A 103,263-nucleotide genomic window follows, 5' to 3' on the forward strand; every position below is an offset into this window, starting at 1 on the left:
AAGGCCTTGAGACCGGTCGCGTTCATCACGTCGACCGGGTTCGGCGGGTTGTTGTCCAGCGGCATCAGATAGGGCGCTGCGGCGTACCAGTTGCTGCTGAGCGCAGTCGTGGCGGCGGGGGTGACGCTCGCCTGGGCACTGCTGCCGCCGATCGCGACCATCGCGGTGGCGGCGAGCCCGGCCGCGGCGACCGCGGCGAGGACTCGGGAAGAGGATGTGCGGAACACCTGGGCTCCTCGTGGGGGAGAGGAAGGGAAGGTCTGTACCAGTGCCCACACTGCTGGAGATGTCCACCAGTCGTCAATAGGGTGGCCTAGACCTAGGACTAGACCAATGTTCCCTTAAGACACGGCGCCGACCTCGGCCTGCCGCCTCAGCCCGCGAGCACCATGGCGACCGTCGCACCCCTGCGGAACGTCCCGTCGCGCAGGCCCGTGAAGATGCCGTGCAGCGCCTTGGCCTCGTAGCTGAGGTCCAGTGAGATCCCGTGCCTGGCACGGAAGTCATCGGCGAAGGCCTGCAGTTCCGGGGTGCTGCGGCCGTAGCCGCCGAAGGTGTGGCCGGTGTCGATCCGCCAGTTCCCGGAGTGCCGGCCGAAGGCCGCGAGCTGCAGTGCCGCCGTCTCCACGGTCAGCGGTGCGTGCCCCAACGCCGCATAGCCGATCGCTTGCTGACGTGGCGTCAGTCCGGCCGCCAATCCGGCCAGGGTTCCGCCGGTGCCCACCGAGACGCAGACCAACTCCGCCTCGGACTCCGCCAGTTCCCGCCCCAGCGGCAGGCAGCCGCGCACCCCGGCGGCGTTGCTGCCGCCCTCGGGGACCACCAGGGCCGGTCCGTGCCGGTCCTGCAGCTCCGCCAGCACCTCGGCGGACATCCGGCGCCGCCAGGTGCCCCGGTCCATGAAGTCCAGCTCCATGCCCCAGGCCGAGGCCTGGGCCAGCGACGGGTTGAGCGGCCGGTCGGCCAGCTCGTCCCCGCGCACCACCCCGATCGTGCGCAGCCCGGCCTCCCGTCCGGCCGCCGCGGTCGCCCGCAGGTGGTTGGAGTAGGCGCCGCCGAAGGTGAGCACGGTGTCCAGACCGGCCGCCCGTGCCTCGTCGAGGTTGGGCATGAGCTTGCGCCACTTGTTGCCGGGGACGGAGGGGTGCAGCAGGTCGTCGCGCTTCAGCAGCAGCCGGACCCCGGCGGCCGACAGTCGCTCGTCCGCGAGGGGCTGCAGCGGGGAGGGCGGTCGTCCGGGGCCGGTGGGGTTGGTGGGGCCTGTGGGGTTGGCAGGACCAGTGGGGCTGGCAGGGCCGGTGGGATCGGTGGGGCTCACCCCAGCAGTCCGTACGCCTGCGCGATCAGCTCGTAGGAGTGATGCCGTGCCTCATGGCCGTGGATGTTGCTGGTGATCATCAGCTCGTCCGCCCCGGTGCGCTTGCGCAGCTCCAGCAGTCCGTCCCGGACCTGGTCCGGATCGCCCAGGACCACGTTCGACAGCCAGGCGTCGAGGAACTCGCGCTCGGCCGGGGCGTACGGGTGCGCCTCGGCCTCCTCGGGCGTCGGCACCAGCGCCGGCTGCCCGCGGCGCAGCCGCAGCATCGCCAGCGCGCCGGATCCGGCCAGCCGCCGTGCCTGCTGCTCGGTGTCCGCCGCCACGGCGCCCACCCCGATCAGGGTGTACGGCTCGGCCAGCACCTCGGAGGGCCGGAAGGAGTCGCGGTACAGCTCCAGCGCGGGGACGGTGTTCCCGGCGCTGAAGTGGTGCGCGAAGGCGAAGGGCAGACCGAGCCGCCCGGCCAGCTGCGCGCTGAAGCCGGACGAGCCGAGGAGCCAGATCGGCGGGCGGCCCCCGCCCGGGGCGCTCGCCTCGCCGGGCACGGCGCGCAGCCGCTGGTACGGGTGGCCGGCCGGGAAGTCGGCGTCCAGGAACCGGGTCAGCTCGCTGAGCTGCAGCGGGAACTCGTCGGCGGTCTCGTCCAGCACCCCGCGCCGCAGCGCCCTGGCCGTCGCCGGGTCGGTGCCCGGCGCCCGGCCGAGGCCGAGGTCGATCCGCCCGGGGTGCAGCGCGTGCAGGGTGCCGAACTGCTCGGCGATCACCAGCGGCGCGTGGTTGGGCAGCATCACACCGCCGGAGCCCAGCCGGATGGTGCTGGTCGCGGCGGCCAGATGGGCCAGCAGCACGGCGGGCGCGGAGCTGGCGACGCCCGGCATGCCGTGGTGCTCGGCGACCCAGAAGCGGTGGAACCCCCAGTCCTCGGCCTTGCGGGCGAGCTCGGTGGTGGCGGTCAGCGCCTGGGTGGGGGTGTAGCCGTCGCCGACGGTGGCCAGGTCCAGAATCGACAGCGGGGTCTCGGCACGCCCGTGCGGTCGCCCGGGGATCTGGGCGGCGAGGGGGGCGACTGACGGCTCCGGCTGCTGACTCACTGCGGTGCTCCTACGGCTGCGGCGACGGCTATGGCTACTGCTATGGCTACGGCGGGTGACGGTGTACGGCTGCGTTCCGTGGGCGGTCCGCCTGCTGACCTAGCCGGCGGACTGACTGTGGACTGCCTCCGTAGGGGCAACCCGTACCCCGCCGCCTCTGTTCCCGTACTGCTACAGACGCGGATGTTCAGCCGCCGCCCGAGCGGGGGATGCAGCCGCCATGGACGAGTGGCGCACCACCACCAGCCTTCCCGAGGACCTGCTGCTGCTCTGTGCCGACCCCGGCACCGGGCGGATCCGCCAGCCCGGCGAGTTCCGCTACGCCCTGGCCGGCGCGGCCCTCGCGGAGCTGCTGGCGGCGCAGGCGGCGGTGCTGGAGGGCAACGGCCGGCTGGTGCTGCTGCGCGGCGCTCCGCTGGGGCACCCGGGCCTGGACGCGGTGGCCGCAGCCCTGGCGGGCCCGGCCGCGCCCCCGCGCGGGGCACGGCTGCGCACCTGCGTGAACCGGGCGGGACGGATCCGGTCCAAGGTGTACCTGGAGGTCATGGCCAAGGCCGGGCTGGTGGACCGGCGCCGCCGTAAAGTACTCGGCCTGATCCCGTTCGACGAGTACACGGTGATCGACAGCACCATCGCCGCCGCCCGGCGGGCACTGGTCGCCGACGCGGTCGACAACGGAAACGCCCCGGCCCGCTCGCTCCAGCTCGCGGCCTTGGCCCATGCTGGCGAGCTCACCGGCCGCCTCTACCCGGGCCCGGTCGCCAACCGCACCGCCCGCCGCCGCCTGGCCGACCTGGCCCGCCTCGACCCCGTCGCCTCCGCGGCCCACGCGGCAGTCCGAGCAGCGAAGAGCGCCCAGTCCTCCGGAGGCTGACCGGCCCGGTCCCCGACCGTCGGCCACCCGGTGGTCCGAAGCACCCCCGCAGGTCAGGTAGTATTTCTGTCGTGCCCAGGCAAGAGCGCAAGCAACGGCCGCAGGCACTAGGCGCCGCTAGCTCAGTTGGTTAGAGCAGCTGACTCTTAATCAGCGGGTCCGGGGTTCGAGTCCCTGGCGGCGCACAAGCTTCAAATAGCAGTCCTGAAAAGGCGGTCGACCCTTCACGGGTCGGCCGCCTTTTGCGTTGTCTGGTCTGTGATGGGTGTGGGGTGGGGGCCTGATGGGGCGACTGGTACTGCTGTCCGCGCGACTGCGGGTGCACTGACGTGCTGGGTCAGGCTTCGCGGGCCTGCTGCAGGGGTCGGGTCTCGGCGGCCGGGGGTAGTCCGGGTGCTGTCGCCTGCTGGTTCCGGGGACCTGGCATCCGGCTGCGCGGATGAGGGCGGCGCTCCGGCGCACGGGCGCTTCCAGGCGCTGGAGATCGGGGTCAGCAGCACTGCCAGGTGAGCTTGGCTTCCTCGAATCGCCGGGCGGCGAGGTCCTCGGGGCGGATGAGCCAGTAGAGGGTGCCGCAGTCGCCCCACATCATCTTGGCGTCCGCGTCGGTGTCGATCTGGGCGAGCAGGACCCACCGTTGTGCTTCCTCGTCCAGTCTCGGATCGGTCCACCGGGTCTTTGGTCCGAGGATGGCGTGGGCGATCTCGTACTCGACGGGGCCTTGCACGGGGCAGGCATGGCCGCCGACCTGGTGGCCGATGGTGGTGTTGCCGTTGCAGAGGGCGTCCATGAACGCCTTGACGTGGGGCGGGATCGCGCGGGGATCCAGCGGTGCGTTGCCGTCCGTCAGGGTCGCCAGGGAGCGGGGATGCCAGGGGTCTGGGATGCTGCATCGCGTGGCGGCGGTCAGGCTGACGCACGGATAGGGCTCCAGCCCGGTCGGGGTGGCTGCCGTGGCGGTCTCCGTGCCTTCGGGGACGTAGAGGACGCGGGCGCCGGCCCAGGTCTCGGCGTCGGCTACCCAGACCATGGCGTCCCCGTCGTCTATCTGACCGTCGAAGAAGAACAACAGGGTGCCGCTCTCGGGGAAGGCAGGATCCACTCCATCGCGGGGTAGAACAGCGCAGTCGATGGAGGCGATGAACGACAGCGGGCCGTGGTCTGGCCACTCCGGCCACGTCGTGTCTGCGGGCAGCAGCGGCTCGCCGCCCAACTGCGCCGCTGTCGGCTCGGCTCCCGAAGCCTTTAGCAGGCGGACGCACGGCCGAAGGAGCGCGGTCCACTGTGCCGCGGCGTCGGTCGGCAGGTGCTCGGCGGCCAAAGCCTCATAGGCCCGAAGAGATGTGGTCACGGCGCTGATGATGCCGGACGGCACCGACAGTCACCGGCGTCGGGAGCTTCGCAGAGTCGATCGTTCCGCGCAGTCGACGGGCATCTATGCTCGTCGCTCATGGCTGACCCACGATCGACCGCCTCGATGACCGATGAGCGGGCAGGATTCCTCCTGTCCCGCCTGCCGGCGCGCATCGATCCTGGTCTGAGCGACGCGGAGATCACCGCGGTAGAGGAACGATTCGGTTTCCGCTTCGCAGACGATCACCGGGTCTTCCTCCAGACCGGCCTTCCTGCGGGGAAGGGCTGGCCGGACTGGCGCAACGGGGACCCGGAGGATCTTCAGGGCCGCCTCGACTGGCCCCGCGAGGGAGTGCTCTTCGACGTTGGTCACGGCTTCTGGTACCGGGGGTGGGGCGTGCGCCCGCACGGCCGCGAGGAGGCGCTCGCTGTCGCCGACGCCAGGCTGCGTGAAGCGCCGCAGCTCGTACCCGTGTTCTCGCACCGCTACCTGCCTGGAATCGCCGGTGGGACCGGCTTCCCGGTCCTGTCTGTCCATCAGTCAGACATCATCTGCTATGGCAACGACCTGACCGATTACCTGCACCACGAGTTCGGCGGACCGGCCCACGATGCACCATGTGCCCGCCTACACGTGCCGTTCTGGTCGCACTTCCTGAACTCGAACTCCTCCAGCGTCACGGCCCAAGGCCTCGTCGGAACACCCGCGGACCCTTACGCCACCGACGCCGAGGAAGCCGTCGAGCACCTGCGCATGCTGGCCGTCGAGCAGCATCTGCGACGAGAGGTCGAGGCCGACCAACTCGTCCAGGCCGCACTGACCGCCACCGTCCTCGGCGTCGACTCGCCGGCACTGAGCGCCCTTGCCGATCTGACCCGATGCGACAGGGCCCAGGCTTTTGAGCTCTTCGCCCGGGCTGTCGCCGAACTGGGTCTCGTCATCCCCGAGCAGCAGTTGGCTGCCCGGTGGGCCCTGGTGCGCTGGTGGCTTCGGCTCATCGTCGACGGCAGCTTGAACGCGTACCGTGGCGGTCTCCTCATCTGGCACGAGGGCTGGGACCTGCTCGGCAGACCCGACGCGCTGCAGCCCTTCATCGGCTGGACCAGCGAGTACGAGGACTGGACCGAGAGCTGGATGATGCCCCGCGAGACATTCACGGAGCGGATCATCACGGGGGCCAGGTTGCTCCTGGACGGTCCGTGGCCACCGCCGAGCGGCACGAACGGGAACGAGTAGGCGGAGGCAAGCTCAAGGCGGGGCGGTCCCTGATCGTTGTAGCGGCGCACGGGTATCGTCCCCCACTCGGCGATGTGGCCGGACCACTCGGCCAGTCCCGACAGGGCTTTGCCGCAGACGGCCGGGGTGAAGCCGTCCGGCAGCAAGCCAGTCGCAGAGTTGACTTGGGCCGCGCACCCCGCCAGGCGCAACAGAGACCGACTGCGGCATCATGACAGGCCGTCGGAGCCGGATTTGGGGGAGTGCCGTTATGCAGTTCATCGTCCACGAGGACCCGGTCGGACGCACCACGACCAACTACATCGCTCGTGCCGACCTGGCTCCGTTCGGGTTGGACGGACAGGTCGAGCAAATCTGGCTCAAGGCGGGCAACGACGGGAGCTACGAGGTCGCCTGCATTCCGTTCTCCACCTACGGACTCGCCCTGGGCGACACGGTACTGCTCGGCGAGGACGACTATGTCCGTGAGGTGGTGGAGACTTCGTGGCACCGCACGTTGCGGCTCTTGTTCGTCCCGGGCCAGCCGCCCGCTCAGCTCCGGCAAGCGGCTGAGGTAGTCAGGTCCGAGGTGAGCGCGGCCGGACTGTTGAGCGAGTGGAACGGTGATCGATTCGTCGCTGTCGATGTGCCGCCGAACACGGAGCCCGCGCGACTGTTCGCCGTCATGGAGGCCGCAGTGGATGCTGGCCACGCCTTCTGGGAGTGGGCTCACACGATGCCGTTTACCAGAGCGTGAGGTCGCGGACCGACGTTCCGCCTCCGAGGCGGGCCAAGCGGGTCAGCGGTCACGGCTGGCCGGTGATCTGCCGGGAGAGTCCTTCGAAGAACTCGTGAAGGCTGGCTGCCGCAAGGTCGAACTGGTCGCACCACGAGGCGGTCGTCGACCTCCAAACCCGCCCCGATCCGGCCAATGCGAACAGGTGGCCGCCGCCATCGCTGGCAAACACCAGCGCGGGCTCTTCCCCGTCGATCTCGATGGGCCCGTACGCGCGGAAGTGGCCCGCGACCAGTGATGCGGGGTGGATGAAATAGCCGTTCTCAACGTCGGACAGGGAAACCTGGTTGATCACCCAGTACATCGTGGTCAGGTCCGAGGGAATCGGCGTCAGTTCCACGAGTGCGTCCGTTGCTCGGTGGCTCTCCTCGGTTGCGAGTTCGACCACGTTGCTGCCGGGCTCGAATCCGTGCAGCGCCAGGAACGACTGCATCAGGTGTGCGAGTGCCACGTCCGCCTGCTCACACCAGGTGCGGAGCCACTCGGCATCAAGGCGTTCAGCCACGGGCACATCCTTCACGTCCGCCGGGGGCCCATACCCACGAGTCCGCGAGAATCTACTGGAGGGTTCACGTGCTCCGGTCCCGGAGGCACTTTCAACGAGCGTCACCGCCTCAGGGCGCGATGAGCTGAGCGCGGATTCTGTCGATGGCGTGCAGAACCTCGTCGCGGTTTTTCGCGTGCTTGATCCAGGCGGGCAGGCGGGCGAGGAGGGTCATCTTCTTGCGGGTGTCGTACCAGGGGGCCCGTTCGCGCAAGGAAGCAGCGACGTAGTTGTGGATGAGGGTGAGGTGCGCTGGGCTGTAGGCCCAGAGCCAGCCGTGCCGGGTCTCAGTCTGAAGCAGCAGCGGAAGCCCGAAGTACGGGTCGGTCATACCGCGCCCGGTGCCGTGCGGAAGGATCAGCTGGCGGCTCGTATGCGCCTTCGCTAGACCGCAGTGACGGCAGATCAGCCGTCGGGGCGCGAAGAACGGGCGGTGCCCTGGCTCGGGGTCGCCGACGACGGGGAGTACCTTCGCGCCTTGCCGGCATCGGGGACAGGCGACGCTGATGTCAGCCAGGAAGTCGTAGGAGGTTTGCCGCGGATCGCGGGACCGGCGCTGCGCCGGGCGGTGCGGAGTCGTGGCCACCGGGCGAGTATGGGCCCTGGTGTTCTCCGTTGCACGCGAATTCCATCGCCAGGGGAGCGCGCGGTGCGGCCAGGGCCTCTTGCACTGCCGCTGGGTTGTCGGTCCGGCCGGATAGTCTCCGCGAAGCTCTGCAGGCGGGAAGAGGAGGAAACGTCGTGGGTGCCAAGTCGGCGATGCTGGTCTTCTCTGAGGGGCGTGCCGCTGACCGCCTTCGCGTGGCACGTCAATCCGACGAGGCGGCCGCTGCCGCGTTGGTCGCGCGGGTTCACCCGGGGTGCACAGTGGAACCGGCGCCAGGGATGTCGCTGTGGGAGGGCACGTATCCGCCGGACGGAACCTCGTACGCGGCGAGCTTCGATGGCGTGGAGGTCGTCTGCGACCGACGGCTCATGGGACATCGTCCGAGCCTGATGCCCTCGCATCTGCTCGCGGCGGGGCGCGGAGATCGTGTGTTCTTCCATGCGATGCACAGCGTCTCGGACGCTCTCACCTTCGCGGTCTGGGAGGGCGGTGTGCTGGTGCGTTCGCTCAGCCTGTCCCCGGACAGCGGGATCGTCGAGAACATCGGCGCCCCGTACGCGTTCGAGGCCCCGTTCTGGGCGGGTGAGCGTCCGGTCGGGTCCGTTTCGTGGTGGGCGAGGACCAGCCGTCGTACCCGCTCGCGTTCCATCCGCTCGAATTGGGCGAGGAAGCACTCCGGGAGTTCGCTGGATTCGTGCTGGAGGGCCGACTCCACCCTGACGATGTCGACGCCGATGCCGTTCCGCTGCAAGGCTTCCACGTGACCGGCCCGAACGGTCCCGATCCCGCCCGGGTCAGAGCTGAGCTCGAACAGCGCGTAGCCACCATGCGCCTGCACCGCCACACGACTGTCCAGTTCGGAGCGAGCCGCGGTGAAAGCGGTGCGTGAAAGCGTGCGACGGACTTCGAAAGGGGGACCGTTGTGAGCGTCACCGGGTTCTGGGTGGTCGGAGTGGTGCCAGATGCCGAGGTTGTGCGCCTGCAGCGGGAGTTCCCAGGAGCTGATTCCTTCGGGAGCCATGGTGTTGAGCGCGGAGGGGACCTGGCGTGGTGGAGAGATCGGGGCGAGCAGGAACCGTTCTTCGTCCCGGGACCGCACGGGCCTGTGCCCACGGAAAAGGCGCTGCGACTGCAGGAAGCCGTCGACTTGATGCGCCCGCCGGACGAGCGGCACGAAGCGATCGAGGAGCAGCTCCTGCAACTCGTCCCCCAACACGAAAGTACTGACCTCTTCTGCGCCTCCACACGCAAAGGCGACCCGTTCGCTGCGCTCATCTATGCCCTGGGCCCCGAGGCAACGTCTCAGCTCCCCGGCAGGGGCGGTGCCTTTCTGCTCGATGCCGTCGGCGCCCGCGCTGCCCTTCCGGGCACGGAAGCCACGCTCGGCCTTTCTCCGGAACGCCGGGTCCGCGTCGAGGCGCGTGTCCGGGAGTGGCTTGAGGGGATGACCGGCGGAGCCGCTCACGACCTCGATGACCTGGTGGACGGCCCGCTGCGGGTACTGCGCCGTGCCGTCGAGCACGGACGCGGTGTCGCCGGCATGACAATGTGGTACTGACCGGACCACCACGCGTCGTTGTCAGCGGCCTGGTAGCCGGCTTTGGCTAGTCGGCTGTGCGTCCAGTCCTTGAGGAGGAGCCAGTCGGCGGGGCAGCCCCTGCTGGAAGGAGTTCGGTGACCGCGTGGGCCAGACGGGGGCGAAGGTAGTCGCCGTCTCGCTCGATGCCGAGGATGCCGGACATGAACTGCATCTCGAGTGCTTCCTCGGGGCGGGTCCAGTGGAACGGAACCTTGGCGACGTGGGAGGGGAAGGCGTTCTCCAGGTAGCGCTCGCCACAGCGCCAGCGGAAGGACTCCTTGGGCTGCGGTCCTGCCGGGGTCTGCGTGTGAGCGAAGAGAACCGTGATCCAGCCGGACACGTAGTCACCGCCGGACTGAGAGTCCCACTTGTAGAGGGAGCTCCAGAAGTCCTTGTCGACCGTGCCTCCGGCGGCGGTTGTCGCGATCTCGTCGAGTACCGGGCAGAGCGCGTCGAACCACGGACGCAGTCCGTCGAACCAGGACGCTAGCTCGCGGACCTGCTGGACCAGGAGCTTCCAGTCGTCGGCGGTGCCTTCCAAGCGGATGCGCGGGATCCCGCAAGAGGAGTGCCATGCGAAGCGGTAGTAGGGGCTGACCACGGACATGAGCGCGACGAGCGCGGAGGAGACGTCGTCGGGGGTGGTGGTACTGAAGCGGGGCAGGAACAGGTCGGTGACCTCGGCGCCCAGCTTCTCGCGGAGCGGTTCGAGGACTAGATGGATGGACCGGCTCCAGTCCGGCTCCGGGGCAAGCAGGCTGTCGTCGTGGATCTGGATGGTCTGGCGGCGGCCGGGCGTGTCGGTGAAGACGCCGGCGTAGTGGTCGGCGTTGAGCTGCACGTGCACGGCGACTTCGTGTATCACCGTGAACCACACCACGTCGGGCGAGAGGCTCAGCGGAAGGTGAGCGGCGAAGCTGAGGTGGACGGCGCGAAGCATCAGGCTCCAGGTCGGCTCGCTCGCGGGTGCGAACGGGCCTTGGTCGGGGCCGGACACCAGTGTGGCAATGCTGCGGTGGTGCAATCGCATCCGACGTCCCGAAACCGCTTGCAGGAAGGGTTCGTTGTCCACGGACCTCAAGGATTGGGCAAGCTGTCCGGCGCTCTCGTCATCGGGTACGGGGAGGTTGATGACCGCTGCTACTGGGCGGAGCGCGGTGGCGTTGGTCGGGTCGAGGTTCCACTGCTTCGGCAGCATTCCGCCGCAGACGGCGCAGCTGAAATCCTCGTCCTTGACCACGTTGTCCTGCCCGCATTCCGGGCAGCGGCGAAAGATGAATGCGTGCGTGAAGCTGTCGGGTCGCGCGATCCCGATCCGGTCCAAGGCAATCGCCAGGGCGGGCCAGGAATTGAGGTCCGGACAGTACCCGGTCGACTGGTTGCTGGCCTCACTCACCACCCAGCCGCCACCTGTTCGGCGGGCGAGAGCGATCTCTCCGGCCGCCAGAACGTCCGCACCGCGGGCGCATGCCACATGCTCACTACGGCGCGGCGCCAGTCGCAGCGTGCCCGCCAGGGCCACGACGTAGGTGAACGGCTCGTCCAACTCGGCTGGGCTCAGCGTCGCCGCCCAACGGTCCAGGTCGTCAGGGGTTCGGATGCAACAGCCAGTGGCCCCGGCGTTCGCGGCCTCCGCCGCCAGGTCCGGCGGCCCGACGTAGCTGAACGACGGCAGCATTCCAGTCATCCCGACAAGTTAGAGCTCATGCGAGTGGAAAGTCACGGGAGAAACCGGCTGGTCATGCGTGGAAAGGCGCCGTGGGTGCCAGCAGATCAAACAGCACACCGAGTTGTGCCCCCGTGCGTCAGCGACCCGGCACATCCCAGTACGGCCGCCGGAGGCCGTGCTGGCGAAGTTCACCGGGTGGGGCGCGCGACGCTCCATGCGGTGTCGGTTGCTGTGGAGCTTCCCGAGTCTGTGATCCGCAAGGTTGCGGGCCGCGCTGCCAGCGAGCACGGGGATATCCGCTGGCCGTAGGCCCTGCATGCGGATTACGGTGAGCAGCCGACCGACTTGAATGTGTGGGAAGCGCGGAGAGTGCGATGACTGGGACAGTGACCACGACGACGTTGTGGCGTCCGACCGGCCCCGAGGAACTTGCCCTGGTCGAAGCGTCTGGTTGGTGTGCTTGGCCGCCGCGGTTGCCTGAGCAGCCGATCTTCTATCCGGTCATGAACGAGGATTACGCGATCCGGATTGCCCGGGACTGGAACGTGCCTGCCTCCGGCGTCGGCTATGTGACCCGCTTCGAGGTGGACTCCGGGTTCCTCGAGCGCTACCCGGTCCAGCAGGCCGGCGGGCAGACGATCACGGAACTGTGGATTCCGGCCGAGGAATTGGATCAGTTCAACCGGCACATCGTGGGTCTGATCGAGGTCGTCCACGAGTTTCGACCGCAGCTGTGAGCGTGGACGCTACGCCAGCGCTGCTGCTTGCGCTGCAGCGGAGCAGCACGTCCATGCTGCTGGCACAGGCGGCTGCGCGGCGGTGCTTGGACGTCGTAGTGCTGGACAGCCCTGGGGTCGTCGAGACGATGGCGGGTCGTCATGTGCATTGGTACGGCGGACCGCTCGCAGCAGACCGGATCATCGGCCGTCTCGGCTTGGCGTTGCTGGAGCCGGGCGACGACTGGCTCGTCGGACTGTCCCAGGAGTTCACCGGTCGCCGCATCGAGCTGACCACGCTCTCGCAGGCATGGGCGGTGACTCGTCCGGTCTTCGTGAAGCCGCCCAGCGACAAGCAGTTCCCCGCTGCGGTGTACGCCGATGGGAACCGCCTGCCTCGGGAGGGTGAGCGCATCGGCCCCGACACTGCGGTCCTCGTCTCGGACGTAGTGACCTTCTCTGCCGAGTACCGGCTGTTCGTGCTCGACGGGCAGATCGTCACTGGCAGCCGCTACGCCCGCTACGGGCACCTTGACACCGCCCCACTGGACGGCGACCGGAATGAGAGCGAGGTTCGGGCCTTCGCGCGGGAGTTGATGGAAGCCGGACGCGACTCGCTGCCCAGCGCGGTGGCGATCGACGTCGGCCTTATCCAAGACCCCGACTCCGGACGCGAGCGGTGGGCGGTCGTCGAGGCCAACATGCCATGGTTCGCCCACAGTTACGCAGGCATTCCTGACGCGGTCCTGGATGTGGTTCTGCGCGCTTCCGGACCGCAGAGCGTGGTCGCTGCCTCCGATCGGCGGTTCGTCAGGGGGTCGGCATCGCCACCGTTTGGGCCTGAGACGGTCGTCTGTCCTGACCACGGGATGGTCGCCTGAGCGCGTCGGTCGACGGCTCCACTGCAGAACCAGGGCCTCCCGGTCGAGGCTGGCGACGGTCGGTTGCGGGAGCGGCGTCCCTGGTACCAAGTGGAACCCGTCGGCACCGACGGGACACCGAGCGTCCTGTGGCCTGCACGGAAGGCATTCAAGTAGCTTTGTCGGGTCTGGTGCGGGGTTGAGGTGAGGGCTTGGTGGGGTGACTGGCGCTTCTGTTCGGGGGCGAGGTCAAGCGCACCACGGGCAGTCGGGCCGACGTGGGACAATGCGCTCACTGAAGGACATGGGTCCGTAGTTGAGCTCCAGCCATCGGTTGCAGATCGCAGTTCCCATTCCGATCAGGAATCTAATGGCCTCCCAGGAAATCATATTGCCGATGATTCCGGACTGGGCGCCAAGGATTCCCGCGTGTCGGCTTTTCGGGATGAGTGGAACGGCTCGGTCGCGTCCGTGCTCGTGTACAACCTCTGTGCGCAAGCAGTGCCAGCAGGCGGTGACGCCGGGAATGACCAGGAGGCCCACTATCCCTACGTGGTAGGAATAACCGCCCCCGATGATGTGCGGAGTGCGGGGCCAGCATGCCTCCGTCATGATCTCCGCCATTTCGGTGACGCTCGGCTGGTCTGCACAGCTGATCACGAGATCAGCTGCCGCGACCAGGTCGGTGATGTCGGACGCGAATTCCACCTTGCGCTTCTCGGGCACGACGGAGACGTACGGGTTGATCCGAGACAGGCGGGCCGCCAGGGCATCGGCCTTGCCGCTGCCTATGTCGTCGACCGAGTACATGAGTTGACGGGTGAGGTTGCTCTCCTCGACGACGTCGTCGTCGCAGAGGATGACGGTGCCCACACCTGAGGCGGCGAGTGACGAGGCCACAACGCTGCCCAGACCCCCGATCCCGCACACCAGCACCCTGGCCGAGGTGAGGCGCCGTTGAGCAGCCAAGCCCTCTTCGTAGTCCAGGAGATCCGAGTCGCAGAAGTCTTGGAAGAGCCGGATCTGCCGGTCGTACCGGGAAAGATGATCAGGAGTGACTGCCGCATTCGCGTCGACTGATTTGGCGACCTTGCTCAGAAGCCGCTCTTCGCGCAGGGTGACCAAGGCGCTGCACACATCATGAGCCAGCTCTTCCGAGTCGGCGCACAGGCACGCGAGGAGTTCGGATACGGTGTGCCGCCCGTCCAGAAGCGGGATCATCCGGAAAACAGTCTCGGACGCGGAAAAACGTTGGACACGGCGGTCAGAGGTTGAGATGAAGGAAAGTTCCCCTCCGTCCTGCTCGACCACCAGGCTGTCCCTGAGCCGAGGGCGCCAGGACAGTATGTCGACCTCGTCCATAAGGCGGTGAACTTCCTCTCGAAAGGTGTGCGCGGGAAGTGGGAGCGGCTCCCGGGAGCCGCTCCCACCGAAGTCTCGCTGCAGCGGATTCCGTTGCAGGCAGTGTCAGTTGCTGTCACCCTGACTGCAGCTGACCGCACCCACGTCGAGTGCCTGGTCGCTGATCTTCACCAGCGACGCCTTGCCTGCAGCACAGAAGACGTCAGGCTTCGCCGTGCTCGCGAAGGCGGAGCCCGCGCCTCCTGCCAGGATGGCCACGGCGACTGCCGCCACACCCATGCTCTTGACCGAACGCTCCATATCTCTTCCTCTCCATTGTTTCCCGGCGACCTTGACCGGACTGGTCGGCTCAACAATTGGTACGACCGGTCTGAAGACTTCGCCTACATTCGCGGAGCATCCAGGCCGGCGACTCTCCTGGGGAAGTACGTCTCCAGCTTTTCGCCGGACTGGTGCAGCTGCCGGATGAACGCACGGGCTCCCTCGACCGCAGCTGGGGCGGTGAAGAGAGTGGCACCCGCGGGGGTCCCGTCCCGGGTGTAGTGGACGTCGTACGCCGCGTCGCTGCCGAGCACGACCAGATCAGGTTGCAAGCCCGATTCCTCGAAGGCCCGGATCTGATCGCCGGTGACCACGGCCACGTCCTCGCCGCACTGGTCCTTGGCCTGCAGGACGTGAAGTTCCCACTGCACATAGGGGGTGATCGGCTCTTCGACCACGCGTACACGGTGGTGGCCGAAACCGGCCTCGCGGATCCTGGTGAGATGCCGCTCGAACTCGGGGCGCAGCTCGTCGATCAACCTCAGGGCGCCGTCCCAGTCGCCGCTGCGGAACGCCTCCCAGCTCGCGAATCCGGGTTCCTGATAGTTCTGAAGACGTTCCAGTTTCCAGAATCCCTCGTGGTCGATTCGCCAGAACCTCTCGTTGAAGTCGGCGAGGTACGACGGGCCGTCGAGGTGTATGCCCAGGGTTCGTCCGAGGATTTCACGCATGGGAGACGGCCGCCTTTCGCTCCGCTGGACCGGGAGGGTGGCCGGTGGCCCTACTCGGCGCTTGCTCACCCCATTCGTGTAGGGAGATCCCTTCGTAGGTAACCCCCTTGAGATTGCCATCACAGCCTGCACCCCTTGGCAGGGTCGAGTCAAGGAGACTGGGAATTTCGGAACTTGACGTAACGTCAGGTGCCGAGATGAGCCGGTTCGTCGATTCTGACAGCTGATGGGTGATTTGCCGAAGTAGATGTCAGAGGCATGCGAACAGACAGTGAGCAGTACACGGACTGAGTTACCGTAGGGCAGGCCGATGTCCTATGGAGCTGGGAAGCGATTCGGCACGGTGACAGCCTCGCGATGTGAATTTGACTGTCGTGGAATGTTCCGCCGACCTGCCCTCGACCCGCACCTGACGAGGCGATCGTCGGACCAGGACGTCATGCATGGGTGGGGTGCGCGGGTTGGTCGGTGTAGGTGTGGCCGGTGGGGGCGGTCCAGGTGACGTTGCCGGTGTGGTGGTTGTAGCGGGTGTGCCAGCCGGCGCGGTGTTTGGTGAGGTGGTGGCGTCGGCAGAGGGGGATGAGGTTGTCGGGGGTGGTCAGGCCGCCGGTGTGGGGGTTGGTGTGGTTGAAGGGGGTGACGTGGTCCAGGTCGCAGCGGCGGGAGGGGCGGGTGCAGCCGGGGAAGCGGCAGTGGGGGTCGCGGGCGGTCACGTGGCGGGTGACCTCGGTGGTGGGGCGGTAGGTGGTGGGGTCGGTTTTGAGGATCTGGCCGGTGGCGGGGTGGGTGAGCAGGCGGCGCCAGATGCTGCCGGGGCGGGTGGCCAGGGTGCGGGCTTGGGCGGCGGTGATGGGGCCGTGGCCCTGGAGGTCGGCGGGGTGGTCGGCGGTGCCGATCAGGGTGTCGTAGGGGACGGTCACGATGATGGTCGGGGCAGGGGCGGTTGAGGTTGTCCCCGCTTTGGAGACAAGTTCCACCAGGGCGTCGGCGCAGCGTTGGGGCAGGGTGCGGCCGTCCGCATCGAGGGTGTGGGCGTGGGCGGTGACGGCGGCGTCGACCAGGGCGGCGTCGCCTGCGGTGAGCAGGGCGCCGTACCAGGCCATGCCCTCGGGGTGGGGCTGAAGGGTGGTGCGCCGGTCCTCCTTGGCGCGGGTGTGGCGTTGTTCGGCGCCGGCCGGGTCGGCCTTGATCACCGCACGGCTGATGGCCTTGCGTGCTGCGCCCACCGTCTGGGTCGGGAGCTTGGGCAGGACCAGGGCTTCCACTTGGGTGGCGGTCTCGTCGTCGAGGGCGGCGGTGTGTTCCAGCAGGGCCTTGAGGTGCATGATCTGCACCTGTCCCTGGGCCAGCAGCCCCAGCGAGGCGGGGAACCGTGCGGTGAGCTGCTGGGCTTCGACCAGCCGCCCCCGGGCGGTGTCCGGGGAGATCCGCAGCGCACAGGCCACCTGCTCCTGGGTCTCCAGGAAATCCCCCAACACATCCGGATGTCCGGGGATGCAGGTCAGCGGCTGCTCCTGCAGTCCGGCCAGCATGGCGATCTGCACCGCCTCCAGCCAGCACCGCGCCCGCGCGACCGCCACCAGCGCATCGATCCGCCCGGCCGCCGACAGCGCCGCGCCCTCCAGGTCGGCGATCCCGGCCACACTCACCGCCCCCGGCACCGCCCGCGCCAACCCCGCCGCCAGCGCATCCCCGTCCTCCAACCAGGCCACCACAACCACCCCCTCCAGGTACTCCGTACACCCCTGATTCTATCCTGACCCACCGTCAAAACCGTTACCGGAAGGGCCTCTGAGCTGCACGAACAGGTGCGAATCGAACCCCTGCGCGCCCCCAGTTAGGGCGTGTCGGCATCCAGGCGGAGGAAGAAGGGGGAACCGGGAGTCTCAGGCTTCCAGCCCTGGGCGAGGGCTCGGCGGATGTTCTCCGCCACTTGGGCGGGCCGGATGGGAGCGGACGTCAGGTTGAACCAGTTGCCGGGGTGGGCCCGTCCCGATTCCACGACGAGCGTGGTTCCAGGGCGTGTCTCGTGCTCGACTGCGTAGCTTTGCGGCCTCCAGCCGTTGCTCTGGCTGTAAGTGCGCTTCCTGCGTACCCGCCATCGATAGGCGACGTCGTCCACGACGATGCGTCTGGACCCCCTTCTGGTCAGTGTCACGGGTGGTCCGCCGCGATGTGGATGTTCTCGATGGCGGGCAGGTGGAGTGGTGGCTCGTCGGTGACCCAGGCGTACTCGAGGCCGGACAGGACGGCGCCGTCATCGACCCACACCAGCAGTTCGCCGATGTACTCCCCGGACGGGTCCAGGACTTGGGCGTCGACGGGTACCAGTCGGGCAGGGAGCGATGCCCGCAATACCGGCTCGCGGACGCGCAGGTCGATGCTGGGTGACCCGGCCACCCAGATGGCTACGACCTCGACGTGGTCGAGTTGGCCACGTAGCGCGGATGCGCCGTCGAAGTCGACGGACAGGATGAGTTCCAGCACGGCACGTTCTGAGACGTTCAGCGGGCGCGGGGTGATCGGGATCGGGGTCATGGCCTCATCATGCACGGCCACGGATCGGCCTCACGGTTCCCAGTTCGCCGGTGGGGGTGGCCCGGCGTGTGCGGGGGCGGGGCGCGCAGTGCGGGACTGCCTCCGTCGATGCTCACAGGTACCGCTAAGATCCGCTGCGGCACCGGTGTCGGACGCCGGAACAGCGGCTACCGTCCCGCTCCGACATCAGGTGTTCCTGACGCTCTCCCACCTATTTGGAAGTGGATGCGCATGCGCCGAAGGGTGCGTTTCATGCGGGCTCCGTTCATACCGCTCATTGCGGCTGCGGTCGGTCTGGCCTCGTTCGTCGTGGTGCCGGCAGCGCGGGCCGCTTCGCCGGGAACCCCTGGGCTGCTGGCCGGTGCGGTCTCTGCTGCTTCGGATACGCAGACCACTGCCACCGAGAACCCGGACGGAACCGACCTCTACCAGGCGACATCCGCAGGTACCGAGGGAAATCAGGGCGAGGTTCCGGCGTGGTCTCCTGACGGCCAGTGGATCGCCTACCAATTCGCATCCGGGGGGATCGAGGCCAGCCACCCCGACGGCACGGACCGGCACGGCGTCTCCGAGGACATGGCCGCCGGACCTGTTTACTCCCGGGACGGCACCGCGATCATCTTCGGTTGCGGGGTGCCGACACAGGGTCAGTACCTGTGCTCCACACCGGCATCCTGGAATCTGGATGCCGAGCACGGGATTGAGAATGTGACCCCTTGGTTCGGGGCCACCACCGGGGCGGACGACAGCCTGCCCACGGTGTCTGCCACTACGGGAACGGTGTACTTCCAGCACGGCAGTCGGACGGCCAGCGCCATCTGGACCGACCACGGCACCCACACACCCGGTCCGCTCATCGCCGACGCGGGCCAGCCGGACATATCGCCCGACGGATCGACGCTGCTCTTCGTCCGCAAGGTCAGCGGCTACGACCAGGTCTTCTCCCAGTCCGCTACGGGCGGGGGCGTCGCAGTACAGCTGACCTCGGGCGCTGCTGACCACGAGGTCCCGAAGTGGACACCGGACGGGCTCGGGCTCGACTACAACCTCGGAGCCCAGACAGTGGCTACGGTGCCGATCGGACACCATCTGGTCCTGGCCACCGGGGCGGACTCGGTCGTCCCGAACGGGCTCTTCGACGTGGTCCAGCAGCCTGTCGGAGCGACCGTCCCGGCCCCCTTCCCGCCGTCACCGGCGGACACTCCTGGTGCGGCCTCGACCTTCCACCCGCTCAACCCCACCCGGGTCCTGGACACCCGCGCCGGTATAGGTACCGGCAAGCCGCGGTCCCCGCTGGCTGCCAAGGCCACCTATGGCCTCCTGCCGTCGGCACTGCCGGTGCCCGCGACCGCGACTGCCGTCGTCCTGAACGTCACGGTCACGCAGCCCAAGGCAGCGGGCTTTCTCAGCGTGTATCCGGGCAACATGAGCCGGCCGACGTCATCGAGCCTCAACTGGACCGCCGGTGAGACGATTCCGAACCAGGTGGTCGTGCCGACTGCGCCGCACGGTGGGATCGACTTCTACAACGGAAGCATCGGCACGACCCATGTCGTCGCCGATGTGTCCGGGTATTTCACTGCCGACACGACCGGTGTCACATACACGGCGACGAACCCGGTGCGGCTCCTCGACACCCGGGTCGCCGTCGGCGTGAGCAGCAAGACTGCGGTCGCCCCGCACGGAACGGTCCGGCTCCAGGTCGCGGGCAAGGGCACGGTGCCGTCCAGCGGTGCGACCGCGGTGGTGCTGAACGTCACGGTCACGGCACCGCGGAGCGGGGGCTTCCTTTCCGCGTACCCGGACGGGGGCAAGCTGCCGACGGCATCCGCACTGAACTGGAGCACCGGCGAGACCATCGCCGACCATGTGACGGTCCCGGTCGGGGCCGACGGCGAGGTCGACCTCTACAACGGGAGCCCGGGCACCGTCCACATCGTGGCCGACCTCTACGGTTTCTACAGCACCAGCCCAGCCGCCTCGGCGTTCCACACCATCGGCCCGGTCCGGTTGCTCGACACCCGGCAGACGCAGACCACGGTCGCGGCGCACGGGAAGGTGGTGTTGGACACGGAGATCGGTCTGGTCCCCAGCGGTGCCACGGCGGTTGTGCTGAATGTGACGGTGACCGACACCCGTGGTGCCGGCTACCTGACCGTCTTCCCCTACGAAGTGGCCCAGCCCAACACGTCGAATCTCGACTGGACCGCAGGCGAGACGATCCCGAACCTGGTGACCGTCCGAGTCGTCGGTGGATACGTGACCTTCACCAACACCGGTAGCGGCACGGTCGATGTGATCGTGGACCTGCTGGGTTACTACCACGCCTGAACGGCCCTTTGAACGGCCCCCGGCGCTACTCCCCGGTGGTGCCGTCCAGGGCTTCGCGGAGGAGGTCTGCGTGGCCGGTGTGGCGGGCGTACTCCTCGATCACGTGCGCCAGGACGAAGCGAACGTCGGTGTCGCCGAACTCCGGGTTGGGCACGATGCGCCCGGGGTCGGCGGTCACGTCCGTGAAGAACTGGCGGGACTCGTCGCAGGCCTTCAGGTAGTCCGCGTAGACCTCGGTGGCCGGGGTGGGGTCGGACTCGTCGTACCACTCCTCGCCCTCGGGGGTGAGGTAGGTGCGGTAGGGGAAGAAGTGCGGCGTCGTCCCGGCCAGGGCCCGCTGGAACCAAGCGCGTTCCACCCCCTGCAGATGGCGCATCAGGCCCAGCAGGGTCAGTGTCGACGTCGGGACGGACCGTTGCCGCAACTGGGCGTCGGAGAGGCCCTGGCACTTCCAGAGGAAGGTCGCCCGGTGGTAGTCGAGGTTCGAGGCGATCACGTCCAACCAGGGGCCTGACAGCACGCGTTCGGGCCGAACGGCCTTCTCCACCACGATGTCGTTCACGGTGTCGTCCATGGCGTCGATCCTCTCCCCGGGTTGCCGGCTTGCATCATATGCAGGAGGTCGGACATGGCTGCCGACCTGCTGCGGCCGGATTGTCAGTGCCGGGTTCTAGGGTTCTGGCAACAGCAGCGAGGCGGACGGGCGCCGTACCCGGACCGATCCTGTGCCTGCTTCCTGTGCCTGCTCCCCGCGCCTGCCACCGAGAGGGTCAACCATGACCGCTGCCGTTGATTCCACCGAGTCGACCACCTACCTGGAGCTTTCCGAGGATGGGGGAGGAGCGCACAAGTTCTACGAGGTGCGGCAGTCGGGCCTGGACGTGACGATCTCCTTCGGTCGGATCGGCGAGCCGGGGCAGACCCGTTCGGCCTCCTATGCCACGGTCGACAAGGCGACTGCCGCCGCTGCACGCAAGGTCGGCGAGAAGGTGCGGAAGGGGTACGCGCCTGCCGTGCGCGGGGTTCGGCAGCGGCGGGCGGTGACCCGGCGCGAGATGGTGAGCAGCCGGTCGACGGCCCGTCAGGCCCCGGTGCTGTGGCGGTTCTCCTCGGGTGCTCCGGCCTTCGGCGTCTTCGTGGGGGAGGAGCACGCCTGGGTCGGCAACCAGCGCGGCGACGTCTTCACGCTGACCCACGACGGGGCGGTGACCGGGCGGTTCGGGCTGCCGGACGGCGTCAAGTGCATTGTTGCTGACGACTTCTGGATCTATGCCGGATGTGACGACGGTCGGGTCTACGACCTGGGCGGCAAGGTGCCGCATGTGGCCTACGAGATAGCCGAGGACGTCGACATCTACTGGCTGGACATCCACGACGGGGTGCTGGGGGTCTCCGACCGGCAGGGCGGGGTCACCACGGTCGACCACGAGGACGAGTTCCAGTGGCGACGCGGCGGACGCGGCAGCCATGCCTGGATGGTGCGCTGCGACGACTCGGGCGTCTACCACGGGGACTCGCACGGGTTGACCAAGTACGGTGCGCGGGACGGGGTCCAGGCGTGGCAGGTCGCGACCGAGGGCGGGGTGCTCTTCGGTTGGCAGGAGCCGACCGAGGTGTTCGCCGGCACCAGCCGTGGCTGGGTGTACCGGCTGGCCAAGGCGGACGGCAGCGAACGTGCCCGCTACCGATGCGATGCCGCGGTCTTCTCCTGCGCCACCTCGCCGGACGGACAGTACGTCTTCGCCGGGGACAACCACTCCTCGGTCTACTGCTTCGCGGCGGACGGCACCCGACTGTGGAAGCTCGGTACCGGCTGCGGCTCCGCGTACTCGATGCAGTTCCGCGACGGTCGGCTCTACATCGTCACCACGGACGGATCGCTGGCCTGCATCGACGCCAGCGAGAACGCGGTGCGGGAGGCGGAGGGCGGCAGGCTCCCGCAGACCACGGACATCAAGGCGACCGGGTGGGAGCGGGTGCTGCCCTCACCCGAGTTGGAGACCACGGTGGCCGGCCCGTCCGGGGTGGCCGACGGGGTGGTCGTGGAGTGCGTCCAGGAGGGTGGCCGGACCCGGATACGCGTCGTCTCGCCCGGCTTCGACCCGACCTGGCGGGTGCAGTTCCCCAAGGACATCCGCGTCCCGGGTGCCAGGTACGTGGTCACCGAGGTACGCGCCTCCGTCCAGGGCTCCTTCTACCGAACCCGGGGGGAGATCAAGCGTCTGCTCTGATCCGGTGGGCTTTGGATCGGGCGGAGTCCGGGGCAACCTTTCCGGGGCTGCGGACCACTGACAGGTCGACAGCGCCGGGCGCCCCGAATCCTTCTGTCGGGTGCAGGCGACGCGGCCTCGTTCCACCACGGGACGGGGCCCCGAGGCTTAGGAACTCCGCTTGTCCTCCCGTGAATCCGAAACCGAGACCGCGACCACGACGGAACCCGCGACCGAAACCCGGAGGTACCGCTCCGGTCGGTCCGTGCACCGCCGTTCCAGGCTCAACCGGCGGGTAGCCCTGGGGGTGGGCGGGCTGATGGTGGCCTCCGGGCTGGCCGCGATCCCGCTCGCGCTGAACGCCAGCGCTGCGACGACCGCGACGGTCACGGTGGCGGCCGGCAGTTCGTTGGGCACGGTCCCGGCCACCGCCTTCGGCCTCAACACCGCCGTGTTCGACCAGTACCTGACCGACAGCAGCGCCACCACCCTGATGAAGGCCGCCGGCGTCACCCAGCTGCGCTACCCCGGCGGCAGTTACTCGGACATGTACCACTGGAAGACCAACACCGTCGACGGCAGCGGCTACGTCGCGCCCAACACCGACTTCGACCACTTCATGGCCACCGCGAAGAGCGTCGGCGCCGATCCGATGGTGATCGCGAACTACGGGGACGGCACCGCGGCGGAGGCGGCGGCCTGGGTGAGCTACGCCAATGTCACCAAGGGCTACGGCGTCAAGCACTGGGAGATCGGGAACGAGGTCTACGGCAACGGGCACTACGGCTCCGCCTGGGAAAACGACACCCATGCCGACAAGAGCCCCACCGCCTACGCCAATGCCGTGGTCGCCTATGCCAAGGCCATGAAGGCGGTGGATCCCACCGTCAAGATCGGGGCGGTGCTGACCACGCCGGGCAACTGGCCGGACGGGATCGTCGCCTCCGGTGACAGCGCCGACTGGAACAACACCGTGCTCTCCATCGCCGGCGGTTCCATCGACTTCGTCTCGCTGCACTGGTACCCGACCGCGAGCAGTACCGCCGCGCTGCTGCGGACGCCGACCGCCATCGCCGGTGCCACCAGTACCGTCAAGGCCCTGATCGCCAAGTACACCAGCAGGAGCGTGGCGGTCTCGGTGACCGAGACCGACGGGCTCAACTCGCCGGCGCGCACCAGCCAGGCTGCGGCGCTGTTCGCGCCGGACACCTACATGACCTGGCTGGAGCAGGGGATCAACGCCGTCGACTGGTGGGACCTGCACAACGGCGCAGGTGCGGTGACCACGGTGGACGGTCAGACCGACTACAAGGACGAAGGCGTCCTGTCCAACGGCTCCTGCGGCTCGGGAGGCGTCTGCGAACCCGCGCACGAGACGCCCTTCCCCACCTACTTCGGCCTGAAGTCCCTGACGGCGCTGGCCTCGCCGGGTGACACCATGGTCAAGGCGAGTTCGACCAGCACTCTGGTCGGGGTGCACGCGGTGAAGGCCGCGGACGGCGGGCTGAACGTCATGCTGATCAACAAGTCCCCGGACACCGCGGCCACCGTCGGACTGGCCTACACCGGCTACACCCCGGCCTCGGGCGGCGTCACCACCGTCACCTACCTGAAGAACGGCACCGCGCTCACGACTGCCGTCCAGGGAACGGCAACGCTGCAGACGCTGCCGGCGTACTCGATCACCACGCTGAAGCTGGCCCCGTCCAGCGGGACCGCGGCCTCCGCCTCAGCCTCCGCCTCAGCCTCGGCCTCCGCATCGGCCTCGGCGGCCCCCACGGCGACGGGCAAGGCTTCCGCAACGGCCACCGCGACCACCGCTGCTACCTGCAAGGTCGCGTACACCACCAACGACTGGGGCAGTGGGTTCACCGCCTCGGTGACCGTCACCAACACCGGTACCAGTGCGCTCAACGGATGGAGGGTCAGTTACACCTACACGGGCAACCAGACCCTGAGCGGCACCGGCTGGAACGGCACCTGGTCGCAGAGCGGCAGGACCGTCACCATCGCCAACGCCGGCTGGAACGGGTCGCTCGCGGTCGGCGGCAGCGCCACCGCCGGTGCCAACTTCGGCTACAGCGGCAGCAATGCTGCACCGACGGCCTTCGCGGTGAACGGAACTGCCTGCAGCACTGTGTGACGGCTGGTCAGGCAGTTTGTTGGAGCGAGCCTGCGGTGATGACGCCGTTCTGCACCGTGTAGGTGCCGGCGTAGTCGGCGGTGGAGCCGTCGGTGTGGACGGCGTGCAGGTGGACGTCGGCAGTGTCGCCGCTCTCGCTGTCGATGGTGATGGTGTCGTTGCTGGTGGTGGCGAAGCCGTTGGCGAAGGAGGAGTAGCTGCCGCCGAGGTTCTTGCCGCCCAGGTTCCACGCCGTGCGATAGTCGTGGGCGTTGATCGCGGCGTAGTAGGCCCTGACCGTGGCGCCGGGGCCCGGGGTCGGCTTGGCCGAGGACGGCGCCGCGGTGGTCGGCGGGGGCGTGGGCGGGGGCGTCGGCGTGGGGCTGGGGCTGAGCGTGGCTGATGCCGATGGGCTCGGTTGGGCCGATGTGCTGGTCCCGCCCGACGGTCCGGCGGAAGGCGGCGCGCTCTGCGCGGTGTTGTGGTGCGCGCCGCCGAGCCTGGTGGCGGCGAACGCCAGGCCGCCGCCGATCAGGGCGGCCAGCAGCGCCATGGAGCAGACCAGGATCCAGGTGCGGCGCCTGCGCGAGTCCGGTCCGCTGGGTCCGCCGGGGCCGTGCGGGCCGCCGGGGAAGCCGCCCGGGGGAGGGTTCGACCAGGTGGGGCTCGGCGGGGTCGGGTACCCGTACGCCGGTGGGTAGGCCGGACCGTACCCCTGGGCGGGCGGCGGACCGGGGACCTGGGTCGGCGGGTAGCTCGGCAGCGGCGGGGGCTGCATCGGGGTCGGTGGGGTCGACTGCGTGGGGTAGGTGGAGCGGTCGTCCCCGGGTGGGAGGGGGCTCGCGGCTGCCGCCCCGGCGGCTGCACCCGCTGCCGCACCGCCGACGACGCCGGGGCCGCCCACGCCGGGGCCGTACCCCGGTGGAGGCGGGGGCGGGACCGCTGTCGCGGTGGCCGGTGTGTGGCCCTGCGCCACCTCCTCCAGCATGCGCAGCGCCTGCTCGCCGGTGGCGCGCTCGGCCGGGTCCTTGCGCAGCAGGGCCTCGAGCACCGGGGTGAGCGGCCCGGCGTTGCGGGGCTCGGGCAGGGGATCGGTGATCACCGCCTGCAGGGTGCCGATGGTGGAGCTGCGCAGGAACGGGGACTGCCCCTCGACCGCCGCGTAGAGCGTGGCGCCCAGTGACCAGAGGTCCGACTCCGGCCCCGGTCGGCGGCCGGCGACCCGTTCCGGCGCCAGGTAGTCCGGCGAGCCGACGATCTGTCCGGTCCGGGTGAGCCCGCTGCCGCCCTCGAACAGGGCGATGCCGAAGTCGGTGAGCACCACCCGCCCGACCCGGTCGACCAGTACGTTGGCTGGCTTGACGTCGCGGTGCAGCACCCCGAGCCGGTGCCCCTGGCCCAACGCCGCAAGGACCTGCGCGCCGACCCTGGCGGCGTCCCGCGGCAGCAGCGTGCCCTCGTCGGTGATGATCTCGGCGAGGGAGCGGCCGTCGATCAGCTCCATCACGATCCACGGTCGGCCGTCCTGCTCGACCACATCGTGAATGGTGATCACATTGGGGTGGCCGATCCGGGCCGCCGCCCGTGCCTCCTGCTTCATCCGCGAGTGGAGGGTCTCCAGCTCCTCGGCCGGAAGCCCGCCGACATTGAGCTCCTTGACCGCGACCTCACGGTCGAGCAACTGGTCGTGGGCCCGCCACACGATGCCCATGCCGCCCCGCCCGAGCCGGTCTCCCAGCAGGTAGCGGCCGACCAGCAGCCGCACAGGGCCTTCCGCTGGTGTCTGATCCGACGAGTGAGTGGTCATCAGTCGCGCCCCCCGGCACCGGTCCTCAACGGACGGACTCCCAGTCTGGCAGCTCACCCCGGCGCCCCGCTCCCCCTCGGCGAACAACGCCGCAAATCCGACGCGACGGGGTAACCGAGAAATTTCGGCAGCGGCGGTCACAGTCGGACGAGGAGCTGTGTCCAACCCTGTGAAGGCAGTTTTCGCGAGGGAGGAACGGCACCATGGCCAGCATCGAGGTACTGGACTCGTTCATGAACTACCGGGACACCGACACCGACACCGGGGCCGGAACCGGGGCCGGAACCGCGCAGGGAACCGTGCCGGTGGTGTTCCTGCACGGCAACCCCACCTCGTCGTACCTGTGGCGGAATGTGATTCCGCAGGTGGTGGGGGAGGCCAGGTGCCTGGCGCCGGATCTGATCGGGATGGGGGAGTCGGGCAAGCCCGAGCTGGGCTACCGGCTCGCCGACCACGTCCGCTACCTGGACGCCTGGTTCGAGGCGCTGGGGCTGGACGAGGTGGTGATCGTCGGGCACGACTGGGGCGGGACGCTGGGCATGGACTGGGCGGCCCGGCATCCGGGGCGGGTCCGCGGAGTAGCGGTCGTGGAGACGTTCCTGCGGCCGATGCAGTGGGAGGAGATGCCGCCGCAGGGGGCGGAGCTGTTCCGGGGCTTCCGCTCGCCGAAGGGCGAGGAGACCATCCTGGAGAACAACCTGTTCATCGAGTTCAACCTGCCGCGCGGGGTGGCCGGCGGGCTGGCGCCGAGCGACCACGACGTCTACCGGGCGCCGTTCCTGGAGCCGGCCTCGCGCAGGCCGATCCTGGCCTGGACCCGCGAACTGCCGCTGGGCGGTGAACCCGCCGACGTGGTGGCGGTGGTGGAGCGGTACCGCCGCTGGATGGCGGACTCGCCCGAGGTGCCGAAGCTGCTCATGGCCGTGGACAACGGTGTGGGGCTGGGCTCTCCCGAGATGATCGCCCAGGCTGCGGCGGACTTCGCCAGTGCCGAGGTGGTGTCGGTCGGACCGGGCGGCCACCACATTCCGGAGGACCAGCCGGAGGCGATCGGCACCGCGGTCGCCGACTGGATCCGGCGGCACGCGCTGACCGCGGCGACGGCAGGGACGGCCGGCGCGGCAAGCGCAGCCAGCGCGGCCAGCACAGCCGGCACGGCAAGCACGAAAGAGACGACAATGGCGCCATGACCGTTGAGAGCACAGGCAGTTCGGAGGCCGCCGACGAGGTGGAGCTGGTGGCGCGGGCGGTCGACGGTGACCGGGCGGCGCTGGAGGAGGTCATCCGCCGGCTCCAGGACCCCCTCTACCGGCTGGCGCTGCGGATGGCCTGGCGACCGTCCGACGCGGAGGACGCGGTCCAGGAGATCCTGATCCGGGTGGTGACCCGGTTGGCGACCTGGCGTGCCGAGGCGAGACTGCTCACCTGGGCGTACCGGGTCGGCGTCAACTACCTGCTCAATCTGCGTCGGCAGACCCCGCAGGAGGCCCGACAGCTCAGCCTGGACGAGTTCCGGGACGGTCTGGCCGACGGGCTGGCGGAGGAGGACTACCGGGGGCCGGAGGCCGCGCTGCTGGCCGAGGAGGTGCGGCTCTCCTGCACCCAGGCGGTGCTGCAGTGCCTGGAGCGCGACGAGCGGATCGCGTTCGTGCTGACGGACGTCTTCGAACTGTCGTCCGCCGAGGCCGCCTGGATCCTCGAGGTCAGTCCGGCCGCGTACCGCAAGCGGCTGGAGCGGGCGCGGCGTCGGATCCGGACGTTCATGGACTCCACCTGCGGTCTGGTCAATGCGGAGGCGTTCTGCCGCTGCGCCCGGCGGGTGCCGAAGGCGCTCGCCCTCGGCCGGATCGATCCGGCCCGACCGGTGTTCGCGGTGCATCCGGTCAGCCCCTCGGGCCGCGGCGTCGCCGAGGCCGCGGCCCAACTCGGCCGACTGCACGACGCCGCAGCGGTGCTGCGCGCCCATCCCGACTATGCGGCGCCCCAGCAGAAGGTCGATGCGATCGGGGCGCTGCTCAGGTCGGGACGGTTTCCGCTGCTGGAGTGAGTGAACGGGTCAACTCCCCTCCCTCAGCAGGGTGTCGACCAGCTCGCGGGGCAGGCCGTGGGTGCCGTGCAGGTAGTCGTACTCGTCGCCGGTCAGCGGTCCGGTGCCGACGCGGCCGGAGAAGCCCTGGCGGGAGAGGACGGTGCGGCCGCGCTCCAGCAGCCCGGTGAAGCGCTGCTCCTCGTCGAGCAGCACCGAGCGCACCGAGCGCACCGAGCGCACCGAGCGCACCGAGCCGACCCCGCCCTGCTGCCCCTGCTGCCGGAAGTGCTGCCGGGTGTGTTCCAGCAGCTCGTCCGGCAGGTCGGAGAGGGTGCGCGAGGAGTCGTCGCGCCACAGCACGGTGAGTACCCGCCGCAGCAGCCGGCGCAGCACGTAGCCGCGGCCGCTGTTGGACGGGAGGACGCCGTCGCCGACGACCACGATCCCGGAGCGGAGGTGGTCGCAGACCAGCCGCAGCGACGGTTCGTCCAGGTCGTCCCACAGGTCCGGGACGGTGCGCATCCACGGTTCGAAGACGTCGCACTCGTAGACCGAGCGCTTGCCCTGCAGCAGGGTGACCAGCCGCTCCAGTCCCATGCCGGTGTCCACGCTCGGCCGGTCCAGGGGCACCAGACTGCCGTCGGGGTGGCGGTGGTAACGCATCGTCACGTGGTTCCACACCTCCACCCAGCGCGGATCGGTGGTCGGGGTGGACTGCTGCGGGGGCGGGCCCTCGCCGGTCCACACGAAGATCTCCGAGTCGGGGCCGCAGGGCCCGGTGGGGCCGTTGGACCACCAGTTGTCCTCCGTGGTCAGCTCCACCGGGACGCCGAGGTCGCCCCAGGTGCGCAGTGATTCGGTGTCCGGGCCGACCTGCCCGTCGCCGCCGAAGACGGTGGTGTGCAGCCGGTCCGGGCGGATGCCGAAGCCGTCGCGCAGCAGCTCGTAGCCCCAGCGGAGGCTCTGCGGGCCGTCGTAGTCACCGAGCGACCAGGAGCCCAGCATCTCGAACACGGTCAGATGGGTGCCGTCGCCGACCTCGTCCAGGTCGGTGGTGCGCAGGCAGCGTTGCAGGTTGACGAGACGGGTTCCCCCGGGGTGCGGGAGTCCCTCCAGGTAGGGGGTCAGCGGGTGCATGCCGGAGGTGGTGAAGAGCACCGGGTCCCCGGGCGGCGGGATCAGGGTGTCGCCGGTGAGCTGTCGGTGGCCGCGGTCGCGGTAGAAGTCGATGAAGGTGTTGACGGTCCGGTCGGTGTCCATGGCGGTGGACCCTTCGGGTCATGGGACCGGAGCGGGCCGTGCGGGCAGACCGTGGAGCACGGGCTGCGGCGATGGATGGTCGGCGGACGACGCACCGGCGGCCGTTTCCGGTCGCCGGTGGAGGAGGGGATGAGGTCAGGCTGCGGCGGCCGGCGAGCGGGTAGCTCGTGCGGCTGCGGCGGTGCTGCGCTGGGTGACCTCCATGACGTCAACGGTAACAGGGGCCATTGCGGTGCCGCCGGGGATATCCGGGCGGGGCGGCGGTGCCACGCCGGTCGTCGGTGCCGGTCGTCGGTGCTGGCCGTCGGTCGGTACCGGCAGTCGGTGCGGGCGGTTTGAACTGGTGATCGCTCTTGGCCGTCGGTGCGGGCAGTCGGTGCTGGTCGCTCGTGCCTGTTGTCCCACCGGGTCACGTCGCTGGAGCGGTCCGAAGGGACGGCGGTCGTGGGGCCCCCCCGGGGGGCCACGACCGAGCCGCGGCTGTGGTCACCCCCGTGGGCCACTGCCGGGCGTCGAACCGCCGGCGCGGTTCGACCGGGTGCAGGGGGCACGTCCGGTATGGACCCGAAGGTCCCCGATTTCGGCCTGTGCGCCCCCACACGCCCTTTCCGTGGGCATTACACTTCCATCCGGCCGTGGCGTCTGCGTGGCGTCAGCAGGGGCGGAACCGACGACAGAGAATCTCCGGTGGACGAAAAGATGCCAGACGCAGCGTCGCAGATCCGTTTCGGGCTGCTCGGTCCGGTGTCCGTCGACCTGGACGGGGTCGTGGTGGGTATCCCCGCGAGCCGCCAGCGCATCCTGCTGGCAGCCCTGCTGCTGCGGGCCAACCACACCGTGGACACGGCGGAACTCGCCGACCAGGTCTGGGACGGCAAGCCGCCGACCGCCGCGACGACCACGCTGCGCAGCTACATGATGCGGCTGCGGCGCACCCTCGGTCCGGTGGCCGGGGCGCGGCTGCTGACCCGGGCCCCGGGCTACCGGGTTGAGCTGCTCGACGACGCCGAGCTGGACCTGCTGCGGTTCGACGCACTGCGCCGGCGCGGCCAGGGCGCGGCCGCCCGGCTGGACTGGACCGGTGCGGCGGCGGACCTCAGGGCCGCACTCGGCCTGTGGCGCGGCGCCGCCCTGGAGGACGTGCCGGCCGGTGTGCTGAAGGACCGTGAGATACCCAGCCTGCAGGAGGGCCTGATCCAGGCCCACGAGCTGCTGGCCCGGTCCGACCTCGAACTCGGGCACCCCGGCGAGGCGTTGGCGCGGGTGCTGCGGCTGCAGTCCGAGCACCCGTACCGTGAGCAGCTCTCCTGCCTGCTGATGCGGGCCCAGTTCGCCGCGGGCCGACCGACCGAGGCGCTGGACGAGTTCGCCAGGCTGCGCCGCAGCCTGGTCGACGAGCTCGGTGTCGAACCGGGCCCGCACAGCCGGGCGTTGCAGGCTGCGATCCTGGCCGGGGCACCGCTGCCGCCCTGGCCGCTGGACGCGGGCGCGGCCCCCACGGAGAACGCACTGGGGACCGGACCGGGTGCGAGCGCAGGGACCGGCCCGGGAACCGCCGCGGGAACCCCGTCCGGGCCCGCGGTGCTGGACCGGCCCGCCGTCCCCGCCCAACTTCCGGGCGGACTGCGCGACTTCACCGGCAGGGCGGGTCAGGTCGACGCCCTGTGCGAGGCGCTGACCGGCGCGCTGCCGCCGGACGCCCCGGGCGGCGTCGGCACGGCCGCGCTGTGCCTGGTCTCCGGGGCCGGCGGGGTCGGCAAGACCACCCTCGCGGTGCGGGTGGCGCACCAGGTCGCGGCCGGCTTCCCGGACGGGCAGCTCTTCCTGGACCTGCGCGGCTCGGGCCGCCGTCCGCTGGCGCCCGCGGACGCGCTCTCCTCCTTCCTGCGCGCCCTCGGCGTCCCCGACGCGTCGATCCCGCGCGACGAGCAGGAGCGGGAGGCGCTCTACCGGAGCCACCTGGCCACCCGGCGCGTCCTGCTGCTGCTGGACGACGTCCGCGACGCCGCGCAGCTGCGCCCGCTGCTGCCGGGATCGGCGGGCTGCGGCGTGCTGGCGACCAGCCGCAGCCGCTGCGCCACCCTGAGCGTCTCCGTCCGCACCGAACTCGGGGCGCTGGAGCGGAACGAGGCCGAGGCGCTGTTCGCGGCGATCGTGGGAGCCGCCCGGGCGCTCGCCGAACCGGAGGCGGTGACGCGCATCCTGGACGCCTGCGACATGCACCCGCTGGCCGTCCGGATCGCCGCGGCGCGCCTGGTCGCGCGTCCCGACTGGTCCGCGGCCTCGCTGGCGGACCGGTTGGCGGAGCGGCGCGGCCGGCTGCACGAGCTGGTGGTGGACGACCTCGGCGTCCGGGTCTCCTTCGGGCTCAGCTACGACACCCTGGCCGGGGCCGACTGCGAGCTGGACCGGGAGGCCGCCCGGGTGTTCCGGCTGCTCGGCCTGTGGCAGGGCGGGGAGATCGGCCTGGCTGCCGTCGCCGCCCTGGCCGACCGCAGCGTCGACGCCACCCGGCAGGCGCTGGACCGGCTCGCCGACATCCACTTCGTGCGCGAGCCCAGGGCCGGCCGGTTCGCCGTCCACGACCTGCTGCACCTCTTCGCCCGGGAGCTGGTCGCCGGGGAGCTGTTCGCGGGGTCGGAGCCCGAGCTGCGGCCCGGCACCGAGGGGTACGCCGCGGTGGAGCGGCTCGGCACCTGGTACCTGCACGCCGCCTACCAGGCCATGGAGCTGTACAAGCCCGAGCGCCGGCGGTTCGACCTCTCCGAGGCGCCGGAGCCGGACCCGGACACCGCGCTGCGCTTCGACTCCTACGCCGACGCGCTCGCCTGGCTGGACCTGGAGCAGGGCAACCTGCACGCGGTCACCGTCCAGGTGGGCGAGCTGCGGATGGAGGCGCTGGCGCAGCTGATCCCCATGGAGACGCTGCACCACCTGCTGCACCGCCGGGAGCTGGACATCGTGGTGGAGACCCAGACGATCAGTCTGGAGAGCGCCCGCCGTACCGGCCGGCTGGAGCACGAGGCGTCCTCCTACAACAGCATCGCCCACGCCCACATGGAGCTGAAGCAGATCGACGAGGCGCTGGCCGCCGCCCACGCGGCCCTGGAGATCCACACCCGGCTCGGCGACGTGCCCGGGCGGGCCGCCGCCAACGAGTCCATCGCGATGACCTACTACTTCGCCGGGCGGCACGAGGACGCCCTGCCCTGGTTCGAACGGGCGCTGCCGCTGCGCCGGGAGGCTGCGCACCCCTTCGGGCTGCTGGCGACCCTCAACAACGTGGGCCTGCTCTACCTGGAGCTCGGCCGGGCCGAGGAGGCGGTGCAGGCGTTCCAGGAGTCCATCCCGATTGCCCGCCAGGCCGACTCCGTCATCGGACTGGGCGCGGGGCAGCTCAATCTGGGCGAGGCCTATCTGGCGCTGGGCCGGCTGCCCGAGGCGATGGCGTCGCTGCGCGAGGCCATCGCGACCGGCCGCGACTGCGACGACCCGCAGATGGTGGGCAATTCGCTCAGCCTGCTCGGCGACGCGCTCACGTCGACCGGGGAGCCCGACGAGGCGCTGCCGGCCTGGGAGGAGGCCGCCGAGTGGTACGACCGCCTCGGCGAGCCGGAGACCGCGGCCGGACTGCGCCGCCGGGTGGCCGAGGCACGGGCGGAGGGGTGAGGACGGCGGCCCGGACGCCTGATGGCGGCAGCCCGCGCCTGATGGCGGCAGCCGTGACGGCGGCTGGGGACCGGCTGCTGCCGGCCCGGATGGCCCAGGTCACAGCAGGGGCGGTCCGGAGGGCGCAAAGCCAAGATCAACACCCACGGGCGGCTGATCCCCGTTGACGCTGTGTCGACAATGTGGGGCAGCTCACCAGGGTCGGCGTGTGGCCCGGGCCACAAAGCGGCGCCGGATTCGGCGGCCGGGCCCGGAATACGGCCCCCGACTGATGATCGATACCAGCGGTAACAGCACTCTGACCTGGGACTTGTCCAAAATGTTTGAATCGTCGCCGGTAGTTGCCTAGCTTCGAAGACGTGCACTGAGCACCCCCCGGGTTCGCCCACCCAGTGGTCCCCCTCCGCTCCGAGCGGCGGCCAGGACCGGAGGGCACCGGGACAGCAACGGTGACCACGCCCCTGTCGCGTGGACCGACTGTCCGCACCACCTCACGACACCCGCCAGGCCGAGCGCGCTCCCGCGCGTTCTTCCGGCCTGCCAGGTGCTTCGCCCCGGGGCCTGTCGAAAGGGATTTGATGAACTTCCGCACCCCCGCCAACGCTGCCCGCAACACCGCCGGTACCGGTCGTCGCCGTAACCGGATGCGGGTCGCGCTGGCCACCGGTGTGCTGGTCGCCGCTCCGGTGGCCGGTCTGGTCACCGCCACCACTGCTTCTGCCGCCGACACGTCCACCTGGGACGCCGTGGCGCAGTGCGAGAGCACCGGTAACTGGAGCATCAACACCGGCAACGGCTACTACGGTGGCCTGCAGTTCTCCGCCTCCACCTGGGCCGCCTACGGTGGCACCCAGTACGCCGCCACCGCCGACCAGGCCACCAAGGCCCAGCAGATCTCCGTGGCCGAGCAGGTCCTGGCCTCCCAGGGCCCCGGCGCCTGGCCGGTCTGCGGCCCGGCCGCCGGTCTCTGACCGACGCCCGGTCCCTGACCGCGCGCACCGCGCACTGAGCACCGCCCGAGCGGCGCATCCCGAAACCGGGGTGCGCCGCTCTCGCGTGTCCGCTGGCAGGATGTACAGGCAGGAGCGGCGGGTGCGACACGGGGGAGGCACCGGGTGGGACAGGGCCGTGAGCGCAGGGAGCTGTACCGGCGGGGGGAACGGCTGCACCGGTCCGCCACCGAGGTGGTGGACGAGTACCGGGCCGCCGTCGAGCGGGTCCGGACCCTGGCCGAGGAGCTGCGGGACCGGGAGACCCAGGCGTCGCTGGACGAGGTGCCGGTCGACCGGCTGAGCGACGTCACCGACGGACGGCTCCGGGTCACCGCCCTGGAGGCGGCCGGGTTCCGGACGGTGGGTCAGGTGCACCGGGCCGAGGCCTACGAACTGCTCCGGGCCCCCGGCATCGGCCGGCAGAGCGCGGACCAGGCCAAGGTCGCCGCCGCGCAGCTGGCCAGGGCCGCCCGGGAGGCCACCGCGGTGCGCATCGACCCGGACCGCCGTGACCCGGCCGGGACCGGGCTGGTCACCGAGCTGTTCCCGTTCGTCCAGGCCGGCCCGGGGCTGCTCGGTGCCCAGCGCCGCGCGGAGCAGGCCTCGGCCCGGCTGGCCGTCGCCCTGGCCGACGGCGCCCCGGCCCGGTCCGCGCTGCGCCTGCGGCTGCTCGGACGGGCCCGCCGGGAGGCCGCGCTGGCGGCGGTGGCCGCCGTGGCCGAGGTGCTGACCGGAGCCGAACAGGGCCGTGCCGACGAGGTGTTCGCCCAGGCCGCGGTGGACCTGCTGCGCCGGCCGTCCTCACCGGACCAGGCCTGGCTGGAGTTCGAGACCCGGGCGGCCGAGTTCTACACCGTCCTGGGGCAGCTCGCGGAGGAGGCCCTGCGGAGGGTGCCGGCCGAGTCGTCCGAGGGCCACCTGCCGGACCGACTGGCCCGGGCGGTACGCGGGCTAGAGCTGGACGAGTCGCTGCTCCGGGTCTCGCTGCGCGGCTACCAGGTGTTCGGCGCCCGCTACGCCCTGGTGCAGCGGCGCACGATCCTGGGCGACGAGATGGGCCTGGGAAAGACGATCCAGGCGATCGCCGCGATGGCGCACCTCGCGGCCGGCGGCGAACGGCACTTCCTGGTGGTCTGCCCGGCGAGCGTGCTGGTCAACTGGCTGCGGGAGATCGAGTCGCGGTCCCGGCTGACGGCCCACCGGGTGCACGGGACCCATCGCGGAACGGCGCTGATGGAGTGGCGGCACAGGGGCGGGGTGGCCGTCACCACCTTCGAGGGACTGCGCTACCTGGACGGACTGCCGGCCGGGACGGCTCCGGCGACGGCGATGGTGGTGGTGGACGAGGCCCACTACGTCAAGAACCCGCAGACCCTGCGCGCCCGGCAGGTGCGCGCCCTCACCGACGGGTGCGAGCGGGTGCTGTTCCTCACCGGGACGGTGATGGAGAACCGGGTCGAGGAGTTCCGCGCGCTGCTGTCCTACCTGCAGCCCGGACTCCTGCCTCCCTACCGGCCGTGGGAGCCGCCGCTGGGCGCGGAGGCGTTCCGGCACGCCGTGGCCCCGGCCTATCTGCGGCGCAACCAGAGCGACGTGCTCAGCGAACTGCCGCTGCTGGTGCACAGCGACGAGTGGCAGGAGTTCAGCGCGGCCGACGAGGACGCCTACCGGCAGGCGGTCGCCGCCGCGAACTTCCCGGCGATGCGGCGGGCGGCCTACGCGGTGCCCGAGCAGTCGGCGAAGCTGCGGCGGCTGGGCGAGATCGTGGCGGAGGCCGTGGCCGCGGGCGAGAAGGTGCTGGTGTTCTCCTACTTCCGCGATGTTCTGACGACAGCTCAGAAGACGTTCGGGGAGCGGGTCCCGGTGCTGCTGGGGCCGCTGTCGGGCCGCACCGAGCCGGGGGAGCGGCAGCAGGTCGTCGACCGGTTCGGCGCGGCGCCCGGTCCTGCGGTGCTGCTGGCGCAGATCCAGGTCGGCGGGATCGGGCTGAACCTGCAGGCCGCGAGCGTGGTGGTGCTCTGCGAGCCGCAGGTCAAACCCGCCCTGGAACAGCAGGCCGTGGCCCGCGCCCACCGGATGGGCCAGACCCGGCGGGTGCGGGTGCACCGGCTGCTCACCCCCGACAGCGTCGACCAGCGGCTGCTGCGGCTGCTGGCCCGCAAGCAGGACCTGTTCGACGCCTACGCCCGCCGCAGCGACGCCGCGGAGGCCTCGCCGGAGGCGCTGGACATCTCCGAACCGTCGCTGGCGCGGCAGATCATCGAGGCGGAGCAGCAGCGGCTGGCGGAGCAGACGCCTTCCGGCCGCTGAACGGTGGCACCGCGGGCTGAGGAGGCGGACGGGGGATCAGCGCTGCGGACGGTGTCCGGTGAGGTCCTGCCAGCGGTCCAGGGCCTGGTCGAGCTCGGCGCGGGCGGCGGAGAGGCGACCCTCCTTGCGGTGACGTTCCTTCACCTGCTCCAGCCGCTCCCGGGCGGCCTCCTGGGCGGCCGTGTCCGCGACCGCGCGGCTGCGGTCCGCCTCGGCCTCGGCGATCTGCTGCTCGCGTTCCACGCAGGCCCTGTTCTCGTCGGCGACCGCGTTGGTGATCCGCCGGGAGAAGCCGCGGACGTCCTCCTCCTCGAACTGGTCGCCGGGGAAGGATGCGGACCTCTCGTGACCGTCGGGCAGGGTGACATGGATGTAGCAGGTGTTCCGCCGCCCGAGCTCGAAGCGGACCCGGAGGCCGTCCAGCGGTACCTCGGCCTTGGAGACCCGGAGCTTCCGCTGAAAGAGCGTCATCGGGCCCATGGTCTCCCGCAGTTGCCCGGGTCCGGGATCCCTCAGCTGCTTGAGCCGGCGGTCAGCGCCGGTGATCTGCCGGTTCTGGCGTCGCTCGGCCTCGCGCAGCTGCCCCTCGGCGGCGGACTGCTCCTGGCCGTGCTCGCGCCTGATCGTGCGCATGGTCAGCCGTGCGGACGACAGCTCCTTGCGGTCCGGTGCGTACATCGCCCCGAAGGCGTAGGCCCATCCGCCGGGATAGCGGTGCAGCTGCCACCCCACGGCGGCGGCGCAGCACACCAGGACGACCAGTGTCCAGCCCAAGGCTTCCAACGCTGCCCCCTGCCCGCCCGGAGTCCCGGGCGACGCGCATCAGTATCGGGGACCACCGGTCGGGATGGATAGGTCCGGACCGGTGCTCCGGGGGCGGCGAAAACGGGGAGATCGGCGCGGCCGCCCCTCGGTAGACTGCGGCCCCGCCCCCGACTCGAAGGCAGCCCCGCTGATGCGCTGGTCAGAGCTCTACGTCCCCACCCTGCGCGAGGATCCCGCCGACGCCGACGCGGCCAGCCATCGGCTGCTGCTGCGGGCCGGCTACGTCCGCCAGCTGATGGCGGGCCACTACTCGCTGCTGCCGCTCGCGGTGCGGGTGCGGGCGAAGATCATGGACATCGTCCGCGAGGAGATGAACCGGGCCGGCGGGCAGGAGTTCGTCCTGCCGGTGATGCACCCCGCCGAGATCTGGCAGAAGTCCGGGCGCTGGGACGTCATGGGCGAGGAGATGTTCCGGCTCAAGGACCGCAGGGGAGCGGACCTCGCGCTGGGCATGACCCATGAGGAGATCTTCACCACGCTGGCCACCGAGCTGCGCTCGTACCGCCAGCTGCCGCAGGTCTGGTACCAGTTCCAGACCAAGTTCCGGGACGAGCCGCGGCCCAAGAGCGGCCTGATCCGGGTGCGCGAGTTCACCATGAAGGACGCCTACAGCTTCGACCTGGACGAGGCCGGGCTCGACGCCGCCTTCGACCGGCAGCACGCCGCCTACGCGCGGATCTTCGCCAGGATCGGCATTCCGGCGATCCCGGTGCAGGCGTCCAGCGGCAGTATGGGCGGCAGTTCGTCGGTGGAGTTCATGTGCCCGTCGGACGCGGGCGAGGACCTGATCGTCACCTGTCCGGACTGCGACTACGCCGCCAACGTGGAGAAGGCCGGTTCGGCCCTGGCCGCGATCGAGGACGCCGTGGGACCGGCGGCCCCGGAGCGCTTCGACACCCCCGGCGTGCGCACCATCGACGACCTCGACCGGGAGTACGGGTTCAGCGCCCGGCAGCAGGTCAAGACCCTGGTCTACATCCTGGACGAGCAGCTCACGCTGGTGCTGCTGCGCGGTGACCACGCGCTGGTCGAGCAGAAGCTGATCGACGCCACCGGGGCCAACCGAATCCGCCCGGCCACCCCCGAGGAGATCGTCGCGGCGCTGGGTGCCAGGCCCGGCAGCCTGGGCGCGGTCGGGGTCGCCGACCTCCCGGTCATCGCCGACGAGGCCCTGCGCGGACGCCGTTCCATGGCCACCGGCGCCAACACCGACGGGGTGCACCTGCGCGGTGTGGACGTCGACCGCGACATCGCCCCCGCCCGCTGGGCCGACCTGCGCGAGGTCACCGCCGGCGAGCCGTGCCCGCAGTGCGGCGCCGCGCTGGGAGTGGTCCGTACGGTCGAGATCGGCCACATCTTCAAGCTCGGCCGCAAGTACACCGAACCACTCGGCGTCAGCGTCCTCGCCCCCGGCGGCGAGCGGGTCACCCCGGTCATGGGCTGCTACGGCATCGGCATCGAACGCGCCCTGGCCTGCGCGGTCGAGTCGCACCACGACGACCGGGGCATCGTCTGGCCGGTCGCGATCGCGCCCTTCGAGGTGGCCGTGGTCACCCTGGGCAAGGACGAGGCCGTCGCCCGCGCGGGCGAGGAGCTGTACGCGCAGCTGCGCCGCGAACGCGTGGACGCCGTCCTGGACGACCGCGCGGAGCGCCCCGGGGTGAAGTTCAGCGACGTCGAACTGGTCGGCATCCCGTACCGGATCACGGTCGGCGCCCGCGGACTCGCCGCCGGGACGGTCGAGCTCACCGACCGCGCGACGGGGACGAGCACCGAGGTCGCCCTGGCCGATGTGGTGGGGCGGGTACGGGAGTTGGTGCTGGGGGCGGTGGCGGAGACGGGCGCCGAGTAGGCCGTCAGCGGGACAGTGTGTCGTGGCCGATGAAGGTGAACATGCTCTCGGCGTCGGCGTCGGCGTCGGCGTCGGTGGACCCCTCGACCCCGGAGCTGTCCGAGGTCGTGCCGGCGTAGCGGTGGGCCGCGGCGCCGAAGCCTGCTCCGGGGGCGGAGAGCCACACCCGCTCGAAGCCGCGTTCCTCGAACCAGCCGCAGATCCGGGGCACCAGGTCCGGGTCCTTGCGGTGCCGGGTCCAGACCACGGTGCCGCCGACGGCGCAGAGCCGGGTGCAGTGGTCGACGGTGCGCTCGATGTCGGCGTCGCTGATGTTGCCGAAGATCCCGCAGGCCAGCACGAGTTGAGCTGGTGTCAGGTCGCGGTAGCGGGAAACCTGGGCGGCGTCGCCGGTCACCACCTCGACCCGGGTCAGGCCGGCCGCCGCCGCGGTGGCCCGCGCCGCGGCCGCGTTGCGCGGGTCGAGCTCGACCAGTCGGGCCGTGACGTCATCGCGGCGCGGATGGTCGGGCAGGACACCCAGCAGGTCGTGTCCCTGACCGGCGCAGATGCTGATCACCCGGATCGGCCCCGGCGGCGCGGTGTCCAGCGCCAGCCGGATCTGCTGCTGCACCGCGGCCAGGCGCTGAGTCAGGTAGGAGCCGGGGCGGTCGTAGTCGTCGTGCCAGGCGTGCCAGTCCATACCGGGACGCTACATGACCGCCCGGTGTCGGCAGGGGGGTGTACCTGGGTCCACCCCCTGATCCGGTGGCCAACGCCCCTGCGGGCGCCGGGGGAGGGCGGCACACTGGGGTGGCGGCTCCTCCGGGGCGATGTGTCGAGTGGGCGACGAGGGCGAGGGCAGCATGAGCAGGAGCATGGCCGACCGGGTCGAGGAGTCCCTTCCGTGGTTCCGGGAGCGGCTGGTGGCCCTGGGGCGGTGCCTGGTGCTGCATCTGCTGGTGTATCCGGGGCTGTTGTGCGCCGCGCTGGCCGGATTCGCCTTCGTCGGGCTGGGGTTCGGGGCCGGTGCGCTGCTGCTGCCGCTGGCGGTGCTGGCGGTGCGGCGGATGGCGGACCAGCGCCGGGAGTTGGCCACGCGCTGGACCGGGACCGTGGTCGAGGCCCCGTACCCGCGGCGGCCGGTCTTCCCGGCCGGGGCCACCGGGGTCCGGCAGTGGGTGCGCTGGCTGCGGGCCGATCCGGCCACCCGGCGCGACCTGACCTGGCTGCTGCTGGACCCGGTGGTCGGCGGGCTGCTGGCGCTGCTGCCGGTCGCGCTGGTGCTGGAGGGCGTCTACGGGTTCGTGGTCTGCGCCAACGTCAGGTGGATGAGCAGCACCGGCTACGGTGACTGGTTCGTGCTGATGCACGCCCACTACGGCCACGGCGGCGACCTGGCCGCGATCTCCGCAATGGGGGTGGGGCTGGTCCTGCTGGGGCTCTGGAGCGCGCCCAAGGTCCTTCCCGTCTACGGCCGTTGGACCAGGTCGCTGCTGGCGCCCACACCCGAGGTGCAACTCGCCTCCCGGGTACGGCAGTTGACCGAGACGCGGAGCGAGGCGGTGGACGCCCAGGCGGCCGAGCTGCGCCGGATCGAGCGCGACCTGCACGACGGCGCGCAGGCCCGGCTGGTGGCCATGGGCATGAACCTCAGTGCCGCCGCCCAACTGCTGGAGAAGCACCCGGCGGAGGCCAAGGAGATGCTGCTGGAGGCCCGCAACGCCTCCGCGCAGGCCCTGAACGAGCTGCGCGACCTGGTCCGCGGCATCCACCCGCCGGTGCTGTCCGACCGCGGACTGGGCGACGCGGTACGGGCGTTGGCGCTGGACAGCGCGCTCACCGTCGAGGTCGGGGTGGACCTGCCGGGCCGGTTGGAGGCCCCGGTGGAGTCCGCCGCCTACTTCACCGCCGCCGAGGCCCTCGCCAACGCCGCCAAGCACTCCGGCGGCCAGCGGGTCTGGATCGACATCCAGCACCGCGACGGACGGCTGCTGATGACCATTCAGGACGACGGCGCCGGGGGCGCGGATCCGGCCAAGGGCGGCGGACTGCGCGGGCTGGAGCGCAGGCTCGCCCCGTTCGACGGGATACTGGTGCTGAACAGTCCGGTCGGCGGTCCGACCGTCCTCACCGTGGAGCTGCCGTGCGAGTTGTCCTAGCCGAGGACCTGTTCCTGCTGCAGAACGGCCTGGTGCGGATGCTCGAGGCGTACGACTGCGAGATCGTCGCCGCCGTCGACAACGGCCCGGACCTGCTCGCGGCGCTGCTGGAACTGCGGCCGGACGTGGCCGTGGTCGACGTGCGGATGCCGCCGACCTTCACCGACGAGGGGCTGCAGGCGGCCCTCCAGGCCCGGCGCGAGGCGCCGGGCCTTCCGGTGCTGGTGCTGTCGCAGTACGTGGAGCAGCTCTACGCCAGGGAGTTGCTGGCCGACGGCACCGGTGCCGTCGGCTATCTGCTGAAGGACCGGGTGTTCGACTCGGACCAGTTCGTGGACGCGGTCCGCCGGGTCGCCGCCGGCGGCACCGTGATGGACCCGGAGGTCATCGCCAAGCTGCTGGCGCACAACGCCCACACCGAGCCGCTGGGCGCGCTGACGCCCCGTGAGCGCGAGGTGCTGGCGTTGATGGCCGAGGGCCGCTCCAACGCGGCCATCGCCGAGCGGATGGTGGTGACGGAGCGGGCCATCGCCAAGCACACCTCCAACATCTTCCTCAAGCTGGACCTGCAGCCCTCGGACGAGGACAACCGCCGGGTGCTGGCCGTCCTCGCGTACCTCAACACCTGAGCGGACACGTACGCCCCCCGCCGGGGTGTAGGTAGTTCCACCCCCGGTTCCGGTGTCTACCGCTCCTGTGCCGGGCGCCCCAGGTCAACAGACTGGCAGCAGGATGCCGAATCCGTTGACGAGGGAGCTGGGCAAGATGCTGGACACAGCGCGGACGCAGGACGCGGTGCGGCTGGAAGCACTGACCAAGCAGTACGGATCCGGGGACGGGGCGGTGGCCGCGCTGCGGGGGATCGACCTGTCGTTCCCGGTGGGCAGTTTCACCGCGGTGATGGGCCCCTCGGGCTCGGGGAAGTCGACTCTGCTGCAGTGCTCCGCCGGCCTGGACCGGCCCAGCTCGGGCCGGGTGGTGATTGGCGGGGTGGACATCACCCGGCTCAACGAGACCGAACTGACCGGCTTCCGAAGGGAGTCGACCGGATTCGTGTTCCAGTCGTTCAATCTGCTGCCCTCGCTGACGGCGGAGCAGAACGTGGCGCTGCCGCTGCGGCTGGCGGGCCGCCGGCCGGACCGGCGCGCGGTACTGCGCGCGCTGGCGCAGATGGGCATGGAACACAAGGCGGGCAGCCGTCCCAGTGAGCTGTCCGGCGGCCAGCAGCAGCGGGTGGCCATCGCCAGGGCCCTGGTGACCCGTCCCGCGGTGCTCTTCGCGGACGAGCCGACCGGGGCGCTGGACCTCAGCACCGGACGGGAGCTGCTGGCGGTGCTGCGGGCCCTGGTGGACGCCGCGGACGGCCCGGACGGGGTCGGCACCACCATCGTGATGGTCACCCACGACCCCAGCGTGGCCGCGCACGCGGACCGGGTGCTGTTCCTGGCCGACGGCGCGCTCGCCGGCGAGTTGGTGGCGCCCTCCCCGGAGGCCGTGGCCGGCCGGATGACGGACCTGGCGGTGGCACGGTGATCGGGGTGGCCCTGCAGACGCTGCGTGCCCGTTGGGTGTCCTTCCTGGGGACGGTCGTGGCGCTGGTGCTGGGCGTGGCCCAGGTCGCGTCGATGGGCCTGCTGCTGATGGGGATGTTCGACCTGCCGCAGCGGCCGGTGCAGCGCTTCGCCACGGCCCCGGCCGTGGTGCAGCCGAACGACCCGACCTGGAACGCCTCCGAGCACGACGTCGGGGCGCGGTCGCTGGCGCAGGCCGAGGGGGTGTCGGCGGCGCTGCTGGCCAAGGTGTCGGCGACCGGCCCCACCGTGGTGGACCGCTCCTTCTACGCCCAGCCGGCCGGCGGCCCCGCGACCAGCGTGGGGCATCCCTGGGCGGTGGCCGGGTACGGCGGCTACCACCTGGTGTCGGGCCGGTCCCCGGCCGGCGCCGACGAGGTGGTGGTGGGCGTCGGCCAGGGCCGGGTGGGCCAGAAGCTGACGGTGCTGACCGCCGCTGGCCCGGCCGTGTTCACGGTCAGCGGCACGGTCTCCGCGGTCTCCTGGGAGCACGCGGTGTTCTTCAGCGACGCCGAGGCGGCGGCGCTGTCGCCACGGATCGACGACCTGGTCGCGCTGGGTCCGGTGGACGCGGTACGGGCCGCGGTCGCCGGGTCCCAGGCCGAGGTGCTGACCGGCCAGGACCGGCACAAGGCGGACCCCAGCGCGACCACCGACCGCAGGTCGCTGGACGACACCATCACCCTGGTGCCGGTGATGGCCGGGGTGGCGGGGGTGACCGCGGTCTTCGTGGTGGCCTCCACCTTCGGGTTCGCGGTGATCCAGCGCCGCCGTGAGGTGGCGCTGCTGCGGGCGGTGGGGGCGACCCCGCAGCAGGTGCGGAAGATGGTCCGCGGCGAGGCGCTGCTGGTGGGGGCGTTCGCCTCGGCGGTGGGCACCGGGCTGGGGCTGCTCGGCGCCCAGTGGCTGGCACAGCTGCTGATCGGGATGGGCATCGCGCCTTCCTGGTTCACCGTCGCGATCTCGCTGAAGTGGACCGTGCTGGCCCCGCTGGCGGCCGCGTTCCTGGTCGGGGTCGGGGTGGCGCTCGGCGGCGCGGTCACGGCCGCCGGGCGGGCCGGGCGGATCCGTCCGATCGAGGCGCTGCGGGAGGCCGCGGTCGACGAGGCGGGCTGGACCCCGGGCCGACGGCTGCTGGGCCTGCTGGGCCTGGTCGGCGGGGTGGCCTGGGCCGCCTGGATCGGGATCGCCTCGCCCAACAGCGTGCTGTCGCCCAACACCTATGTGATGTCGCTGACGGTGCCGGTGCTGGCCGCAGCGGTGCTGGCGCCGTTCGCGGTGGGACCGCTCACCCGGCTGCTGATGCGGCCGTTCCGGAGGTCGTCGGGCGCCACCGCGATGCTGGTCCGGGAGGGCGCGCTGACCTCGCGCCGGCGCATCGCCGCAACCGCCGCGCCGGTGCTGCTGACGGTGGGTCTGGCCTTCTCGCTGATGGCGGCGACCTCCTCGCTGGGCGCGGCACGCGACAGCGGGGCGCAGAACCAGGTGTCCGCGCCGTACGCGCTGGTGCCCGACGGCACTCCGGGGATCAGTCCGCAGGTGGTGGCCCGGGTCGCGGCGATCCACGGGGTACGGGTGGCGGCGCCGCTGGCGACCACCATCTACACCCCGTCGGACGGGAACACGGACCAGAACGACGCGCTGGTGGTCGACCCGGCCGCGCTGCGGGACACCATGAAGCTCCAGGTGGTCGCCGGCTCCCTGGACGCCCTCAACGACACCAGCATGGCCGTGGCGGACATCTGGGACTGGCCGGTGGGTTCCGAGGTCCCGGTGCACCTGCCGGACGGCCAGGTGGCCACGCTGCGGGTGGCGGCCACCTACCGCGCGGTGCGCGGCCAGGACGTGGCGTACCTGCCGATGAGGTTCGCCGCCAGCGCCGCCTACGCCAAGGACGGTCTGGTGCCGGACGCCTATGTGTCGCTGGCACCGGGCACCGACCCGGCCGCGGCCGCCAAGGCGATCCGGGCGGCGGTGGCCGGCGGCGGGGCGAGCTTCGTCAGCCGGGACCGGCTGGTCTCCTCGGAGAGCTCCTACTCGACCCATCTGATCAAGGTGCGGCAGCAGTCCACCGCCCTGATCATCGTGCTGTTCTGCTTCATCGCCATCCTCAACACCCTGCTCATGGCCACCGCGGACCGCCGCAGGGACCTGGCGGTGCTGCGGCTCGCCGGGGCCACGCCGCGGCAGGTGCTGAAGTTCTTCGTCGGCGAGTCGCTGCTGGTGGTGGCCATCGGGACGGTGCTGGCGCTGGCCGCGACGGCGGTCAACCTGGCCGGGCTGTGGGGCGCGCTGCTGCAGCTCTTCGGCAGCACGCCGATCGAGGCGCCGTACTCGGTGATCCTCGGCATCACCGCGGTCTCGCTGCTGCTCGCCCTGGTCGGCACGGTGCTGCCGGTCGGCGCCGCGCTGCGCGGACGGAGCCTGGGCTTCGTCGGCACCGGGGAGTAGGCCGGGTACGGACAGCCGTGCGGACAGAAGTGCGGACAGAAGTGCGGACAACGCTGTCAGCACGGGGTCTTGACGCCGTATAGCCCCGATATAGCCGTCGAACGCACGCTCGCCTCATCTCGAACGGATGGGGGAAGCGTGTCCGACCAAGAAGCACAGGTGGCCCTGGTGACCGGGGGCTCGCGCGGCATCGGCCGGGCGGTCGCCACACGGCTCGCCCGGGACGGTTTCGACGTGGCGCTCTGCTACCGGTCGGACGACTCGGCCGCGGAGCTGGTGGAGAAGGAGATCGCCGCCGCCGGCCGCCGGGTGCTGACCCGGCGGCTGGACGTCGGCGACCGCACAGCGGTGCGGGCCTTCGTCGCTGACACCGAGTCCGAGCTCGGCCCGGTCTCGGCGGTGGTCACCTCGGCCGGGATCACCCGGGACCGCCCGCTGGCGCTGATGTCCGACGACGAGTGGGACTCGGTGCTGAGCACCAACCTCGACGGCACCTACAACGTGCTGCGCTCGGTGGTGCGTTCGATGATCCGGCGGCGGGCCGGAACGGTGGTCACCCTCTCGTCGGTGGCCGGGGTGGTCGGCAACGCGGGGCAGACCAACTACTCGGCCTCCAAGGCCGGGATCATCGGCCTGACCCAGGCACTGGCCAAGGAGTTCGGCCGGTACGGGGTGCGGGCCAACGCCGTCGCGCCGGGGTTCATCGACACCGAGATGGTCGCCGGGGTGCCGGAGAAGCAGCTCAAGGAGGCGCTGAGCCGGATCCCGCTGGCACGCTTCGGCACCCCCGGCGAGGTCGCCGCGCTGGTGTCCTACCTGGTGTCGCCGCAGGCCGAGTACATCACCGGCCAGGTCTTCCGGATCGACGGGGGCATGGCGCTGTGAGCGCCGCCGAGAACTGGTTCCGCCGCTCCCCGGCGTTCGGCCGGACGGCCGGGGCCGGAACCGCCACCGTGCCCGGTCCGGTGCGGACCCGGCTGCGGCTGGTCTGCCTCCCGCACGCGGGCGGCAACTCGCAGCTGTTCCGCGGCTGGCAGGCCCGGCTGCCCTCGGACATCGAGGTGCTCGCGGTCTGCTACCCGGGCCGCCGCGAACGGATGGGCGAGCCCTGCGTGGAGTCCATGGACGAGCTGGCCGACCGGATCACCGCGGCGCTGACCCCCTACCGGGACCTCCCGCTGGCGCTGTTCGGGCACAGCATGGGCGCGGCCGTGGCCTACGAGGTGGCCGCCCGGCTGGAGGCCGGCCACGGCGAGCCGGCGGTCCAGCTGCTGGTGTCGGCCCGGGACGCCCCGCACCGGATCCGCCCCACCGCACTGCACCGGGCCGCCGACGAGGTGCTGGTGGCCGGGGTGTCCCGGCTGGGGACGCTGGGCGGCGACGTCTACTCGATCCCGGCCCTGCGCGAACTGCTGCTGCCGGTGCTGCGCTCGGACTACCGGCTCATCGAGACCTACCAGCCGCAGCGGCCGGTCCGGCTGCGCACCGCCATCACCGCCTACCAGGGCGACCGCGACCCCGCCACCGCGGGGGCGGGCATGCTCGGCTGGGAGGAGCTCACCAGCGGCGGATTCGCCCGGCGCAGCTTCCCCGGCGACCACTTCTACCTCGCCCCCCAGGAGTCCGCGCTCACCGCGGACATCGCCGCGCGACTGGCGCGGGTCGGCTCCGGGCTCACGGTCTGACGTGCCCTCATATCCGTCGGATCGTCAGAACAGCACCCCATGCGACAGGACCGGTCAGTGACCCGGTCAGTGACAGAGAGGAGCAGCACCGTGACGAGCGCCACCGCTTGGGCACCACTGGAGATCGAGGCCAAGGAGGGCGGCGGAGCCGCCGAACTGCTCGCCCGGGTGGACGGGCTGGACGGCGGCCTGGCGGCCGGGCTGGTCCGGGCCAGGGCGCTGGTGTTCCGCGGCTTCGGGATCACCCGGGAGACGCTGGACCCGGTACTGGACCGGCTGCTGCCGAACCGGCTGGCCTATGTGCACGGGAACTCCCCGCGGACCAAGGTCGGCAGCAATGTCTACACCTCGACGGAGTACCCGCAGGAGTACACCATCTCGATGCACAACGAGATGAGCTACGCCCACGCCTGGCCGACCCGGCTGGCCTTCTACTGCCAGGTGCAGCCCGGCGGCGGCGGGGCCACCCCGGTGCTGGACGCCGAGCTCTGGCTGCAGCTGCTGGACCCGGAGCTGCGCCGGGCCTTCGCGGGCGGCGTGCGCTACCTGCAGAACCTGCACAACGGCTACGGCCTGGGCAAGAGCTGGCAGGACACCTTCGAGACCACCGAGCGCTCCGAGGTGGAGGAGTTCCTCGCCGCGGCCGGCGCCGAGTGGGACTGGCGCCGCGACGGCAGCCTGCGGGTCGAGTCGCACCGCCCGGCCACCACCCGGCACCCGGTCACCGGCGCCGAGGTGTGGTTCAACCAGGCCGACCAGTGGCACCCGGCCGGGCTGGGCGACGACACCGCCGCCGAACTGGCCGCCATCCTGTCCGAGGACGAGCTGCCGCAGTCGGTGACCTTCGCCGACGGGACGCCGATCCCGGCCGAGTACGTCGCCCAGATCCGGGACCGCGGCCTGGACGCCGCGGTGGACGTCGACTGGCGGGCCGGCGACCTGATGCTGATCGACAACGTCCTGCTGGCGCACGGCCGCAGGCCCTTCACCGGGGACCGCAGGGTCCTGGTGGCGATGTCCGACTGACCGTCCCCGCCCATGCTCCCGCAGCGAGAGCCACCCACCGCCACCCACTGCCACGACAGGACGAGCCGACCATGACCATCACCTCGGAAGAGGTCCCCGCGGGCTGGGCGGGCAGCGGTACCGTACCGGGCCTGTGCCGCCCCGACGCCCCCGGCGCGGGCATCCACGACTACCTCACCCGCAACCGGGACGCGCTGCGGGCGCTGCTCACCGAGCGCGGTGCGCTGCTGCTGCGCGGCTTCGCGGTCGGCGGGGTGGACGGCTTCGACGGGACCGTCCGCGCCTTCTCCGGCCGCCCGCCGCTGGCCTACGCGGAGCGCTCCTCGCCGCGCAGCACCATCAAGGGCCAGGTCTACACCTCGACCGACTACCCGCCGGACGAGGAGATCTTCCTCCACAACGAGAACTCCTACCAGGCGGTCTGGCCGCGCACGCTGTTCTTCTACTGCGTCGAACCCGCGGCCACGCTGGGGGCGACGCCGCTGGCCGACATCCGCCAGGTGCTGCGGGCGATCGACCCCGAGGTCCGGGCCGAGTTCGAGCGGCGCGGCTGGCAGGTGGTGCGCAACTTCCAGCCCGGCTTCGGGGTGCCCTGGCAGGAGGCCTTCAACACCTCGGACCGGGACGGCGTGGCGGCCTACTGCAAGGAGCGCCGGATCGAGGCCGAGTGGCGCCCGGACGGCGGCCTGCGCACCACCGCGGTGCGGCAGGCGGTGCACCGGCACCCGGTCAGCGGCGAGCCGGTCTGGTTCAACCACGCCACCTTCTTCCACGTCAGCACGCTCGCCCCGGAGGTCGGCGCCGGCCTGCGCACCATCTTCGCCGACGAGGACCTGCCCACCAACACCTTCTACGGCGACGGCGGGGCCATCCCGGACGCGGTGACGGAGCACCTGCGCGCCGTCTACCGCTCGGCGTCGGTCCGCTTCGACTGGCAGCGGGACGACGTGCTGGTCGTCGACAACATGCTGGCCGCGCACGGGCGCGAGCCGTTCACCGGGCCGCGGCGGATCGCCGTGGCCATGGCCGAGCCGTCGGACGCATGACGGCACAGAGAGGATCCGAGACAGCGATGTTCGAGTCATTCGAGACGTTCGGGTCGCGCATCACCGGGATAGCCGCCTACCGGCCGACCCGGCTGGTCTCCAACGAGGAACTGGCGCCGCGGACCACGGTCTCCCCGGACTGGATCGTGAGCCGGACCGGCATCCGCACCCGCTACCACGCCACCGAGGAGGAGACCCTGGTCGCGATGTCGGTGGCGGCCGGCGAGAAGGCGCTGGTGACGGCCGAGGTCGACCCGGCCGAGGTGGACCTCACCATCGTGGCGTCGGCCACCCGCAAGGTCCGGATGCCCGGGATCGCGCCCGAGGTGGCCAGCACCATCGGCCTGCCCAACTCCGGTGCCTACGACCTGAACGCGGTCTGTGCCGGGTTCACCTACTCGCTGGCGATGGCCTCCAACGCGGTCCGGCTCGGCGAGGCCCGGCACGTGCTGGTCGTCGGCGTGGAGCGGACCAGCGACTGGATCGACCCCAACGACCCGGACACCTTCGTCATCTTCGGCGACGGCGCCGGCGCGGCCGTGGTCTCCCGCTCCGCCACCGCCGACATCGGCCCGGCGGTCTGGGGCAGCGACGGTGCCAGGCACGACGTCCTCGGCATCACCACCAAGGCCGACGGCAACGAGTACGTGACCATGAACGGGCCGCTGGTCTACAAGTGGTCCACCGCGACCATGCCCGATGTCGCCCACCGGGCCTGCGCGGCGGCGGGGACCACGTTGGAGGAGATCGACTGGTTCGTCCCGCACCAGGCCAACAACCGGATCATCAAGACCCTCACCACCGAGCTCGGCCTGCCGCCGGAGCGCGTCGTCAACGACGTCGTGGACACCGGCAACACCTCGGCGGCCTCGGTGCCGCTGGCGCTGACCCGGCTGCGCGACAGCGGCCGCAGCACCCCCGGCGAGCGGGTGCTGCTGCTCGGCTTCGGCGCCGGGCTCACCTATGCCGGCCAGGTCGTCCGGATGCCGTAGTCCCGCTCTGATGCTCCGTCATTCTCCTTACCGAACAGTCGACATGCGAAGGAAACGAACACCATGAACCGCGACGAACTGACCGCCGAGGTCATCAGCCTGACCGTCCGTACGGCGCAGGACCTGGACGCCGAGGTGACCGCCGAGGCGACCTTCGACGAGCTCGGGATGGACTCGCTGACCCGGATCGACCTGCTCGCCGCCGTCGAGAAGACCTACCGCTGCACCGTCCCGGACGACCGCGTCGGCGAACTGCTGCGGATCGTCGACGTGGTGGACTTCCTGCTCGCCGAGAAGGCGGGAGTCTGACCCATGGACCGCACCGCCGGCACGGCCGGGACCCACGACGACGAAGTGCTGCCGCTGTCGGTGGGCCAGGAGGGCCTCTGGCTGCTCCATGAACTGGCCCCCGACAGCTCCACCTACCACCTCGCGGGCGGCGGCCGGATGGAGCCCGCGCCCGACCCCGAACTGCTGGCCCGGGCCGTGCTGGCGCTGACCGAGCGCCATCCCATGCTGCGCTCGGTCTATCTGGAGACCCCGGCCGGTCCGCGACGGATGGTCCGCGAGCCCGGCACGATCGGGGCCCTGACCGTACGTCAGGTACCGGACGCGGATGACGAGGAGCTGCGCCGGCTGGTGGCCGAGGAGACCGCCAGGCCGTTCCGGCTCTCCACCGAGGGACCCTTCCGCGCGGTGCTGCTGCTGCGCGAGGGCGACGCGGTCCTGCTGGTGACCACCCATCACATCGCCACCGACGCCACCTCCCAGTGGCTGATCTGGCGCGACCTGCTGGACGCCTACGAGGCGCTGGCCTACGGCAAGGAGCCCGGCTGGGACCCGGTGGGCTCCGGTTACGAGGAGTTCGTCGCGGCCGAGCAGGCGCTGCTGGACTCCCCGCGCGGCACCCGCCAGGCCGAGTACTGGCGCGAGCAGCGCACAGGGTCCGAGCCCGCCGAACTGCCCACCGACCGGCCCAGGCCGGCCCACTCGGCCGGCACCGGGGCCAGCCTGGTCCGGCGGCTTCCGGACCAGCTGTCCGAGCGGGTCCGGCGCACCGCCGCCGACCAAGGGGTGTCGCAGTTCGCGCTGGCGCTGGGCGCGCTGCAGGCCCTGGTCAACCGCTGGACCGGGCAGACCGACTTCCTGATCGCCTGCCCGGCCTCGGTGCGCCGCTCGGCGGCCCGCAACGTGGTCGGCTACTTCGTCAACCCGGTGCTGATCCGGGGCCGGCTGGACCGGGGCACCACCCTCGGCGAGGCCATGGCGGCGGCCAACGAGCGGATCCGGCAGTCCACCGCCCGGGTCACCTACCCGTACCCGCTGGTGGCCCAGGCCGCGCCGGCGACCGGCCCGCTCTACCGGATCTCCATGACCATGGTCACCACCGACCGCTTCGGCCCGGGCCTCGGCGGCGCGGTCTCCGGTGAGGCCATCGACGTGGGCGGAATCAGCACCACCTACCTGGAGATCCCGCACCTGGAGGGGCAGTGCGACCTCGCGGTCGAGGTCACCCGGGACGTCTACGGGCTGACCCTGGCGCTGCGCTACGACACCGAACTCTTCGAACGGGACACGGCGGAGCGGCTGTTCGACCAGTTCGAGCGCTTCATCGCGGCGGCGGCCGACCGTCCCGGCACCAGGATCGGCCGGATCCCGCTCACCGACGAGGCCGAGCGGCGGGCCCTGCTGGAACTGAGCGGCAGCGCGGGCAGCGGTACTCGGGGCAGCGGTACTCGGGGCAGCGGCACTCAGGGCCTCGCGTCATGAGCCGACCGGTGCTGCACGGCATCCTGGACGCCGTGGGCAACACCCACCTGGTGGAGCTGAGCGGCCTGCTGCCGCACTTCCCCTCCCGGGTGTTCGCCAAGCTGGAGGCCTTCAACCCGGGCGGCAGCGTCAAGGACCGCTCCGCGCTGTCGATGCTGCTCGGCCGGATCCGCAACGGGGAACTGCTCCCCGGCCGTTCCACCGTGGTCGAGTCCAGCTCGGGCAACCTGGCCATCGGGATGGCCCAGATCTGCCGCTACTTCGGACTGGACTTCATCTGCGTGGTGGACCCCAAGACCACCGCGCAGAACCTGGCCATCCTGCGCGCCTACGGGGTGACCGTCGAGATGGTCACCGAGCCGGACCCGGACACCGGCGCCTACCTGCCCGCCAGGCTGGCGCGGGTGCGCGAGCTGGTGGCGCTGACCCCCGGTGCCTACTGGCCGGACCAGTACTCCAACCCGCTCAACCCGCGGGCCCACCTGCAGACCATGCGGGAGATCGACGAGGCCCTGGACGGCCGGGTGGACTACCTGTTCTGCTCGACCGGGACCGGCGGCACGATGACCGGCTGCGCCCAGTACATCCGCGAGCGCGGACTGAGCACCACGCTGGTCGGGGTGGACGCGCTCGGCAGCGTGCTGTTCGGCGGGCCGTCCGGACCCAGGCTGCTGCCCGGGCACGGCGCCGCCGTCCGGCCGCCGCTGTTCGATCCGACCCTCGCCGACGAGGTGGTGCTGGTCTCCGACCTGGAGAGCATCGTCGGCTGCCGGATGCTGACCAACCGTGAGGCGATCCTGGCGGGCGGCTCCTCGGGCGCCGTCACCGCCGCGCTGGGCAAGCTCGCCGACCGCATCCCGGCGGGCAGCACCTGCGTGCTGGTCTTCCCGGACCGCGGCGACCGCTACCTCGACACGATCTACTCCGACGAGTGGGTGCGGGCCCGCTTCGGAGACGTCTCCTACCTGTGGAACCAGACGGAACGGACCATGGCGGTGGGCGCATGCTGATCATCAGGCACCAGGAGGTGGCCGATCTGCTGGCCGGGCGCGAGAAGGAGGTCCTCGACCTGGTCGCGGACGCCTACCGGCGCCATGACGAGGGGCGCACCAGCCTGCCGCAGTCGGTGTTCCTGCGCTTCCCCGACCGTCCCCGGGACCGGATCATCGGCCTCCCCGGCTACCTGGGCGGCGCCGACGAGGTGGCCGGGATGAAGTGGATCTCCTCCTTCCCCGGCAATGTCGCCGCGGGGATGGAGCGCGCCAGCGCCGCGATCCTGCTCAACTCGCTGACCAACGGCCATCCCGAGGCCCTGATCGAGGGCTCGCTGATCTCCGCCCGGCGCACCGCGGCCTCGGCCGCGCTGGGCGCCGGGCTGCTGCTGGGGGGCCGGCGTCCGTCCGGGGTCACCCTGATCGGCACCGGCGTCATCAACCGCGAGATCCTGCGCTTCCTCGCGGTCCGGCTGCCGGACCTGGACTCCCTCGCGGTCCACGACACCGACCCGGAGCGGGCCCGGCGGTTCACCGAGGCCAACGCCTCGCTGCTGCCGGGCGCGCGGGTGCGCCACTGCGACACCCTGGACGAGGCCCTGGCCGCGCACGACCTGGTCTCCTTCGCCACCACGGCGGCCACCCCGTACACCGGCCTGGACGCCTGCCCGCCGGGCACGGTGGTGCTGCACATCTCGCTGCGCGACCTCACCGTGCCGACGCTGCTCGGCGCGCACAACCTGGTCGACGACCCGGGCCACGTCTGCCGCGAGAACACCTCGGCGCACCTGGCCGAACAGCAGACCGGCGGAAGGGACTTCATCGACGCCCCGATCGGCGCACTGCTGCGCGGCACCGCGGAGCTGCGGCCGGAGCCCGGGCGGCCGCTGGTGTACTCGCCGTTCGGTCTGGGCGTGCTGGACCTCGCGCTGGCGCGGTTCGTCCGGGACGAGGCCCGGCGCGTCGGCAGCGGGGTCCTGATCGACGGCTTCCTGCCGGCCTGACACCACCGGGGCACCGGACCACGACGGCCTGACCACGGCGGCCCGGCCCACGACGGCCTGCCACACCCGCTCACCACGTCTTCTGGAGTAGAGATGTCCGCCCTGCTGCATGAACTGATAGCCCGACAGGTCGCCCTCACCCCCCGAGCCATCGCGGTCGAGGACCGGCAAGGGGCGATGACGTACGAGCAGTTGGATCGCCGTGCCAACCGCGTCGCGCGGCTGCTGCTGGCCCGTGGCGTCGGACCGGAGTCCCGGGTGGCGGTCTGCCTGCCGCGCGGGCAGCAGCTGGTCGCGGTGCTGCTGGGGGTGTGGCGGGCCGGTGCGGCCTATGTTCCGCTGGACCCCGGCCACCCGGCCGCCCGGCAGGCCTGGGTGCTCGCCGACAGCGGTGCGCGGACACTGCTGACCACCGCTGCTCTGGCCGAGGCGGCCGGTCCCGACCTGGCCGACCCGGAGCGGACCGTGCTGCTCGACGCCGCCGACGATGGTGTCGACGGTGGGGGCGACGCTGGTGTCGGCGGCATTGCTGACGGGCAGTCGGACGCACCGCTGGAGGCCCTGCGCATCGACCCCGACCAGGCCGCCTACCTGACCTACACCTCCGGCTCCACCGGCGAGCCCAAGGGCGTACTGGTGCAGCACGGCGGGATCGCCAACCGGGTCGCCTGGACCCTGGAGCACCAGGGCCTGGGCGCCGACGACCGGGTGCTGCAGAAGACCGTGCTCAGCTTTGACGCGGCGGCTCTGGAGGTCTTCGCGCCGCTGGCGGCCGGCGGCACCGTGGTGATGGCCCTGCCGGGCGCCGAGTCCGACCCGGCGCTGCTGGTACGGACGGTCGCGGCGGAGCGGATCACCGTGCTGCAGGGGGTGCCGTCGGTGCTGCGGCTGCTGGCGCTGGAGCCCGGCTGGGCCGAGTGCACCTCGCTCCGGCTGGTGTTCTCGGCCGGCGAGGCACTGGACGCCGAACTGTGCCGCCGTCTCGGCGAGCCCACCGGCGCCAAGGTCTGGAACACCTACGGACCCACCGAGTGCTCCATCGACGTCGCCGGGCAGGAGTTCGACCCGCAGCTGCACACCGAGACCGTCCCGATCGGCCGGCCGATCGACAACATGCGGGTGTACGCGCTGGACGAGGAGCTGGACCCGGTGCCGATCGGCGTCGTCGGCGAGCTGTACGCGGCCGGGGTCGGCCTGGCCCGCGGCTACGTGGGCCGCCCCGGCCAGACCGCGGAGCGCTTCGTCCCCGACCCGCACGGGGCCCCGGGCAGCCGGATGTACCGGACCGGCGACCTGGTCCGCTGGCGCGCCGACGGCGCCCTGGCCTTCCTCGGACGGGTGGACCACCAGGTCAAGGTGAACGGCGTCCGGATCGAGCCGGCCGAGGTGGAGGCCGCGCTGGCGGCCCACCCCGACGTCCGAGGCGCGGTGGTGAGCGCCCGCACCGTGGGCGGCGCCAAGCGGCTGGTCGCCCATGTCGCCTCGGCCCGCCGGATCCCCCGCGACGAGCTGCGCAGCTTCCTGCGGGGACGACTCCCCGAACCGATGATCCCCTCGGTCTTCGTCCCGCTCGACGCCCTCCCGCTGACCGGCAACGGAAAGGTGGACCGGGCCGCCCTGCCCGAACCCGAGCAGCCGGACAGCGGCGGCATTGCCGACGGCACCCCCTACATCGCCCCGCGCACCCCGGCCGAACGGCTGGTCGCGACGGTCTGGGAGCAGCTGCTCAAGGTCGAACGGGTCGGCGCCCAGGACGACTTCTTCGCACTCGGCGGCTCCTCGCTGGTGCTGACCCGGCTCGCCGACGCCCTGCGCACCGCCAGCGGCGACGACGTGCAGCTGCGCGGGCTGTTCTCCTCGTCCACGGTGGAGGCGCAGGCCCGGCTGCTGGAGCAGAGCCGTCCGCCGGTGGCCCCGGTGGTACCGGTGCCCAGGGCCGCCCCGCTGCCGCTCTCCTTCGGACAGCACCGGCTGTGGTTCCTGGACCGGATGCACCCGGGCAGTGAGGAATGGGTGGCGCCGCTGTTCATGCGGCTCGCCGACGGCACCGGGGCCGCAGAGGTGCAGACCGCGCTGGACGCCCTGGAACGGCGGCACGAGGCGCTGCGCACCCGGTACCTGCTGGAGGGCGACGAGCCCCGGCAGCGGGTCGCCGAGCCGGGCCCGGTCGAGCTGCGGGTGGAGGACGCCGGCGAGGGCGACCTGGAGCGGCTCTTCGGCGAGCAGTTCCGCCGCGGCTTCGACCTGGCCGACGGAGCGCTGTGGCGGGCCTTGCTGGTACGGGTGCCGGTCGGCGGCCCGGTGCTGCTGGTGACGATGCACCACATCGCCGGTGACGGTTGGTCAAGCGTGCTGCTGGAGGAAGAGATCCGGGAGCTGTGCGCGGCGGCTGGGGAGTCCCGTCCGGCCGAGCTCGCCCCGGTGCCGGTGCAGTACGCCGACTACGCGGTCTGGCAGTCCGCCCGGGCGGACGACCCCGAGATGCTGCGCGAACTCGACTACTGGCGCGGCGCCCTGCACGGACTGCCGGAACTCCAGCTGCACACCGACCGGCCCCGGCCGGCCCAGCGCGACAGCCGCGGGGCCGGCGTGCGCTTCTCGGTCCCCGCCGGTCTCGCCGACGCCCTCAGCGGGCTGGGCCGCAAGCACGGCGCGACCCCCTACGCCACGCTGCTGGCCGCCTGGGCCGCGCTGCTCGCCCGCCACAGCGGCCAGGACGACTTCGGCATCGGCAGCCCGGTGACCGGCCGGGTCCGCCCGGAGACCGCGAAGACCGTCGGATTCTTCCTCAACTCCCTGGTCATGCGCTGCGACCTGACCGGCGACCCCACGTTCGCCGAGCTGCTGCGCCGGACGAGGAACACCGTCATGGCCGGCTTCGCCCACCAGGAACTGCCCTTCGAGCGCCTGGTCGACGAGCTGCAGCCGGTCCGGGACCTGTCCCGCACCCCGATGTACCAGGTGGCCTTCGACCTCCAGGACGAGGGCGCGACCTCGGTCACCACGGACGGCGTGCTGATGGACGCCTTCCAGGGGGCCTGGCGGGTGGCCAAGACCGACCTGACCCTGTTCGTCTGGCGCCAGGCGGACGGCTCGCTGGTCGGCGGCATCGAGTACGCGACCTCCCTGTTCGACCAGGGCACGGTGGCCCGGATGGCCGACCAGTTCGTCCGCCTGCTGGCCGGCGTCGCGGCCGAACCCGAGACGGCGGTGTCGGCCATCGACATCACCTCGGCCCACGAGCGCAGGCTGCTGCGGGCCTGGAACGAGTCGGGTGTGGTGGTGCCGGGGGTGTCGGTGCCGGAGTTGGTCGGTCGTCGGATTGTGGAGTCGCCGTCGGTGGTGGCGGTGGCGTCTGCTGCTGGCACGGTGACGTTTGCTGAGTTGGATGTGCGGGCGTCGCGGTTGGCGCATCGGTTGGTAGCGGCTGGTGTCGGGCCGGGTTCGTCGGTGGCGGTGTTGCTGGATCGCTCGATCGATCTGGTGGTGGCGTTGTTGGGGGTGTGGCGGGCTGGTGCTGGGTTCGTGCCGATGGATCCGGTGCTGCCGGGGGCCCGAGTGGCCGGGATGGTCGCTGACGCTCATGTGTCGGTAGCGGTGACGTCGGAGCAGTTCGCGGATCGGTTCGACTGCACCACGGTGTTGGTCGAGGAGGACTTGTCCCGGTTCCCCGATACGGCTCCGGCTGTTGAGCTGGATTTGGATGCGGTGGCGTACACGGTGTTCACGTCGGGTTCTACGGGTCGGCCGAAGGGGGTGCAGGTCTCGCATCGCAGTCTGGCCAATCACATTGACTGGGCGGTGCGGGAGTTGGTGGGGCCCGGGTCTGGTGGTGCGCCGGTGTTCTCGTCGGTGGCGTTCGACTTGGTGGTGCCCAATGTGTGGGCACCGTTGGCGGCCGGTCAGCGGGCCTGGCTGTGGGACGGCGAGTTGACCGGCCTGGGCGCGGAGTTGGCGGCTACTGGTCCGTTCGCGTTCATGAAGCTGACACCGGGTCATCTGGAGGTGCTGTCCGGTCAGCTGTCCGACGCGGAGATCGCTGTGCTGGCTCCGCGGGTGGTGGTGGCGGGTGAGGCTCTGCCGGGTGCACTGGTGGAGCGGTGGCGTCAGATCCTGGGTTCGGGTGCCGTGCTCAACGAGTACGGTCCCACCGAGGCGACGGTGGGCACCTGTGTGTTCCCGCTGACGGAGCCGGTCGAGGGTGTGGTGCCGATCGGGCGTCCGCTGCCGAACATGACCATGCGGGTGCTGGATGCCGGTCTGCGTCCGGTGCCGGTGGGTGTGGCCGGCGAGCTGTATGTCGGCGGAACCGGGGTCGCCCAGGGCTATGCGTTCCGTCCGGCCGCCACGGCGGAGAAGTTCCTTCCGGACCTGTACGGCGCCCCCGGCGCGCGGATGTACCGCACGGGTGACCTGGCCCGTTGGCGCTCAGACGGGGTGGTGGAGTTCCTGGGCAGGATCGATGACCAGGTCAAGATCCGTGGCTACCGGGTCGAGCTCGGCGAGGTCCGCGCCGCCCTGGTCGCCCACCCCGCCGTGAGCGACGCGGCCGTGATCGTCACCCCGGACCAGCGTCTGATCGGCTACGTCGTCGGCGACACCACCGGCCTTACCGACACCCTGGCCGAGACCCTTCCGCCCTACATGGTGCCGTCCGTCCTGGTGTCGCTCGCTGCGATCCCTCTCACCGCCAACGGCAAGCTCGACCGCGCCGCTCTCCCCGACCCCGAGTCCGGCACGGATGCCGCGTTCATCGCCCCGCGCAACGCCACCGAGACCCGCATCGCCGGTGTGTGGCAGGCCCTGCTGGGCAAGGAGGCGAGCGTTCAGGACAACTTCTTCGAGCTCGGCGGCCACTCGATCCTGGCTGTCCGGCTCATCGCCCGGCTGCAGAACGAGTTCGACCTCGACCTGCCCATGCGGATCGCCTTCGAGCGTCCGACGATCGAGCAGATCGCCGCCGAGATCGAGGAGCGGGTCCGGGCCGAGGTCGACGCGATGCTCAGCGAGTCGGTCCAGTCGTGACTTCCACAGGAGCGGACATGCCCATGCGACACCTGATCTCCATCACCGACCTGTCCGACGACGACCTGCGGCTGCTGGTCGAGCGCGGGGCGCACTTCGCGTCCGGGGCGGTGGAGAAGCCGCTGGACGGTGCCATCGCCGGGATCTACTTCCGGCGTACCTCCACCAGGACCCGGACCGCCTTCACCAGCGGTGCCCTCCGCCTCGGCGCGCAGACGGTGACCTTCGGGCCCGACGACCTGCAGCTGAACACGGGGGAGACCACCGAGGACACCGGCCGGGTGCTGGCCGGGATGCTGGACCTGCTGGTGGCGCGGACCGCTGACGCCACGTCGGAGCTGCGCTCCTGGGCCGCCGACGGACGGATGTCGGTCATCAACGCCATGAGCGCGGAGGAGCACCCCACCCAGGGGCTCACCGACCTGACCACCCTGCACAGCCACTTCGGCAAGGTCGAAGGCCTGCGCGTGCTCTACGTGGGCGAGGGCAACAACAGCGCGGTCGCCCTGGCCCTCGCGCTGTCCAGGTTCCCCGGCACCGAACTCGAACTGCGCACGCCGGCCGGCTACGGGCTCGCCCCGGAGGTCCTCGCCACGGCCACGGAACAGGCGGACCGCCACGGTTCCCGGGTGGCCGAGCGGCACGACATGGCCGACCTTCCGGCCGGCCTCGACGCGATCTACACCACCCGCTGGCAGACCACCGGGACCAGCAAGCCGGACCCGGACTGGCGGCGCGGCTTCGCGCCGTTCCAGGTCACCGGGGAGCTGTGGGAGAGCAGCCCGAAGGCCGTCTTCCTGCACGACCTGCCCGCGCACCGCGGCGAGGAGGTCACCGCCGAGGTGCTGGACGGCCCGGCCAGCATCGCGTTCACCCAGGCCACCCACAAGCTGCACAGCGCCATGGCTGTCCTGGAATGGTGCTGGGCCGCGCACTGATGAGTACCGACCAGGGAGGACGAGCAGGAGGGGCAGCCGTCGCGGCGGCTCAGGCCCCGCTGCCGGCGCTGCGCAGCTACCGCGACTTCAGGCTGCTGTGGACGGGTTCGGCGATGGCGGCGATGGCGGACCGCTGCGCCGGCATGTCCTTCACGCTGCTGGTGCTGTGGCACACCGGGTCGGGGGGCCAGGCCGGGTTGGTGGGCTTCGCCGGACTGCTGCCGGCCCTGCTGGTGCAGCTGCCGGCCGGGGTGCTGGTGGACCGGTTGAACCGGCGCCGGCTGTCGATGGTCTGCATCGTCGTCAGAACAGTGGCGGTGGGGTCGGTGGTCGCCGCGCTGCTGGGCGACCACGTCTGGGTGTGGCACATCGCCGTGGTGGCCTTCGTGCAGAGCAGCATGACGGTCTTCTACCAGCTGTCCGAGGTCGCCATGGTCCGCGGCCTGGTCCCGTCCCGGCAGCTGAGCGCGGCGATGGCGACCAACGAGGCCCGCTCGCGGGGGGTGAACTTCGTCGGCTACCCGGTCAGCGGCGCGCTGTTCGGGATCTCCGCCTTCGTCCCGTTCGCCTCCAGCGTGGGGCTCTACTTCCTCTCGCTGCTGACCCTGGTCCGGATGCGCAGGCAGCCGGAGGCGCCGGCCCGGCCGTCCAAGGCCAGGCGCAGGATGCGGACCGAGATCGCGGTCGGGCTGAGCTGGGTCTGGAGCCGGGCCTACTTCCGCACCGCGCTGCTGATCATCGCCGGCAGCAACCTGGTGTTCCAGGGGCTGATCCTCACCGTCGCGGTGGTGATCAGGGAGGACGGCGGGGCGACCGGCACGGTCGGGCTGATCATGGCGGGCGGCGGGCTCGGTGGGCTGTGCGGCGCGCTGGCGGGAGGCTGGCTGAACACCAGGATGCCGATGCGGCACATCATGATCGTCGCCCATGTGGCCTGGGCCCTGGTGATGCCCGCGACCATCGTGCTGCGGCAGCCGGTGGAACTGGGGTCGCTGTTCTTCGTCACCTCCTGCATAGGCGCGGCCGTCACCGTCGCGGGCATGTGCTACCAGGTCCGGATCACGCCCGACAACATGCAGGGCCGGGTCGGCAGCGTGGTGATGCTGCTGGTGTCCGGCGCGAGCTCGCTCGGCGTGCTGGTGACCGGCTACCTGGTCGACGACATCGGCACCCGGCGGACGCTGGCGGTGGTGTCGGGGGTGATGGTGCTGCTCGCGGTGGTGTCGGCGGTCGTCTTCACCCGTAGCGGCGCGGCCCGTGAGGACCAGCCGGACGACGTCCCCGACGAGCCGGAGCCCGAGCACGCCCACGCGGGGGCGGCCGGCGTCGCGGACCTGCCCTGACAACCCACCACCCGCGCACGACCATCCCCGGAAACCCATGTGGCCCGGTCCCGCTTCCCCTCGGGACCGGGCCATCTGGCGTCCCCGGCGGGGCGTTCCGGGCCCCGGACAAAAGGGCCTCGGTAGAGAGCCGGTATAGCTCCCCGCCGGAAGCTGACTGCGCATTCACACCCTGGAGCGAAGAAGGAGTCCGCCATGGCTGAAGAGCGCGAAGACACCCGTGTCTACCGGGTCGTTCTGAACGACGAGGAGCAGTTCTCGATCTGGGACGCGGAGCGGGACCTGCCCGCCGGCTGGTACGCCGAGGGCACCGAGGGCAGCAAGCAGGACTGCCTGGACCGGATCGAGCAGGTCTGGACGGACATGCGCCCGGCCGGCCTGCGCCGCCGGATGGAGCAGGCCGGGGCCTAGTTCTTGACGACCCGTCAGGGTCACTGCGGTACGCGGTAGGCGGGGCAATCCAGTGGACACACGGAACAGCAGGTCGGGAGGGGCGCGCAGGATGAAGACGGACGAGGGTCTGACGGGTCGGCAGGTCGAGGCGAGGCGTGAGGAACTGGTGCGCGCCCGGCTCGCCGGCGGCCGTGGCGGTCGGCGTGCCGCGGTGGTGCCGGTGGACCGCGAGGGCGGTCGGCTGCTGCTCTCCCACGGTCAGCAGCAGATGTGGTTCCTGAGCCGGCTCGACCCGGAGAGCTGGGAGTACAGCGTCCCGGTGGTGCTCAGGATGCGCGGAGCACTGGACCCGGAGGAACTGCGCCGCAGCTTCACCGAACTGGTCGCCCGGCACGAGATCCTGCGCACCCGCTACCGGATGGACGGCGCCGAGCCGTTGCAGGTGATCGACCCTCCCGTCCCGTTCGACCTCCCGTTGGACGACCTCAGCGGCCTGCCCCCGGCGGAGGCCGAGGCGGCCGCCCTCGCCCTGGCCGAGGCCGAACCAGGACGCCCCTTCGACCTGGAGCACGGCGCACCGCTGCGGGCCAGGCTGGTGCGGATCGCCGCGGACCACCACCTGCTGGCCGTGGTGTTCCACCACGTGGCCTGTGACGAGTGGTCGGTCGGGCTGTTCCTCTCCGAGCTCTCCCAGGTCTACGCGGCCTTCCTGGACGGGCACCCGTCGCCGCTCGCCCCGCTGCCGGTGCAGTACGCCGACTTCGCGGCCTGGCAGCGCGAACGGCTGGCCGGGGACGCGCTGGCCAAGCAACTCGACCACTGGCGCGGCCGATTGGCCGGGATCACCCCGCTGGAGGTGCCCGCCGACCGGCGCCGTCCGGCGGTCCGGAGCTGGGCTGGGGACGCGGTGCCGCTGGAGCTCCCGGCGGCCTTGGCCGACCGGCTGCGCAGCCTCGGCTCGGCCCACGGCGCCACGCCCTTCCAGACCCTGCTGGCGGGATTCCAGGGGCTGCTCTCGCGCTACACCGGCCGCAGCGACATCGCCGTCGCCACCGTGGTGTCCGGACGCAGCCGCCCGGAACTGGACCAGCTCATCGGCTACGGCATCAACACCCTGGTGCTGCGCGGGCAGTGGGCCGGCGACCCGACCTTCCGCGAGCTGCTGGTCGGCGCCCGCGAGACGGTCCTGGACGCCTTCGACAACCAGGAGTACCCGTTCGCCGGGCTCGTCGACGAGCTGGTCGTGGACCGGGACATGTCCCGGACCCCGCTGTGCCAGGTGGCGTTCACCATGCACCAGGAGCGCACCGCCGGGCTGCGGCTGCCCGGGGTGGAGGCCGAGCCGCTGCGGGCGGTCTCCCGGGTGTCCCGCTTCGACCTGACCCTGCAGTTGGGCGAGGCCGCCGACGGATCGGTGCGCGGTGCGCTGGAGTTCAGCACCGCGCTCTACGACCGGTCCACGGTCGAGCGGCTGGCCGGGCACTTCGTCCGGCTGCTGGAGTCCGCCGCGGCCGATCCGGACCGTCGGCTGTCCCGGCTGGACCTGCTGGACGCGGCCGAGCTGGCCGTGGTCGTCCCCGAGGCGGCCCGCTTCCCCACGCCGCAGCGGTGCCTGCACGAGGTCTTCGAGGAGCAGGCCGCGGCGACGCCCGAGCGGACCGCCCTGGTGTTCGGGACCCAGCGGCTCAGCTACCGGGAGCTCAACCACCGGGCCAACCGGATTGCGCACCGGCTGCGGGCCCTCGGCGCCGGCCCCGGCGAGCTGGTCGGCATCAGCCTGGACCGCGGCCTGGACCTGGTCCCGGCCCTGCTCGGCGTGCTGAAGTCGGGCGCCGGCTACCTGCCGCTGGACCCGGAACACCCCGCCGAACGGCTCGGCTACATGCTCACCGACGCCGGCGCCCGCATCGTGGTCAGCGACACCGCCCACGCCGCGCACCTGGCCGAGCCGGTCGCGGCGGCCGCCGCCCGGCTGCTGCTGCTGGACGACGCTGAGGAGGCGGCCGTCCTGGCGGGGCAGCCGGAGAACGACCCCAGCTCGGGGGTCCGGCCCGGTGACCTGATCTACACCATCTACACCTCGGGCTCCACCGGCCGTCCCAAGGGCGTCGGACTGACCCACGCCAATGTGCTGCGGCTGTTCATCACGACCGAGCGGTACTTCGAGTTCAACGAGCAGGACGTCTCCGCGCTGTTCCACTCCTATGCCTTCGACATGTCGGTCTGGGAGCTGTGGGGCGCGCTGGCCTACGGCGGGAGACTGGTGGTCGTCCCGGCGGACGTGGCCCGCTCGCCCGAGGACTTCCTGCGACTGCTGGTCGAGCAGGGCGTCACCATGCTCAACCAGACCCCGTCCGCCTTCCGCAGCCTGGTCGCGCTGGCTGCGGAGGGCAGTCCGCTGGTGGATGAACTGGCGCTGCGGGTGGTGACCTTCGGCGGCGAGCGCCTGGACATCCCCGGACTGAAGCCCTGGGTCGCCCGGCGCGGCCTGGACCGCACCGAACTGGTCAACCTCTACGGCATCACCGAGACCACGGTGCACACCACCTACCGCCGGATCGGCGAGGAGGACCTGGCGGCGGACACCGGCAACGCCATCGGCGTGCCGCTGCCCGACCTGCAGGTGCGGCTGCTAGGTGAGCACGGCGAACCGGTGCCGGTGGGGGTGCCGGGGGAGATCCACGTCGGCGGCCCCGGCGTCGCCCGGATGTACCTCAACCGGCCTCGGCTCACCGCCGAGCGCTTCGTGCCGGACCCCTGGGGCGAGCCCGGGGCCCGGCTCTACCGCAGCGGGGACCTGGCCTCCCGCCGGCCCGACGGCAGCATGGACTACCTCGGCCGGATCGACCAGCAGGTGAAGATCCGCGGCCACCGGATCGAACTCGGCGAGATCAAAGCCGCGCTGACGGACCATCCGCTGGTGCGCGACGCCGCGGTGGTGGTCCGTGAGGACATCCCCGGCGACCGCCGGCTGGTGGCGTACATCGTGCCCGCAGGGGAGGCGGTGGCCGCGCCGAGCGAGCTGCGCGCGCTGCTGGGCCGCTCGCTGCCCGGCTACATGGTCCCCAGCGCCTTCCTGGTCCTGGCCCGGATCCCGCTGACGGTCAACGGCAAGCTGGACCGGGCCGCCCTGCCCGCCCCCGACCGCGGCGCCCTGGGCGTCGAGGGCACCCGGGTGGCACCGCGCACCGCGGCCGAGGAGGAGATGGTCCGGATCTGGCGTGAGGTGATCGGAGTCGACGAGGTCGGGGTGGAGGACAACTTCTTCGACCTCGGCGGCGACTCGCTGCGCGCCGTCGCCCTGGTCGGCGCCCTGCGCGAGGCGGACCAGGACGTCACCGTCCGCGACGTCTTCGAGTACCGCACCCCAGCCCGACTGGTCGAGTTCATCACCGGCCGCCCGGCCCCGGCCCGGGCCGAGCCCGGCGTGGAGCCGTTCGCACTGCTGTCGGAGCAGGACCGGGCGCTGCTGCCGGAGGGCGTCACCGACGCCTACCCGCTGGCCCAGGTGCAGCTCGGCATGGTCGTCGAGATGCTCGCCAACGACGGCCGGAACGTCTACCACAACTCCACCTGCTTCCGGATCCTGGACGACCGGCCGCTGGAGCCGGCGGCTCTGCAGACGGCCGTGGACACGGTGATCGCCCGTCACGAGATCCTGCGGACCTCGTTCGCGCTGGAGGGCTACTCCGTCCCGCTGCAGCTGGTCCACGCGGCCGAGTCGGTGCGGTCGGTGGCGGGCGCCCGGGACCTGGCCGGCCTCGGCGCCGAGGAGACCGAGCAGTCCCTGCGCGCCTTCATGGCCGAGGAGCGCTCCCGGCTGTTCGACCTGGACCGGCCCCCGCTGATCCGGTTCACCGGCCACGCCTGCGACGCCGGGAGCTGGTGGCTCACGCTGACCGAGTGCCACGCCGTCCTGGAGGGCTGGAGCCACCACTCGGTGCTGATGGAACTGGTCGCCGTCTACCGGGCCGTCCGGGACGGCCTGCCGGTCGAGCAGCCGGAACCGGCCCAGGTGCGCTACGCCGACTTCGTCGCCGCCGAGCTGGTCTCGCTGGAGTCGGAGCAGGACCGCGGCTACTGGCAGGGGAAGCTCGGCGACCACCCGGTGTTCGAGCTGCCGGCCGGCTGGGGCGACGACCCGGCGCAGACGCCGCCCGGACTGCACCGGGCCTGGGTGCCCTACCACGACCTGGAGCCGCGGCTGCGCGCGCTCGCCAGCCGGGCCGAGGTGCCGGTCAAGAGCGTGCTGCACGCGGCGCACCTGAAGGTGATGAGCCAGCTCACCCAGGAGGAGTCCTTCTGCACCGGCCTGGTCACCAACGCCCGGCCGGAGGCCGTGGGCGCCGAACGCGTCCACGGCGTCTACCTCAATCCGCTGCCCTTCGCCTTCACCCGGGGCGCGCGGACCTGGCGTGAGCTGGTGCGACAGGTCTTCGACCAGGAGATCGAGGTCTGGCCGCACCGCCGCTTCCCGCTCGGCGCGATGCAGCGCGAGTTCTCCCCGGCCCAGCGGCTGGTGAACGTCCGCTTCAGCTACCAGAACTTCCGTCAGGTCGACCAGGAGATCGTCGACTACGCCGCGACGATCGACGACAGCCCCACGGAGTTCCCGCTGGGCGTCTCCACCCGGGCCGGCTTCATGGTCATCACCGCCAACCGGCACGTCATCGGCCGTGCGGGGGTGGATCGGCTGGGGGCCATGTACCGGTCGGTGCTGGAGGCCATGGCGGAGGACGTGGAGGGGGATGCCACGGCGGTGTTCCTTCCGGGTGGTGAGCGGGAGCGGGTGCTGTCCGGCTGGAACGAGTCGGGTGTGGTGGTGCCGGAGACCTCCGTTATGGAGTTGGTTGGTCGGTGGGTGGTGGAGTCGCCGTCGGTGGTGGCGGTGGAGTGTGCGGGTGAGGCGGTGACGTTTGCTGAGTTGGATGTGGCGGCGTCGCGGTTGGCGCATCGGTTGGTGGCGGCTGGTGTTGGGCGGGGTTCGTGTGTGGCGGTGTTGCTGGATCGTTCGGTTGATCTGGTGGTGGCGTTGTTGGGGGTGTGGCGGGCTGGTGCTGGGTTTGTGCCGATGGATCCGGTGCTGCCGGGGGCTCGGGTGGCCGGGATGGTCGCCGATGCTCACGTGTCGGTGGCGGTGACATCGGAGCAGCACGCGGATCGGTTCGACTGCACCACGGTGTTGGTCGAGGAGGACTTGTCCCGGTTCCCCGATACGGCTCCGGTTGTTGAGCTGGATTTGGATGCGGTGGCGTACACGGTGTTCACGTCGGGTTCGACGGGTCGGCCGAAGGGGGTGCAGGTCTCGCATCGCAGTCTGGCCAATCACATTGACTGGGCGGTGCGGGAGTTGGTGGGTTCGGGGTCGGGTGGTGCGCCGGTGTTTTCGTCGGTGGCGTTTGACTTGGTGGTGCCTAATGTGTGGGCGCCGTTGGCGGCGGGTCAGCGGACCTGGTTGTGGGACGGTGAGTTGACGGGTCTGGGTGCGGAGTTGAGCGCTGCGGGTCCGTTCGCGTTCATGAAGTTGACGCCAGGTCATCTGGAGGTGTTGTCGGGTCAGCTGTCGGATGCGGAGATCGGGACTCTGGCTCCGCGGGTGGTGGTGGCGGGTGAGGCTCTGCCGGGTGCGCTGGTCGAGCGTTGGCGTCAGATCCTTGGTTCGGGTGCCGTGCTGAACGAGTACGGTCCGACTGAGGCGACGGTGGGTACGTGTGTGTTCCCGCTGACAGAACCGGTTGAGGGGGTGGTGCCGATCGGGCGTCCGCTGCCGAACATGACGATGCGCGTGCTGGATGCAGGGTTGCGTCCGGTGCCGGTGGGTGTGGCCGGTGAACTGTATGTCGGCGGCACTGGTGTGGCCCAGGGCTATGCGTTCCGCCCGGCCGCGACGGCGGAGAAGTTCCTACCGGACTTGTACGGTGCCCCGGGGGCCCGGATGTATCGCACCGGTGACCTGGCTCGGTGGCGCTCAGACGGTGTGGTGGAGTTCCTGGGCAGGATCGACGACCAGGTCAAGATCCGCGGCTACCGGGTCGAGCTCGGCGAGGTCCGCGCCGCCCTGGTGGCCCACCCCGCCGTCAGCGACGCGGCCGTGATCGTCACCTTGGACCAGCGTCTGATCGGCTACGTCGTCGGTACCGCAGATGGCCTGGCCGAGTGGCTGGGGGCGACTCTTCCGCACTACATGGTGCCCTCCGCTTTCGTGTCGCTCGCCGCGCTCCCGCTGACGGCCAACGGCAAGCTCGACCGAGCTGCCCTGCCGGACCCGGACAGTACCGGCGCGGACTCCTACGTCGCGCCGCGCAATGCCACCGAGGCGCAGATCGCCGCCGTCTGGGAGCGGGTGCTGGGGCTGGAGCGGGTCGGGGTCGAGGACAACTTCTTCGATCTGGGCGGTCACTCCATCAAGGCCATCGCTCTGGTCGGCGCCCTCCGCGCCGAGGGCTTCCAGGTGGGGGTCGGGGATGTCTTCCAGAACCGCACAGTTGCCGCCCTCGCTGCCACTCTCGGCACCGGGGATGTGGAGACCGTCTCCACCGTGGCGCCGTTCAGCCTGCTCACGGTCGAGGACCGGGCCGCCCTCCCGGAGGGACTAACCGATGCCCTCCCGTTGGCTCAGGTGCAGTTGGGCATGTTGGTGGAGATGCTGGCCGGCGATGGTCAGAACAAGTACCACAACACGTCCACCTTTCGGATCAAGGACGGCCGGCCCTTCGACGCGGACGCCCTGCGCCGGGCCGGACAGCATGTGGTGAAGCACCACGAGATGCTGCGGGCCTCGTTCGCGCTGGAGGGCTACTCGGTACCGCTGCAGCTCATCCACGCGACCGCCGACATTCCGGTTGCCGTGCACGATCTGCGCGGCCAGAACGCAGAGCAGCAGGCAGTGGCGCGACGGGCACACGTCGCGGCTGAGCGATCCGAGCTCTTCGACCTGTCGGAGGCCCCACTGCTACGGATATCGGCCCTGATCGAGGACGACGAGGCGTGGTGGCTCTCGGTGAGCGTGTGCCATCCCATCACCGAGGGTTGGAGCCACCGTTCGCTGCTCAGCGAGATCGTCGAGGGGTATCTCCGCATCCGTGGCGGCGGCCCGCTTCCGACGGTCGAGATCCCTGCTGTTCGCTACGCGGACTTTGTGGCAGCGGAGTTGGCCTCGCTCGACTCGGCCGAGGACCGTGCGTACTGGAGTGAACTCCTCGCCGGTCACGCGAGGTTCGAGCTGCCGGCCGGCTGGGGTGACGAGGGCTCAGAACGGCGAGCCGTCACTGTACGGGTGCCGTTGACCGACCTCACGGCCTCCCTCCAGGAGGTGGCGAGCCGGACCGGGACCTCGCTCAAGGCTGTGCTGCACGCGGCGCACCTGAAGGTGATGAGCCAGCTCACGCGGGAGGACTCCTTCTGCACCGGTCTGGTCTGCAGCGGTCGGCCGGAGATCGTCGGCGCCGAGCGGGTGTACGGGATGTACCTCAACACCGTGCCCTTCCCGTACGACCGCGGTGCACGGACCTGGCGCGAGCTGATCCGGCAGGTCTTCGACCAGGAGGGGACGTTGTGGCCACACCGGCGATTCCCCATGCCGGTGATGCAGCGCGAGTTCGGTGACGGCACCCGGCTGCTGGACGTGCGCTTCAGCTACCTCGACCTGCAGGACGCCCAGGCGGAGTCCGAGATCGTCGAGGCCGACTCCGGGCTGGGCGAAGGCGCCACCGAGTTCGGCCTCGCCGTCGCAGCCCGTGGCAGCGGCCTGCTCCTCACGGCGGACCCCCAGGTGCTCTGCCGTGCGGGGGTGGATCGGCTGGGGGCGATGTACCGGTCGGTGCTGGAAGCCATGGCCGGGGACGTGGAGGGGGATGCCACGGCGGTGTTCCTTCCGGGTGGTGAGCGGGAGCGGGTGCTGTCCGACTGGAACGAGTCGGGCTTGCTGGTCCCGGAGACCTCCGTCATGGAGCTGATTGACCGTCGGATTGTGGAGTCGCCGTCGGTGGTGGCGGTGGCGTCTGCTGCCGGCACGGTGACGTTTGCTGAGTTGGATGTGCGGGCGTCGCGGTTGGCGCATCGGTTGGTTGCGGCCGGTGTTGGGCCGGGTTCGTCGGTGGCGGTGTTGCTGGATCGTTCGGTTGATCTGGTGGTGGCGTTGTTGGGGGTGTGGCGGGCTGGTGCTGGGTTTGTGCCGATGGATCCGGTGCTGCCGGGGGCGCGGGTGGCCGGGATGGTCGCCGATGCCCGTGTGTCGGTGGCGGTGACGTCGGCGCAGTACGCGGACCGGTTCGCGTGCACGGCGGTGTTGGTCGAGGAGGACTTGTCGCGGTTCCCGGTGACGGCGCCTGTGGTGCTGGTTGATCTGGATGCGGTGGCGTACACGGTGTTCACGTCGGGTTCTACGGGTCGGCCGAAGGGGGTGCAGGTCTCGCATCGCAGTCTGGCCAATCACATTGACTGGGCGGTACGCGAGTTGGTGGGGGCCGGGTCCGGTGGTGCGCCGGTGTTCTCGTCGGTGGCGTTCGACTTGGTGGTGCCCAATGTGTGGGCGCCGTTGGCGGCCGGTCAGCGGGCCTGGCTGTGGGACGGCGAGTTGACCGGTCTGGGTGCGGAGTTGGCGGCTGCTGGCCCGTTCGCGTTCATGAAGCTGACGCCGGGTCATCTGGAGGTGTTGTCGGGTCAGTTGTCGGATGCGGAGATCGGGGCTCTGGCTCCGCGGGTGGTGGTGGCCGGTGAGGCTCTGCCGGGTGCGCTGGTGGAGCGGTGGCGTCAGACCCTGGGTTCCGGTGCCGTGCTCAATGAGTACGGTCCCACCGAGGCGACGGTGGGCACCTGCGTGTTCCCGCTCACGGAGCCGGTCGAGGGTGTGGTGCCGATCGGGCGTCCGTTGCCGAACATGACGATGCGGGTGCTGGATGCCGGCCTGCGTCCGGTGCCGGTGGGTGTGGCCGGCGAGCTGTATGTCGGCGGCACTGGTGTGGCCCAGGGCTATGCGTTCCGCCCGGCTGCCACGGCGGAGAAGTTCCTGCCGGACCTGTACGGCGCCCCGGGGGCCCGGATGTATCGCACGGGTGACCTGGCTCGGTGGTGTGCGGACGGTGTGGTGGAGTTCCTGGGCAGGATCGACGATCAGGTCAAGATCCGTGGCTACCGGGTCGAGTTGGGCGAGGTCCGCGCCGCCCTGGTCGCCCACCCGGCCGTGAGCGACGCGGCCGTGATCGTCACCTCGGACCAGCGCCTGATCGGCTACGTCGTCGGCGACACCACCGGCCTCACCGACACCCTGGCCGAGACCCTTCCCCCCTACATGGTCCCCTCCCTCCTCATCCCCCTGACCGCGATCCCTCTCACCGCCAACGGCAAGCTCAACCGCGCCGCTCTCCCCGACCCGGCGGCCGAGGCCACCGACAGCTACGTCGCGCCGCGCAATGCCACCGAGGCGCAGATCGCCGCCGTCTGGGGACGGGTGCTGGGGCTGGAGCGGGTCGGGGTCGAGGACAACTTCTTCGACCTGGGCGGTCACTCCATCAAGGCCATCGCCCTGGTCGGCGCCCTGCGCGCCGAGGGCTTCCAGGCCGGGGTCGCCGATGTCTTCCAGAACCGCACCGTCGCCGCCCTCGCCACGGCCCTCGTCACCGGCGGGAACGACACGGCCGGTCCCGTCGAGCCGTTCAGCCTGGTCACCGACGCGGTCCGGGCCGGCCTCCCCGCCGGTCTGGTCGACGCCTATCCGATCTCGCAGGTTCAGCTGGGCATGCTGGTGGAGATGCTGGCCGGCGACGGGCTGAACAAGTACCACAACACGTCCACCTTCCGGATCAAGGACGGCCGGCCCTTCGACGCCGACGCCCTGCGCCGCGCCGCACAGCTGGTGGTGGCGAGGCACGAACTCCTCCGGACCAGCTTCGCGCTCGACGAGTTCGAGGTGCCGCTCCAGCTGGTCCACCCGTCGGCTGACATCCCCGTCGCTGTGCAGGACCTGCGCGGCCTGGACGCCGAGCAGCAGGAGGCGGCGCGCAAGGCACACATCGTCAGGGAGCGGGACCGGCTGTTCGACCTGACCCGGGCTCCGCTGCTGCGGGTGTCCGCGCTGGTGGAGTCGGACGAGGCGTGGCATCTGGGATTCACCCACTGCCATGCCATCACCGAGGGCTGGAGCCAGCAGTCGCTGCTGATGGAGGTGCTCGACGCCTACCGCGCCTACGCCTCCGGCAGCGCCCCTGCGCGGCAGGAGCCGGTCGCCGTCCGCTACGCCGACTTCATCGCCGCCGAGTTGGCCTCGCTGGAGTCGACGGAGGACCGGGACTACTGGCAGCGGATCGTCGACGACCACGCCATGTGCGTGCTGCCGCCGGACTGGGGGGACGGCCCGGGCGCGCCCCGGGAGGACTTCAAGCTCTCGGTGCAGTTCCAGGACATCGAGCCGGCGCTGCGCTCGCTGGCCAGTGCCACCGGGACCTCGTTCAAGGCGGTGCTGCTGGCCGCGCACCTGAAGGTGCTCGGCACGGTCACCAATGAGCCGGCCTTCCACACCGGGGTGCTGTACAGCGCCCGGCCGGAGCTGCCCGGCGCGGAGCGGGTCTACGGGATGTACCTCAACACCCTCCCCTTCGCCCATGACCGCTCCGCCCGCACCTGGAGCGACCTGGTCCGGCAGGTGTTCGCCCGCGAGGCGGAGGTGTACCGGCACCGCCGCTACCCGCTGCCCGCGGTGCAGAGGCTGGCCCGGGGGCGCCGGCTCTTCGACGTGATGTACCGCTACCAGGACTTCCACCAGGTGGACGCCGGGACGGTGGACGTCCGCTCCGGGGACGGCGACAGCTCCAACGAGTTCACGATGTCCATCGCCAACGTCCCCGGGCGGCTGGTGCTGCGCGCGGTGAGCACCGGTCTGAACCGGGCCAACGCGGAGCGGCTCGCCGGGATGTACCGGGCGGTGCTGGAGGCCATGGCCGCCGATCCGCAGGGGGACGTGGACGCGCCGATGCTCTCCGCGACCGAACTGACCCAGGTCCTCGAGGACTGGAACGACACCGAGGTGGAGTGGGGATGACCAGGTATGTGCACGAGGTGATCGAGGCGGCGGCCGCGGCCACCCCCGACGCCGTCGCCGTCCAGGTCGGCGCCGAGACGATCAGCTACCGCGAGCTGGACACCAGGGCCAACCGCATCGCGCACCAGCTGCGCGCCGCGGGGGCCGGGCCGGAGTCGGTGGTCGGGGTGCTGCTCAGCCGTGGGCCCGAGACGCTGCCCTGCCTGCTCGGGATCTGGAAGGCCGGCGGTTCGCACCTGCCGCTCGACACCGGGCTGCCCGCCGAGCGGTTGACCTACATGCTGGACGCGGCCGGGGCCCGGCTGGTGGTGACCGAGGGCTCGCTGGCCGACCGCCTCGGCGGCGGCTACGACGGGGATCTGGTCCACCTGGACCGGGACGGCGACGCGATCGCCGCCCGCCCGGACACCGCGCCCGAACCGGCCCCCGGTCCGGACTCCGACCCCAAGGACCCGGCGCGGCGGCAGCGGCTCGCCTACACGCTCTTCACCTCCGGGTCGACCGGCCGGCCCAAGGGGGTGCAGATCGGTCAGTACGCGCTGCTGAACCTGCTGTTCTCGATGCGTGAGCGCTACCGCTCCGGTCCGGGGCACGCCTGGCTGGCGAGCACCTCGCTGTCGTTCGACATCTCCATGGCCGAGCTGTATCTGCCGCTGGTCACCGGCGGCCGGGTGGTGCTGGCCGACGACGCCGAGGCGGCCGACCCGGAGGCTCAACTGCGACTGCTCGACCGGGCCGGGGTGACCCATGTCCAGGCCACCCCGGCCGGGTGGAAGCTGCTGCTGGCGGCCGGGTTCGACCGCCGCCCGCTGGTCGCGGTGACCACGGGGGAGGCCTGCCCGCCCGGGCTGGCACGCGATCTGCGCGGCCGGGTGGACCGGTTGTACAACCAGTACGGCCCCACCGAGGCGACGGTCTGGACCACGGTCTGGGAGGTGCCGCCGGAGCCGGAGACGGTGCTGATCGGGCGTCCGATCCACAACCACCGCGCCTATGTGCTGGACGCCGCGCAGCAGCCGGTGCCGGTGGGCGTGGTCGGCGAGCTCTACCTCGGCGGTGCGGGGCTGGCCCGGGGCTATGTGGGACGGCCGGGTCTGACCGCGGAGCGGTTCGTCCCGGAGCCGTTCGGCGGTGCGCCGGGCTCGCGGATGTACTGCACCGGCGACCTGGCCCGGTTCCGGCCCGACGGCGAGCTGGAGTGCCTGGGCCGGATCGACCGGCAGGTGAAGATCCGCGGCTACCGGATCGAACTGCCGGAGATCGAGGAGCGGTTGCTCGGGCACGAGGCGGTCCGGGACGCCGTGGTGGTGGACCTGGAGGACGCCGGCGGTGAGCGCTGGCTGGCCGCCTACCTGGTCCCGGCCGCCAAGCCGGACGGCGCCGACGGCGAGGACCTGCTCGTCCAGGAGCTGCGCGGCCACCTGTCCGCGTCGCTGCCCGGCTACATGGTCCCCGCGGCCTTCGTCCTGCTGGACGCGCTGCCGCTGAACCCGGCGGGCAAGGTCGACCGCAGGGCGCTGCCGGCGCCGGGACGGGCGGCGCTGGTGGCGGACCGGGAGTACGTCGCGCCGCGGAACCGGACCGAGGAGATCCTGGTGCGCACCTGCGCGGAGGTGCTCGGGGTGGCCGGGGTCGGTGTGCGGGACCGGTTGCTGGACCTGGGCGCCGACTCCATGCGCATCGTCCATGTGATGGGCGCGGCACGGCGGGCCGGCCTGGCGCTGACCCTGCGGATGCTGCTGGACAGCGAGACCGTCGAGGACCTGGCCCTGGCGATCGACGGGGCACCGACCGGGACGAGCGAGGGTCCCGGATCCGATTCCGACCGAGGAGTTCAGCAGCCGATGACCACGAACACCGCCGTACCGCGAGGGTTGGCGCTGACCGAGCCGCGACTGCCCGAGGTACTGGCGGAGCACCGGGTGCCGGGCGCCGCCGTGGCGGTGCTGCAGGACGGCGGGCTGGTGGGGGTGCAGGCGTACGGGCTGCGCAACGCCGAGACCGGTGCGCCGGTCACCCTGCGGACCCGGTTCCAGGCCGGATCGATCAGCAAGCACGTCACCGCGTTCGCGGTGCTGCGACTGGTCGCCGCGGACGTACTGGACCTGGACGCCGACATCGACGGCTACCTGCGCACCCGCCGTGCGCCCAGGAGCCCGGCCGGACTGCCGCTGACGCTGCGGCACCTGCTCGGCAACACCGCCGGACTGTCCTCCACCGCCGGCACCTGGTGGCGGCGCGACGAGACCATGCCGGGGCTTTCGGCGGTGCTGGACGGGGTCACCGCCGAGTACGAGCCGGGGGCGCTGTTCCGCAAGGCCGGTAGCCACTGGGCGTTGACCGAGCAACTACTGCTGGATGTGACGGGCCGCCAGTTCGAGGAACTGACACAGGAGTTGGTCTTCGGTCCGCTGGGGATGCGGGACAGCACCTTCCTGGCCCCGGAGCAGGGCGACAGTCCGGAGCAGGACGTCGCGGCCGGGCACGACCAGCACGGCCGGGCGGTGCTCGGCGGCCATCTGCTGCGCCCGGTCCACGCCGGCAGCGGGCTGTGGTCCACGCCTGCCGATCTGGCCCAACTGGCCGTGGAGATCCGCCGGGCGCGCCGCGGCTTCTCGGACCTGCTGCCGGCCGAGCTGGCGGCGGAACTGCTCACCGAGGGCTTCCCCGGCAGCTTCTACGGACTGGGCACGGTGGTCGACCGCACCGTGACCGATGTGGAGTTCGGGCACGGTGGCCAGACTCCGGGTTTTCGAGCCCTGATTTCGATCCAACTTTCAACCGGTAACGGTTGTGTGGTGATGACCAACGGCGACAATGGCAGGAACGTCCACCATGTGGTCGCCACCCTGCTCGGTCGTGACAGCTCTGACCAGGCACGTTAAAGACGTGCAATTCTGCCGACCCGACGCCGTTATCAAACAGATGACCGGTGGATAGGACGCCCGCGTAGGTTCATTGACGACAGTCAGTAATAACACCGCGGGGGTGTGACGCAGATGGACTTTCGAGTCCTCGGTCCGGTTGAGGCCCACAGGGACGGCGCAAGGGTGGCGCTGTCGGGGTCCAAAGTGCACACGGTGCTGGCCGCCCTGGTCCTGGCACGCGGGAGGGTGGTGTCCGACGCCCGGCTGAACTCGCTGCTGTGGGGGTGGGAACCGCCCGCCACGGCCGGGGCCCAGATCTACACCTACATGTCGCGACTACGGAAGCTGCTCGGCGACGAGGTCGCCATCGAGCGGCTGCAGCCCGGCTATGTGCTGAAGGCGCCGCGGGCCCGGGTCGACCTGCTGGAGTTCGAGCGGCTGGACCGGCAGGGCCGGGCCGCACTGGCCCGGCAGCACTACGCGGAGGCGGGGGCGCTGCTGGCCGAGGCGCTGGGCCAGTGGCGCGGGCCGGCCCTCGCCAATGCCTCCGAGTCGCTGGTGGAGAGCGAGCAGCCGCAGCTGGAGGAGGCGCGGATGTACGCGCTGGAGAGCCGGATCGAGGCGGATCTGGCGCTCGGCCTGCACGAGCAGCTCACCGCCGAACTGCTGGGACTGGTCGCCCGGTTCCCGCTGCGCGAGCGGCTGCGGGCACAGCTGATGACCGCCTTCTACCGCTGTGGGCGGCAGGGCGACGCGCTGCAGTGCTACTACGAGGGCCGCAGCCTGCTGGCGGACCAGCTGGGCATCGACCCGGGCGAGGCGCTGGGGTCCACCTACCAGGCCGTGCTGGAGGGCAACCGGGGGCCGGGGCCCGGTGCCCCGGTCCGGCCGCCGGCCGGGTCCGCCGTCTTCGAGGGCGCCGGGGCGCCCGCCATGCTGCCCCCTGACAACGACGACTTCACCGGACGGGAGGAGGAACTGGCGTTCCTGCTGGCCCGGTTGGGGAGCGACGAGGCGCCGCCGAGGGCCCGGAGGCTGCTGGTCACCGGGATGACCGGGGTGGGCAAGACCGCCCTGGCGCTGCGCGCGGCGCAGCTGAGCACCGCCCACTTCCCGGACGGCCAGCTCTTCGCCGAGCTGACCGGGCCGGACGGTCGGCCCAAGCACCCGGCGGAGGTCCTGGTCGGCCTGCTGCGGGGGATGGGCGAGCACATCGGCACCGGACCGGGCGGGAGCCCGGACGCGGACGGCCGGATGGAGCTGGAGGAGCTGGTCCGGCGCTACCGGACCCGCACCGCGGGCCGGCGGATGCTGGTGCTGCTGGACGGGGCGGCGGACAGCCGCCAGGTGGAGCCGCTGCTGCCGGGGACGGCCGGGGCCGTGGTGCTGATCACCGGCCGGACCCGGCTGACCCGGGTGGGCGGGGCGCAGACCTGCTCGCTGGCGCCGTTCGAGGACCGGGCGGCGTTCGACTTACTGGCCTCCCTCGCGGGTCGGGCCCGGCTGCTGGCCGAACCGGAGGCCACCGAGGAGCTGCTGGCGCACTGCGCCGGGCTGCCGCTGGCGCTGCGGATCGCCGGCAGCAGGCTCGCGGCCCGCCCGTACTGGCCGGTGGCCCGGTTGGCGTCCCGGCTGGCCGACCCGGGCGACCGGCTGTCGGAGCTCTCCTTCGGCGGGCTGGAGCTGGAGGCGGTGCTGCTCTCGGCGCTGCGGCAGGTGCCCGAGCCCGCCGAGGCCACGCTGGGCCGGCTGGCCGGGATCGGCTCGGGGCCCTTTCCGGCGCAGGCAGCCGCGATCCGGCTGGGGCTGACCGAGGCGGCCGCCGAGTACTGCCTGGAGCAGCTGGTGGACGGGGCGCTGCTGAACATCTGCGGGGTGGACCGGCAGGGCCGGCCGCTCTACCGGTTCCACGAACTGGTGCTGCTGCTGGCCGAATCGCCGGAGCTGGTCCGGCTGGCCGAGGAGCCCACGGCGGTGGGCTGAGCGGGCGGCCGCGGAGGCCGGCTACGCAGGCCGGCTGCGGAGGATGTCCGGGCCGGTCACGGGAGCGGTCGCGGGGCGGGCGGCAGTCCCCCCGCGACCGCTGTTCCCGGGCCCGCTGCTCCAGCAGCGGGCCGGCCGCGAGCGCCCCGCCCAGCCGGGCCGACTCCAGGCCCAGCACCCTGGCCCGGTCCGGGCGGCCGAGGCTCAGCTCGATCTGCGCCATCTGGTCCAGCACCTCGGCCTCCGAGGCGAGGTCGCCCACCGTGCGGAACACGTCGAGCGCCTCGGCCCCGCGTTCCATCGCCGTCTCCAGCTCGCCGCGGTCCCGGTCGATCAAAGCCATCTGGCGGAGGGTCAGGGCGCGGCCGTGCCGCTCGTCGGCCTGTTCGTAGAGGGCCAGGGCGGTGGTGAAGCAGCCGTAGGCCTCGGTGGGATCGCCGGACCGGCCGGCCAGCGCGCCCAGGGTCTGCAGCATCGCGGCCTCGCCCCTGACGTTGCCGGCGCGCCTGGCCGCGCTTAGGGAGCGCTCCCCACAGCGGCGCCAGTCGTCCAGGTAGTTGCGCCGATCGAAGAGCACCGCACTGGACAGGGTGAGGTCCCAGGCGATCTCGTCCAGGCCCAGCTCGGCGGCCTGGAGGATCACCGCGACCAGTGAGGGGCGCTCGGCCTCCAGCCAGTCCAGCGGCCCGCTGAGCAGTTGGGCGGTGAGCCCCTCCGGCAGTTCCAGGCGCCGGACCGGGCTGTGGATGATGCCGAAGTCCCCACCCCGGCAGCGTTGGTGGGCCCGTTCGGCGACATGGAGGTAGGCCTGGAAGACCCGCTCCAGCGCGGCCCGGCGCTCGGTCGGGCCGTCCTGCTCCTCGGCGCGCTCGCGGGCGAACAGGCGGAGCAGGTTCTGGAACCGGTAGCGCGGGTGCCCGGCGGTGTCCCGGCCCGCCACGTCCAGCAGTTGGGCGTCGACCAGCTGCTCGATCAGCCGTTCCGCGTCGTAGAGCCCGGTGTTCAGCAGGGCGGCGCCGACCCAGGCGGAGAAGTCCGGGAGGTCCAGCATCCCCAGGCTCCGGTAGAGCCGGGCCGCGGGCTCGGAGAGGTAGCGATAGCTCAGTGCGAAACTCGAACGCACTTGCGAATCACCCTGGCTGAGCTCGTTCAGCCGCTGCCGCTCGTCGCTCAGCCGCTGCACCAGGTGGGCCACGGTCCAGTGCGGTTTGGCGGCCAGCCGCGCCCCGGCGATCCGCAGCGCGAGCGGCAGCAGGTCGCAGAGGTCCACCAGCAGCTCTGCCGCGCAGGGCTCCTCGGTGACCCGGCCGTCGCCGACGATGGTGTCGAGCAGTTCCACGGCCTCGTAGCCGGGCAGCCGCCGCAGCCGCACCCAGGAGTCCGGCGGCCAGGCGACCAGCTCGGGCAGCTGCTGCCGGCTGGTGACCACCACGCAGCAGCCCCCGCCGCTGGGCAGCAGCGGACGCACCTGCTCGTAGCTGCGGACGTTGTCGAGCACCACCAGCACCTGCCGGTCGGCGAGCATGCTGCGGTAGAGCGCGGCGCGTTCGTCCGGGTCGGCGGGTATCTGCGCGTCCGGGACCGAGAGCGAGCGCAGGAAGCGGCCCAGCACCTGGTCGGCCGGGACCGGCTCCAGATGCTCGCTGTAGCCGCGCAGGTCGGCGAAGAGCTGGCCGTCCGGGAAGCGCTCGGCGACGGTGTGCGCCCAGTGGACGGCCAGGCAGGTCTTGCCGACCCCGGCCACCCCGGTGATCAGCCCGGTGGCCGGGCCGCGCAGGCCGGCGCCCTCGGCCAGCTGGGCGTCCAGCTGCGCCAGCTCGTCCTTGCGACCCGTCAGCGACGAGACGTCGGGCGGCAGTTGGGACGGGGTGCCGACCGGGACCGCGGCGACCGCGGCCGCCTGGCGGTCCTCGGCCGCGTTCTCCCGGTGCAGCACGAAGTCGCCGGCCGCGGCGGGCTCGTCCTGGAGGATGGAGTTGTGCAGCTCCCAGAGGGCGGGCCCGGGTTCCAGGCCGAACTCGTCGACGAAGCGGCGGCGCCCCTCGCGGAAGGTCTCCAGGGCCTCGGCCCGGCGGCCGGAGCGGTACTGGGCGGTGATCAGCTGGTGCCGGGCCCGTTCCCGCAGCGGGTGGTCCCGGACCATCGCGGTCAGCTCCGAGAGGATCCGGCCGTGGTTGCCCAGCTGCAACTGCACGGCGGTCGATCCCTCGTAGGTGTCCAGCCGCAGCTCCTCCAGCCGCCGGGCCTCGCCCTCGACCAGCCGACCGGTCACCCCCGCCAGCGGCTGTCCCCGCCACAGGCCCAGTGCCTCGTTGTAGCAGCGGGCGGCATCGGCCGACCGCCCCTCCTCCACGGCCAGCTCGGCGGCGGCCACCAGCGAGGTGAACTCGGTGGCGTCCAGCCGGTGGCCGCCGAGCCGCAACCGGTAGCCCGGATGCTCGGTGGCGATGATCTCCTCGGCGTGCCCGGCGGCCTTGAAGGCCTTGCGCAGTCCGGCGACGCACATGGAGACCTGGGTTCGCGCGGTGGCCGGCGGACGCCCGTCCCACACCGTGTCGATCAGGGCGTCCACGGAGACGACCCGACCCGGGTTCAACAGCAGCAGGGCGAGGACGGTGCGGTGCCTCGGTCCCCCCACCGTTAGTTGTTCGTCGTCGGAAGTGACGGACAGGGGTCCCAGAATCCGGAAGTCCAGCCGCCTGTCCATATCCTCCCTAGATCCCGATGGATGCCGAATACCGGCCCGACTCGGGTTTCACATTCGCTCATAATCGAACGGTTCGATGTTACAGCGGTTCGACGGACTACCGTCGAGTACGTGTCAATCTTCGTGACAGCAGCGAGTGTTGCAGCGAATGTTGTCGAGGTCCGGAACCCGCTTGAGTTGTTAGTGACCAGCCACTAGCTTGATTTGCATGGCAAAGGCGAGCATCCGGATGAGTGCTGCGGAACGGCGCAGGAGTGTGATTCTCGCCTCGGTGTCGGCATTCGCCAAGGGCGGTTACAACGGCACCTCCACCCAGGCGATCGCCGATCTGGTGGGAGTGTCCCAGCCCTATCTGTTCCGGCTCTTCCCGTCCAAGAAGGCGCTGTTCCTGGCGGCGGTGGAGTGCTGCATCGAGGACACCGTGGCGGTCTTCGAGGCGGCGGGCCCCGGGCTGGAGGGCGAGGACGCGCTGGACGCCCTGGCCGAGGCCTACTGGGGGCTGATCTCCGACCGGAACCGGCTGCTGATGCAGCTGCAGATCTATGTGACGGCCGGCTCGGACGACCTGGACGCCGCGGACCGGGAGCGGATCCTGCTGCTCTGGCGGCGGCTGTGGGACACCGTGGCCGCGCGCACCGGCTCCGACGTGGCGGAGGTCACCAGCTTCTTCGCGCACGGGATGCTGATCAACACCCTGGTCGCGCTGGGCGTCCCGGAGGGCGACCGGCTCTGGGAGGGCCTGGACCGGACGGGTCCTGACGCAGCGCCGGCCTGCGGGGCTTTACCGCGGTAAAGCCCCGCAGGGCTCAGCCCCGTACGGATCGGATCGACACGGCTCAGCCCCGGCCCGCCGCCAGCAGCAGCCGGACCAGTTCGTGGATCTGGTCGCGGCTGTAGGCGGCCAGCAGGGCGCGGGCCAGATCAGGCGGGGAGCCGAAGGGCGGCACCGGAACCGACGCCGGATCGTGGTCGCGCCGCCGCTGCGGCAGGCTCACCGGTTCGGCCGGCTCAGCCGCCGAGGACGCCGGACGGGAGTCCGGCGCCGCCGCGGGCGAGGGGAGCGGCAGCGGGGGGTGGGAGGCGCGTACCGCCGCGACCGCGGCCCGGGCCGCCTGCCGCTCCGCGCGCTGCAGTTCGGCCCTGGCCGCCTCCTCCCGCCAGGCCGCCACCTGCTCGGCCAGCGGCACCCGGGCCAGCCGCCTGGCGTCCCGCACCGCCAGGTCACCGGCGCGGAGCCGGGACTGGAGCTCGGGGGCCAGCTCCAGCAGCGCCCGGCGCTGGGAGATCCAGCCCGGGCTGCGGTTCAGCCGCCGCGCCGCGGCGACCCCGCTGCCCTCGCAGGCGGCGACCATCGCCTCCACCGCCCGGGCCTCCTCCAGGACGTCGAAGTCCCTGCGGTCGATGTTCTCCTGGATGGACGCGGCCAGCAGTGCCTCGCGGGAGGCGGCCACCTCGTCCTTGACGCAGATCTCCAGGGTGTCCCGGCCGAACCGCACCGCGGCGGCGTAGCGGCGGCAGCCGTTGACCACCACATGGTCGACCCCGGCGCCGAGCAGCGGCTCGTCCTCGGGCCAGATCCGCAGGTACGCCTCCCTGGTGACGGCCAGGCAGGCCTGCAGCTGGAGTTCGGCGATCGAGCGGAGGTCCTCCAGGTCGCCGAGGTCCTCGCGCGGATTGCGCGGGTTGGGGGCGAGCCGGTCCAGCGCCACGGCGCCCGCGAACGCCGACGCGGTGGCAGTGGCAGCGGCGGCGGCAGCGGTCCCCGGCTCGGCCGCGGCCGGGTCCGTGACCGCCTCGTCGATCATGCGGCGGCGACTGCTGCGGGGGCGGGCGGCGGCCTCGAAGGAGTCCGAGCCGCTCAGCCGCTCCGAGGCCCTCATCCCAGCCTCCTGGCCAACTCGCGGAACAGCTGCGCCTGTTCGCTGCCCGGCGCATAGCTGAGCAGCGGGCGCTGCAGCCGCACCGCCTCGCGCTGCTCCTTGCGGTCCGGCAGCACCGCCAGCACCCGGGGCTGCTCCAGCGCCTGCCACTTCTCCAGCGAGGAGGTGGCGATGTAGCCGCGGCGGGCGTCGTAGAGGTTGACCACCAGGCCCAGCTGGGAGAGCTGGATGCCCAGGTCCGCGCGCAGGTCCTCCATCTGGTCCATCAGCATGGTGAAGGCGGTCGCCGAGGCGTCCTCCGCCTGGACCGGGACCAGCACGCCGGAGCGTCCGGCCGGTTCGCCGTCCCGGGTCCGGGAGTAGGCGATCGCGGCGTCCATGCCCAGGCCGAGGCTGGGCGGGCAGTCCACCACCACGGTGTCGAACTCGTGCTCCACCGAGGCCAGGGCCCGTTCCAGGGCGTTCTCCCGGCTGCGCACCCGGGACAGCCGCACGTCCAGCAGGAACGCGTCCATGCAGGCCGGGAGCAGCACCAGGTCGCCGCTGAAGCCGCAGTCCAGCGTGGTCAGCAGGCTGGCCAGGCCGCCCTTGGCGTCGCCGGCCATGTGGGCGGAGAGGCTCTCCTTCTCGTCCTCGACCACGGCGACGCCCAGCTGCTGGCTCAGGTGGCCCTGCGGGTCGTAGTCGACCAGCAGCACCCGCTCGCCGCGTTCGGCCAGCGCCTGGGCGACGCCGCTGCTGACGGCGGTCTTGCCGACGCCGCCCTTCTGGTTGCAGACCACGATCCGCCGGGCGGTCCGCACCGGCCGCCTGGCCCGGGGGACCGGGGGCACCGGGTTGGCGTCGAACCACAGCCGGGCCGCCTCGGGCAGGGCCCGCGCCGTGGTCAGCCCGCGCGCCTCGCACTCCTTCCGGAACGCCTGCTCCACCCGCGCCCCGGCCTGCGCCGGGACCCCGCACCAGGCCGCGACCGCGTCCCGTACCGCGCGCCAGGGCTCGATCCCGTGCTGCGCCGCACGGACCAGCAGGTCCTTGCGCAGCTGCGCGGGCAGCCGCTCGGCGGCCCGGGTCCAGGTCTCGGTGCCGTTGTCCTGTTCTGCTACCGCTGTCTCTGCTACTGCTGTCCGTTGAGCTGTCTCCATGGCCGTACCATAGGCGGCAAATTTCCGCAAATGTACGATTCGATGCCGGTCTGTACGGCGCGTCGCCCCCGTCGGGTGCCCGAATTGGCCGGTCGCCGCCTGGGAATGTCAGGATGCTTGCATGACCATCCAGGCTTACTTCGACATCACCATCGACGACGCGCCCGCCGGGCGGATCACCTTCAACCTGTTCGACGACATCGTCCCGAAGACGGTGGAGAACTTCCGCGCGCTGGCCACCGGCGAGAACGGCTTCGGCTACAAGGGCTCGTCCTTCCACCGCGTGATCCCCGCCTTCATGCTCCAGGGCGGCGACTTCACCCGCGGCGACGGCACCGGCGGCAAGAGCATCTACGGCGAGAAGTTCGCCGACGAGAACTTCCAGCTCAAGCACACCAAGCCGGGCCTGCTGTCGATGGCCAACGCCGGCCCCAACACCAACGGCTCGCAGTTCTTCATCACCACCATCGTCACCGACTGGCTCGACGGCAAGCACGTGGTCTTCGGCGAGGTCGCCGACCAGCAGAGCATGGACCTGGTCAGCAAGATCGAGGGCTACGGCTCGCAGAGCGGCCGCACCAAGGCCAAGATCACCATCGCTGACGCCGGCGTCCTCTGACCCGGGTCCGCCATCGGCCATGACCACCTCCCGGACGGGGGTGCACCTCGGTGCACCCCCGTCCGCGTCGTTCCCGGGGCATCCCGGCGCGGACGGACCGGCGCGGACCCAGCGGCGCGGACGAAGCGGACGAAGCAGTCCCGCCGCAGGCATTGCGGCGGCACCGGCACGGAGCCAGTATCCAGACGAGGGCCGAGCGGCAGCAGCGGCCCGGAGCCGAGGAGCGGTGAGCGCGCTGGACGGTGCGCGCTGGACGGTGGGAGCTGATGGGCGGCAACGGCTGGCTGGCACAGGTCGGTGACGATCCGAGGCAGCGGGCGCGCGAGATCGCGCACGCGCACTCGGCGTTCGTCGCCGCGCCCGGGCGCGCCCCGGCCACGGCCGGCGCGGGTGCCGGGGTGCGCGAGGTGGTGGCGCAGTCCTGGCAGCGCTCCTCCGACGCCCGGGTCGCCCAGGACGCCGAGGCCCCGGTCACCCTCACCGACGCCGCCCTGCTCGCCTACCGCGCGGCGCACCCGCTGTCCCGGGTCATCGGCGTGCTGCGGCAGATCGTCGGCAGCGCCGCCGAGGACGGCGACAACGTGATGGCGGTGTCGGACGCCGCGGGCCGGCTGCTCTGGGTCGAGGGCAACCGCGCGGCCAGGGCCAGGGCAGCCCGGATCAACTTCGTCGAGGGCGCCCTCTGGGACGAGGCTCACGCCGGCACCAACGCCCCGGGCACGGCGCTGGCGCTCGACCACGAGGTGCAGATCTTCGCCACCGAGCACTTCCGGCAGACCGTCCAGGCCTGGACCTGCGCCGCGGCCCCCATCCACGACCCGGCCACCGGGCGGATCCTCGGCGTGGTCGACCTGACCGGCGGCGACACCGTGGCCAACCCCTACAGCCTGGCCCTGGTCCGGGTCGCGGCCCGGGCCTGCGAGGAGGCGCTCTGGCTGCCACCGCGCACCGAGGCCCCGCTCCGGCTGCCGCCCGAGGCCGACGGGTCCGCGGCGGCCCTCGGGGCGGGAAGCGCGATCCGGCTGGAGGCGCTGGACCGCTGCGAGGGCACGCTGCGGCTGGCCGACGGCCGCACGGTGCGGCTGACCCGCCGGCACAGCGAGCTGCTGATCATGCTGACGCTCCATCAGGACGGGCTCACCGGCGACCAGTTGTCCGACCTGCTGCACGGCGGACTGGCCACCGCCAGCCCGACCACGCTGCGGGTGGAGCTCACCAGGCTCCGCCGCACCGTCGGCGACCTGCTCAGCTCCCGCCCGTACCGGCTGACCGCGCCGGTGCAGGCCGACTACCTGGACACCGCAGCCGCCCTGCACCGGGGCGACCTGGCCGCCGCCGTCGCCGGCTACCCGGGACCGCTGCTGCCCAGCTCGGAGGCGCCCGGGGTGGTCTCCCAGCGCCGCTGGCTGGACACCCAGCTGCGGGCCTCGGTGCTGGCCGACGGCGATCCGCGTACCATCCGGGCCTGGGCCGAGGGCAGCGGCTTCAACGACCTCCAGGTCTGGGAGCGGCTGGCGGCCGTGGCCGCGCACGGATCGCCGCAGCGCGGGGTGGCGCTGGCCCGGGCCCGTGAGCTGAGGGAGGAGTACGGGCTCTGACGGGTCGCCTCCGACCGGCCGTCGGCCGTGCGACCCCGGGCCGCCGGCCGTGCAACGTCCAGGCAACGTCCCCGGAGTTAGCGTGCGCGGCAGAACCGCGTCACGGCGGCCGTCCAACGAGGGGCGGCCGGCACGGACGCGGATCCTCACGGAGGTCCTTCACCATGGCCCGTATCGCTGCGCCGGGCGAGTCCGGCGCGAAGATGAACTACCAGTCGCGCTACGACCACTGGATCGGCGGGGAGTTCGTGCCCCCGGTACGCGGGCAGTACTTCGAGAACCCCACCCCGGTGACCGGACAGAACTTCTGCGAGATCGCCCGCGGCACCGCCGAGGACGTCGAGGCGGCCCTGGACGCGGCGCACGCCGCCGCACCCGCCTGGGGCCGGACCTCCGCCGGTGACCGGGCGAACATCCTCAACCGCATCGCCGACCGCATGGAGCAGAACCTCGAAGCCCTCGCCGTCGCCGAGAGCTGGGAGAACGGCAAGCCGATCCGGGAGAGCATGGCGGCCGACATCCCGCTGGCGATCGACCACTTCCGCTACTTCGCGGGTGCGATCCGGGCCCAGGAGGGCGCGCTCTCCGAGATCGACGAGGACACCGTCGCGTACCACTTCCACGAGCCGCTGGGCGTGGTCGCGCAGATCATCCCGTGGAACTTCCCGATCCTGATGGCGACCTGGAAGCTGGCACCGGCGCTGGCCGCCGGGAACGCCGTGGTCATCAAGCCGGCCGAGCAGACCCCGGCCTCCATCCACTTCTGGATGAGCCTGGTCGCCGACCTGCTGCCGCCGGGCGTGGTCAACATCGTCAACGGCTTCGGCGTGGAGGCCGGCAAGCCGCTGGCGTCCAGCGCGCGGGTCGCCAAGGTCGCCTTCACCGGGGAGACCACCACCGGGCGGCTGATCATGCAGTACGCCAGCGAGAACATCAAGCCGGTCACCCTGGAGCTGGGCGGCAAGAGCCCCAACATCTTCTTCGACGACGTGAGTTCGGCCCGCGACGACTTCCTGGACAAGGCCCTGGAAGGCTTCACCATGTTCGCGCTGAACCAGGGCGAGGTCTGCACCTGCCCCTCCCGCGCGCTGATCCAGGAGGGCCACTACAGCGAGTTCCTGGACGCGGCGGTGGACCGCACCAGGGCCATCGTCCAGGGCCACCCGTTCGACACCGACACCATGATCGGCGCCCAGGCCTCCAACGACCAGCTGGAGAAGATCCTCTCCTACCTGGACATCGGCCAGCAGGAGGGCGCCAAGATCCTCATCGGTGGCTCCCGGGCCGACCTGGGCGGGGAGTTGGCGGGCGGCTACTACGTCGAGCCGACGATCTTCGAGGGCAACAACTCGATGCGGATCTTCCAGGAGGAGATCTTCGGCCCGGTGGTCTCGGTGGCGCCCTTCGGCACCTTCGACGACGCCATCAGGATCGCCAACGACACCCTGTACGGGCTCGGCGCCGGCGTCTGGACCCGCGACAGCAGCACCGCCTACCGGGCGGGGCGGGCGATCCAGGCCGGACGGGTGTGGACCAACTGCTACCACGCCTACCCCGCGCACGCGGCGTTCGGCGGCTACAAGGGCTCCGGCATCGGACGCGAGAACCACAAGATGATGCTGGACCACTACCAGCAGACCAAGAACCTGCTGGTCAGCTACTCGCCCAAGAAGCTCGGGTTCTTCTAGCCATGAGTGCCGACGCGGTCTCCCGGGTCGCCGTGACCGCCGCCGCCGAGGCGGTGCTGCGCAAGCTCCACGCCGTCAACGGCCCGCTGATGTTCCACCAGTCGGGCGGCTGCTGCGACGGGAGTTCGCCGATGTGCTACGTCGAGGGCGAGTTCAGGACCGGCGCGTCGGACGTGCTGCTGGCCTCGCTGCCGATCGCGGAGGTGCCCGAACCGGTCACCTTCTGGATGTCCAAGGACCAGTTCGAGCGCTGGCGGCACACCCACCTCACCGTGGACGTGGTGCCCGGGCGCGGCGGCGGGTTCTCGCTCGAAGCGCCGGAGGGGGTGCGCTTCCTGATCCGCTCACGGCTGCTGACACCGGAGGAGACGAAGGTGCTGGACAGCAGCGAGTGAGCCACCGTACGGCCGGGGTCCGCTGTCAGGGGCAGACTCCGGCCGTACGGTTCAACCGTCCCGGTTCACCCGTCCCGGTTCACCCGTCCCGGTTCACCCGTCCCGGTTCACCCGTCCCGGCTCACCCGTTCCGGATCAGCCGACCTGGGGCGCCACCTGATCGGCGATCAGCTCCAGCTGGTCCAGGTCGTGCAGGTCCAGGATCTGGAAGTAGAAGCGGGTGCTGCCGGTCTCCGCGTACCGGCCGATCCGGTCGGCCACCTCGGCCGGCGTCCCGGCCAGGCCGTTGGCCTTGAGCTCGTCCACCTCGCGGCCGATCGCGGCCGCCCGCCGGGCCACCTCGGCGTCGTCCCGGCCGACGCAGGCCACCAGGGCGTTGGAGTACACCATGTCGTCCTCGGCGCGCCCGAGCTCCGCGCAGGCGGCGCGGACCCGGCCGATCTGGGTGCGGGTGTCCTCGACCGAGACGAAGGGGAGGTTGAACTCGGTGGCGTAACGCGCCGCCAGGGCCGGCAGCCGGGTCGGTCCCATGCCGCCGACCAGCACCGGAACCCGGTCCTGCACCGGCTTGGGCAGCGCCGGGGAGTCCTTCAGCTGGTAGTAGCTGCCGTCGTAGCTGAACGTGTCGCCGGGCTTGGTCTCCCACAGCCCGGTGACGATCGCCAGCTGCTCCTCGAAGCGGTCGATCCGCTTGGACGGGAAGGGGATGCCGTAGGCGGTGTGTTCCTCCTCGTACCAGCCCGCGCCCAGGCCCAGCTCGATCCGGCCGCCGCTCATCGCGTCCACCTGGGCGACCTGGATGGCCAGCACCCCCGGCAGCCGGAAGGTGCCGGCGGTCATCAGCGTGCCGAGCCGGATCCGCTCGGTCTCCCTGGCCAGGCCGGCCAGGGTGATCCAGGCGTCGGTGGGGCCGGGCAGGCCGTCGCCGTCGCCCATCACGAGGTAGTGGTCGGAGCGGAAGAAGGCGTCGAAGCCCAACTGCTCGCTCGCCCGGGCGACCGCCAGCAGCGTGTCGTAGGAGGCCCCCTGCTGGGGCTCGGTGAAGATGCGCAGGTCCATAGGGACCATCCTGCCCCAAGGGGCTGGTGGGACCAGTGGGACCGGTGGGGCCGGTGTGGTGCCGCGGGCGTGGCGTCCCGCCGAGCGGCTCCGCCCGGGTGCGGCGGCGCGGTTTGACGCTGCGTCATCCGCTCCGGTGCGCCCGCATGCTACTCGACGGGATCACTCCGCTTCCGCCGGCCGAGCGGCCTTGACGGTTCCTATGCACCACCCGGTCCGGCCTGTCCTGCGTCCCGGTGAAGAGTGACCTGATTCACAACCTGATCACTCTGTCGCCGGGGCCGGGTGGAGGCGCATTCTGTGGGGACCATGGCGGACCAGGGAGGCTGCGCGTGAGCGAGAAGCTCGGACAGACACGGATCGTGCGACTCGCCGAGGCGGACCCGAGCGACGCGGAGATCGCGGGCTGGCACCAGGTACGGACCGAGACCGCGGAGGAGGCCGGCTCCGACGCCCCGGAGCGCGACGCCGCCGCCACCGCGGCGCTGCTCCGCGACCCGCGGCCGCTGGATCCGGTGGTGCGCTGGCTGGCCTGGGACGGGGACACCGCGGTCGGCCTGGCCTGGGTCCGGCTGCACCGGTCCGAGGGCAGGCGGCAGGTCGCCAACTGCCGGATCGCGGTACTGGAGGACCGCTACGGCCAGGGCGTCGCCGAGGCGCTGCTCGACGAGGTGGTGGCGGTGGCCGTGGCGGACGGTCGGAGCAATCTGCTGACCAGCACCTCGGTCGGCTCCACCGGCGAGGAGTTCCTGGTCGGCGCCGGGTTCGGGCTGGGGGCGGACTTCAGCCGGCTGCGGCTGCTGGTCGCCGGCTGCGACCAGGAGGAACTGCGCGCCACCGTGAAGTCCGCCAGCGAGGGCTACAGCCTGGTGCGCTGGCAGGGGGTGCCGCCGGGCGACCTGATCGGCCCGTTCGCCGCCACCCGCGAGGCGATGAACGACATGCCCGTCGACGAGCTGGAACTCGGCCGGATCAGCTGGGACGAGGACCGGGTCCGGGCCAACGCCAGGTCGGCGGCCCAACGCGGGCAGACGCTGCTCACCGTCGCCGCGCTGGGGCTGGACGAGCAGGGCGCCGAGGTGGTCGCCGGCTTCAGCGAGATCGTCCTGGAGGGCGGCGGAAGCGTCCGGGCCCGGCAGTCCGACACCGTGGTGCTCAGGGGGCACCGCGGCCGGGGCCTCGGCCTGTGGGTGAAGGCCGCCATGCTGGAGTGGCTCATCGGCGCCCATCCGGAGATCGAGGAGGTGCTGACGGCCTGCCTGGTCAGCAATGTCCACATGATCGCCATCAATGAGCAGATCGGCTTCCTGCCGATCCGGGGCGAGCGGTACTACCAGCTGGCGCTGTAGCGAACGGCGGGCGACACGGCGGGTGCGGAGCGGTCCGTCCGGCTAGGGTGAACAGGGCACCACCGCCACCACCGCATCGATCGCAGGAGGTATCCGGCGTGGCAACCACACGTGTCGCAACGACTGCTTGGGAAGGCTCGCTGCTGGAGGGCAAGGGAGTCGTCTCCCTGGACACCTCCGGGGTCGGCGAGTTCCCGGTGACCTGGGCCTCCCGGGCCGAGACCGCCAACGGGAAGACCAGTCCGGAGGAGCTGATCGCCGCGGCCCACTCCAGCTGCTTCTCGATGGCGCTGTCGCACGGCCTCACCGGCGCCGGCACCCCGCCGACCCGGCTGGAGACCTCGGCCGAGGTGACCTTCCAGCCGGGCACCGGGATCACCGGCATCCATCTGACCGTCAAGGGCACCGTGCCCGGCCTGGACGAGGCCGACTTCGTCAAGGCGGCCGAGGACGCCAAGGCCAACTGCCCGGTGAGCCAGGCCCTTTCGGGTACCACGATCACGCTGACGGCCGGTCTGGCCTGATCCGCCGATCCGCCGTGCCAACCCGGTGCCCCCGACCGCTCCGGTCGGGGGCACCGGCGCGTCCGGGCCGTTTCGCGCCGTCCCGCCACCACCCGCGCTGTCCCCGCAGGAGTGAATCGTTCCGGGAATGGTGGCCGGGGCGATCCCTCCCATTTATGATCACAACCGTGCGTAGCGGCTGATCTAGAGCATCGGGAACGGGAGAGCTGTGCCAGGCCCGAGCGGCGGCGGCAACGAGACGGGCGGCACCGCGGGGGGAGCCGGCGGAGCGGACGGCACTGGGACGGGCAACGGGACGGGCAACGGGACGGGTAACGGGACGGAGGCGGAGGCCGTGGACCTCGCCGAGGCGCTGCACGCCAGTGAGACTCGCTTCCGTGCCGCGTTCACCGACGCCGGCATCGGCATGGCCCTGGTCGATCCCCACGACCGCATCATCGAGGCCAATCCGGCCCTGGCCGAGATGCTGGGCCGCTCTGTCCCCGACCTGATCCGGCTGCACATCCACGAGCTGCTGGACGTCGAGGAGGAGGCCCGCCGGGTCTACCTGGAGCTGCTCCGCGGCGACCGGGACCGGATTCGGCTGGAGAAGCGGCTCAAGCACCGCAGCGGCCACGCCGTGTGGACCAATGTCACCATCTCGCTGATCCGCGACGCCGACGGCCGCCCGCAGTACACCCTGGCCATGGTGGAGGACGTCTCCGAGGCCCGGCGGCTCGGCGACCGGCTGCACTACCAGGCCGTGCACGACCCGCTGACCATGCTGCCGAACCGTTCGCTCTTCTTCGACCGGCTGGCCGGCGCCTTCGCCGAGGCCGACCAGCGGATCGGCCTGTGCTACCTCGACCTGGACGGCTTCGCCGCCATCAACGACACCCTGGGCCACCACGTCGGCGACGACCTGCTGGTCGCCGTGGCCGAGCGGCTGGAGCAGCGGTTCGCCGCCCGCGGCCATCTGGTGGCCAGGATGGGCGGCGACGAGTTCGCGGTCCTGGTGCCGCGCAGCGCCGGGCCCGAGGAGCTGACGGCGCTGGCGGCCGAGGTGGTGGCGCTGCTCTCGGCCCCCTACGACCTGGCCGGGCAGCGGGTGGTGGCCACCGCCAGCGTGGGCGTGGTCGAGCGGCCGGTCCCCGGCACCACCCCGACCGACCTGGTCCGGGACGCGGACGCCACCCTGAGCTGGGCCAAGAGCGACGGCAGGGCCCGCTGGGCCTTCTACGACCCGGAGCGGATCGCCAGCCAGACCACCCGTCAGCTGCTGGCGACGACCATGCTCCCGGCGCTGGAGCGCGGCGAGTTCGTGGTGGAGTACCAGCCGCTGGTCTCGCTCCATGGCGGGCCCGACGACCGGGCGCCCGACGACGACAGGCCCGACGACGGGGCGCCGGTCGGCCCGGAGGACGCGGCCCTGTGCGGGGTCGAGGCGCTGGTGCGCTGGCAGCACCCGGAGTTCGGCAAGCTCTCCCCGGACCGCTTCATCGGCATCGCCGAGGAGACCGGCGCCATCGTCCCGCTGGGGCGCTGGGTGCTGGAGACGGCCTGCACCGAGGGCCGGGCCTGGCTGGAGCGCTTCCCGGAGAGCGAACTGTTCGTCAGCGTCAATCTGGCGGCCCGGCAGTTCTGGGACTCCGACGTGGTCGCCGATGTCGCCGAGATCCTGGGCAGCACCCGGTTCCCGGCCAGGCTGCTGCAGTTGGAGCTCACCGAGAGCGCCGTGATGGGTCCGGCCGGCCGGCCGCTGGAGGCGCTGCACGCGCTGGCCGCGATGGGGGTGCGGATCGCCATCGACGACTTCGGCACCGGGTACTCCAACCTCGCCTACCTCAGCCGGCTGCCGGTGCACGTGCTCAAGCTGGACGGCAGCTTCCTGGAGGGCTTCCAGGAGGGTGCCGAGGCCGTCGCCGCGGTCGCCGGACCGGGCCGCTACGCCCGCAGGCAGGCGGCGGACGAGCAGATCGTGTTGGCCCTGGTGCAGCTGGCGCACGCGCTGGGGCTGACGGTCACCGCGGAGGGCGTGGAGAGCGCGCTGCAGGCGGACCGGCTGCGGGCGGCTGGCTGCGACACCGCGCAGGGCTGGCACTTCGGACGGGCGATGCCGGCCGAGGCGATCGTGGAGCTGCTGACCCCGCGTCAGTGACCGTTTCATTGACCGTTTCATTGACCGCTTCAGTGACCGCTTCAGGGCTGCGGCAGCAGTCCGAGGCGCATGGCCGCAGTCACTGCCGCGGTCCGGTCGTCCACGTCCAGCTTGGTGAAGACCCTGATCAGATGGGTCTTCACGGTGGCCTCGCCGATGAACAGCTCGCGTCCGATGTCGGCGTTGGTGCGTCCCCGGGCGACCAGGGCCAGCACCTGGGTCTCCCGTGCCGTCAGCAACACCGCGGGGGCGGGGGCCGGGGCGGGCGTGCGCACCCGGTTGAGCAGGCTGGCCGCCGCGGCCGGGGCCAGCACCGTCTCGCCGCGTGCGGCCGCCCGTACCGCGTCGGCGAGTTCGCGCCGCGGGGTGTCCTTCAGCAGGTAGCCGGTGGCCCCGGCCTCCACCGCCCGCAGGATGTCGGCGTCGGTGTCGTAGGTGGTCAGGATCAGCACCCTGACCTCGGGCAGCTCGCGGCTCAGCCGGGCGGTGGCGGTGGCGCCGTCGGTGCCCGGCATCCGCAGGTCCATCAGGACCACGTCCGGCCGCAGCGCAGCGGCCAGTGCGCAGGCCTCGGCGCCGTCGGCGGCCTCGCCGACCACCTCCAGGTCGTCCTCGGCGGCCAGCATGCCGCTGAGCCCGGCCCGTACCACCGGGTGGTCGTCGGCCAGCAGCAGCCTGATCCGCGCCGGTCCGGCCTGGTTCGCGCTCACGGGACCTCCACTCGGACCGTGGTGCCCTGCCCGGGGGCACTCGTGATCTCCAGTGTGCCGTGCACCTGCCCCACCCGCGCCCGCATTCCGCGCAACCCGTACGAGCCCTCCGGCGCGTCGGCGACCGGCTTGAAGCCGCGGCCGTCGTCCACCACCTCCAGCAGCACGCCGACCGGGCGGTAGGTCAGCCGGACGTCGGCACTGCCGGCGGCGGCGTGCTTGCGGACATTGGACAGCGCCTCCTGCGCGGCCCGCAGCAGCACCACCTGGACGTCGGCGGGCAGCTCGCGCGGCGTGCCGAGGACCCTGGCCGCTACCGGCAGCCCCAGCTCGTCGCCGGTGCGGGCGCAGACCCGCTCCAGCGCCAGGTCCAGCGGCATGCCCTGGAGCGGGGCCGGGGCCAGCGCGGCGACCAGGGCCCGGGCCTCGGCGAGGTTGTCCCGGGCGGTGGCCTCGGCCAGGGCCAACCGCTGCCGGGTGGCGGCCGGGTCCTTCTCCACAGTGGCGTCGGCGGCCTGAATGAGCATCAGCAGGCTGGTGAAGCCCTGGGCCAGGGTGTCGTGGATCTCGTGCGACAGCCGCTGCCGCTCGGCCAGCACCCCGGCGGTGCGGTGCGCGTCGTCGAGGTCGGCGCGGACCGTCTCCAGCTCCCTGATCAGCGCCCCCCGGCGTTCCGCCTCCCGCATCATGATCTGGGTGAAGGTCCCCAGCAGCAGGGTGATCAGCAGTGCCAGCACCACATTGACCAGTGCCGTGGCGACATCGTGCTGGTGCCTGCTCACCAGGACCGAGCCCACGGCCAGTGCCGCCACCACCGGGTAGCGGATCCGGCGGTCCCGCAGGCAGCCGAGCAGCTGCGGGAACACGGCGTAGAGGATGGTCAGGCCGTTGGCCTCGAGATAGCCCAGGGCGAGCGTGGCGGGAAAGGCGACCGCCAGATAGGCGATGCCCTGGCCCCGGTCCTGCTTCAGCGCCGGGACCAGGAAGACCAGGTAGGCCAGGGCGACCACGCCGAGGAGCGCGTAGGGGATCCAGGATGTTCCGTCGCCGTAGAAGTTCAGGGCCATCACGGCGATCAGGAAGGCGAAGGCGGCGTGCCACATCAGGAACACCCGGCCGGCCCAGCTGTCGTCGACGGCGGTGGCCGCCGGGTTCCCCGTCCGCCCGGTGTCCTCGGTACCGCTCATCCGTCCTTGCGCCCCTTCCACCGGAACGTCCGCAGGCAGAGCAGCAGTCCGACCACCGCCCAGGCGCCGAGCACCAAGGCTATCCGCCCGTGCTCCCAGCTCCCGGCCGGTTCGGCGTGGACGTACGCCTGCGGCAGCAGGGCCGAACGCATCCCCTGGCAGAGCCACTTGAGCGGGAAGAAGGAGGCGAAGACCTGCAGCCCCCGGGGAAGCTGGCTGAAGACGATGAACACCCCGGAGACGAACTGCAGCACCGTCATCGGCAGCATCACCACGGCGCCGGAGTCGGCGCTGCGGATCAGGTTGCTGTAGGCGATGCCCAGCAGGGTGCAGGAGGTGACGCCGAGCAGGTAGACCCAGCCGAAGGTGAGCCAGTGCGCCGCGTCCACCGGCAGGCGCACCCCGAAGAACAGCCGGCCCACGGCCAGCAGCACGGCGGTCTGCCCCAGGCTGGAGGCCAGCACCATGACGATCTTGCCGATGAAGTAGGAGCTCTTCGGCAGCGGGGTGCCGCGCAGCCGCTTCAGCATGCCCAGGTGGCGCTCCCCGGCGATCTGCAGCGACAGGCTCTGCAGGCTGGAGCCCATGATGCCGACGCCGATCATGCCGGTGGTGAAGATCTGCGGGGTGGAGACCCCGGTGTCCGGATCCTTGTAGTCGAAGATGGTGGAGAGCAGGAGCAGCATCACCACCGGCATGGAGAAGGTGAAGAACATCTGCATCCGGCTGCGGAAGAACTGCTTGGTCTCCAGGGCGCCCCGGGCGAGTCCCAGCCGCAGTGCGAACGCCGGCGGTGCGGTGGTGGCTGCGGCGGCGGTAGTGATGGTGACGGTGGTGGCGGTCATCAGCGGTCTCCCTCGGGGCGGGCCGATTCCTCGGTCTCGATCATGCGTAGGTAGATGGACTCCAGGCTGGGCCGACTGACCGTCAACTCCGGTACCTCGCCGCCGAACCGGGCCGCGAGGTCGAGCACGGTGCGGGTGGGGTCGGCGCTCTCCAGCCGCTGCGGGCCGTTCTGATCGCGCCAGCCGACCACTGCCTTGGCGTGCCGACGGCCGCCGAGCCCGGCGGGGGAGTCCACGTCCACCAGCCGGCCCCGGTTGATCACCCCCACCCGGTCCGCCAACTGCTCGGCCTCCTCCAGGTAGTGGGTGGTCAGCAGGATGGTGGTGCCGCCGGCGCGCAGGTCCTGGACCAGGTCCCAGAACTGCCGGCGCACCTCCGGGTCGAAACCGGTGGTGGGCTCGTCCAGGAAGAGCAGGTCGGGGGCGCCGAGGATGCCCAGGCCGACGTCCAGCCGGCGGCGCTGGCCGCCGGACAGCGTTCCGGTGCGGCTGCGGCGCTTGGCGGTGAGCCCGACGGCCTCCAGCACCTCGTCCACCGGCCGCGCGGCCCGGTAGTAGCCGGCGAAGTTGCGCAGCACCTCCTCGACCGTCAGCAGGTCGAAGCCGGCTGCCTCCTGGAGCACGATCCCGATCCGCTGCCGCCAGGCGGCGTCGGCCCGGCCCGGATCGGTGCCCAGGACGGCCAGCTCGCCGCCGTCGTCGTCGCGCTCGCGGAAGCCCTCGAAGATCTCGGTGGCGGTGGTCTTGCCGGCGCCGTTCGGGCCCAGCAGGGCGAAGATCTCGCCCACCCGAACGTCCAGGTCGACGCCGTCGAGGGCGACCACGCTGCGGTGGTCGCCGTCCCGGCGGGTCCGGCCGTCCCGGTAGGTCTTGCGGAGCCCTCGGGCTCTGATCGCGGTGTCTGTCGGCATGCCCCCAGACTCCCGCCGGCGACGGGTCCGGCATGAGCGGCGAACGGTGGAGTGCGGCCGTCCACCGTTCGGTGGACGGCGGGTCCACGGCCCGGTGGCGGCGGGGTGGTGTCCGGCGGCGGCCCGGCGGGTCCCGGTGGGTCCCGGCGGGTCCCGCTGGTGGCTCCGGCGGGCCGGCCATGGTTGGCTGCTGGGGTGCGCCCTCCGCTGACCCCCTCTCCACTGAGCCCCGCTCCACTGAGCCCCGCTCCACTGCCCCCCCGTTCCGACGGCACCGCGGCCGTCATCGGCAGCGGCCCCAACGGCCTGGCCGCGGCCGTGGTGCTGGCCCGGGCCGGGCTCCAGGTCACGGTGTACGAGGCGGCCGGGCAGTTCGGCGGCGGGCTGCGCACCGTCCCGCTGTTCGAGCCCGACACCGTCCACGACATCTGCGCGGCCGGACACCCGATGGCCGCCGCCTCGCCCTTCTTCCAGGCCTTCGACCTGCCCGCGCACGGGGTCCGGCTGCTCACCCCGGAGCTCTCCTACGCCCATCCGCTCGCCGCCGGCCGGGCCGCCCTGGCCTGGCGCGACCTGGCCGCCACCGCCGCGGGTCTGGGAGCGGACGGCCCGGCCTGGACCCGGCTGATGGCGCCGCTGATGGAGCACAGCCGGGAGCTGGTCGGTCTGATGCTGTCCGATCTGCGCCGCCCGCCCGCCGATCCGGCGCTCGCCCTGCTGCTGGCGCCCCGGATGCTGCGCCACGGCACCGTGCTGGCGCATCGTCAGTTCCGCGGAGAGGAGGCCGGCGCGCTGCTCTCCGGGGTGGCCGCGCACGCCTTCGGTCGGCTGCCCAGCCCGACCGGCGGGGCCATCGCGCTGCTGCTGGGCCATCTCGCCCACACCAGCGGCTGGCCGGTCCCCGAGGGCGGCAGCGCCGCCATCGCCCGGGCCCTGGCCGACGACCTGGGCGCGCACGGCGGGAAGATCCACACCGGGGTGCGGATCGACGACCTGCGCGAGGTGCGGCCGGCCGGCATCGTCCTGGCCGACCTCGGCCCCCGGGAGTTCCTGCGGGTCGCCGGCCCGGCCCTGCCCCCGCGCTACGCCGCCGCACTGTCCGCCTTCCGCTACGGCCCGGCCGCCGCCAAGACCGACTTCCTGCTGTCCGAACGCGTCCCGTGGACCCATCCCGACCTGGCCCGGGCCGGGACGGTGCACATCGGCGGCACCCGGGCCGAGGTCTTCGCCCAGGAGACCCGCAACGCCCGCGGACTGGCCTCGGAACGCCCGTTCGTGCTGGTGATGGACCCGGTCGCGGCCGATCCCGGCCGGGGCCGCCCGGGCAGGTACCCGCTGTGGGCCTACGCCCATGTGCCGCACGGCAGCCCGGCCGACGCGAGCGCGGAGATCATCGCCAGGATCGAGGAGCACGCCCCGGGCTTCCGCGACACCATCACCGCGCAACGTTCGCTCAACGCCCAGCAGTTGGAGGCCTACAACCCCAACTACGCGGGCGGGGACATCAGCGCCGGTGCGGTGACGCTGCGTCAGAGCCTCCTGCGGCCGGTCGCCCGGTGGGATCCCTACCGGACCCCGCTCCCGGGCGTCTACCTCTGCTCCGCCGCCACTCCGCCGGGACCGGGCGTGCACGGCATGTCCGGCTACCTCGCCGCCCGCTCGGCGCTGCGCCGGGAGCTGGGCATCCGCATCCCCAGACTCCCGGCGCCGCACGCTCGTTGACCGGGCGTCAGCCCGGTCCGGCGGGCGTCAGTCCAGCCTCGCGTCGAAGGCCAGCTCCCGCGCCAGCTGCTCGACCCGCTCCTCGGCCAGGCCCCGGGCGGCGAACCAGGCGCCGACGTTGCGGACGTCCCGTTCGAGGAAGGATCGGCCGCGGGGGTTGGCGATCACATCGACGATCTGCGGGACGTCGATGATCACCAGGCGCCCCTCGTGCACCAGGATGTTGTAGGCGGACAGGTCGCCGTGGGCGTAGCCGGCCCGGGCGAACAGCGAGAGGTTGCGGGTCAGCTGCTCCCAGAGGTCCTCCAGGTCGGCGTCCTCGCTGCGGAGCTGGGCCAGCCGCGGCGCGGCCGTACCGGAGGGTTCGCCGATGAACTCCATCAGGATCTCGGTGCCGGTGATCTGCACCGGATAGGGCACCGCCACGCCGGAGGACCACAGCCGGCACAGCGCCGAGAACTCGGCGTTGGCCCACTGCCCGGCGATGGCCTGCTTGCCGAAGTCGGTGCGCTTGGCCATGGCCCGGCTGATCCGGGACTCCTTGTGGGCCCGGCCCTCCAGGTAGCCGGAGTCGCGGTGGAACATCCGGTGCTGCCCGTCGCGGTAGCGCTTGGCGGCCAGCAGGGTGCGCCGGTCGGTGCCGGGCACGCCGCGCTCCAGCAGGAAGACGTCGCCCTCCTTGCCGGTCTTGACGATGCCGAGCTCGGTGTCGACGGCGCCGAGCTCCGTCACCACCCAGTCGGGGCGCGGCTCGGGCCCCTTCTCGGTCGGGGTCGACTGGTCCCAGGTGCTCCAGCGGTCGCCCTCGGGCGGGCCGTCGGGCACGGAGCCGCCGGCAGGGCCGTCGGCACCGGCGTCGAGGTCGGGGTCGATGAGGGTGAAGTAGTCGGCGTACTCGGCCTCCTCGTCGAGGCGGTTGCGCCTGCCGCCGCCCTTGGGGCGCACGCGGCTGAAGGTGTCACTGTCGGACTGGGCACGGTCGAAAGAGCGTTCACGCATCTGGAGGGGCTCCTGTGGGGTGGCCCACCGGAGCGCGTGGTCAGCTCAGCCGGCAGGCAGGTGATGAGAGAAGAAGGGTGAAGAGGCGTCTGGCGCGCAGGCGTGAGCGCGCCGCGTGATGGCGGCAACCACGGAGACGCACCTCCTCTCTCGTCACGACCGGGCGATCGACAGCCCGGTGTTGCAGGAACTCGATCACCTTAGCGAGTCCTCGGCACAGCGCAACCGAATTAATCGGGGTCGAGCACGGCCAGCTCCAGCGCCCGCAGCCGGGCCGGGTCGGCGATCACCTCGTACCCGGTGATCAGCCCGTCCCCGACGGTGAAGGTCAGCGCGACCCGCAGCCGTCCACCCGGTGCCACCACCGCTCCCACCTGCCCGTTCACCAGCAGCACCGCGGCGGTCCCGGCCCGGCGCCCGAACGCGGCGACGCCCTCCAGCACCGCCGCCCGGCCGCGGGCAAGGGTCGCCGCACCGGCCGGCACGGCGGCGCGGTCGGACCGGCGGACCACCTCCGGGGCCAGCACCGCGACCAGCGCGTCCAGGTCCCCGCCACGGGAGGCGGTGAGGAACGCCTCGACGACGTGCCGGTGGGCGTCCAGCTCGGCGCGGGGGAGCAGCGGGGCGCCGTGGACCCGTTGCCGGGCCCGGCTGGCCAGCTTCTTGGCGGCGGCCGGTGAGCGCTCCAGTACCGTGGCGATCTGCTCGAACGGGACCGCGAAGAGGTCGTGCAGCACGAAGGCGACCCGCTCGGCGGGACCAAGCCGGTCCAGCACCACCAGCAGGGCGCGGCCGACCGAGTCGACCAGCAGCGCCTCCTGCTCGGGGTCGGCGTGCTCCCCGTCGTCGCTGATCCGGTCGGACACCTGCTGCCCGACCGGGTCCTCCGGCCGAGCGGTCCGGGACCGCAGCATGTCCAGGCAGATCCGGGAGACGACCGTGGTCAGCCAGGCGGCCAGATTGTCGATCCCGTCCGCGTCGACCCGGCCCAGCCGCAGCCAGGCCTCCTGGACGGCGTCCTCCGCCCCGCCGAGCGAGCCGAGCATCCGGTGGGCGACGGCCCGCAACCGGGGCCGCTCCGTCTCGAACCGGAGTGCCAGCGCATCGCGCCCGTCGTCCATCGGTCACCTTTCTCCACCGCTCCCCGTCGACCCTACGACGGACCCGACCGGGCCGAAGTGACCACCCGCGGAGGAGCGACCATGACCACGAGCGTGACCACGACCACGAGCATGACCACGACCACGACCCGACCGGTGACCGCCCTGGACCAGCCGCTGCTGCGGTCCGTGGACCTGGGGGACCTGCGGCTGCCCAACCGGGTGGTGATGGCCCCGCTCACCCGGGCCCGAACGGGCAACGACGGCCTGGTGCCGACCGGGCTGAACGCCGCCTACTACGGCCAGCGGGCGACAGCCGGGCTGATCGTCACCGAGGGCACCTGGGTCAGTCCCCGGGCGATCGGCTTCGTCGACGTCCCGGGGATCTGGAGCGAGGAGCAGGTCGCCGGTTGGCGGCGGGTGACCGCGCTGGTGCACACCCTGGGCGGCCGGATCGTGCAGCAGCTCTGGCACACCGGCTCCGTCTCGCACCCGGAGCACCTCGGCGGTGCGCTCCCGGCCGGGCCCTCGGCGGTCAACCCGCACGAGATGTCCTTCACCGCCACCGGCCGCCAGGACACCGTCACGCCGAGGGAGATGACCGCCGCGGAGATCGCCGGCACCGTCGCCGACTACCGCGCTGCGGCGGCCAACGCCCGGCGCGCGGGGTTCGACGGGGTCGAGATCGGCGCCCCCGGCACCTACCTGATCCCGCAGTTCCTCAACCCGCGGCTGAACCTGCGCTCCGACCGCTACGGCGGCGACCGCGCCGGACGGCGGCGTCTGCTGCTGGAGATCGTCGACGCGGTCGCCGAGCCCTGGGAGGGCCGGCGGGTCGGGGTCCGGCTCTCGCCGCACTGGACCTCCGGTGACCGCTTCACCGCCGACGAGCAGCTCCTCGCCGACTACGACGAGCTGGTGTCCGAGCTGAACCGGCACCCGGTGGCCTATCTGCACCTGCGCGGCCCGGGCCCGGCCGCCCCGGGGGCCGCGCCCGCGCTGGCCCCGTTCGCCCGCTACCGGCACCGCTTCGACGGCCCGCTGATCGTCAACAACGGCTTCGACCGCGCCTCCGCCAACGCCGCGATCGATACCGGCACCGCCGACGCGGTGTCCTTCGGGGCGCACTTCATCGCCAACCCCGACCTGGTCACCCGCTTCGCCCTGGGCCGCGAGCCCGCGGCCGGCGACCCGGCCACCTTCTACTCCGGCGGCACCCGCGGCTACACCGACTACCCGCTCAGCACCTGGGAAACGACACCGGGGTCCAGCTCCGAAGAGCTGGACCCCAGGTCCTGCTAGCTGTGCGCCGCCAGGGACTCGAACCCCGGACCCGCTGATTAAGAGTCAGCTGCTCTAACCAACTGAGCTAGCGGCGCGTGCTGACCTGAGAGAGATTACATGATCCGACGGGAATCTCCGAATCGGTATCCTCGGTGGCGCGGGATCACCCGCGCCGGACAGATCCGCACGTCACCTACGGGGGAACGTATGACCGAGAGCCGCGCCGCCGGGAGCACCGAGGCGGTGGACGCCCACGCTGTGGCTGAGCTGACCCGTCTGCGGGGGAGTATCGACAACATCGACGCGGCGATCGTGCACATGCTCGCCGAGCGGTTCAAGTGCACCCAGGAGGTCGGGCGGCTCAAGGCCGAGTACCGGCTGCCGCCGGCCGATCCGGGCCGGGAGCGCGAGCAGATCGAGCGGCTGCGGGTGCTCGCCGAGAGCGCCAGGCTGGACCCGGCCTTCGCGGAGAAGTTCCTGAACTTCATCATCGCCGAGGTCATCCGCCACCACGAGACCATCGCCAGGGCCTGAAGGAGACCGCAGCCTGAAGGAGACCGCCGCCCGAAGCGGGCCGCTGACCCGCTCGGCCGAACCCCTCTCGCCGCTCACCGGCGGCTGTCGCAGGCTGGACAGCAGTCGATAGAGGACTTCGAGGGCGAGGAGCCGACTCCATGGCCAGGCGAAACGGGTACCGGACGGCGGCCGGGGCAGCGGCGGCCGCCGTCCTCGCCGGGGCGGTGCTGACCGGCTGCGGCAGCAGCGGGGCGGCCTCCTCCGCGGTCTCGGCGGCGCAGTCGGCCGCGTCCGGACTGGCGTCCAGCGCGCGGGACGCCCTGGCCTCGGCCTCGGCGGCGGCGTCCTCGGCGCTGGCCCGGGTCAAGGACGGCGTCGACGCCAAGGGTGACGTCTCGCTCGGCTCCCCCAGCACCGGATCGGACGGGAGGACCGCCGTCGAGGTCACCGTCAAGAACAGCGACTCCAGCGCCCACGACTACACCGTGACCGTCAACTTCCGCGACAGCGGCGGGAATCTGCTGGACGCCGGAGTGCTGAACATCGACAACGTCGCGGCCGGGGGCACCGGCACCGGAACGGTGCACAGCAACCGCGCCCTGAGCGGGACGGTCACCGCGGAGGTCGGCGCCGCGCTGCGGCACTGACCGGAGCGGGGGTGGTCGCCGCCGCAGCGGGTAGGAGCAGCGCAGCAACCCCGCTCCTGCCGCTGCGAGGGAACCATGAAGAAGGCCGCTGCCCTGCCCGCCGCCAAGCGACGGCACCTGGACCGGATGTCCGTCGGCCGCTTCGCCTGGGGTCTGTACCGGGAGACCCGACGTCCCGGCTCGCCCGGGCTGGTTCGCCGGCTGGCCGCCGCGCCGCTGCTGGTCAAGGACGTGACCTTCGGCCGCTACCCGGGTCTGACGCCGGGTCGGCTCTACGGCTTCTTCCTGCTGATGGCGGTGTACGTGATCAGTCCCATCGACGCGATCCCCGACTTCATCCCGGTCATCGGCTGGGGCGACGACACCCTGGTGGTGCTCTGGTTCATGAACGGCCTGGTCCGCGAGTCGGGTCGGTACGTCGAGTGGAGGCGGGCCGGCCGGCCGGGCCGCTAGCCCGGCCGGCGGGCGTCCCGCAGCGTCAGCACGGCGGCGCCCAGCAGCGAGCCCAGCCCCAGCAGGTTGGCCGCGGACCAGATCGCCGCGGGCGCCTCCAACTGGGCCTTGCCGCCCAGCAGCGGCCGGAGCAGCCCGCCGCCGCGCAGGTACACCATCGTCTCCGGGGTGCCGTCGGGCGCCGGGCAGGGGCCGGCGAAGCGCAGCTCCTCGATGTCGCCGTCCGGGGTGAGCACCGAGCACTGGTAGTAGGCGGTGCCGTGGCTGCCGGTCTCCAGCTGCTGGGAGTCGATCGAGCCCCGCCCCTGGGTGCCCAGCACGAGCATGCAGGCCTGGGCGGCGCAGAAGGAGCCGGCCACCAGCAGCAGCGAGCCGGCCAGGTACAGCCGCCGCACCGGGCGCGGCGGGCCGGCCTTCAGGTACACGGTGCGGCGCAGCAGCAGGACGTAGCAGACGATCAGGGCGACCGCGCCGAGCACGGCGCCGAAACCCAGGTCGAGTGCGGCCAGCCCGGTGGTGGTGGCCGTGGCGGCCAGCAGGATCACCCCCCAGGCCGGGAGCGCCCCGGCGGCCCGCGGCGGCCCGGCCGGCCGCCGCGGCACGGGCC

At 71.7% G+C, this 103,263-nt stretch carries 75 protein-coding genes, 2 tRNA genes and 2 pseudogenes (1 of these 79 only partly in view); 50 read left to right on the forward strand and 29 right to left on the reverse strand.

What is annotated here, in order from left to right:
* The 3 genes from ABUW04_RS37895 to ABUW04_RS37905 all read right to left on the reverse strand — a co-directional run.
* Positions 1 to 161, reverse strand: partial view of a carbohydrate-binding protein gene (locus ABUW04_RS37895; RefSeq protein ID WP_084715109.1) — the start only. It extends 1,045 nt beyond the left edge of the window; the window shows 161 of its 1,206 coding nt (coding positions 1-161); its start codon is at positions 159 to 161; its stop codon lies beyond the left edge, outside the window.
* Between the two features lie 212 nt (positions 162 to 373).
* Positions 374 to 1,318, reverse strand: coding sequence for a 1-aminocyclopropane-1-carboxylate deaminase/D-cysteine desulfhydrase (locus ABUW04_RS37900; RefSeq protein WP_380568838.1), 945 nt, complete (start codon positions 1,316 to 1,318; stop codon positions 374 to 376).
* On the reverse strand, positions 1,315 to 2,409 hold the full coding sequence (locus ABUW04_RS37905) for an LLM class flavin-dependent oxidoreductase (RefSeq protein ID WP_380568839.1): 1,095 nt from the start codon (positions 2,407 to 2,409) through the stop codon (positions 1,315 to 1,317). Before ABUW04_RS37905 ends, ABUW04_RS37900 begins: the two co-directional genes overlap by 4 nt.
* Positions 2,410 to 2,629: 220 nt before the next feature.
* Here ABUW04_RS37905 and ABUW04_RS37910 point away from each other — a divergent pair, with 220 nt between their 5' ends.
* The gene (locus tag ABUW04_RS37910; RefSeq protein WP_380568840.1) at positions 2,630 to 3,283 is read left to right on the forward strand and encodes a GOLPH3/VPS74 family protein; all 654 of its coding nucleotides are present in this window, start codon (positions 2,630 to 2,632) and stop codon (positions 3,281 to 3,283) included.
* A gap of 111 nt (positions 3,284 to 3,394) precedes the next feature.
* Positions 3,395 to 3,468 (forward strand) — tRNA-Lys (locus tag ABUW04_RS37915).
* Between the two features lie 305 nt (positions 3,469 to 3,773).
* Here ABUW04_RS37915 and ABUW04_RS37920 read toward each other — a convergent pair.
* Positions 3,774 to 4,658 carry a YwqG family protein gene (locus ABUW04_RS37920; protein ID WP_380568841.1) on the reverse strand — a complete coding sequence of 295 codons (885 nt, stop codon included), beginning with the start codon at positions 4,656 to 4,658 and terminating at the stop codon, positions 3,774 to 3,776.
* Between the two features lie 75 nt (positions 4,659 to 4,733).
* On the opposite strand from ABUW04_RS37920, the gene ABUW04_RS37925 reads away from it, so the two are divergent.
* Positions 4,734 to 5,873 carry a hypothetical protein gene (locus ABUW04_RS37925; RefSeq protein WP_380568842.1) on the forward strand — a complete coding sequence of 380 codons (1,140 nt, stop codon included), beginning with the start codon at positions 4,734 to 4,736 and terminating at the stop codon, positions 5,871 to 5,873.
* A 250-nt stretch (positions 5,874 to 6,123) separates the two neighbouring features.
* On the forward strand, positions 6,124 to 6,609 hold the full coding sequence (locus ABUW04_RS37930; RefSeq protein WP_380568843.1) for a DUF4265 domain-containing protein: 486 nt from the start codon (positions 6,124 to 6,126) through the stop codon (positions 6,607 to 6,609).
* 49 nt (positions 6,610 to 6,658) lie between these two features.
* Here ABUW04_RS37930 and ABUW04_RS37935 read toward each other — a convergent pair whose 3' ends face one another.
* Positions 6,659 to 7,153 carry a hypothetical protein gene (locus tag ABUW04_RS37935; RefSeq protein ID WP_380568844.1) on the reverse strand — a complete coding sequence of 165 codons (495 nt, stop codon included), beginning with the start codon at positions 7,151 to 7,153 and terminating at the stop codon, positions 6,659 to 6,661.
* A gap of 109 nt (positions 7,154 to 7,262) precedes the next feature.
* Complete coding sequence (locus ABUW04_RS37940; protein ID WP_380568845.1) at positions 7,263 to 7,778, reverse strand: hypothetical protein; 516 nt, start codon at positions 7,776 to 7,778, stop codon at positions 7,263 to 7,265.
* Between the two features lie 173 nt (positions 7,779 to 7,951).
* Here ABUW04_RS37940 and ABUW04_RS37945 point away from each other — a divergent pair, with 173 nt between their 5' ends.
* On the forward strand, positions 7,952 to 8,563 hold the full coding sequence (locus ABUW04_RS37945; protein WP_380568912.1) for a DUF6928 family protein: 612 nt from the start codon (positions 7,952 to 7,954) through the stop codon (positions 8,561 to 8,563).
* Between the two features lie 158 nt (positions 8,564 to 8,721).
* Positions 8,722 to 9,357, forward strand: coding sequence for a hypothetical protein (locus ABUW04_RS37955; RefSeq protein ID WP_380568848.1), 636 nt, complete (start codon positions 8,722 to 8,724; stop codon positions 9,355 to 9,357).
* Between the two features lie 46 nt (positions 9,358 to 9,403).
* Here ABUW04_RS37955 and ABUW04_RS37960 read toward each other — a convergent pair whose 3' ends face one another.
* Positions 9,404 to 11,065, reverse strand: a complete 1,662-nt coding sequence (locus ABUW04_RS37960; RefSeq protein WP_198037576.1) for a DUF4419 domain-containing protein — start codon at positions 11,063 to 11,065, stop codon at positions 9,404 to 9,406.
* Positions 11,066 to 11,421: 356 nt separating this feature from the next.
* Between ABUW04_RS37960 and ABUW04_RS37965 the strand changes: the two genes are divergently transcribed.
* On the forward strand, positions 11,422 to 11,784 hold the full coding sequence (locus tag ABUW04_RS37965) for a hypothetical protein (protein WP_030260380.1): 363 nt from the start codon (positions 11,422 to 11,424) through the stop codon (positions 11,782 to 11,784).
* 53 nt (positions 11,785 to 11,837) lie between these two features.
* The gene (locus ABUW04_RS37970; protein ID WP_380568849.1) at positions 11,838 to 12,644 is read left to right on the forward strand and encodes an ATP-grasp domain-containing protein; all 807 of its coding nucleotides are present in this window, start codon (positions 11,838 to 11,840) and stop codon (positions 12,642 to 12,644) included.
* A gap of 228 nt (positions 12,645 to 12,872) precedes the next feature.
* Here ABUW04_RS37970 and ABUW04_RS37975 read toward each other — a convergent pair whose 3' ends face one another.
* The 5 genes from ABUW04_RS37975 to ABUW04_RS37995 form a co-directional block, all read right to left on the reverse strand.
* Complete coding sequence (locus tag ABUW04_RS37975; RefSeq protein WP_380568850.1) at positions 12,873 to 13,985, reverse strand: HesA/MoeB/ThiF family protein; 1,113 nt, start codon at positions 13,983 to 13,985, stop codon at positions 12,873 to 12,875.
* A gap of 105 nt (positions 13,986 to 14,090) precedes the next feature.
* Positions 14,091 to 14,285 carry a hypothetical protein gene (locus ABUW04_RS37980; RefSeq protein WP_380568852.1) on the reverse strand — a complete coding sequence of 65 codons (195 nt, stop codon included), beginning with the start codon at positions 14,283 to 14,285 and terminating at the stop codon, positions 14,091 to 14,093.
* Between the two features lie 83 nt (positions 14,286 to 14,368).
* The gene (locus tag ABUW04_RS37985) at positions 14,369 to 15,046 is read right to left on the reverse strand and encodes a DUF6879 family protein (protein WP_380568854.1); all 678 of its coding nucleotides are present in this window, start codon (positions 15,044 to 15,046) and stop codon (positions 14,369 to 14,371) included.
* Between the two features lie 368 nt (positions 15,047 to 15,414).
* Positions 15,415 to 16,689 carry an HNH endonuclease signature motif containing protein gene (locus tag ABUW04_RS37990; protein ID WP_380568855.1) on the reverse strand — a complete coding sequence of 425 codons (1,275 nt, stop codon included), beginning with the start codon at positions 16,687 to 16,689 and terminating at the stop codon, positions 15,415 to 15,417.
* Positions 16,690 to 17,131: 442 nt separating this feature from the next.
* Positions 17,132 to 17,515 carry a hypothetical protein gene (locus ABUW04_RS37995; RefSeq protein ID WP_380568856.1) on the reverse strand — a complete coding sequence of 128 codons (384 nt, stop codon included), beginning with the start codon at positions 17,513 to 17,515 and terminating at the stop codon, positions 17,132 to 17,134.
* Between the two features lie 252 nt (positions 17,516 to 17,767).
* On the opposite strand from ABUW04_RS37995, the gene ABUW04_RS38000 reads away from it, so the two are divergent.
* Entirely contained in the window at positions 17,768 to 19,846 is a 2,079-nt protein-coding gene (locus tag ABUW04_RS38000) for a TolB family protein (protein ID WP_380568858.1), read from the forward strand.
* Between the two features lie 25 nt (positions 19,847 to 19,871).
* Here ABUW04_RS38000 and ABUW04_RS38005 read toward each other — a convergent pair whose 3' ends face one another.
* Positions 19,872 to 20,420, reverse strand: coding sequence for a DinB family protein (locus tag ABUW04_RS38005; protein ID WP_380568859.1), 549 nt, complete (start codon positions 20,418 to 20,420; stop codon positions 19,872 to 19,874).
* Positions 20,421 to 20,622: 202 nt separating this feature from the next.
* Between ABUW04_RS38005 and ABUW04_RS38010 the strand changes: the two genes are divergently transcribed.
* Positions 20,623 to 22,077, forward strand: a complete 1,455-nt coding sequence (locus tag ABUW04_RS38010; RefSeq protein ID WP_380568860.1) for a WGR domain-containing protein — start codon at positions 20,623 to 20,625, stop codon at positions 22,075 to 22,077.
* Positions 22,078 to 22,321: 244 nt separating this feature from the next.
* Positions 22,322 to 24,199 carry a cellulose binding domain-containing protein gene (locus ABUW04_RS38015; protein WP_380568861.1) on the forward strand — a complete coding sequence of 626 codons (1,878 nt, stop codon included), beginning with the start codon at positions 22,322 to 22,324 and terminating at the stop codon, positions 24,197 to 24,199.
* Positions 24,200 to 24,206: 7 nt separating this feature from the next.
* Here the strand turns inward: ABUW04_RS38015 and ABUW04_RS38020 are convergent, their stop codons facing one another.
* Positions 24,207 to 25,943 (reverse strand): serine/threonine-protein kinase, encoded by a 1,737-nt coding sequence (locus tag ABUW04_RS38020; RefSeq protein WP_380568863.1) that lies wholly within the window; start codon positions 25,941 to 25,943, stop codon positions 24,207 to 24,209.
* Between the two features lie 245 nt (positions 25,944 to 26,188).
* On the opposite strand from ABUW04_RS38020, the gene ABUW04_RS38025 reads away from it, so the two are divergent.
* Positions 26,189 to 27,175 (forward strand): haloalkane dehalogenase, encoded by a 987-nt coding sequence (locus ABUW04_RS38025; protein ID WP_380568864.1) that lies wholly within the window; start codon positions 26,189 to 26,191, stop codon positions 27,173 to 27,175.
* Positions 27,172 to 28,032, forward strand: a complete 861-nt coding sequence (locus ABUW04_RS38030; protein WP_380568865.1) for an RNA polymerase sigma factor — start codon at positions 27,172 to 27,174, stop codon at positions 28,030 to 28,032. The genes ABUW04_RS38025 and ABUW04_RS38030 overlap by 4 nt, the downstream gene beginning before the upstream one ends.
* 9 nt (positions 28,033 to 28,041) lie before the next feature.
* Here ABUW04_RS38030 and ABUW04_RS38035 read toward each other — a convergent pair whose 3' ends face one another.
* On the reverse strand, positions 28,042 to 29,274 hold the full coding sequence (locus tag ABUW04_RS38035) for an alanine--tRNA ligase-related protein (protein ID WP_380568866.1): 1,233 nt from the start codon (positions 29,272 to 29,274) through the stop codon (positions 28,042 to 28,044).
* 699 nt (positions 29,275 to 29,973) lie between these two features.
* On the opposite strand from ABUW04_RS38035, the gene ABUW04_RS38040 reads away from it, so the two are divergent.
* The 3 genes and pseudogenes from ABUW04_RS38040 (at position 29,974) to ABUW04_RS38050 (ending at position 36,245) form a co-directional block, all read left to right on the forward strand.
* Positions 29,974 to 32,943, forward strand: coding sequence for an AfsR/SARP family transcriptional regulator (locus tag ABUW04_RS38040; RefSeq protein WP_380568867.1), 2,970 nt, complete (start codon positions 29,974 to 29,976; stop codon positions 32,941 to 32,943).
* 578 nt (positions 32,944 to 33,521) lie between these two features.
* A pseudogene (locus ABUW04_RS38045) lies at positions 33,522 to 33,896 on the forward strand (transglycosylase family protein); the annotation flags it as partial.
* A gap of 162 nt (positions 33,897 to 34,058) precedes the next feature.
* Complete coding sequence (locus ABUW04_RS38050; protein ID WP_380568868.1) at positions 34,059 to 36,245, forward strand: DEAD/DEAH box helicase; 2,187 nt, start codon at positions 34,059 to 34,061, stop codon at positions 36,243 to 36,245.
* A gap of 36 nt (positions 36,246 to 36,281) precedes the next feature.
* Here ABUW04_RS38050 and ABUW04_RS38055 read toward each other — a convergent pair whose 3' ends face one another.
* Positions 36,282 to 37,019: a hypothetical protein gene (locus ABUW04_RS38055; RefSeq protein ID WP_380568869.1), complete on the reverse strand. Its 738-nt coding sequence runs from the start codon at positions 37,017 to 37,019 to the stop codon at positions 36,282 to 36,284.
* Between the two features lie 181 nt (positions 37,020 to 37,200).
* Here ABUW04_RS38055 and ABUW04_RS38060 point away from each other — a divergent pair, with 181 nt between their 5' ends.
* Positions 37,201 to 38,922: a proline--tRNA ligase gene (locus ABUW04_RS38060; protein ID WP_380568870.1), complete on the forward strand. Its 1,722-nt coding sequence runs from the start codon at positions 37,201 to 37,203 to the stop codon at positions 38,920 to 38,922.
* Between the two features lie 4 nt (positions 38,923 to 38,926).
* Here the strand turns inward: ABUW04_RS38060 and ABUW04_RS38065 are convergent, their stop codons facing one another.
* Positions 38,927 to 39,604: a class I SAM-dependent methyltransferase family protein gene (locus tag ABUW04_RS38065; protein WP_380568871.1), complete on the reverse strand. Its 678-nt coding sequence runs from the start codon at positions 39,602 to 39,604 to the stop codon at positions 38,927 to 38,929.
* A 163-nt stretch (positions 39,605 to 39,767) separates the two neighbouring features.
* On the opposite strand from ABUW04_RS38065, the gene ABUW04_RS38070 reads away from it, so the two are divergent.
* The 20 genes from ABUW04_RS38070 to ABUW04_RS38165 all read left to right on the forward strand — a co-directional run bounded on the left by ABUW04_RS38070 (position 39,768) and on the right by ABUW04_RS38165 (position 77,184).
* Positions 39,768 to 41,063, forward strand: coding sequence for a sensor histidine kinase (locus tag ABUW04_RS38070; protein ID WP_380568873.1), 1,296 nt, complete (start codon positions 39,768 to 39,770; stop codon positions 41,061 to 41,063).
* Positions 41,048 to 41,692 carry a response regulator gene (locus ABUW04_RS38075; RefSeq protein WP_030250134.1) on the forward strand — a complete coding sequence of 215 codons (645 nt, stop codon included), beginning with the start codon at positions 41,048 to 41,050 and terminating at the stop codon, positions 41,690 to 41,692. Before ABUW04_RS38070 ends, ABUW04_RS38075 begins: the two co-directional genes overlap by 16 nt.
* Before the next feature lie 136 nt (positions 41,693 to 41,828).
* The gene (locus ABUW04_RS38080) at positions 41,829 to 42,596 is read left to right on the forward strand and encodes an ABC transporter ATP-binding protein (RefSeq protein WP_030250137.1); all 768 of its coding nucleotides are present in this window, start codon (positions 41,829 to 41,831) and stop codon (positions 42,594 to 42,596) included.
* Between the two features lie 5 nt (positions 42,597 to 42,601).
* Positions 42,602 to 45,085: an ABC transporter permease gene (locus ABUW04_RS38085; protein ID WP_380568874.1), complete on the forward strand. Its 2,484-nt coding sequence runs from the start codon at positions 42,602 to 42,604 to the stop codon at positions 45,083 to 45,085.
* A gap of 138 nt (positions 45,086 to 45,223) precedes the next feature.
* Positions 45,224 to 45,970, forward strand: a complete 747-nt coding sequence (gene fabG, locus ABUW04_RS38090; RefSeq protein WP_380568875.1) for a 3-oxoacyl-[acyl-carrier-protein] reductase — start codon at positions 45,224 to 45,226, stop codon at positions 45,968 to 45,970.
* The gene (locus ABUW04_RS38095) at positions 45,967 to 46,770 is read left to right on the forward strand and encodes a thioesterase II family protein (RefSeq protein ID WP_380568876.1); all 804 of its coding nucleotides are present in this window, start codon (positions 45,967 to 45,969) and stop codon (positions 46,768 to 46,770) included. The genes fabG and ABUW04_RS38095 overlap by 4 nt, the downstream gene beginning before the upstream one ends.
* Positions 46,771 to 46,860: 90 nt before the next feature.
* On the forward strand, positions 46,861 to 47,796 hold the full coding sequence (locus ABUW04_RS38100; RefSeq protein WP_380568877.1) for a TauD/TfdA family dioxygenase: 936 nt from the start codon (positions 46,861 to 46,863) through the stop codon (positions 47,794 to 47,796).
* A 71-nt stretch (positions 47,797 to 47,867) separates the two neighbouring features.
* Positions 47,868 to 48,842 (forward strand): TauD/TfdA family dioxygenase, encoded by a 975-nt coding sequence (locus ABUW04_RS38105; RefSeq protein ID WP_380568878.1) that lies wholly within the window; start codon positions 47,868 to 47,870, stop codon positions 48,840 to 48,842.
* 26 nt (positions 48,843 to 48,868) lie between these two features.
* A complete protein-coding gene (locus ABUW04_RS38110) occupies positions 48,869 to 49,834 on the forward strand; it encodes a beta-ketoacyl-ACP synthase III (protein WP_380568879.1) in 966 nt (321 codons plus the stop codon).
* 63 nt (positions 49,835 to 49,897) lie between these two features.
* Positions 49,898 to 50,143: an acyl carrier protein gene (locus ABUW04_RS38115; protein WP_380568880.1), complete on the forward strand. Its 246-nt coding sequence runs from the start codon at positions 49,898 to 49,900 to the stop codon at positions 50,141 to 50,143.
* A 3-nt stretch (positions 50,144 to 50,146) separates the two neighbouring features.
* On the forward strand, positions 50,147 to 51,604 hold the full coding sequence (locus ABUW04_RS38120) for a condensation domain-containing protein (protein WP_380568881.1): 1,458 nt from the start codon (positions 50,147 to 50,149) through the stop codon (positions 51,602 to 51,604).
* Complete coding sequence (gene sbnA / locus ABUW04_RS38125; RefSeq protein ID WP_380568882.1) at positions 51,601 to 52,614, forward strand: 2,3-diaminopropionate biosynthesis protein SbnA; 1,014 nt, start codon at positions 51,601 to 51,603, stop codon at positions 52,612 to 52,614. The genes ABUW04_RS38120 and sbnA overlap by 4 nt, the downstream gene beginning before the upstream one ends.
* Positions 52,608 to 53,600: a 2,3-diaminopropionate biosynthesis protein SbnB gene (gene sbnB / locus ABUW04_RS38130; RefSeq protein WP_380568883.1), complete on the forward strand. Its 993-nt coding sequence runs from the start codon at positions 52,608 to 52,610 to the stop codon at positions 53,598 to 53,600. The genes sbnA and sbnB overlap by 7 nt, the downstream gene beginning before the upstream one ends.
* A 93-nt stretch (positions 53,601 to 53,693) precedes the next feature.
* On the forward strand, positions 53,694 to 58,625 hold the full coding sequence (locus ABUW04_RS38135; RefSeq protein WP_380568884.1) for an amino acid adenylation domain-containing protein: 4,932 nt from the start codon (positions 53,694 to 53,696) through the stop codon (positions 58,623 to 58,625).
* Between the two features lie 23 nt (positions 58,626 to 58,648).
* A complete protein-coding gene (locus ABUW04_RS38140) occupies positions 58,649 to 59,563 on the forward strand; it encodes an ornithine carbamoyltransferase (RefSeq protein ID WP_380568913.1) in 915 nt (304 codons plus the stop codon).
* Positions 59,563 to 60,906 (forward strand): MFS transporter, encoded by a 1,344-nt coding sequence (locus ABUW04_RS38145; protein WP_380568885.1) that lies wholly within the window; start codon positions 59,563 to 59,565, stop codon positions 60,904 to 60,906. The genes ABUW04_RS38140 and ABUW04_RS38145 overlap by 1 nt, the downstream gene beginning before the upstream one ends.
* 195 nt (positions 60,907 to 61,101) lie before the next feature.
* Positions 61,102 to 61,317 (forward strand): MbtH family protein, encoded by a 216-nt coding sequence (locus tag ABUW04_RS38150; protein WP_380568886.1) that lies wholly within the window; start codon positions 61,102 to 61,104, stop codon positions 61,315 to 61,317.
* A gap of 91 nt (positions 61,318 to 61,408) precedes the next feature.
* Positions 61,409 to 72,334 carry an amino acid adenylation domain-containing protein gene (locus tag ABUW04_RS38155; RefSeq protein WP_380568887.1) on the forward strand — a complete coding sequence of 3,642 codons (10,926 nt, stop codon included), beginning with the start codon at positions 61,409 to 61,411 and terminating at the stop codon, positions 72,332 to 72,334.
* On the forward strand, positions 72,331 to 75,219 hold the full coding sequence (locus ABUW04_RS38160) for a non-ribosomal peptide synthetase (RefSeq protein ID WP_380568888.1): 2,889 nt from the start codon (positions 72,331 to 72,333) through the stop codon (positions 75,217 to 75,219). Before ABUW04_RS38155 ends, ABUW04_RS38160 begins: the two co-directional genes overlap by 4 nt.
* A gap of 114 nt (positions 75,220 to 75,333) precedes the next feature.
* A complete protein-coding gene (locus ABUW04_RS38165; RefSeq protein WP_380568889.1) occupies positions 75,334 to 77,184 on the forward strand; it encodes an AfsR/SARP family transcriptional regulator in 1,851 nt (616 codons plus the stop codon).
* A gap of 277 nt (positions 77,185 to 77,461) precedes the next feature.
* On the opposite strand, the pseudogene ABUW04_RS38170 reads toward ABUW04_RS38165, so the two are convergent.
* Positions 77,462 to 79,891 (reverse strand): annotated as a pseudogene (locus ABUW04_RS38170) (AfsR/SARP family transcriptional regulator); the annotation flags it as partial.
* 208 nt (positions 79,892 to 80,099) lie between these two features.
* Here ABUW04_RS38170 and ABUW04_RS38175 point away from each other — a divergent pair.
* Entirely contained in the window at positions 80,100 to 80,684 is a 585-nt protein-coding gene (locus ABUW04_RS38175) for a TetR/AcrR family transcriptional regulator (protein WP_380568890.1), read from the forward strand.
* A gap of 43 nt (positions 80,685 to 80,727) precedes the next feature.
* Here the strand turns inward: ABUW04_RS38175 and ABUW04_RS38180 are convergent, their stop codons facing one another.
* Positions 80,728 to 81,771, reverse strand: coding sequence for a ParB/RepB/Spo0J family partition protein (locus ABUW04_RS38180; RefSeq protein ID WP_380568891.1), 1,044 nt, complete (start codon positions 81,769 to 81,771; stop codon positions 80,728 to 80,730).
* Positions 81,768 to 82,913 carry a ParA family protein gene (locus tag ABUW04_RS38185; RefSeq protein ID WP_380568892.1) on the reverse strand — a complete coding sequence of 382 codons (1,146 nt, stop codon included), beginning with the start codon at positions 82,911 to 82,913 and terminating at the stop codon, positions 81,768 to 81,770. Before ABUW04_RS38185 ends, ABUW04_RS38180 begins: the two co-directional genes overlap by 4 nt.
* A 121-nt stretch (positions 82,914 to 83,034) precedes the next feature.
* Here ABUW04_RS38185 and ABUW04_RS38190 point away from each other — a divergent pair, with 121 nt between their 5' ends.
* From ABUW04_RS38190 to ABUW04_RS38205, 4 genes are all read left to right on the forward strand, one after another.
* Complete coding sequence (locus ABUW04_RS38190) at positions 83,035 to 83,532, forward strand: peptidylprolyl isomerase (RefSeq protein WP_030250148.1); 498 nt, start codon at positions 83,035 to 83,037, stop codon at positions 83,530 to 83,532.
* A gap of 242 nt (positions 83,533 to 83,774) precedes the next feature.
* Positions 83,775 to 85,130: a GAF domain-containing protein gene (locus tag ABUW04_RS38195; protein WP_380568893.1), complete on the forward strand. Its 1,356-nt coding sequence runs from the start codon at positions 83,775 to 83,777 to the stop codon at positions 85,128 to 85,130.
* Positions 85,131 to 85,294: 164 nt separating this feature from the next.
* Positions 85,295 to 86,818 carry an aldehyde dehydrogenase gene (gene adh / locus ABUW04_RS38200; protein WP_380568895.1) on the forward strand — a complete coding sequence of 508 codons (1,524 nt, stop codon included), beginning with the start codon at positions 85,295 to 85,297 and terminating at the stop codon, positions 86,816 to 86,818.
* Positions 86,819 to 86,820: 2 nt separating this feature from the next.
* Entirely contained in the window at positions 86,821 to 87,213 is a 393-nt protein-coding gene (locus tag ABUW04_RS38205; protein ID WP_030250156.1) for a DUF779 domain-containing protein, read from the forward strand.
* Between the two features lie 135 nt (positions 87,214 to 87,348).
* Here ABUW04_RS38205 and ABUW04_RS38210 read toward each other — a convergent pair whose 3' ends face one another.
* Positions 87,349 to 88,272 (reverse strand): LLM class F420-dependent oxidoreductase, encoded by a 924-nt coding sequence (locus ABUW04_RS38210; RefSeq protein ID WP_030250159.1) that lies wholly within the window; start codon positions 88,270 to 88,272, stop codon positions 87,349 to 87,351.
* Positions 88,273 to 88,604: 332 nt separating this feature from the next.
* Here ABUW04_RS38210 and ABUW04_RS38215 point away from each other — a divergent pair, with 332 nt between their 5' ends.
* From ABUW04_RS38215 to ABUW04_RS38225, 3 genes are all read left to right on the forward strand, one after another.
* Positions 88,605 to 89,621, forward strand: coding sequence for a GNAT family N-acetyltransferase (locus ABUW04_RS38215; RefSeq protein WP_380568896.1), 1,017 nt, complete (start codon positions 88,605 to 88,607; stop codon positions 89,619 to 89,621).
* A 98-nt stretch (positions 89,622 to 89,719) separates the two neighbouring features.
* Entirely contained in the window at positions 89,720 to 90,145 is a 426-nt protein-coding gene (locus ABUW04_RS38220; RefSeq protein ID WP_030250162.1) for an OsmC family protein, read from the forward strand.
* A 334-nt stretch (positions 90,146 to 90,479) separates the two neighbouring features.
* The gene (locus ABUW04_RS38225) at positions 90,480 to 92,282 is read left to right on the forward strand and encodes a putative bifunctional diguanylate cyclase/phosphodiesterase (protein ID WP_380568897.1); all 1,803 of its coding nucleotides are present in this window, start codon (positions 90,480 to 90,482) and stop codon (positions 92,280 to 92,282) included.
* Between the two features lie 41 nt (positions 92,283 to 92,323).
* On the opposite strand, the gene ABUW04_RS38230 is transcribed toward ABUW04_RS38225, so the two are convergent.
* Genes ABUW04_RS38230 through ABUW04_RS38245 form a run of 4 tightly spaced genes read right to left on the reverse strand, consistent with a single transcriptional unit; the run spans position 92,324 to position 95,935 of the window.
* Positions 92,324 to 92,992, reverse strand: coding sequence for a response regulator transcription factor (locus ABUW04_RS38230; protein ID WP_380568898.1), 669 nt, complete (start codon positions 92,990 to 92,992; stop codon positions 92,324 to 92,326).
* Complete coding sequence (locus ABUW04_RS38235; RefSeq protein WP_380568900.1) at positions 92,989 to 94,179, reverse strand: sensor histidine kinase; 1,191 nt, start codon at positions 94,177 to 94,179, stop codon at positions 92,989 to 92,991. Before ABUW04_RS38235 ends, ABUW04_RS38230 begins: the two co-directional genes overlap by 4 nt.
* Positions 94,176 to 95,024, reverse strand: a complete 849-nt coding sequence (locus ABUW04_RS38240) for an ABC transporter permease (protein WP_380568901.1) — start codon at positions 95,022 to 95,024, stop codon at positions 94,176 to 94,178. Before ABUW04_RS38240 ends, ABUW04_RS38235 begins: the two co-directional genes overlap by 4 nt.
* Positions 95,024 to 95,935: an ABC transporter ATP-binding protein gene (locus tag ABUW04_RS38245; protein WP_380568902.1), complete on the reverse strand. Its 912-nt coding sequence runs from the start codon at positions 95,933 to 95,935 to the stop codon at positions 95,024 to 95,026. The genes ABUW04_RS38240 and ABUW04_RS38245 overlap by 1 nt, the downstream gene beginning before the upstream one ends.
* 195 nt (positions 95,936 to 96,130) lie before the next feature.
* On the opposite strand from ABUW04_RS38245, the gene ABUW04_RS38250 reads away from it, so the two are divergent.
* Positions 96,131 to 97,657: a phytoene desaturase family protein gene (locus ABUW04_RS38250; RefSeq protein WP_380568903.1), complete on the forward strand. Its 1,527-nt coding sequence runs from the start codon at positions 96,131 to 96,133 to the stop codon at positions 97,655 to 97,657.
* A 27-nt stretch (positions 97,658 to 97,684) separates the two neighbouring features.
* On the opposite strand, the gene ABUW04_RS38255 is transcribed toward ABUW04_RS38250, so the two are convergent.
* Complete coding sequence (locus ABUW04_RS38255) at positions 97,685 to 98,656, reverse strand: serine protein kinase RIO (protein WP_030250181.1); 972 nt, start codon at positions 98,654 to 98,656, stop codon at positions 97,685 to 97,687.
* 230 nt (positions 98,657 to 98,886) lie between these two features.
* Positions 98,887 to 99,777, reverse strand: a complete 891-nt coding sequence (locus ABUW04_RS38260) for a sigma-70 family RNA polymerase sigma factor (protein ID WP_380568905.1) — start codon at positions 99,775 to 99,777, stop codon at positions 98,887 to 98,889.
* A gap of 81 nt (positions 99,778 to 99,858) precedes the next feature.
* Between ABUW04_RS38260 and ABUW04_RS38265 the strand changes: the two genes are divergently transcribed.
* Positions 99,859 to 101,058, forward strand: coding sequence for an alkene reductase (locus tag ABUW04_RS38265; protein ID WP_380568906.1), 1,200 nt, complete (start codon positions 99,859 to 99,861; stop codon positions 101,056 to 101,058).
* Between the two features lie 3 nt (positions 101,059 to 101,061).
* On the opposite strand, the gene ABUW04_RS38270 is transcribed toward ABUW04_RS38265, so the two are convergent.
* Positions 101,062 to 101,135 (reverse strand) — tRNA-Lys (locus ABUW04_RS38270).
* 112 nt (positions 101,136 to 101,247) lie between these two features.
* On the opposite strand from ABUW04_RS38270, the gene ABUW04_RS38275 reads away from it, so the two are divergent.
* The 3 genes from ABUW04_RS38275 (at position 101,248) to ABUW04_RS38285 (ending at position 102,656) form a co-directional block, all read left to right on the forward strand.
* Entirely contained in the window at positions 101,248 to 101,574 is a 327-nt protein-coding gene (locus tag ABUW04_RS38275; RefSeq protein ID WP_380568907.1) for a chorismate mutase, read from the forward strand.
* A gap of 140 nt (positions 101,575 to 101,714) precedes the next feature.
* Positions 101,715 to 102,203 (forward strand): hypothetical protein, encoded by a 489-nt coding sequence (locus tag ABUW04_RS38280; RefSeq protein WP_380568908.1) that lies wholly within the window; start codon positions 101,715 to 101,717, stop codon positions 102,201 to 102,203.
* A gap of 75 nt (positions 102,204 to 102,278) precedes the next feature.
* The gene (locus ABUW04_RS38285) at positions 102,279 to 102,656 is read left to right on the forward strand and encodes a YkvA family protein (RefSeq protein WP_380568909.1); all 378 of its coding nucleotides are present in this window, start codon (positions 102,279 to 102,281) and stop codon (positions 102,654 to 102,656) included.
* Here the strand turns inward: ABUW04_RS38285 and ABUW04_RS38290 are convergent.
* Positions 102,653 to 103,263: hypothetical protein (locus ABUW04_RS38290; RefSeq protein WP_380568910.1), on the reverse strand; the 611-nt coding region annotated here is incomplete at its 5' end. The genes ABUW04_RS38285 and ABUW04_RS38290 overlap by 4 nt on opposite strands.

This window comes from Streptacidiphilus jeojiensis (genome assembly GCF_042510965.1).
GTDB lineage: Bacteria > Actinomycetota > Actinomycetes > Streptomycetales > Streptomycetaceae > Streptacidiphilus > Streptacidiphilus jeojiensis.

Bases quoted from the DNA above. Each gene is read 5' to 3' on its own strand.
- ABUW04_RS38115 (WP_380568880.1), top strand. From the start codon at position 49,898: ATGAACCGCGACGAACTGACCGCCGAGGTCATCAGCCTGACCGTCCGT.
- ABUW04_RS38010 (WP_380568860.1), top strand. From the start codon at position 20,623: ATGACCGCTGCCGTTGATTCCACCGAGTCGACCACCTACCTGGAGCTT.
- ABUW04_RS38285 (WP_380568909.1), top strand. From the start codon at position 102,279: ATGAAGAAGGCCGCTGCCCTGCCCGCCGCCAAGCGACGGCACCTGGAC.
- ABUW04_RS38235 (WP_380568900.1), bottom strand. From the start codon at position 94,179: ATGAGCGGTACCGAGGACACCGGGCGGACGGGGAACCCGGCGGCCACC.
- ABUW04_RS38185 (WP_380568892.1), bottom strand. From the start codon at position 82,913: ATGGAGACAGCTCAACGGACAGCAGTAGCAGAGACAGCGGTAGCAGAA.
- ABUW04_RS38240 (WP_380568901.1), bottom strand. From the start codon at position 95,024: ATGACCGCCACCACCGTCACCATCACTACCGCCGCCGCAGCCACCACC.
- ABUW04_RS38060 (WP_380568870.1), top strand. From the start codon at position 37,201: ATGCGCTGGTCAGAGCTCTACGTCCCCACCCTGCGCGAGGATCCCGCC.
- ABUW04_RS38245 (WP_380568902.1), bottom strand. From the start codon at position 95,935: ATGCCGACAGACACCGCGATCAGAGCCCGAGGGCTCCGCAAGACCTAC.
- ABUW04_RS38000 (WP_380568858.1), top strand. From the start codon at position 17,768: ATGCGGGCTCCGTTCATACCGCTCATTGCGGCTGCGGTCGGTCTGGCC.
- ABUW04_RS38065 (WP_380568871.1), bottom strand. From the start codon at position 39,604: ATGGACTGGCACGCCTGGCACGACGACTACGACCGCCCCGGCTCCTAC.
- ABUW04_RS37945 (WP_380568912.1), top strand. From the start codon at position 7,952: ATGCTGGTCTTCTCTGAGGGGCGTGCCGCTGACCGCCTTCGCGTGGCA.
- ABUW04_RS38210 (WP_030250159.1), bottom strand. From the start codon at position 88,272: ATGGACCTGCGCATCTTCACCGAGCCCCAGCAGGGGGCCTCCTACGAC.
- ABUW04_RS38180 (WP_380568891.1), bottom strand. From the start codon at position 81,771: ATGAGGGCCTCGGAGCGGCTGAGCGGCTCGGACTCCTTCGAGGCCGCC.
- ABUW04_RS38145 (WP_380568885.1), top strand. From the start codon at position 59,563: ATGAGTACCGACCAGGGAGGACGAGCAGGAGGGGCAGCCGTCGCGGCG.
- ABUW04_RS38110 (WP_380568879.1), top strand. From the start codon at position 48,869: ATGTTCGAGTCATTCGAGACGTTCGGGTCGCGCATCACCGGGATAGCC.
- ABUW04_RS38120 (WP_380568881.1), top strand. From the start codon at position 50,147: ATGGACCGCACCGCCGGCACGGCCGGGACCCACGACGACGAAGTGCTG.
- ABUW04_RS38080 (WP_030250137.1), top strand. From the start codon at position 41,829: ATGCTGGACACAGCGCGGACGCAGGACGCGGTGCGGCTGGAAGCACTG.
- ABUW04_RS38280 (WP_380568908.1), top strand. From the start codon at position 101,715: ATGGCCAGGCGAAACGGGTACCGGACGGCGGCCGGGGCAGCGGCGGCC.
- ABUW04_RS38160 (WP_380568888.1), top strand. From the start codon at position 72,331: ATGACCAGGTATGTGCACGAGGTGATCGAGGCGGCGGCCGCGGCCACC.
- ABUW04_RS38205 (WP_030250156.1), top strand. From the start codon at position 86,821: ATGAGTGCCGACGCGGTCTCCCGGGTCGCCGTGACCGCCGCCGCCGAG.
- ABUW04_RS37965 (WP_030260380.1), top strand. From the start codon at position 11,422: ATGACTGGGACAGTGACCACGACGACGTTGTGGCGTCCGACCGGCCCC.
- sbnB (WP_380568883.1), top strand. From the start codon at position 52,608: ATGCTGATCATCAGGCACCAGGAGGTGGCCGATCTGCTGGCCGGGCGC.
- ABUW04_RS38265 (WP_380568906.1), top strand. From the start codon at position 99,859: ATGACCACGAGCGTGACCACGACCACGAGCATGACCACGACCACGACC.
- ABUW04_RS38105 (WP_380568878.1), top strand. From the start codon at position 47,868: ATGACCATCACCTCGGAAGAGGTCCCCGCGGGCTGGGCGGGCAGCGGT.
- ABUW04_RS37930 (WP_380568843.1), top strand. From the start codon at position 6,124: ATGCAGTTCATCGTCCACGAGGACCCGGTCGGACGCACCACGACCAAC.
- ABUW04_RS38040 (WP_380568867.1), top strand. From the start codon at position 29,974: ATGCCAGACGCAGCGTCGCAGATCCGTTTCGGGCTGCTCGGTCCGGTG.
- ABUW04_RS38165 (WP_380568889.1), top strand. From the start codon at position 75,334: ATGGACTTTCGAGTCCTCGGTCCGGTTGAGGCCCACAGGGACGGCGCA.
- sbnA (WP_380568882.1), top strand. From the start codon at position 51,601: ATGAGCCGACCGGTGCTGCACGGCATCCTGGACGCCGTGGGCAACACC.
- ABUW04_RS38155 (WP_380568887.1), top strand. From the start codon at position 61,409: ATGAAGACGGACGAGGGTCTGACGGGTCGGCAGGTCGAGGCGAGGCGT.
- ABUW04_RS37975 (WP_380568850.1), bottom strand. From the start codon at position 13,985: ATGGACGAGGTCGACATACTGTCCTGGCGCCCTCGGCTCAGGGACAGC.
- ABUW04_RS38175 (WP_380568890.1), top strand. From the start codon at position 80,100: ATGGCAAAGGCGAGCATCCGGATGAGTGCTGCGGAACGGCGCAGGAGT.
- ABUW04_RS38260 (WP_380568905.1), bottom strand. From the start codon at position 99,777: ATGGACGACGGGCGCGATGCGCTGGCACTCCGGTTCGAGACGGAGCGG.
- ABUW04_RS37925 (WP_380568842.1), top strand. From the start codon at position 4,734: ATGGCTGACCCACGATCGACCGCCTCGATGACCGATGAGCGGGCAGGA.
- ABUW04_RS38030 (WP_380568865.1), top strand. From the start codon at position 27,172: ATGACCGTTGAGAGCACAGGCAGTTCGGAGGCCGCCGACGAGGTGGAG.
- ABUW04_RS38005 (WP_380568859.1), bottom strand. From the start codon at position 20,420: ATGGACGACACCGTGAACGACATCGTGGTGGAGAAGGCCGTTCGGCCC.
- ABUW04_RS37995 (WP_380568856.1), bottom strand. From the start codon at position 17,515: ATGACCCCGATCCCGATCACCCCGCGCCCGCTGAACGTCTCAGAACGT.
- ABUW04_RS37980 (WP_380568852.1), bottom strand. From the start codon at position 14,285: ATGGAGCGTTCGGTCAAGAGCATGGGTGTGGCGGCAGTCGCCGTGGCC.
- adh (WP_380568895.1), top strand. From the start codon at position 85,295: ATGGCCCGTATCGCTGCGCCGGGCGAGTCCGGCGCGAAGATGAACTAC.
- ABUW04_RS38190 (WP_030250148.1), top strand. From the start codon at position 83,035: ATGACCATCCAGGCTTACTTCGACATCACCATCGACGACGCGCCCGCC.
- ABUW04_RS38070 (WP_380568873.1), top strand. From the start codon at position 39,768: ATGAGCAGGAGCATGGCCGACCGGGTCGAGGAGTCCCTTCCGTGGTTC.
- ABUW04_RS37970 (WP_380568849.1), top strand. From the start codon at position 11,838: ATGCTGCTGGCACAGGCGGCTGCGCGGCGGTGCTTGGACGTCGTAGTG.
- ABUW04_RS38035 (WP_380568866.1), bottom strand. From the start codon at position 29,274: ATGGACACCGACCGGACCGTCAACACCTTCATCGACTTCTACCGCGAC.
- ABUW04_RS37910 (WP_380568840.1), top strand. From the start codon at position 2,630: ATGGACGAGTGGCGCACCACCACCAGCCTTCCCGAGGACCTGCTGCTG.
- ABUW04_RS37960 (WP_198037576.1), bottom strand. From the start codon at position 11,065: ATGACTGGAATGCTGCCGTCGTTCAGCTACGTCGGGCCGCCGGACCTG.
- ABUW04_RS38140 (WP_380568913.1), top strand. From the start codon at position 58,649: ATGCGACACCTGATCTCCATCACCGACCTGTCCGACGACGACCTGCGG.
- ABUW04_RS38025 (WP_380568864.1), top strand. From the start codon at position 26,189: ATGGCCAGCATCGAGGTACTGGACTCGTTCATGAACTACCGGGACACC.
- ABUW04_RS38150 (WP_380568886.1), top strand. From the start codon at position 61,102: ATGGCTGAAGAGCGCGAAGACACCCGTGTCTACCGGGTCGTTCTGAAC.
- ABUW04_RS38135 (WP_380568884.1), top strand. From the start codon at position 53,694: ATGTCCGCCCTGCTGCATGAACTGATAGCCCGACAGGTCGCCCTCACC.
- ABUW04_RS38255 (WP_030250181.1), bottom strand. From the start codon at position 98,656: ATGCGTGAACGCTCTTTCGACCGTGCCCAGTCCGACAGTGACACCTTC.
- ABUW04_RS38275 (WP_380568907.1), top strand. From the start codon at position 101,248: ATGACCGAGAGCCGCGCCGCCGGGAGCACCGAGGCGGTGGACGCCCAC.